General features: G+C 44.5%; 99 protein-coding genes, 7 tRNA genes and 1 riboswitch (2 of these 107 running past the window's edge). Of the genes, 47 read left to right on the top strand and 59 right to left on the bottom strand.

The annotated features are described in order from the left end of the window. The 6 genes from PYW33_RS01725 to ispH form a co-directional block, all read right to left on the bottom strand. On the bottom strand, window positions 1-3,457 hold the 5' portion of the coding sequence (locus tag PYW33_RS01725) for a pilus assembly protein (protein ID WP_004644982.1). 131 nt of this gene lie to the left of the window's left edge; 3,457 of the gene's 3,588 nt are visible here — the first part of the coding sequence; it begins with the start codon at window positions 3,455-3,457; its stop codon lies beyond the left edge, outside the window. A gap of 17 nt (window positions 3,458-3,474) precedes the next feature. After that, window positions 3,475-4,161, bottom strand: a complete 687-nt coding sequence (locus tag PYW33_RS01720) for a pilus assembly PilX family protein (protein WP_004644981.1) — start codon at window positions 4,159-4,161, stop codon at window positions 3,475-3,477. Continuing rightward, complete coding sequence (locus PYW33_RS01715) at window positions 4,158-5,108, bottom strand: PilW family protein (protein WP_004644980.1); 951 nt, start codon at window positions 5,106-5,108, stop codon at window positions 4,158-4,160. Before PYW33_RS01715 ends, PYW33_RS01720 begins: the two co-directional genes overlap by 4 nt. Next, the gene (pilV, locus tag PYW33_RS01710; protein WP_004644979.1) at window positions 5,098-5,583 is read right to left on the bottom strand and encodes a type IV pilus modification protein PilV; all 486 of its coding nucleotides are present in this window, start codon (window positions 5,581-5,583) and stop codon (window positions 5,098-5,100) included. Before pilV ends, PYW33_RS01715 begins: the two co-directional genes overlap by 11 nt. Window positions 5,584-5,601: 18 nt before the next feature. Then, on the bottom strand, window positions 5,602-6,033 hold the full coding sequence (locus PYW33_RS01705; protein WP_004644978.1) for a pilus assembly FimT family protein: 432 nt from the start codon (window positions 6,031-6,033) through the stop codon (window positions 5,602-5,604). 158 nt (window positions 6,034-6,191) lie between these two features. Then, window positions 6,192-7,142 carry a 4-hydroxy-3-methylbut-2-enyl diphosphate reductase gene (ispH, locus tag PYW33_RS01700; RefSeq protein ID WP_004644976.1) on the bottom strand — a complete coding sequence of 317 codons (951 nt, stop codon included), beginning with the start codon at window positions 7,140-7,142 and terminating at the stop codon, window positions 6,192-6,194. Window positions 7,143-7,275: 133 nt separating this feature from the next. On the opposite strand from ispH, the gene gmk reads away from it, so the two are divergent. From gmk to PYW33_RS01675, 5 genes are all read left to right on the top strand, one after another. Then, window positions 7,276-7,899: a guanylate kinase gene (gene gmk / locus PYW33_RS01695; RefSeq protein ID WP_004644975.1), complete on the top strand. Its 624-nt coding sequence runs from the start codon at window positions 7,276-7,278 to the stop codon at window positions 7,897-7,899. A 76-nt stretch (window positions 7,900-7,975) separates the two neighbouring features. Further along, window positions 7,976-8,257 (top strand): DNA-directed RNA polymerase subunit omega, encoded by a 282-nt coding sequence (gene rpoZ / locus PYW33_RS01690; protein WP_004281186.1) that lies wholly within the window; start codon window positions 7,976-7,978, stop codon window positions 8,255-8,257. 215 nt (window positions 8,258-8,472) lie between these two features. Further along, window positions 8,473-10,578, top strand: coding sequence for a RelA/SpoT family protein (locus PYW33_RS01685; RefSeq protein WP_004644974.1), 2,106 nt, complete (start codon window positions 8,473-8,475; stop codon window positions 10,576-10,578). Between the two features lie 75 nt (window positions 10,579-10,653). Further along, window positions 10,654-11,037, top strand: a complete 384-nt coding sequence (locus tag PYW33_RS01680; protein ID WP_004644973.1) for a RidA family protein — start codon at window positions 10,654-10,656, stop codon at window positions 11,035-11,037. Window positions 11,038-11,257: 220 nt separating this feature from the next. Next, window positions 11,258-11,452, top strand: coding sequence for a bacterioferritin-associated ferredoxin (locus PYW33_RS01675; RefSeq protein ID WP_004644972.1), 195 nt, complete (start codon window positions 11,258-11,260; stop codon window positions 11,450-11,452). Between the two features lie 162 nt (window positions 11,453-11,614). Here PYW33_RS01675 and PYW33_RS01670 read toward each other — a convergent pair whose 3' ends face one another. After that, window positions 11,615-12,676: an RNA-guided endonuclease InsQ/TnpB family protein gene (locus tag PYW33_RS01670; protein ID WP_004644971.1), complete on the bottom strand. Its 1,062-nt coding sequence runs from the start codon at window positions 12,674-12,676 to the stop codon at window positions 11,615-11,617. Between the two features lie 231 nt (window positions 12,677-12,907). On the opposite strand from PYW33_RS01670, the gene bfr reads away from it, so the two are divergent. Next, window positions 12,908-13,372 carry a heteropolymeric bacterioferritin subunit Bfr gene (gene bfr, locus PYW33_RS01665; protein ID WP_004644969.1) on the top strand — a complete coding sequence of 155 codons (465 nt, stop codon included), beginning with the start codon at window positions 12,908-12,910 and terminating at the stop codon, window positions 13,370-13,372. Between the two features lie 50 nt (window positions 13,373-13,422). Here bfr and PYW33_RS01660 read toward each other — a convergent pair whose 3' ends face one another. From PYW33_RS01660 to PYW33_RS01580, 17 genes are all read right to left on the bottom strand, one after another. Further along, window positions 13,423-15,057 (bottom strand): PglL family O-oligosaccharyltransferase, encoded by a 1,635-nt coding sequence (locus PYW33_RS01660; RefSeq protein WP_004644968.1) that lies wholly within the window; start codon window positions 15,055-15,057, stop codon window positions 13,423-13,425. Between the two features lie 91 nt (window positions 15,058-15,148). Then, complete coding sequence (gene tfpZ, locus PYW33_RS01655; protein WP_004644967.1) at window positions 15,149-15,880, bottom strand: TfpX/TfpZ family type IV pilin accessory protein; 732 nt, start codon at window positions 15,878-15,880, stop codon at window positions 15,149-15,151. Between the two features lie 6 nt (window positions 15,881-15,886). Continuing rightward, complete coding sequence (locus tag PYW33_RS01650) at window positions 15,887-17,545, bottom strand: O-antigen ligase family protein (protein ID WP_004644966.1); 1,659 nt, start codon at window positions 17,543-17,545, stop codon at window positions 15,887-15,889. A 57-nt stretch (window positions 17,546-17,602) separates the two neighbouring features. Continuing rightward, window positions 17,603-18,160 carry a pilin gene (locus PYW33_RS01645; protein ID WP_004644965.1) on the bottom strand — a complete coding sequence of 186 codons (558 nt, stop codon included), beginning with the start codon at window positions 18,158-18,160 and terminating at the stop codon, window positions 17,603-17,605. A gap of 210 nt (window positions 18,161-18,370) precedes the next feature. Continuing rightward, window positions 18,371-18,931 (bottom strand): TPM domain-containing protein, encoded by a 561-nt coding sequence (locus PYW33_RS01640; protein ID WP_004644963.1) that lies wholly within the window; start codon window positions 18,929-18,931, stop codon window positions 18,371-18,373. Then, the gene (locus PYW33_RS01635; RefSeq protein ID WP_004644962.1) at window positions 18,925-19,974 is read right to left on the bottom strand and encodes a TPM domain-containing protein; all 1,050 of its coding nucleotides are present in this window, start codon (window positions 19,972-19,974) and stop codon (window positions 18,925-18,927) included. Before PYW33_RS01635 ends, PYW33_RS01640 begins: the two co-directional genes overlap by 7 nt. Before the next feature lie 29 nt (window positions 19,975-20,003). After that, window positions 20,004-20,594: a LemA family protein gene (locus tag PYW33_RS01630; protein WP_004644961.1), complete on the bottom strand. Its 591-nt coding sequence runs from the start codon at window positions 20,592-20,594 to the stop codon at window positions 20,004-20,006. Between the two features lie 183 nt (window positions 20,595-20,777). Further along, complete coding sequence (locus PYW33_RS01625) at window positions 20,778-22,199, bottom strand: FAD-dependent oxidoreductase (protein WP_004644960.1); 1,422 nt, start codon at window positions 22,197-22,199, stop codon at window positions 20,778-20,780. 72 nt (window positions 22,200-22,271) lie between these two features. After that, the gene (gltB, locus tag PYW33_RS01620) at window positions 22,272-26,747 is read right to left on the bottom strand and encodes a glutamate synthase large subunit (RefSeq protein WP_016806918.1); all 4,476 of its coding nucleotides are present in this window, start codon (window positions 26,745-26,747) and stop codon (window positions 22,272-22,274) included. Between the two features lie 449 nt (window positions 26,748-27,196). Then, window positions 27,197-28,075, bottom strand: coding sequence for a hypothetical protein (locus PYW33_RS01615; RefSeq protein WP_016806916.1), 879 nt, complete (start codon window positions 28,073-28,075; stop codon window positions 27,197-27,199). Window positions 28,076-28,085: 10 nt separating this feature from the next. Beyond that, a complete protein-coding gene (gene aroB, locus PYW33_RS01610; RefSeq protein ID WP_004644956.1) occupies window positions 28,086-29,165 on the bottom strand; it encodes a 3-dehydroquinate synthase in 1,080 nt (359 codons plus the stop codon). A gap of 28 nt (window positions 29,166-29,193) precedes the next feature. Beyond that, complete coding sequence (gene aroK, locus PYW33_RS01605; RefSeq protein ID WP_004644955.1) at window positions 29,194-29,730, bottom strand: shikimate kinase AroK; 537 nt, start codon at window positions 29,728-29,730, stop codon at window positions 29,194-29,196. Window positions 29,731-29,766: 36 nt separating this feature from the next. Further along, entirely contained in the window at window positions 29,767-31,920 is a 2,154-nt protein-coding gene (locus tag PYW33_RS01600) for a type IV pilus secretin PilQ (RefSeq protein WP_004644953.1), read from the bottom strand. An 18-nt stretch (window positions 31,921-31,938) separates the two neighbouring features. Next, on the bottom strand, window positions 31,939-32,466 hold the full coding sequence (locus PYW33_RS01595; protein ID WP_004644951.1) for a pilus assembly protein PilP: 528 nt from the start codon (window positions 32,464-32,466) through the stop codon (window positions 31,939-31,941). Further along, window positions 32,466-33,188: a type IV pilus inner membrane component PilO gene (locus PYW33_RS01590; protein ID WP_004644950.1), complete on the bottom strand. Its 723-nt coding sequence runs from the start codon at window positions 33,186-33,188 to the stop codon at window positions 32,466-32,468. The genes PYW33_RS01595 and PYW33_RS01590 overlap by 1 nt, the downstream gene beginning before the upstream one ends. Then, window positions 33,185-33,823: a PilN domain-containing protein gene (locus tag PYW33_RS01585; RefSeq protein WP_004281141.1), complete on the bottom strand. Its 639-nt coding sequence runs from the start codon at window positions 33,821-33,823 to the stop codon at window positions 33,185-33,187. Before PYW33_RS01585 ends, PYW33_RS01590 begins: the two co-directional genes overlap by 4 nt. Further along, window positions 33,823-34,881: a pilus assembly protein PilM gene (locus tag PYW33_RS01580; RefSeq protein ID WP_004644949.1), complete on the bottom strand. Its 1,059-nt coding sequence runs from the start codon at window positions 34,879-34,881 to the stop codon at window positions 33,823-33,825. The genes PYW33_RS01585 and PYW33_RS01580 overlap by 1 nt, the downstream gene beginning before the upstream one ends. Before the next feature lie 165 nt (window positions 34,882-35,046). Here PYW33_RS01580 and ponA point away from each other — a divergent pair, with 165 nt between their 5' ends. Further along, on the top strand, window positions 35,047-37,572 hold the full coding sequence (gene ponA, locus PYW33_RS01575) for a penicillin-binding protein PBP1a (RefSeq protein WP_016806915.1): 2,526 nt from the start codon (window positions 35,047-35,049) through the stop codon (window positions 37,570-37,572). A 102-nt stretch (window positions 37,573-37,674) separates the two neighbouring features. Continuing rightward, on the top strand, window positions 37,675-38,979 hold the full coding sequence (locus PYW33_RS01570; protein ID WP_004282307.1) for an IS4 family transposase: 1,305 nt from the start codon (window positions 37,675-37,677) through the stop codon (window positions 38,977-38,979). 44 nt (window positions 38,980-39,023) lie between these two features. Here PYW33_RS01570 and PYW33_RS01565 read toward each other — a convergent pair whose 3' ends face one another. The 7 genes from PYW33_RS01565 to rsmH form a co-directional block, all read right to left on the bottom strand. Continuing rightward, the gene (locus PYW33_RS01565; protein ID WP_004644947.1) at window positions 39,024-39,827 is read right to left on the bottom strand and encodes a putative RNA methyltransferase; all 804 of its coding nucleotides are present in this window, start codon (window positions 39,825-39,827) and stop codon (window positions 39,024-39,026) included. Window positions 39,828-39,881: 54 nt separating this feature from the next. After that, window positions 39,882-41,000, bottom strand: coding sequence for a phospho-N-acetylmuramoyl-pentapeptide-transferase (gene mraY / locus PYW33_RS01560; RefSeq protein ID WP_004644946.1), 1,119 nt, complete (start codon window positions 40,998-41,000; stop codon window positions 39,882-39,884). Beyond that, window positions 41,001-42,404 carry a UDP-N-acetylmuramoyl-tripeptide--D-alanyl-D-alanine ligase gene (locus PYW33_RS01555; RefSeq protein ID WP_004644945.1) on the bottom strand — a complete coding sequence of 468 codons (1,404 nt, stop codon included), beginning with the start codon at window positions 42,402-42,404 and terminating at the stop codon, window positions 41,001-41,003. Between the two features lie 9 nt (window positions 42,405-42,413). Continuing rightward, window positions 42,414-43,910 carry a UDP-N-acetylmuramoyl-L-alanyl-D-glutamate--2,6-diaminopimelate ligase gene (locus tag PYW33_RS01550; protein WP_004644944.1) on the bottom strand — a complete coding sequence of 499 codons (1,497 nt, stop codon included), beginning with the start codon at window positions 43,908-43,910 and terminating at the stop codon, window positions 42,414-42,416. Between the two features lie 11 nt (window positions 43,911-43,921). Beyond that, window positions 43,922-45,745, bottom strand: a complete 1,824-nt coding sequence (gene ftsI, locus PYW33_RS01545) for a penicillin-binding protein PBP3 (RefSeq protein ID WP_004644942.1) — start codon at window positions 45,743-45,745, stop codon at window positions 43,922-43,924. A gap of 15 nt (window positions 45,746-45,760) precedes the next feature. Continuing rightward, the gene (gene ftsL, locus PYW33_RS01540; protein WP_370940785.1) at window positions 45,761-46,027 is read right to left on the bottom strand and encodes a cell division protein FtsL; all 267 of its coding nucleotides are present in this window, start codon (window positions 46,025-46,027) and stop codon (window positions 45,761-45,763) included. A 76-nt stretch (window positions 46,028-46,103) separates the two neighbouring features. Beyond that, window positions 46,104-47,015, bottom strand: a complete 912-nt coding sequence (rsmH, locus tag PYW33_RS01535) for a 16S rRNA (cytosine(1402)-N(4))-methyltransferase RsmH (protein WP_004644941.1) — start codon at window positions 47,013-47,015, stop codon at window positions 46,104-46,106. Between the two features lie 222 nt (window positions 47,016-47,237). On the opposite strand from rsmH, the gene PYW33_RS01530 reads away from it, so the two are divergent. Continuing rightward, window positions 47,238-48,542 carry an IS4 family transposase gene (locus PYW33_RS01530; RefSeq protein WP_004282307.1) on the top strand — a complete coding sequence of 435 codons (1,305 nt, stop codon included), beginning with the start codon at window positions 47,238-47,240 and terminating at the stop codon, window positions 48,540-48,542. Window positions 48,543-48,600: 58 nt separating this feature from the next. Here PYW33_RS01530 and PYW33_RS01525 read toward each other — a convergent pair whose 3' ends face one another. Together PYW33_RS01525 and PYW33_RS01520 are read right to left on the bottom strand one after the other, a co-directional pair. Further along, window positions 48,601-49,620: a sulfate ABC transporter substrate-binding protein gene (locus tag PYW33_RS01525; protein ID WP_026055777.1), complete on the bottom strand. Its 1,020-nt coding sequence runs from the start codon at window positions 49,618-49,620 to the stop codon at window positions 48,601-48,603. Between the two features lie 244 nt (window positions 49,621-49,864). Then, complete coding sequence (locus PYW33_RS01520) at window positions 49,865-50,866, bottom strand: sulfate ABC transporter substrate-binding protein (protein ID WP_026055778.1); 1,002 nt, start codon at window positions 50,864-50,866, stop codon at window positions 49,865-49,867. A 393-nt stretch (window positions 50,867-51,259) separates the two neighbouring features. Here PYW33_RS01520 and PYW33_RS01515 point away from each other — a divergent pair, with 393 nt between their 5' ends. The 5 genes from PYW33_RS01515 to PYW33_RS01495 all read left to right on the top strand — a co-directional run bounded on the left by PYW33_RS01515 (window position 51,260) and on the right by PYW33_RS01495 (window position 53,943). Continuing rightward, a complete protein-coding gene (locus PYW33_RS01515; protein ID WP_004644938.1) occupies window positions 51,260-51,562 on the top strand; it encodes a hypothetical protein in 303 nt (100 codons plus the stop codon). Between the two features lie 127 nt (window positions 51,563-51,689). Beyond that, the gene (gltX, locus tag PYW33_RS01510; protein WP_004644936.1) at window positions 51,690-53,198 is read left to right on the top strand and encodes a glutamate--tRNA ligase; all 1,509 of its coding nucleotides are present in this window, start codon (window positions 51,690-51,692) and stop codon (window positions 53,196-53,198) included. A gap of 57 nt (window positions 53,199-53,255) precedes the next feature. Continuing rightward, window positions 53,256-53,331: transfer RNA gene (locus PYW33_RS01505), tRNA-Ala, on the top strand. Window positions 53,332-53,368: 37 nt separating this feature from the next. Continuing rightward, window positions 53,369-53,444, top strand: a tRNA-Glu gene (locus PYW33_RS01500). Window positions 53,445-53,601: 157 nt separating this feature from the next. Next, window positions 53,602-53,943, top strand: a complete 342-nt coding sequence (locus PYW33_RS01495; protein ID WP_004281123.1) for a membrane protein — start codon at window positions 53,602-53,604, stop codon at window positions 53,941-53,943. Window positions 53,944-54,012: 69 nt separating this feature from the next. Here PYW33_RS01495 and ettA read toward each other — a convergent pair whose 3' ends face one another. Next, entirely contained in the window at window positions 54,013-55,674 is a 1,662-nt protein-coding gene (gene ettA / locus PYW33_RS01490; protein ID WP_005168915.1) for an energy-dependent translational throttle protein EttA, read from the bottom strand. Between the two features lie 308 nt (window positions 55,675-55,982). On the opposite strand from ettA, the gene PYW33_RS01485 reads away from it, so the two are divergent. From PYW33_RS01485 to PYW33_RS01435, 11 genes are all read left to right on the top strand, one after another. Next, on the top strand, window positions 55,983-57,260 hold the full coding sequence (locus PYW33_RS01485) for an O-acetylhomoserine aminocarboxypropyltransferase/cysteine synthase family protein (protein ID WP_004644934.1): 1,278 nt from the start codon (window positions 55,983-55,985) through the stop codon (window positions 57,258-57,260). Window positions 57,261-57,555: 295 nt separating this feature from the next. After that, a complete protein-coding gene (locus tag PYW33_RS01480; protein ID WP_004644933.1) occupies window positions 57,556-58,443 on the top strand; it encodes an SDR family NAD(P)-dependent oxidoreductase in 888 nt (295 codons plus the stop codon). 237 nt (window positions 58,444-58,680) lie between these two features. Next, on the top strand, window positions 58,681-59,463 hold the full coding sequence (gene hisIE, locus PYW33_RS01475) for a bifunctional phosphoribosyl-AMP cyclohydrolase/phosphoribosyl-ATP diphosphatase HisIE (protein ID WP_004644932.1): 783 nt from the start codon (window positions 58,681-58,683) through the stop codon (window positions 59,461-59,463). Window positions 59,464-59,478: 15 nt separating this feature from the next. After that, a complete protein-coding gene (locus PYW33_RS01470; protein ID WP_004281118.1) occupies window positions 59,479-60,981 on the top strand; it encodes a UvrD-helicase domain-containing protein in 1,503 nt (500 codons plus the stop codon). Between the two features lie 41 nt (window positions 60,982-61,022). Continuing rightward, complete coding sequence (locus tag PYW33_RS01465) at window positions 61,023-62,405, top strand: ATP-binding protein (protein WP_004644930.1); 1,383 nt, start codon at window positions 61,023-61,025, stop codon at window positions 62,403-62,405. 435 nt (window positions 62,406-62,840) lie between these two features. Then, window positions 62,841-65,678, top strand: a complete 2,838-nt coding sequence (locus PYW33_RS01460; protein WP_004281115.1) for a monovalent cation/H+ antiporter subunit A — start codon at window positions 62,841-62,843, stop codon at window positions 65,676-65,678. A gap of 4 nt (window positions 65,679-65,682) precedes the next feature. Next, the gene (locus tag PYW33_RS01455) at window positions 65,683-66,048 is read left to right on the top strand and encodes a Na+/H+ antiporter subunit C (protein ID WP_004281114.1); all 366 of its coding nucleotides are present in this window, start codon (window positions 65,683-65,685) and stop codon (window positions 66,046-66,048) included. Continuing rightward, window positions 66,048-67,856, top strand: a complete 1,809-nt coding sequence (locus PYW33_RS01450; protein ID WP_004281113.1) for a monovalent cation/H+ antiporter subunit D — start codon at window positions 66,048-66,050, stop codon at window positions 67,854-67,856. Before PYW33_RS01455 ends, PYW33_RS01450 begins: the two co-directional genes overlap by 1 nt. Further along, window positions 67,856-68,374 (top strand): Na+/H+ antiporter subunit E, encoded by a 519-nt coding sequence (locus PYW33_RS01445; protein ID WP_004281112.1) that lies wholly within the window; start codon window positions 67,856-67,858, stop codon window positions 68,372-68,374. Before PYW33_RS01450 ends, PYW33_RS01445 begins: the two co-directional genes overlap by 1 nt. Beyond that, the gene (locus PYW33_RS01440) at window positions 68,371-68,646 is read left to right on the top strand and encodes a monovalent cation/H+ antiporter subunit F (RefSeq protein WP_004281111.1); all 276 of its coding nucleotides are present in this window, start codon (window positions 68,371-68,373) and stop codon (window positions 68,644-68,646) included. Before PYW33_RS01445 ends, PYW33_RS01440 begins: the two co-directional genes overlap by 4 nt. Window positions 68,647-68,656: 10 nt before the next feature. Next, window positions 68,657-69,058, top strand: coding sequence for a Na+/H+ antiporter subunit G (locus PYW33_RS01435; protein WP_004281110.1), 402 nt, complete (start codon window positions 68,657-68,659; stop codon window positions 69,056-69,058). Window positions 69,059-69,145: 87 nt separating this feature from the next. Here the strand turns inward: PYW33_RS01435 and PYW33_RS01430 are convergent, their stop codons facing one another. The 11 genes from PYW33_RS01430 to tpiA all read right to left on the bottom strand — a co-directional run bounded on the left by PYW33_RS01430 (window position 69,146) and on the right by tpiA (window position 76,405). Next, on the bottom strand, window positions 69,146-69,550 hold the full coding sequence (locus tag PYW33_RS01430; protein ID WP_004281108.1) for a ribosome-binding factor A: 405 nt from the start codon (window positions 69,548-69,550) through the stop codon (window positions 69,146-69,148). Further along, window positions 69,550-72,258 (bottom strand): translation initiation factor IF-2, encoded by a 2,709-nt coding sequence (gene infB / locus PYW33_RS01425; protein WP_004281106.1) that lies wholly within the window; start codon window positions 72,256-72,258, stop codon window positions 69,550-69,552. The genes PYW33_RS01430 and infB overlap by 1 nt, the downstream gene beginning before the upstream one ends. Before the next feature lie 10 nt (window positions 72,259-72,268). Continuing rightward, complete coding sequence (gene nusA, locus PYW33_RS01420; protein WP_004281105.1) at window positions 72,269-73,753, bottom strand: transcription termination factor NusA; 1,485 nt, start codon at window positions 73,751-73,753, stop codon at window positions 72,269-72,271. A 34-nt stretch (window positions 73,754-73,787) separates the two neighbouring features. After that, window positions 73,788-74,312 (bottom strand): ribosome maturation factor RimP, encoded by a 525-nt coding sequence (rimP, locus tag PYW33_RS01415; RefSeq protein WP_004281103.1) that lies wholly within the window; start codon window positions 74,310-74,312, stop codon window positions 73,788-73,790. Between the two features lie 223 nt (window positions 74,313-74,535). Beyond that, window positions 74,536-74,612 (bottom strand) — tRNA-Met (locus PYW33_RS01410). Window positions 74,613-74,700: 88 nt separating this feature from the next. Then, a tRNA-Met gene (locus PYW33_RS01405) sits at window positions 74,701-74,777 on the bottom strand. Between the two features lie 67 nt (window positions 74,778-74,844). Further along, window positions 74,845-74,921: transfer RNA gene (locus tag PYW33_RS01400), tRNA-Met, on the bottom strand. Window positions 74,922-75,001: 80 nt separating this feature from the next. Beyond that, window positions 75,002-75,078, bottom strand: a tRNA-Met gene (locus PYW33_RS01395). Between the two features lie 54 nt (window positions 75,079-75,132). Next, window positions 75,133-75,217, bottom strand: a tRNA-Leu gene (locus PYW33_RS01390). Window positions 75,218-75,270: 53 nt separating this feature from the next. Continuing rightward, window positions 75,271-75,600 (bottom strand): preprotein translocase subunit SecG, encoded by a 330-nt coding sequence (gene secG / locus PYW33_RS01385; protein WP_004281101.1) that lies wholly within the window; start codon window positions 75,598-75,600, stop codon window positions 75,271-75,273. Window positions 75,601-75,613: 13 nt separating this feature from the next. After that, entirely contained in the window at window positions 75,614-76,405 is a 792-nt protein-coding gene (tpiA, locus tag PYW33_RS01380) for a triose-phosphate isomerase (protein ID WP_004281100.1), read from the bottom strand. Between the two features lie 277 nt (window positions 76,406-76,682). Here tpiA and pilB point away from each other — a divergent pair, with 277 nt between their 5' ends. Genes pilB through coaE form a run of 4 tightly spaced genes read left to right on the top strand, consistent with a single transcriptional unit; the run spans window position 76,683 to window position 81,114 of the window. Continuing rightward, window positions 76,683-78,392: a type IV-A pilus assembly ATPase PilB gene (gene pilB, locus PYW33_RS01375; RefSeq protein ID WP_004644929.1), complete on the top strand. Its 1,710-nt coding sequence runs from the start codon at window positions 76,683-76,685 to the stop codon at window positions 78,390-78,392. 31 nt (window positions 78,393-78,423) lie between these two features. Beyond that, a complete protein-coding gene (locus PYW33_RS01370) occupies window positions 78,424-79,653 on the top strand; it encodes a type II secretion system F family protein (RefSeq protein ID WP_004281096.1) in 1,230 nt (409 codons plus the stop codon). After that, window positions 79,653-80,513 carry a prepilin peptidase gene (locus tag PYW33_RS01365; protein WP_004281094.1) on the top strand — a complete coding sequence of 287 codons (861 nt, stop codon included), beginning with the start codon at window positions 79,653-79,655 and terminating at the stop codon, window positions 80,511-80,513. Before PYW33_RS01370 ends, PYW33_RS01365 begins: the two co-directional genes overlap by 1 nt. A gap of 1 nt (window position 80,514) precedes the next feature. Then, complete coding sequence (gene coaE / locus PYW33_RS01360; protein ID WP_004281093.1) at window positions 80,515-81,114, top strand: dephospho-CoA kinase; 600 nt, start codon at window positions 80,515-80,517, stop codon at window positions 81,112-81,114. A 21-nt stretch (window positions 81,115-81,135) separates the two neighbouring features. Here the strand turns inward: coaE and PYW33_RS01355 are convergent, their stop codons facing one another. The 3 genes from PYW33_RS01355 to ppnP all read right to left on the bottom strand — a co-directional run bounded on the left by PYW33_RS01355 (window position 81,136) and on the right by ppnP (window position 83,273). Beyond that, the gene (locus PYW33_RS01355) at window positions 81,136-82,059 is read right to left on the bottom strand and encodes a DMT family transporter (protein WP_004644926.1); all 924 of its coding nucleotides are present in this window, start codon (window positions 82,057-82,059) and stop codon (window positions 81,136-81,138) included. A 6-nt stretch (window positions 82,060-82,065) separates the two neighbouring features. Next, a complete protein-coding gene (rlmB, locus tag PYW33_RS01350) occupies window positions 82,066-82,815 on the bottom strand; it encodes a 23S rRNA (guanosine(2251)-2'-O)-methyltransferase RlmB (protein ID WP_004281091.1) in 750 nt (249 codons plus the stop codon). Window positions 82,816-82,949: 134 nt separating this feature from the next. Then, window positions 82,950-83,273: a pyrimidine/purine nucleoside phosphorylase gene (ppnP, locus tag PYW33_RS01345; protein ID WP_004281089.1), complete on the bottom strand. Its 324-nt coding sequence runs from the start codon at window positions 83,271-83,273 to the stop codon at window positions 82,950-82,952. Between the two features lie 442 nt (window positions 83,274-83,715). Between ppnP and recN the strand changes: the two genes are divergently transcribed. From recN to ruvX, 3 genes are all read left to right on the top strand, one after another. Beyond that, window positions 83,716-85,377, top strand: coding sequence for a DNA repair protein RecN (recN, locus tag PYW33_RS01340; RefSeq protein ID WP_004644925.1), 1,662 nt, complete (start codon window positions 83,716-83,718; stop codon window positions 85,375-85,377). A 114-nt stretch (window positions 85,378-85,491) separates the two neighbouring features. Continuing rightward, window positions 85,492-86,046 carry a YqgE/AlgH family protein gene (locus tag PYW33_RS01335; RefSeq protein ID WP_004281085.1) on the top strand — a complete coding sequence of 185 codons (555 nt, stop codon included), beginning with the start codon at window positions 85,492-85,494 and terminating at the stop codon, window positions 86,044-86,046. Then, entirely contained in the window at window positions 86,039-86,482 is a 444-nt protein-coding gene (gene ruvX, locus PYW33_RS01330) for a Holliday junction resolvase RuvX (RefSeq protein WP_004281083.1), read from the top strand. The genes PYW33_RS01335 and ruvX overlap by 8 nt, the downstream gene beginning before the upstream one ends. A 64-nt stretch (window positions 86,483-86,546) precedes the next feature. Here ruvX and PYW33_RS01325 read toward each other — a convergent pair whose 3' ends face one another. Beyond that, window positions 86,547-87,167, bottom strand: a complete 621-nt coding sequence (locus PYW33_RS01325; RefSeq protein WP_004281082.1) for an alpha-ketoglutarate-dependent dioxygenase AlkB family protein — start codon at window positions 87,165-87,167, stop codon at window positions 86,547-86,549. 151 nt (window positions 87,168-87,318) lie between these two features. Between PYW33_RS01325 and PYW33_RS01320 the strand changes: the two genes are divergently transcribed. Beyond that, window positions 87,319-89,121 carry an ABC transporter ATP-binding protein gene (locus PYW33_RS01320; protein WP_004281080.1) on the top strand — a complete coding sequence of 601 codons (1,803 nt, stop codon included), beginning with the start codon at window positions 87,319-87,321 and terminating at the stop codon, window positions 89,119-89,121. Between the two features lie 62 nt (window positions 89,122-89,183). Here PYW33_RS01320 and phoU read toward each other — a convergent pair whose 3' ends face one another. Together phoU and abuO are read right to left on the bottom strand one after the other, a co-directional pair. Continuing rightward, a complete protein-coding gene (phoU, locus tag PYW33_RS01315; protein ID WP_004281079.1) occupies window positions 89,184-89,903 on the bottom strand; it encodes a phosphate signaling complex protein PhoU in 720 nt (239 codons plus the stop codon). A gap of 91 nt (window positions 89,904-89,994) precedes the next feature. Beyond that, complete coding sequence (gene abuO, locus PYW33_RS01310) at window positions 89,995-91,356, bottom strand: multidrug efflux outer membrane protein AbuO (protein ID WP_004281078.1); 1,362 nt, start codon at window positions 91,354-91,356, stop codon at window positions 89,995-89,997. Between the two features lie 292 nt (window positions 91,357-91,648). On the opposite strand from abuO, the gene PYW33_RS01305 reads away from it, so the two are divergent. The 7 genes from PYW33_RS01305 to PYW33_RS01275 all read left to right on the top strand — a co-directional run bounded on the left by PYW33_RS01305 (window position 91,649) and on the right by PYW33_RS01275 (window position 98,404). Then, the gene (locus PYW33_RS01305) at window positions 91,649-92,680 is read left to right on the top strand and encodes a hypothetical protein (RefSeq protein ID WP_004644924.1); all 1,032 of its coding nucleotides are present in this window, start codon (window positions 91,649-91,651) and stop codon (window positions 92,678-92,680) included. Between the two features lie 108 nt (window positions 92,681-92,788). Next, window positions 92,789-92,921, top strand: a riboswitch (TPP riboswitch). Between the two features lie 87 nt (window positions 92,922-93,008). After that, window positions 93,009-94,904 carry a phosphomethylpyrimidine synthase ThiC gene (thiC, locus tag PYW33_RS01300; protein WP_004281076.1) on the top strand — a complete coding sequence of 632 codons (1,896 nt, stop codon included), beginning with the start codon at window positions 93,009-93,011 and terminating at the stop codon, window positions 94,902-94,904. Between the two features lie 76 nt (window positions 94,905-94,980). Next, entirely contained in the window at window positions 94,981-95,616 is a 636-nt protein-coding gene (locus PYW33_RS01295; RefSeq protein ID WP_004281075.1) for an NUDIX domain-containing protein, read from the top strand. Next, on the top strand, window positions 95,613-96,425 hold the full coding sequence (locus PYW33_RS01290; RefSeq protein WP_004281073.1) for a metallophosphoesterase: 813 nt from the start codon (window positions 95,613-95,615) through the stop codon (window positions 96,423-96,425). Before PYW33_RS01295 ends, PYW33_RS01290 begins: the two co-directional genes overlap by 4 nt. 210 nt (window positions 96,426-96,635) lie before the next feature. Further along, a complete protein-coding gene (dksA, locus tag PYW33_RS01285) occupies window positions 96,636-97,163 on the top strand; it encodes an RNA polymerase-binding protein DksA (protein ID WP_004281072.1) in 528 nt (175 codons plus the stop codon). Between the two features lie 2 nt (window positions 97,164-97,165). Beyond that, window positions 97,166-98,086: a tRNA glutamyl-Q(34) synthetase GluQRS gene (gluQRS, locus tag PYW33_RS01280; protein WP_004281071.1), complete on the top strand. Its 921-nt coding sequence runs from the start codon at window positions 97,166-97,168 to the stop codon at window positions 98,084-98,086. A 57-nt stretch (window positions 98,087-98,143) separates the two neighbouring features. Further along, window positions 98,144-98,404 carry a zinc ribbon domain-containing protein gene (locus PYW33_RS01275; RefSeq protein WP_004281070.1) on the top strand — a complete coding sequence of 87 codons (261 nt, stop codon included), beginning with the start codon at window positions 98,144-98,146 and terminating at the stop codon, window positions 98,402-98,404. Here the strand turns inward: PYW33_RS01275 and ftsW are convergent. From ftsW to PYW33_RS01250, 5 genes are all read right to left on the bottom strand, one after another. Beyond that, on the bottom strand, window positions 98,393-99,589 hold the full coding sequence (gene ftsW, locus PYW33_RS01270) for a putative lipid II flippase FtsW (RefSeq protein ID WP_004281069.1): 1,197 nt from the start codon (window positions 99,587-99,589) through the stop codon (window positions 98,393-98,395). The two genes, PYW33_RS01275 and ftsW, sit on opposite strands and share 12 nt — an antisense overlap. Before the next feature lie 20 nt (window positions 99,590-99,609). Beyond that, window positions 99,610-100,956 carry a UDP-N-acetylmuramoyl-L-alanine--D-glutamate ligase gene (murD, locus tag PYW33_RS01265; RefSeq protein ID WP_004281068.1) on the bottom strand — a complete coding sequence of 449 codons (1,347 nt, stop codon included), beginning with the start codon at window positions 100,954-100,956 and terminating at the stop codon, window positions 99,610-99,612. 162 nt (window positions 100,957-101,118) lie between these two features. After that, window positions 101,119-101,370, bottom strand: a complete 252-nt coding sequence (locus PYW33_RS01260) for a DUF6587 family protein (RefSeq protein WP_004281067.1) — start codon at window positions 101,368-101,370, stop codon at window positions 101,119-101,121. A gap of 59 nt (window positions 101,371-101,429) precedes the next feature. Beyond that, window positions 101,430-103,286 (bottom strand): ferrous iron transporter B, encoded by a 1,857-nt coding sequence (gene feoB, locus PYW33_RS01255; RefSeq protein WP_004281066.1) that lies wholly within the window; start codon window positions 103,284-103,286, stop codon window positions 101,430-101,432. Next, complete coding sequence (locus tag PYW33_RS01250) at window positions 103,283-103,543, bottom strand: FeoA family protein (RefSeq protein WP_004281065.1); 261 nt, start codon at window positions 103,541-103,543, stop codon at window positions 103,283-103,285. The genes feoB and PYW33_RS01250 overlap by 4 nt, the downstream gene beginning before the upstream one ends. 174 nt (window positions 103,544-103,717) lie before the next feature. Between PYW33_RS01250 and xerD the strand changes: the two genes are divergently transcribed. From xerD to thrC, 4 genes are all read left to right on the top strand, one after another. Then, window positions 103,718-104,635 carry a site-specific tyrosine recombinase XerD gene (xerD, locus tag PYW33_RS01245; protein WP_004281064.1) on the top strand — a complete coding sequence of 306 codons (918 nt, stop codon included), beginning with the start codon at window positions 103,718-103,720 and terminating at the stop codon, window positions 104,633-104,635. Between the two features lie 99 nt (window positions 104,636-104,734). Continuing rightward, complete coding sequence (locus PYW33_RS01240; RefSeq protein WP_004281063.1) at window positions 104,735-105,547, top strand: DsbC family protein; 813 nt, start codon at window positions 104,735-104,737, stop codon at window positions 105,545-105,547. A gap of 127 nt (window positions 105,548-105,674) precedes the next feature. After that, on the top strand, window positions 105,675-106,982 hold the full coding sequence (locus PYW33_RS01235) for a homoserine dehydrogenase (RefSeq protein ID WP_034605826.1): 1,308 nt from the start codon (window positions 105,675-105,677) through the stop codon (window positions 106,980-106,982). Window positions 106,983-107,038: 56 nt separating this feature from the next. Further along, a complete protein-coding gene (thrC, locus tag PYW33_RS01230) occupies window positions 107,039-108,178 on the top strand; it encodes a threonine synthase (RefSeq protein WP_004281061.1) in 1,140 nt (379 codons plus the stop codon). Between the two features lie 57 nt (window positions 108,179-108,235). Here the strand turns inward: thrC and PYW33_RS01225 are convergent, their stop codons facing one another. Next, window positions 108,236-109,297 (bottom strand): serine hydrolase, encoded by a 1,062-nt coding sequence (locus PYW33_RS01225; protein WP_004281060.1) that lies wholly within the window; start codon window positions 109,295-109,297, stop codon window positions 108,236-108,238. Window positions 109,298-109,516: 219 nt separating this feature from the next. Between PYW33_RS01225 and gacA the strand changes: the two genes are divergently transcribed. Genes gacA through PYW33_RS01210 form a run of 3 tightly spaced genes read left to right on the top strand, consistent with a single transcriptional unit; the run spans window position 109,517 to window position 113,179 of the window. Then, window positions 109,517-110,152, top strand: a complete 636-nt coding sequence (gene gacA, locus PYW33_RS01220) for a response regulator transcription factor GacA (protein ID WP_004281059.1) — start codon at window positions 109,517-109,519, stop codon at window positions 110,150-110,152. Between the two features lie 22 nt (window positions 110,153-110,174). Next, window positions 110,175-111,740 carry a sensor histidine kinase gene (locus tag PYW33_RS01215; RefSeq protein WP_004644918.1) on the top strand — a complete coding sequence of 522 codons (1,566 nt, stop codon included), beginning with the start codon at window positions 110,175-110,177 and terminating at the stop codon, window positions 111,738-111,740. 14 nt (window positions 111,741-111,754) lie between these two features. Continuing rightward, window positions 111,755-113,179 carry a sigma-54-dependent transcriptional regulator gene (locus PYW33_RS01210; protein WP_004644917.1) on the top strand — a complete coding sequence of 475 codons (1,425 nt, stop codon included), beginning with the start codon at window positions 111,755-111,757 and terminating at the stop codon, window positions 113,177-113,179. On the opposite strand, the gene PYW33_RS01205 is transcribed toward PYW33_RS01210, so the two are convergent. Together PYW33_RS01205 and gpmI are read right to left on the bottom strand one after the other, a co-directional pair. After that, window positions 113,180-114,352 carry a S41 family peptidase gene (locus tag PYW33_RS01205; RefSeq protein ID WP_004644916.1) on the bottom strand — a complete coding sequence of 391 codons (1,173 nt, stop codon included), beginning with the start codon at window positions 114,350-114,352 and terminating at the stop codon, window positions 113,180-113,182. A gap of 31 nt (window positions 114,353-114,383) precedes the next feature. After that, a protein-coding gene (gene gpmI, locus PYW33_RS01200; protein ID WP_004644915.1) for a 2,3-bisphosphoglycerate-independent phosphoglycerate mutase crosses the window boundary here: on the bottom strand, window positions 114,384-115,343 show its 3' portion. It continues 588 nt past the right edge of the window; 960 of the gene's 1,548 nt are visible here — the last part of the coding sequence; the start codon falls outside the window, past its right edge — the gene reads right to left on this strand; the stop codon is at window positions 114,384-114,386.

The following is a 115,343-nucleotide window of genomic DNA, read 5'->3' as shown; positions in this document are numbered from 1 at the left end:
CACTACTACGTCCTTGACCTAAACCAGCACCCAAAATACCCGCACCAAGTTTTACGCTATTCGGCACCCCAGATGTGGTTGTATTAAATGGACATTTTCCTGTAGGCAAACAGAACTGATAGACATAGCTGTCACCTTTGACACCTGCACCACACGAACCACCAATACCTGTACCATCACGATGAAACACATTGACATACAACATACCATCTAAGGCATATAGCTCATTCATTCCTTTATAAGCACCTGCAGTACTTGAATAGGTATATTTCCAACCGCTATTTCCATTAATTGCAACACCTGTACTCATGTTACTGTTTAAGGAAGACAGCGCAGTCCGGGTGGTTAATGTTGGCGTACCATAAAGATCCATTTTTGCAACGTCTTTATCATAAGCCACAAATACGCCATCTACTGCACTGGTTGCTGAACCCGCCTGATTCGTGCCAGCCGCCCCAACCAATGGTGAACTGCGATTACCTGAGCTAAACGCAACGGCAGCAACATAGCCATCATCGCTGTCATGTATAGACACACTTGGCATTTCATAGAAGCGAGGGCTTGCCCCACCTGTTGCATGTTCATCAAATAAGCGTACAACACGTTTAGCAAAATTCGCTTTTTTAGCACTTGCGGTCGTACCTGTTGCTGCATTATTTAAGTCGACACGGAAACCTTGTCCACCTAAGTCACCAAAGTATAAGTTGTCGACCAAACCGTCGCTATCACGGTCAATGGCATTGATCTGACTGACTACACTATATTTCATGTTAATGCTCGTTGCACTGACATTGGTATAGGCTTCTGCACCACCTGCTGCTGTTGCATTGGCACTGGTCCACCAAAGCAAGTCGCCATTATTGGCATCAAACATATATACGCCCGCACCGCCGCCTGTTGTAGTATTTTGGTCATAAGCCGCATCTTCATAACCAGGGTCATAACCCCCACCCACAAACATGACCAGTTTCTTGACCCCACCAAAATTCACATAAGCAATGGTCGGTTTAGACCAGCTTTGTCCCATATAGCTTAGAGCGGTTACACCTGTAGTTGTGGAACTTGATTTATAAATTTTTGAGTTGGCTGGGTCGATGTGAAATTTGAGCTCTGGATTATCTAAGTCAGATAAATTCAAAGCGTAATAACTTTTGCCTCCCATACGCAAACCACCATAGACCCACTGCAAACCTTTAATGGCAATATCATCACCACTGGCATTTTGTGCAACACGACCTGAGTCGTTAACGGTCAATGTTCCATCTGCTTTTGCAACATACTGGGTATAAGCCGTCCACGGTGCATCTATACCGTAGAACAGGTTATTTTTGCCCAAGGTAGTACTGGTTTCAGATAGAAAAGCATTCTTTTGATTTTGCATCATTTCGTTTGGCGCAAAGGCAAAAACCTCTTTACCACGATTTGCATCAGTTGCATTTTTGCCTGCCCGTACGACATGCAATAATCCTTGTGTACTACCGAATAATAAGTAATCGTCACGATCAGTGGTGTCAATAGTGCCAGAAGTGTATGAAATTTTACCTGACTGGGTGAGCAAAATAGGAGTGGAGTGCATAACCGAACCGACCTGACGCAGTTCAGGTTTGGTCGCAAGATCTGCTAAAGTGACTATACCTGTGGTGGCAACATTATAGCCGAGCAGGTTCAACCAATAGTTTTTATCTGGGTCATTGGCAAATAACGCTGTAGTGCCCGTACCAAATAAAGTCGTCACATTGACTTTTTTCAGTGAACCGATTTCACTTGCTGCATACGGAGCCGCAGTACCTGTAATTTCCCGATTGGTATAAAGAGTACGGTTGGCAATTTTTTCATTTGCGCCATTGGTGCTTAAACCCAAAGGCAATTGTCCTTTCATGCCCTCGTCGGTCCAAAGCCCTTTGGCGGCTGCGTCAAGCGAACCATCTGACTTAATTAAGCGAATAGTTTTGCTTGCATTATATAGTTCGCCGTTAAAAATATGATATTTATTCATATTCCCAACCCAAAGCTGGGTCGATTCCTGCGGTTTCGGCAAAAATGAAGCGTAATAACCATAAGGCTGAATGCGTAATGGATTTAAAGCATCTTGCGGTAAAGTCGGTGAACCTGTTGCAACAGGGTCAAAGGGAGGTTTAGTATCATCCACGAAATATTTAATACTATCTATAATATCTTGGGTAGATTGAGCAGAATAAAAACCACCGTTACCAAAACCACCTACGTTACTAGGTAATTGAGCATGTTGTTTAGCTCCCCAGTTACAAGCATTTTTAGCATCTCCAGATAACTGAGAACAGTCATAATAAGGCTTAATTTTCTTTGTTAGTGGATCTTCTAATAGTTTAAGAGTATTTTCATTAACAATAAAATCTTTACCAAAACCTACTACTGCAGTTTTTATATTGTAATCAGACCGTATTTTTTTAGCGAACGCTCCCACATAACTCATTTGATTATTATCTTCACTTCCATTAGGCAACCCACCTGAATCAGAAAAATCACTACTAAGACCTAATGCTCGTCTCATTAATTTAGATGAATTATTCGAACTGTTGGGTGCACCATCAGTCAAGAAATAAATACCTTGACCATTACATGTGTCTGTTGGGGAAGGTAGAGTTGTGCCAAACGGTGATTTATATTTATTGTCTTGCTTTATATCTGTAGTATTAGATTTATCAAAACCACTACCAGCATTCTCACTACTGCCTTTAGTTGTCCTACCTAACATATATGCACCAATCTCAGCATAAGCATGGGCTGTAGGTGTACCACCATATGGGGATAAATTGACAATAGCCTTAATTAAATTATCACTATGCGTATTATCCATCGGCTTTGCTGCAACTAGAATTCGTCCAGTACTTCCATCAGCATTACTTGAGGTTTCAATACTTGAAGTTGAACTAGAATACTGCCCCAATCCAATAAGAATATTATTATCTTTAATTTCAGCATCTTGAAATACTTCAATCAAAGCATCTTTTAATCGAGTTAACCGGTCGAAACATCGCAGTTCAGTGCCTGACTCGGTACAAACACCCTTATCTTTTAGTCTTGTATATTCCGATGATGAATTTCTTACCCTACAATAATATCTTGTGTAATTAACAGTCGTGTTATCCGATAATGTAACAGTTTTCACCTCTGTACGGATATTCGAATTACTTTCATATCTAGTGGAATTTGCATTCACACAAACTCCATAATCTTCCTGTAAACTATTTGTGGAATGAGATCCAGTAAAAATTCCGAAAAATGTACTATAATAAAAAAGACCATTACCCATACTACCTGATGTATCGAGCATCATGGTAATCGTGGTTTTGCCACTAGTCGTATTACTATAAATATCAATATCACTAGCTTGTGCAGACACGCTGTAACATACAGCTAGAGTCATGAACATTGACACCGCAGCTGAAAGCGTATTTTTATGATTTATTTTATCCATCTTTAAACCCTTTTTCTTTACGATACCAGCTTCGGCTGACCGCCAACGGTATAGTCCGAATGCTGCATGTTATAGGGAATACCTAACCCATCAAAACATGCCCCCACGGCCGAAGCCCGCTGCTTAAAACAGTTCTCTATTTGCGTAGTAGTCGCACCTGCAAAACCTGGTAAGACTGAAATGACAGTCGCGCCGATATTATGCATGGTTACCGGCACATGACTTTGTCCAAGACTTGTTCCTTTTGGCACACCACCAAATGGTGTAGAGGTTGTTGCATTTTTGGTTAAATACACTTGTGACAACACTGCAGAACGCCCCATTGCAAATTGATTGGCTTTACAAAAGCCATCAACACCAATCTTGGTCGTTGATCCATCCTCTGTAATCGCGCTAGCTTTAGATAATTTAAAGAAAGAATTTTCCGATGCGCGATAGCAAAATACCAATTCGTCATTTGTATTGGCAGACGAGTTAAAATAAGCAAACATACCATCCAGAGCCAATTGTCTTTCAACCTCAGCAGGGTTTTCAATATTAAACAACGCTGAATCGGAGTTTTCTAACAACAACGCATTCACCTGACTATTAGTTGCAATTTTTAAGCCCACAATCCCCATTTTTACCGCTATAGTCCCCAGTAATGTGATAACGATCAAAATGACCAATACCGTAATGAGTGTTGCACCTTTTTGTTGTTTCATGATGATGCTCCCAAGGTATTACGAATGGCGACCACTTGATTTACCGCCTGACGCAAATATCGCTTATTTACTGCTACATCCCCTGAAAGCGTGACTGGAGTTCCAGCAACATTAAAGCTGGTTTGAGTATTTAAATTTGCATCTGCCCCAATTGTTCCTGTAGACCGAGACAGAATACCAATCTCCATAGAAACAACATTCAAATAGGTTTTTGAACAGGTATCTTCAACTATTGGGGTGGCACAAGCTGCACGGATTGTCTCCATCGCAGTAATATATTCATTAATCGTCATATACCGTAACTGACCCGCAGGATTTTTTACCCCTAAGCGTACTTTAAACGCATCGACCCGCTGCATAATTTGTTGTGCATTGGTATTTAAACCGACTAGCCCTGCACCATCATAAGAAGCAGCATCACAATACAGCGAGTACGAGGTCGGCTCACCCGGTACTTGTTGTGGACTTTCTGCCACATAATAACGTTGCACAATGGTTTTCGAGGACGCATTCGTCACCTGTACGCCTTCACAATTAAAAATCTCACTGCTTGCAGGGACATATTGTATAGTTAACCGATCACTTGTCCCAGTAGTGTTGTCAGTATCCTTATTTTGCAAAGTAACAAATTCAGCTTCTAAATTAGGTGTTGCTTGCAATGCAGTTGGTAGATTTTCTTTTTTAAAAATAATCCCCGAACCATTGTTATAATTATTCACCCTATGTGAAGAGGCAGTATTTAAATTGGTATGTCTCAAATCATGTGTAACGAGCGACATTCCAAAGTTAGCATTTTGCTGCAACTCACTCATGCCAGACTGTAAACCCAAAGAACGCTGACTACTCAAAAACACAGCCAAACCTGCGGCAACAATTAACAATCCTAATGCTAAAGCAATCATCAACTCCATGAGGGTGAAACCTGAGGTATATCGCTTATGAGCCATAGTTATATACCTCCATGATGATGCATTTCGCATTTGGCACATAGGCTGCACCATTGGTGCAATCAGAACTACTTGTACCATTGGTCGCAGTTGTTTCTTCCCACGCCACATAAACACATTTACGCACTAAGGTAGATCCTTGACAATTAAGCACATTCATGCTCATACCCAAGCCAGTTGCACGGCTGCTTACTAGTCTAAAATCGTATTTAGCCATATCTTCAGGGGAGCAAAATGCAGTTGCGCAATTCGTGGTATCGGTATTCGCAACATATCCCACCAACCCATCCCGATTCATACGCATCCGCTCCGCCAAATCTCGGGCAATATTGGTCGCCTGAACATTCATCGTCGCTTCGTTGCTAGCCGTGATGGCTCTAATTTGTAATGCCACAAACCCCAATACAGCAATACTTAGAAGTACTAAAGCCACAAGCACCTCCACCAACCCAACTCCCGTTTGACGTTTCATCATTTTTATTATTCCTTCCCCTCAAGTCGGACAACTTGTTGCCGCTTTATTGTAAACAACCGTTCCACCCTTTTGTACATACACATATGCTTTTAACGCAGCATCACTACTGTGTTCAAAAATAAAGCACTGTCCGTTTGTGGAAACACTGGTCTGCCCCAAACGATTAAAAGTCACACTGCTATCCCCACTCGTTTTTGTGACATGCGTTGGCACCCAAGTTTTAAAAGGTGTTGCCACACTACTATCTAACGCTACGACCCGATCACTCTGTTTAAAGATCGCTTCTGATCTCGTTTCGCTCAATAAATCCACAAAATCACGGGTATCGCTTCGCAATTGATTACTCCGAACCATTTGGATAAAAGACGGAGCCGCCATCATCGCGATAATTGCCATCACCGCAATGGTCACCATAAGTTCTATGAGTGTAAAACCTTTATTTTTTTGCATATCATCCCCAAGGCAACCCTTTACCTCATTAAAAATAGTATCCAATTAGATTACAAAACCCACACAAATAGAGATGAATGGCATAAAAAAACAGATAACTGCAAAAAATAGTTATCTATTTTTTAAAATTATAATTCAGGTGATAAGTACGTTACATTTTAAGCTTGAGTGACTGGAATACGTAACTCTTTAGGCAGGCTAAAAGTGATATTTTCTTCACGTCCATTTAGTTCTTGAGGCACGTCTGCACCCCAATCTTGTAAACGCTGAATCACCTGTTTAATTAGAATCTCTGGTGCGGAAGCTCCAGCAGTTACACCAATTTGAGACTTACCTGCAAACCATCCCTGCTTTAGCTCATCGGCATTATCGACTAGATAAGCCGCTTTACCCATACGCTCAGCCAGCTCACGTAGGCGGTTTGAATTTGAAGAGTTTGGAGAACCTACTACTAGAACCACATCACAACGTTCCGCCAGATCGCGCACGGCATCCTGACGGTTTTGCGTAGCGTAGCAAATATCATCTTTACGCGGGCCTTGGATCATTGGGAATTTTTGACGTAAAGCATCAATCACTTTTGCCGTATCATCAATTGATAAAGTCGTTTGCGTGACAAAGGCGACTTTTTCAGGATTTCGCACAGTTAAAGCAGCAACGTCTTCTTCGTCTTCTACTAAATAGATATCACCGCCATTTTTCTTGTCATATTGACCCATGGTACCTTCGACTTCAGGGTGACCCTCATGACCAATCAGGATCGCTTCTACACCTTCACGGGCATATTTGGTCACTTCAATATGTACTTTAGTGACCAACGGGCAAGTCGCGTCAAAAACTTTTAAACCACGGCGTTCAGCCTCAAGCTGGACGGCTTTAGAAACACCATGTGCGCTAAAAATCACGATATTATCGTCAGGAACTTCGTCGAGTTCATCGACAAAAATCGCACCACGCTGACGTAGGTCATCGACGACAAATTTGTTGTGCACCACTTCATGCCGCACATAAATCGGTGGGTTAAAGCATTCCAGGGCACGGTTCACGATCGCAATGGCACGATCTACACCAGCACAAAAACCACGTGGGTTGGCTAAAACAATTTCCATAGAATCCTCAATACTCACACCATTTTTAGCGGTTCAATTGAAATAAATGTAAACAATCGACTGACAACTATTTAGTTTAAAGCCGCTCTACTCTAAAATAGAGAAGATATTTTATCATATCAGGAAAAATATCATGTCGGGTCTCTTGTTTGTCGTTTCTGCAGCGTCTGGAACAGGCAAAACATCCCTTGTTAAAGCCCTACTTGAGCGTGTCAACAATCTTCACGTTTCTGTGTCACACACCACACGCGGTCAACGACCTGGCGAACTCGATGGCGTACACTATCATTTCTCCAATAAAGACGATTTTTTAAATCTGGTCAATGAAGGTGGTTTTATCGAATACGCCGAAGTATTTGGTAATTACTACGGTACCGCGCAGGCCACAGTCAAAGAACAACTAGCCAAAGGCCATGATGTGCTACTGGAAATTGACTGGCAAGGTGCACAACAGGTTCGTCGACTTTTTCCTGAATCTAAACAAATTTTTATCTTGCCACCAAGCCAGTTCGACTTGCGTGAACGCCTATCTAACCGTGGTACTGATGCTGTGGATGTGATTGAACATCGTCTAAGCTGCGCGGTAGAAGATATGCAACAATATAGCAACTTTGACTATATCATCATTAATGATGACTTTAATAAGGCGCTGCATGACCTGGAAGCGGTGATTATCGCCAATCGTCTGGTGCTGAGTCAGCAAGCCAACCGTCATAAAAAACTGATTCAGAAACTGATTACGCCGACTGAGCAGTGATTAAAACTTGAGTCTATAGACAAAGCCTTTTATACTGTGCAGTCTGTTAAAATTTATTATTCAAACGAGAATTCTTATGGCACGCGTCACCGTTGAAGATTGTTTAGACCATGTAGACAACCGCTTTGAGCTTGTACTAGTGGCAAGCAAGCGCGCGCGTCAATTGGCACGTCAAGGTATTGAACCAACTGTAGAATGGGACAATGATAAACCGACTGTTGTTGCTTTACGTGAAATCGCTTCAGGTCATGTATCAAAAGACATTTTGAAACAACGTGATCAAGACTATCAAACATCAAGTCTGGATCTTGCACTTTCTGCAAATAATCTAAACTTAGACGGTTTTTCTTTCCAATAAGAGATCGTCACTCAAAAAGCCTAGTTCTAAACTAGGCTTTTTTTGTTATGTGACTTTTATATTTATGCCAGAACGGTTATAACATAAGGGTTAGCTATCAAGTTTGAATGGGTTTTCTGCTCTGTAGCAGCAAAAAACTATCAAGCCAGGAAATTCACATTTCTAGAATGCTTTCACGTTTTATTTGTAAAAAATTCAGTTGAAAAAGGTGTTTTATGCCAGGCCCACAGGTCAGTCAAGCCAAGCAGCAGTTAGAGATCATTATCGATGCGTATTTAAGTGAAAGCGATGTCGAACGTGTGCTTGCGGCCTGTGATTATGCAGATATGGCACATGACGGGATTGTGCGTAAAAGTGGTGAACCTTATATTTTACATCCGATTGCGGTCAGCTGTATCTTGGCACATATGCGTTTGGACACTGAAACCTTAATGGCCGCCCTGCTGCATGATGTGATTGAAGATACCGAATTTAACAAAGATGATATTAGCAAGATTTTTGGTTTTACCGTCGCTGAACTGGTCGATGGTGTCACCAAACTGAGTCATTCGAGCGATAAAGAATATAATAAAGCGGCTTCTTTCCGGAAAATTCTGCAAGCGACTTTACAAGATCCACGTGTCATTATTGTGAAACTGGCCGACCGTTATCACAACATGACCACTTTGGACGCATTGCGCCCCGACAAACGCGCGCGTATTGCCCGCGAAACCTTTGAAATTTTTGTTCCCATGGCCCGTATTGTCGGCATGAATGAAATGGCCGATAATCTGGAACATCTTTGTTATCAGAATCTAGATCTGGACATGTATAACAATGTGCAGGCCGCCCTGTTGGAAACCAAGCCAAAACGCTGTGAATATCAGGCTAAATGGGAAAAAAACCTGACCGAACTGCTGCAACAGAATGCCATTCAGGGCCGAATTAAGAAGAAAAATAACAATATTGAGCTACTGCGCCACTTCGTTAAAAATGACATCGATCTACAAGAATTAACTCACAGCCATGCTTTTGAAATTATTTTACAGAGCATTGCCGATTGTGACCGACTGGCAGAGATTCTGACCCATAGCTTTAAGATTCAAAGCTATGAAGACCATATCCGTCGTCCATTACCGGGTGGCAACCAGTCCCTGATGATGCGACTGAAAGGCGAAAAGACGACCTTGTCGCTCACCATTCAAACAGAACTCATGCGTAAAGCGGCACGCTTTGGTGTCGTACTCGGTGAAAGTGCCCCGCAGGCCTGCCGCTCTGCGATTCAGGCCTCGATGCAGAATCTGAATGTTCTGGTCGATGGTGAATGCGCCAAAACGACTTTTAGTGAATTACTGGATTATTTACATCAGGAAAAAATCTGGGTCTATACCCCGCACGGCCATTTACATGAATTGCCACAAGGCGCCACGGCGGTTGACTTTGCTTATGCCGCGAGTTTATTCCTAGGCAATCATGCGGTGGGTGCAAAAATTAATAATGAAACCAAGCCCCTTTCAACACCTCTAGTCAGTGGTCAGGTGGTAGAAATCATTACTGATGTCTTGGCCACTCCAAATCCGGATTGGCTCAGTTTTATTAATACCCAGAAAGCTCGTCGTGCTATTCAGAATATTCTGCGCGATCAGGATCCAGATGAGCAACGTTTGGTCGGACAACAGGCTCTCAATCGTGCCTTGAAATTGTTCCATCGTTCTATTCGTGATCTGACGGAAGCAGACTGGAAAAACCTCTTAGAATGGCGCCATGTTTCCAGTAAAGAGCAGCTGTTTGAACAGATTGCAGTCGGTGATTTATTACCGCAACTGGTGGCCAACCATTTATTTGCCCAAGATCAGCATCAGAATATTGCCAGCTCAGACCGTCTGATTCAGGGAACGGAAGGTGTCGATGTCAAATATGCACATTGCTGCAATCCTGTGCTGGGTGATCCAATTCAGGGGCATTTGACCCGTCGCGGTCTGATTGTGCATCGTGCGCGCTGCCATAACCTGCTGCATGAACAGCATCAGCATCCAGAAAATATCATGTTGTTGCAGTGGACCTCTGATGATCTGGAAGATATCAGCTTTACTGCCTATCTCAGCATTGACCTGGACATGAATGACGAGCAGATTTCCGACCTGATTTACCAATGTCGTAAAGCGCATTCCGGGGTGGAAATGGTGCGCACTCAGGATGACAAAACTTACGTCAATATCGTGGTGCATAACCGTAAACAGATTGCACAGATTATCCGGGATTTACGCATGTATTTCGGTTTCCCGCGAATTATCCGTCTGGCACAGCCCGTCGTTTTCAGTGAAGCCTCTAAAGCGAGTTAATCATTTAAAACGATAGTGCTTTGATCGGCCGAATTGATCGAATATGATGTATGTCGATGATAAAAGGAGAAATTAATGTCCCGCCAAGTAATCCATACTGAAAATGCCCCTGCTGCGATTGGCACTTATTCGCAAGCCATTTTAGTGGGTGATACCTTATATCTATCAGGTCAAATTGGCCTGGATCCTTATAGTATGGAACTGGTTGAAGGCATTGAAGCTCAAATTCGCCGGGTGTTTGATAACTTAAAAGCAGTCTGTGAAGCCGCTGGTGGCTCTTTGGCAGATATTGCCAAACTGAATATTTTCCTGACCGACTTATCTCACTTTCAACTGGTCAATCAAATTATGGGTGAGTATTTTGCCCAGCCCTATCCAGCACGTGCCGCTTTAGGTGTGGCCAGCCTGCCTAAAGATGCCTTGGTTGAAATGGATGGCATTGTCATAATTAATCAATAAGTTATAAAAATTACTCAATCCCCACCCTGCAATATCTCATTCTAAATCATGAATCGCTTTTGTGTGGAAATCCGAGCAGTACTTGGATTTCCGCTCAGGTGGTGATTTTTTATCTAAATCATCAATCATGATAAAAGCTATTTCAAATGATTTTTATTGACAAACGATAACAATTATCAATAATATTACTTATCTTATTTAATCACTGTGGTTGTGTCCTATGTACGTTTGTCTATGCCGCGGCATTACAGATCAAGACATTAAAGATGCTATTGCAAATGGCGCTGAAAGTTATCGTGATGTCCGCGATATGTTGGACTTGGGAACTTGCTGTGGTCGCTGTGCACCAGAAGCCCGCATGATCATCAGTGATGAGGTTTCACAAATTGCAGCACGGCTAGCAGTTGCAGCATAAATTTAAAAAGATTTCTCCCTATAAGCATAATGAAAAAACAATGATCTTTGGTCATTACTCCTCCCCCGCCTTTGACTCTGGCGGGTTTTTATTGCCATTCATCTGAGTCTGAATGGATTCGATGTCGATTTTCATTTGCTGTTCCTTGACATCCTCACCTCTTTAAATAGAGCTGATTCCTCCTGCGAGACGCTTATGCCCAAGCGCAAGTATGTTCTTAGCACTATTCAAGTCCCGATCCAGAACACTTGAACAGTTTTCACATTCCCATACTCTTATTCGCAAATCTGTTCTACCTTTCGGACTGCTTGCAGTGACCTCGCCACAGCACGAACACATTTGGGTTGTGAAACTTTCACTAACTTCTTCAAACCATACTCCTGCGTTCTCGCATTTATACTTGAGCATGGTCTTGAATGCTGAAAATCCGGTATCCAGAACAGACTTCGCCATCTTGGTTTTCACCAGTTTTTTCGCACTCAGATCGCCTACAACAATTAGTGCATTTTTCTTTATAAGCATCGTACTTGCTTTGTGCAAATGGTCTTTACGACAGTTTGCAATCTTGGCGTGTAATGCACGGACCCGTTTTCTATTTTTCGCTCGTTGAGCAATCCCTAATTTCTGTTCATATTGACGGTAGAACTTGGGATTTGAAATTATCGTACCATCCGAACAAGTGGCTATATCCTTTAAGCCCAGATCAATCCCAATCAAATTAGTCGCACTCGATTTCTCAATTTTAGAGCTATTCACAACTAAGCAGACATACCAGCGGCCACGCGCATCCTCGACAAACGAACCAGTCTTGATACTGTAATTTGACAGTCCATAGCTATCCCATATTTTAAACTGATGCTTGCCATACTGGATATGGCCATCAGCATACTTGATTGCTACTTTCTTAAAGGGTATCCAACCTAGTGATCTTCTGGCTGATTTCTTATGACTGACCCGCCATTTTAGTTTAGTCTTCTTGAATTGCTTTCTGCGTATGACTAATTCTTCGGTAACAGCCTGAATGGTTTGACTATGTAACCCACAAAGCCTAGATGTACCTTTCGTATATTCAGCAATATCGTAAGCACTGAGAAATTCACCTTTTCTTTTAAGGTGTTTAAAGCTTAAATCATTGACATAATTCCAGACGAAATTCACTTCAGATGCTAATTGCTCTAATATCTTGGAATGTTTATCTTTAATGCGTAATTTAAGTGTTTTCATGCGATTATTTTATCAATGAAAATAACCAATAGAATATCCAAAGTTAAAAATGTTAATTTGAAACGACATTTCATGTCGTATGGCTTAGGTCACTCATTTATATCCCTGCCTTGAAAACGAGGTTTTACGTTTGATTTGATAAATTACTCGCCATTTGCCCCTGACTTGCTTTACTATCAGGATTAGAGCGCTTTCTTAGAAAGATAAAACAGGTCCAAATGGAGTTATGCGATGAAAGGCAATCGTGATGTGATTAATCAGCTCAATCAGGTGTTGTATCACCACTTAACTGCCATTAACCAGTATTTCCTGCATTCGCGCATGTTTAATGACTGGGGCATTGAGAAACTGGGCTCGGCAGAATATAAAGAATCCATTGTTCAGATGAAACATGCCGATAAAATTATTGAACGTATTTTATTTTTGGAAGGTCTGCCGAATTTACAAAATCTGGGCAAACTGTATATTGGTCAGTATACTCAAGAAGTGCTGCATTGTGATGTACGCAAAGTCAAAGAGAATATTGAAGCCATCCAGAAAGCAGTGGCATTGGCTGAAACCCAAATGGATTATGTGACGCGTGATCTGGTTCAGGAAATCCTAGAGAAAGAAGAAAACTATCTGGACTGGACCACAACACAAATTGATTTGATCGAAAGCATTGGCATTGAAAACTATATTCAAAGTCAGCTCTAAACTTAAAATTAAGCCAAGAAAAAGCCAGCATCTGCTGGCTTTTTTTGTATTTAGCGAGACATATCCTGCGTTAATTCCTCATAACTCATTTCAGTTTTCTGAATGGTCTTTAAGCGTTGCAGCTGATGCTTGGCCTCAGCCTCGTAGCCATTAAAAGCTAAGAGTTTGGCATATTTGATCAGGTTATATTTGGTTGGATAGCTCAAGACCATTTGTTCACCTTCCTGAATCTGTTCAACAGACGCTTTGCTATAAGGATTTAAACGAATCCAGCCAATGCGATGATTAAACTCGGTCAGCAGATAGATCGGTTTTTCATTGGTGATTTTTTCCTGCTGCTTTTCATAACGAATACTTTGTCCGAGTTTTGGTACTGCAACGTCATAATCCCGATAAATCACAATCAATAGAAGTAACCCAACAGCAAAAGTGAATTGCATGCCGATTGATGGCATAACCACTGTTTTAATTTTTGGATTTTGTGCCAGAACCGTACCCAGAATAAAACCGACTGGCAGCAGGAAATAGGCATAATGCTGTGGAAACTCAAACATGGCATGTGTGACAAATGCTCCAATCATCAAAATTCCAATGACAGACTCTGGCGTATTGACCCAGCGTTGCAACTGATAGCCCAAATAACCAAAGTAGGCCAAGAAAGGCAGACCGATGATCAGTCCATTCCAGAGCAAAAAGTCCAGAATAAAATTATGCGCACTTCGAATCCAAACTGGGCCTTGTATGGTATCGCTGATCGAGACAAAAGCCACACTGGTCTGATACCAGCCATAGCCAAACCATGGCTGCGCCTGAATTGCGGCCAGCATCTGCTGCCAGATGGCGAGTCGTGACATATCTCCGGTAGCACGAGATACCACATCCCTGCTTTGTACGATGTCCGTATTCATCGCCTGTGCAGCCAACTGACTGAGTAAAGGAAAGGCCACAATACATGCAATAAAGAAAATGAACCAAGCGATGCTGTAATACCATTTCAGGCGAATAATGCCTTTATATTGATAAATGGCAAGATAAATCATGATGGCTATGGCAGCTACCCACGAGGTACGGGATTGGCTAAGCGCGATGCCCATAATGATCGATAATGCGCAAGTCATTAACCACTTTGTTTGAATCTTTTTCTTTTCATAAAGATATAGGCAACTCATCAGCGACATAAGTAAAAACGTCGCCATATTATTTGGCTGGGCAAAATTGGCATAGGGACGTTGAGTACCACTGATATTCACCATGCCTACCAAGACTGAATCCAGATTTATCCACTGACATAGAGCAATTAAGCCTGTAATGGTGCCTGACACCAAGAATACATAGCTTAAATGGGTAAAGGTTTCTTCTCGGCTATTGTTTCCTCTAGAAAAATTATAGCCAAGTACACTTGCCAGCCAAAAGCTAAAAACAAAAATAAAGCCCATCATGGCAGTGCTAAAGAAAAATACCTGTCCTGTCAGAAAATGTATCAGTGGTACACAGGCGAGTAGCAATAATGGCAGACTGAGAGCTGGAATTTTGAGTTTTTCTTTGAGGCAAATTGCAGCTAAAGCAAATAGTGCAAAAAAGGCATATAGCTCACCCGTATATGTCACCCAAGGCCGATAATGAATGGGCATGAGCCATGCAAGGGAAATGAGGATTGCTGCTATTAGAGCGAGCATAAATTTCATGGAAATATCAAGCGGTAGAAGTTTGGCACATGATAAACAAAAAGCAGATTAAAGGGGAATCTGCTTTTTGTTTTGATCTTTCAAATACAAGTTAGTTCCACGGGCGAAGGTCGACGATTGCAAGTGGTTTACCCTGTGCATCAAGCAGTACCGTCATATCTATTTGACTTGCCTTTAGTGGTACAAATCCTACTGCTGTAGGTGAGTCGTCTAAAATTTTACGAACACTTAATGCCTCATTGTACTCATAAAGTTTTCTAATATTCAAAATATTTTTACCTTGCACAAGTGCTTTATTATCAAATTCAATATAACGATCTGGCATTTGTGATAATGACACTCCTCCAAGCACTTCCGTAAATAAATCGGCTTGACGCTTTTGAATATCTGTAGCCACCTCGACCATCACATATTGAGGTTTTAATAATGAGGGCTGTTTGTACTGTGGCTGTGCCTTTTCAATATGTTCATTGATGATTTCATTTTTACGCACAAGCTCAAAACGGTCTACATTATAAACAATCCAAGCTGGTCGCCCCTGCTCCAAACTATAAATACCATACATTAAAGCCGAAATCTGGATCAAAATAATGACAGTCAAATCAAATTTTAAGGTTTTTTTATGTTCTTTATAAACCAATAAACCTAATAAAGGTCCAACAATAATATCAATAGCAAATAACATTAAAATGATATAAGTTACACCAACAGCTTTTGCAAGTGGTGTAGGGTACCAACAGTAAAAAACAACCCCAAGCACCACTAGGGCAATGATAAAGGATAACGTTAGATGCTTGATAAAAAACTGAATACGCTTTGTCATAACCAATTACTTCATGTTTGGGGCTGATAGATCATCATGCTTTTTTAAAAATAGCGATGCAATATTATTACTTTGGTGTGTATCGATTTTTGATAAATCTTTGAATAAAGCCTTTTTATTATATAGTGCATTCGATACTTCAAAATAATAATTTGCTTTCACCCAATCTTGATTAAAGTAAAATATTTGTGCCATTTTAAATAAATTATAGTAGCTTGGTTGACTAACTACATAGTGCTCAAATGAATCTAATTTGTCTTCAGCATACTGTTTATCCACTTTTGCAACAATAAACTCAGCTCGATCTGCAAACTGTGAAAAAATGACTGATTGCTTATTTTGTGATTGACCTGTATTTTCCATACCTGATGCATAGCCCAGATTCGTCAACCATTGATCATATTGTTGAAATATTAAAGCGTAAAATATAATTGAAAATAAAAAAGTTACTTGCTTTAATTTTTCATTGATTGAGATTGTATTGACATTGCAATTTATCAATAATACTCCAACAAAGAACCCCAAAGGGAATAAGAAATAGCTATAATATAGTGGATATTCAAGCTGAGCATGCACCAATATACATAGCATCATTATAAATACATAAAGTTCATCTGTTGTTTTAATATTACAAATAATCACCTTGATTAAGTACAAACTATAAAAAATCAAAAGAATACCAAATGGAATGCCTACCCATAGTATTAAATCAATCATAATATTGTGTGCACTTGAGAGATTGCCTTCATTTTGAAATAAAAGTGCACCCTCGAATTGAGCAATCGAAGTTTGATACCAACCGTAACCCGACCAAGGTTGCTGTTGGATGGCATAGATCATATGCTTCCACATTTCAATACGAGCAAAACCACTATTGATACGATCTTCTAAAGGAATCGGTGCAACTAATTTTAAGTATTCAGCAATTTCAGCATTAAAAATAAAAAGAAACACATACAATGCGAGCGATAAAAATATGATTTTTCCTGTTGATGTTCTTTGAAAATTTATTTTTTTTAACACATATACAACTAGTAAGACAATCATAACAATCCATGTCGTTCTAGACTGCGTCAGGCTAAGAGCATGAATTTCTAAAACAAGTAATAGCACACATAAGAACCATTTATATTCATGCCGCTCATATAAAAACACCACACTGCAAATACTCATCATTAAAAGTGTTGCTAAATGATTGGGTTGCCCTAAGTTTGCATAAGGCCGATTATGACTTAAATTTAAGATATAAGGATGAGAGATTTGAAGCCATTGCGCAATGGCGAATAAACTACTAATCAAACCAATAATCGTAAAAAAATATGCAATATATTGAATAATTTTATTTCGATCTGCTAACTGATGACTGTTATAACCATAAAAAAGAGACGCTAAAAAACCAAAAACAAAACAAAAACTAAAAAAAGCCGTAGAAAAATAATAGACCTGGCCAAATATAAATTGGATAAAAGGAATTAAACAAATATAAAGAAGAGGAATAATAATTTTGGGTAGTTTAACTTCTTTTTTATAAAACAAAAAAAAACATAAAATTAAACCCAAAAACCATAAAAAATCTTGCGAGGATGATGTCCATGGGAGTGCTGATAAGCCTATGAAATAAGATAAGGCAAAACAAAGAAAAATCGTAAAAATTATAATTTTCATATTAATTTCATTTGTAAAAAAAGCTGACCGAAGTCAGCTTTTACTACTTTCAAACTCTTAGAAAGTACCTGCAGTTTGTACTTTACGGCAAGTAGCTGGCAAATATTTCTGTTTATCAGCATCGCCACTCACTAAACCACAAGACCAAGACTTAATTAAAGCTGTTGTAGCTGTATCAGTAGTTACACCTGAAACAGTAGTTAAATTTAATGCAACGTTACCATCAACATCAGTTGTAGGTGTCATATAGATATTTAAACCTGCTGCACTTTTCAATGAAGTATCATTTGTTAATGTTACGCGGATTTGTCCTACAGAGGTACCAGAATTTGAAACTGCTACTTGTTGAACATATTTAGTTGCTGCTTTTGTCTTATCTGTACCAGCTTCACCTTGTTCACAGCCCCATTTTTGACCTGTAGCTGGAATAGTACCTGAATCAACTGCTTCAGTTACTGCTGAACGACAAGAAGAGGCAGCTAAAATACCTTCAGATACTTTGGCGCGAACTGTATAGTCTTGATAAGCAGGAAGAGCAACCGCAGCAAGAATACCAATAATCGCAACAACGATCATTAATTCGATCAGGGTGAAACCCTTTTGAACTGATTTCATAACATTCTCCACAAATGTTTATTGTTTATTTATAAGCCTAAGGAAAAAGCTCATTTAGCTTAATTTTATATTTAGCACTAAGTATGCCAAGTTTTATTATAATAATTTTAGAATAAAAAACAGTACTTTAAAAAAATATTTTTATTTTTGTAATTATTATGTTTTCTTTTGTGTAACTAACTGACAAAAATTGTCAGTTAGTTACACAGTTCACCCTAATACAATGGGTTTATTCCCTAATTCATTTTCTAAATCATCTATTTTACGATCATAGTACTGATCTAAGACCTGTCCAATCTGCTTAATCCCTTCAATTACACCTTCTTTAAACTTCTGCTGAGCGAGATGTTGAATAATATTTTGGCAGATTTCATCCCAAACTTGCTGGGTCGTTGCATCTTTAATTCCTCGATCAATCACAATCTCAACCTTATGCTCGCAGAGGTTCAAATAGAGCAGTACCCCGCTGTTATATTCAGTATCCCAGACACCGAGCTCGGCAAAGAGTTGTCGAGCTCTACACAAAGTATCCTGATAATAGGCTGATCGTGCAGATAAGCATCCCTCGATTACGACCTGAATTTCTCCGACATGACCATGCTCTGCTTCTTCAACAGCTAGTGCAATTGCATGTTGATCCTGCTTGGAGAAAAAACGCTTGGTCGCCGGCATATAAAAGAAATGCTTGAGCCAGCGCTTAAAACTCGGCTGTGCATGCTCTTCTAACTTCGGCTGTGTGACAATCTCTGTTGTATCTGTTGTTGTTACCATGAGCCTGATGCTCCTCCCCCACCAAAACCGCCACCGCCACCACCGAAGCCGCCACCAAAACCACCACGACCATTACCGCCGCGGCCACCACCGGCCATAAACGCATGTAAAATCAGCTGAGCCAGTGAAGTGACCAATAAAAAGAATACTCCGGCACCAATCATTAAACTCGCAATTAAGCCCATGCCATTGACCAGTCCAGCAGCAGTTCCAGCCACTGCAGCCGTTGCAGCACTGAGCTTTTTACCAAAAATCATCGAAGCAACCACACCAGCAATAATAATAAAGATCACAGCACCAAAAGTTGCTTGAGAAGCTTGTTGCGCTTTATAGGCCTGTTCGTGTAGTTCTTTCAGTTCATCTGCAGCTTGAGCTGCAATTTCAGGATCTAGATTTAAAATCCGTTCAATTTCTGCCAGTCCAGAATCAATCCCCTGAGCATACTGTCCTTGCTTAAAATACGGCGTGATGTTGTCATTAATAATCCGGCCAGCCACGATGTCAGGCAACACACCTTCCAGACCATAACCGGTCAAAATCTGAATGCGGCGATCATTAATGGCAATGGTCATCAATAAACCATTGTCGCGTTTGGCTGAACCCAGCTGCCAGGCTTCAGCAACGCGCATGGAATAATCAAAAATATCTTCTTGCCCCGTGGTCGGAACAATGACTACACCTATTTGCCCTTTGCCTTCATTATAAAGTTTCAGAATACGCTGACTGAGTTGCTGTTTTTCAGCGGGACTAAGTAAATTTGCCTGATCAATGACCGGCTCATTCATACTCGGTAAATCTCGCTGTAGCTGCCCTTCTGCCATATCGTTGGTAATCTGTGGCTGTGATGCTGCTTCAATTTCTGTTTCAGCTTCACTTTTTTGAGCTGAAGTATTTTGACCAATTTTTGGCTGCAAAATTTCACGAGCTACGATGACTTCTTCAGTATCTGTAGCTGTGGCCGTTTCTGCTGAAACAAGTGTCGTCATCCCCATGCCCAGCATGAGAATCAAACCAGCACAGTATTTCAGCAGCATCTCGGACATCTGATCTCTCGCTTATTTACAGATCTTACTTATTCAAAGGAAACTGTTGGAGCTTTCTGTGCACTTTGCTCGGCGCTAAAGTTCGCTTTGGTGTCCATACCAATCACTTTAGCGGTCATGACTTGCGGGAACTGACGAGCATAAGAGTTAAAGTCCTGAACCGTTGTGATATAACGGTTACGTGCCACAGCAATCCGGTTTTCAGTCCCTTCTAACTGTACTTGTAAATCACGGAACTGTTGATTTGCTTTCAAATCTGGATAATTCTCAGTGACGGCTAAGAGACGAGACAAGGCGCTGGTCATCTGCGCCTGTGCTTCCTGATAACGCTGGAATAATTCAGGATCTTCCAGCACTTCACGATCTACTTTTAAACCGGCAACATTGGCACGTGCTTGTGTCACTTCAGTTAAAACCTGCTCTTCATGCGAGGCATAGCCTTTGACCACATTTACCAGATTAGGTACTAAATCGGCACGGCGCTGATACTGGTTTTGTACTTCGGACCAAGCGGCCGTTACGGCTTCATCTTTGACTTGCAAGGTATTATAGCCGCAACCACTTAAGGTCAAGGTACTGGCCAGCATCAAGGCGATAAGAGATTGTTTAAATACACGCATGATATCTTGTCCTCAATTCTTTATTAATATTTATATAATTAATTTGATTTTAAACAGTATTTTCTAAAGTTTTGTTACTTTTTATAATCTTTTTTAATGGCCTCTCTTTAAGTTAGACAATATCCAAAAATAAAAAACCCGCCGTGGCGGGTTTTTTGAATGATGACTATTGATCTTTAACGGTTAGACATCAAGGTAATCCAGGATACCTTCAGCTGCCTGACGGCCTTCCCAGATTGCGGTTACCACAAGATCAGAACCACGAACCATATCACCACCAGCGAAGATTTTTGGATTTGAGGTCTGGAATTTGTATTGTTGCTGCTCAGCGGCAACGACACGACCTGAACCATCCAGATTAATTTCCACATCGGTGAACCAGTCTGCTGGACTGGTACGGAAACCAAAAGCCAGCAGAACTGCATCTGCCGTCAAAATTTCTTCTGAACCTGGAATCGGCTCTGGACTACGGCGACCACGACTGTCTGGCTCACCTAGCTGAGTAGTAATAAATTTCACGCCAGTTACTTTGCCATTTTCACCGACGATTGCGATCGGCTGACGGTTAAACTGGAAATTCACCCCTTCTTCACGTGCATTTTGTACTTCACGACGTGAACCTGGCATATTTTCTTCATCACGACGGTAAGCACAAACGACCGATTCAGCACCTTGACGAATTGAGGTACGGTTACAGTCCATAGCTGTATCACCACCGCCTAAAACGATGACTTTCTTGCCTTCCACGCTGATGTATTCAGCTGGGTCTTTTTCCCAGCCCTGACAACGATTGACATTCGCAATCAGGAAATCTAGTGCATCATACACACCATCCAGATCTTCACCGGCAAAACCACCTTTCATATAGGTATAGGTTCCCATACCCATAAATACCGCATCATAATCGGCAAGTAACTGGTCGATGGTCACATCTGTACCAATCTCAGTGTTCAGACGGAATTCAACACCCATACCGGTGAAAATTTCACGGCGGCGCTTCATTACGTCTTTTTCCATCTTGAACTCTGGAATACCGAAAGTCAGCAAACCACCAATTTCCGGACGTTTATCAAAGACCACAGGTTTTACCCCGTTACGCACCAGAATATCTGCACAGCCAAGTCCTGCCGGACCTGCCCCGATAATCGCGACTTTTTTATTGGTCCATTGCACATTGGACATATCTGGACGCCAGCCCAAAGCAAAGGCGGTATCATTGATATATTTTTCTGCATTCCCGATCGTCACTGCACCGAAACCGTCGTTCAGGGTACATGCCCCTTCACACAGACGGTCTTGCGGACAAACACGGCCACAGACCTCCGGCAAGGTATTGGTCTGGTGACACAGTTCAGCCGCCTGGAACAACCGGCCTTCAGACACCAGTTTCAACCAGTTGGGAATGTAGTTATGTACCGGACATTTCCATTCACAATAAGGGTTACCACAGCCTAGGCAGCGATGCGTCTGATTGGCTGCAATTTCCGCTGTGTAAGGCTTATAAATTTCCACAAATTCTGCTTTGCGGACATCAATCTCTTTTTTCTCTGGATCTTGGCGTGCGACATCCAGGAATTGAAAGTCATTATTCAGGCGTTCTGCCATGTCTCTCTCCGTGGGTAGATGTAAGGGGTTCACAGTTGCCTTACATCTGCCTATGTTTCTGCAGTAGTGGAATTATTGTGGATCAGCTTGAGTTGTTTTCAACAGCGTTTGCAAGTTGGCTGCTTTTGGTTTTACCAACCAGAACTTACGGCTGTAGAAGTCAAACTCATGGCGGATCTTGTACGCCCAAGCACTACCCGTTTCTTTAATATGTTCATCCAGGATACGACCCAGGAAGGCTTTGTGCTCTTCCATCGCTTCGGTTGAAATACGATTCAGCTCAATCAGCTCATGGTTATAATGATCAACGAAGTCATTATCCAGATCAAGTACATAAGCAAAACCACCCGTCATACCTGCACCGAAGTTATGCCCAACTTTACCCAGTACCGTCACGATACCACCTGTCATATATTCACAGCAGTGATCACCTGCACCTTCAATCACGGCAAATGCACCCGAGTTACGTACTGCAAAACGCTCGCCTGCTGTACCCGCTGCATATAGCTTACCGCCAGTCGCACCGTACAAACAGGTATTACCAATAATCGCGGTATTTTGCGTCTGGAATGGTGAACCTTTTGGCGGAAAGATCGAGATACGACCACCAGCCATGCCTTTACCGACATAGTCATTGGCATCGCCTTCCAGGCTGATATGCAGACCACCGGCATTCCAGACACCCAGCGACTGACCCGCAGTACCATTCAGGTGAACTTTCACCGGATGGGCCTCCATGCTCAGGTTGCCATAGCGTTTCGCAATTTCACCAGACAGACGGGCACCAATCGAACGGTCACAGTTACCGATCGTGAAGCTATATTCGCCGCCAGTTCCTGCTTCAATCGCAGGCAGAATCTCATCCACCATTTTCTCTGCCAGAATCCCTTTATCGAATGGTGCATTGCCTTGAACCTGACAATACTGTGCTTTACCTTCTGCAGCAGGATGTGACTCAAGCAATTTGCTTAAATCAAGATGTGCATGCTTTGCAGTTTCACCCGGCAAGACTTCCAGCAGATCCGTACGGCCAATCAGGTCTTTCAGACTTGATACACCGAGTGCTGCCAGCCATTCACGGGTTTCTTCAGCAATAAAGGTGAAGAAGTTGATCAGCATTTGTGGCTCGCCAATATAATGCTCTTGACGTAAATGATCTTGCTGGGTTGCTACACCGGTTGCACAGTTATTCAAGTGGCAGATACGCAGGTATTTACAACCCAAGGCAATCATTGGAGTCGAACCAAAGCCGAAGCTTTCTGCACCCAGAATTGCTGCTTTGACAACATCCAGACCGGTTTTTAAACCGCCATCTGTTTGTACGCGAACTTTACCACGCAGGTCATTGACACGAAGGGCCTGATGCGCTTCAGAAAGACCCAGTTCCCACGGTGAACCTGCATGATGAATTGAAGAAAGTGGAGAAGCCGCTGTCCCGCCATCATAACCAGAAATGGTAATGAAATCGGCATACGCTTTCGCTACACCTGCCGCAATCGTACCGACACCCGGTTCAGAAACCAGCTTAACTGACACCATCGCCTGTGGGTTAACCTGTTTTAAATCAAAGATCAACTGTGATAAATCTTCAATTGAATAGATGTCATGATGCGGAGGTGGCGAAATCAGGGTAACGCCCGGCACAGAGTAACGTAAACGGGCAATCAGACCATTCACTTTACCACCCGGCAACTGACCACCTTCACCTGGTTTTGCACCTTGCGCGACTTTAATCTGGAGAACTTCTGCTGATGTTAAATAAGCAGGCGTTACACCAAAACGGCCCGATGCAATTTGTTTGATTTTCGAGTTACGGATGGTGCCGTAACGCGCTGGATCTTCACCGCCCTCACCCGAGTTTGAACGACCGCCAATCGTATTCATGGCAATCGCAATCGCTTCATGTGCTTCAGGTGACAGTGCACCCAAAGACATACCCGCAGAGTCAAAGCGAGGCAGGATCTCTTCCACAGATTCCACTTGTTCGACTGGAATCGAGTTGTCTGTTTTCAGTTTGAACAGGTCACGAATCGTCGCAATTGGACGGTTATTCACCAGTTCCGCATATTCTTTAAAATCTGCGTAGTTCCCAGAACGTACTGCTTTATGTAGCGAGTTGATCACGTCCGGGTTAAAGGCATGGTATTCCTTGCCGAATACAAATTTCAGCAAGCCGCCCTGATCGATTGGTTTACGGTTTTTCCAGGCAATATCCGCCAACTGTTTCTGATCATTTTCAAGGTCGACAAAAGTGGCACCCTGAATACGGCTTGGCACACCGATGAAGCATTTACCCACCACTTCATCCGATAGACCGACTGCTTCAAACAGCTGACCACCACGGTAAGAGGCAACCGTAGAAATACCCATTTTCGAAAGAACTTTCAATAAGCCTTTTTCAATCCCTTTACGGAAATTGTTTTGTGCATAAATCGGATCACCCAATAATTCGCCTTTCGCGACCAGATCATTGATCACGTCATAAGCTAGGTATGGATAGATCGCAGTTGCACCAAAACCAAGTAGCACTGCAAACTGATGTGGATCACGGGCAAATCCGGTTTCAATAATCAGGTTAGCGTCAGTACGCAAACCGGTATTGATCAGGTGATGATGCACCGCGCCGGTGATCATGAAAGCATTGGCTGGCAAGTAACCTTCACGGATTTTTTTGTCTGAAAGCACCAGTAAGGTTTTACCATCACGAATGGCTTGCGCAGACTCTTCACAAATACGCGCAATCGCAGCTTCCAGACCTTCGGTTTCAGCATAGTTCAGGTCGATATCTGCAATTTCATAGCCGGCACGACCCAGCGTACGGATCTGATGCATTTTCGAATTAGACAGCACAGGGCTAGAAATGATCAGACGATCAGCATGCTCAGGTCCTTGTTCAAATACATTTTGTTCACGACCTAAACAGGTTTCCAGTGACATCACAATCGATTCACGTAGTGGATCGATCGGCGGGTTGGTCACCTGTGCAAACTGCTGGCGGAAATAATCCGACACATGGCGCACCTGACGAGACAATACCGCCATTGGGGTATCATCACCCATAGAGCCAACAGCTTCCTGACCGCTTTCAGCAATCGGACGTAACAACTGGTCACGCTCTTCAAAGGTCACCATGAACATTTTTTGTGCCGCTTTCAGACCATCGCCTTTTAAGCCTTGATCACATAAATATTCTTCCAGCTCTGGACTACCTTGCAGACGCACAGAATTTTCACGTAACCATTCGCGGTATGGACGCATGCGTTTCAGATGATTATTGACATCTTGCGTATCCAGCACCTTGCCGGTTTGTGTGTCGATCACCAGCATCTGACCTGGACCCACACGTCCTTTAGAAATCACATCTTCAGGCTGATAACCCCAGACACCAATTTCAGAAGCCAATGTGATATAACCATTTTTGGTAATGACCCAACGCGCAGGACGCAGACCATTACGATCCAGCATACAGATCGCATGACGCCCATCCTGAATCACCAGACCTGCCGGGCCATCCCAAGCTTCCATATGTTTTGAGTTGAATTCATAGAATGCACGCAAGTCTGCATCTAAGGTTTCCACATTCTGCCAGGCAGGCGGAACCAGCATACGGAGTGCACGGAACAGATCCATGCCACCACCGACCAGAATCTCCAGCATGTTATCCAGGCTTGAAGAATCTGAACCGGTACGGTTCACAATTGGATTCAGTTCAGTTAAACCAGGCAATAACGGATTTTCAAATTTTGGCACACGCGCCATGGCCCAGTTACGGTTCGCAGTAATGGTATTAATTTCACCATTGTGCGCCAAGTAACGGAACGGTTGTGCCAAAGGCCAGCGTGGCAGAGTATTGGTCGAGAAGCGCTGATGGAACACCACAATATGCGATTCCAAACGTGGATCAGCCAGATCTGTATAAAAATCTGCAATCGCTTCCGGCATCATCAAGCCTTTATAGCTGATCACCGTTGAACATAAAGTCGTGACATAGAAAGACGTATCATTGCTTAACAGCTGCTCTGCACGACGGCGTGCCAGGAATAACTTACGGTTAAATTCAACCTCAGTCACACCCATTGGACAGTTAACAATAATCTGTTCAAATGCTGGCATCGATTGCAAAGCAATTTCACCAAGGGCATCGACATTGGTCGGAATCACACGCCAAGCCAAAACGATTAAACCTTCAGCTTCAATCTCTTTGTTTAAAACCTGTTTGGCATGAGCAGCAAGCGCAGGATCAAGATTTAGGAATACTGAACCTACAGCAAAGACTTCACTTAAGGTGGTATCACTTAAGCGTTTTGCTTCTTCACGGAAGAATTTTTTTGGCATTGCCAAGAGCAAACCACAACCATCTCCAGTCTTGCCATCTGCGGCAATACCACCACGGTGGGTCATACAACTCAAACTATGAATCGCGGTCTTGACGAGATCATGGCTAGCATCACCCTGCATATGGGCGATCAAACCGAAACCACAGTTATCTTTAAACTCATCCGGTTGGTATAAACCTTGAGCGGGAGCTACATTGTTAGGCGATGGCATGTGCATAGCGTACCCTTCTTTCACGAAGCCTCAACAGGCTGTTAAACAATCTAAATTTTTCTCTGCGCTGGCGTCTAATGGACTTGAGAAGACCGTCTTGGTAGAGCAAAAGTATTTTTCTTTATTTCTTCAGACTAGTCCTTTTTTAGACTAAATGCATAACAAATAAAGTTTATTCTGCTCATGAATAACATAAAAATCTGGAATAAATATGACATTCATACGGTGTCATCGAATCATTTTTCGCGCTAAAACAGGGAGATTAATTCAATTCATGCACCAATAAAGCAAATTCCATGCCAACAAACAGCGCATAAATTAAAACAATACAGATGACAAAGATTTAGCGCAGAACAGCACTCTAAGGGTTAATTTTAATGTGCATTTTTTGCACCAAAAGCGCTCATTTTTAATTCTGTAATTTTTTGGATGCGCTATTTTAGACCGAACTAATTAAATGGATCACTAATCTCGTTATTTTGAGGACGCGGATTACTGCCCTGAGCAGGTCGATTATTGTTATTTTGCGGTTGAGGCGTGCCTTCTACAGCACTTTCAGATTTCTGTACATCGACCACATTTCCCGATGAATCACGGCGCACAATGGTGGTACTGGTAGTCGCAGCATCAGAACTACGCGGCTTGACCTCAGTCTGGGTTTGCTGCTGTCTAAGTCGCACCGATTCATCTACTTTCGGCAAAGGCACATTTTTCAAACGAATTTCGTAAAGCTTTTGATTACTGGCCAATTCATCTGAACCCAGATTATTGACCAGACTGACATATTGCTGCATTTGCACGACTTCGGGTTTAACTGAAGCCGGTAAATTTAACTTCAATGTAGAGAGTGCCTGATTGGCTTGTGACGCAGTATTATATTGACCATACAACAATACATATTGTTCTGGCTGATTTTCACCTGAGACTCTTAAATAAATAAAAGGTTTACGATCGGACTGTTTTTTAAGAAAACTTTTTAAAATTGCTTCATTGGTCACACGAAATAATTCAATTGAGTGCTGTTTTTTGGCTTCATTGACAAATTTAGTACCGCGAAATTCTGGCTCATGACTGGCATTCACGACGGTACGTGTATTTAGGTCCAGTGGTTTCACTTCCTGAAAAAGTGCACCAAGATGGGTCATTGTGGCTACTTTTTCTGGTTGAATCTGCAACTGAACTTCAGTTTCAGGCTTTTTTTCAATTTCGATGACATCATCTGAATCAGTCACCGCCCAAAAGACTAAGGCAGCAAATAGGCAGCATACACCACAGACCAGCCAGAAATAATGCTGAATCTTTTGCCAAGGAGTATGTAATGCTGCCATAAAACTAAACCTATGCCTGATTGGCTAAAATTGCCTGTTTCATTAACTCGAGATCAAAGTCCCGGGTAATCACTGCTTCGCCTAATTGCTTTAATAACACCAAACGCAATTGTCCATTTAAGACTTTTTTGTCATGGGCCATATAGGCCAGAAAATCATCCAGAGGGATTTTAGGACAAACCACAGGAAGTTTGGCACGAGAAATGATTTTTTTTGTACGTTCTAAATCTTCTTGAAAAATCCAGCCCATACGCTGTGACAGATCCGCAGCCATCACCATACCGGTGGCAACAGCCTCGCCATGTAGCCAGACACCATACCCCATGTAGGATTCAATCGCATGACCAAAGGTATGGCCTAAATTGAGTAAAGCACGTTCCCCTTGCTCCTTCTCATCATTGGCTACGATCCGTGCCTTATGCGCACAGGAACGATAAACGGCCTCAGCCAATAATTTCTCATCACGAGCGACCAGAGCATCCATGTTTTCTTCAAGCCAGACCAGAAATGACTCATCGCCTAGTAGCGCATATTTAATCACTTCAGCCAAACCTGCTGAAAGTTCGCGGTCCGGCAAAGTAACAAGCTGCGACATATCCGCCAGTACCACTTGAGGTTGCTGGAAAGCACCAATCATGTTTTTACCCAGTGGGTGATTAATCCCGGTTTTTCCACCCACACTAGAATCGACCTGCGACAGCAAGGTTGTCGGCACTTGGATAAAGTACACACCGCGCTGGAAACAGGCTGAGGCAAAGCCAGCCATATCTCCAATTACACCCCCACCCAACGCAAGCACGGTGCAATCCCGGTTAAAACCGGCTTCAAGCAATGCATCAAAAATCAGGTTCAGATGCTGGCTATCCTTATATTTTTCACCATCAGGCAAAATACAGGTCGCAACACGTTTGTCTAGAGCTTCAATCGCAGTTTGATAACGCTGCAAATAAAGTGGAGCAACTGTGGTATTGCTTACAATCATCATTTGCTTACCCTGAATATAGGGAGCCAATAAGGCCTGTGGATCCAGATCGCTCCCGATAAAAATAGGGTAACGACGTTCTCCGAGTTCTACATATAAGGTTTGCATGCTTGATTAACCACTTTATTCAATGAACTTAGTTTTTAGAAGTAATAAGATTGAGAATCCGTTGCGCCAGATCACGCGCAGCACCCTGATTGGTCTCAATAATATGATGTGCCACTTCTCGATACAAGGGATCACGGACTGCCAATAAATCACGTAACTTTTGTTCCGGATTTTCGACTTGAAGGAGTGGACGGTTTTTATCGCGATAGGTACGTTGCAGTTGAATTTCAACCGGCGTATAGAGATAAACAACGATTCCGCGCTGTTTCAGATAGTCCCGGTTTAAAACCTGAGTAATTGCACCACCACCGGTGGCTAAAACCAGATGGGGACGTGAGGTAAGGTCATTAATCACAGCAGTTTCACGGTCACGGAAACCCTGCTCCCCTTCTTTTTCGAAAATCCAGGGAATAGTCGCACCTGTTTTACGTTCAATTTCATGATCACTGTCTAGAAATTCGCGTCCTAACAATTCTGCGAGATGTCGTCCTACTGTTGTTTTACCGGCCCCCATCGGCCCTACCAAATAAATATTTGGTAGGGTTTCAAACTCTTTGCTTGGCAAGGAGTCACCTATTCGTTTTGTTAAATTCAAAATATATTAATGATTTCTTGAAACACTGTCATTAACAATTCGAGGTGTAACGAAAATCAGCAACTCACGTTTGTTATCCGCCTTTAAATCTTTACGGAATAAACGACCTACGTAAGGAATATCACCCAGAAATGGCACCTTGGTTTGCGCATTACGGGTTTCTTGCTCAAAAATACCACCTAGAACCACTGTTTCACCATTATCAACCAGGACATTGGTATTGATCTGGTTTTTGTTAATAGTGAGCTGTCCGGTCGGTGTCGGGTTCCCTGGTGAGTCACTGGTAATATTGAGTTCCATCTGTACTTTACCATCTGGGGTAATGCTTGGCGTGACATCCAGACTTAAAGTCGCATCAATAAATGCTGTAGTCGACACGGCATTAGTACCCCCGCCTTCAGCAGATTGATACGGAATTTGTGAGCCCGAAGCCACAGTCGCTTTTTGCTTATCCGCAGTCAGTACTTTAGGGGTAGAAATCACTTCACCATAACCGTCTGCCTGAAGTGCAGAAAGCTCCAGATCCAGCATAAAATCAGAGAGGCTGATCAAACCAAAGGCAATACGGCTTGCTCCTTGGCTGGTAACACCCAAGTCCACATTAAGATTATCCGGCCGTTGAATCGTATACTTACCATCATCATCAGGTGTTTTTAAATCCCATAATGTAGTATCACTACCACCGACCAATAGATGATTATTATCAGTTACACCTTGAGACAGAAGCCCCCATTTTACCCCCATCTCTTTGGTGAAGTCAGTGGTAGCTCGCACAATACGTGCTTCGACCATCACCTGCTTGACCTGCACATCGAGCAGATCCACCATATTACGGATTTTATCGATAAAGAGCTGAGTATCATTCACAATAACGGTATTGGTTCGTGCATCAATAGACACAGAGCCACGTGAACTCAATAAGCTTTCTCTCTCATCATTATTTGTAGTGTTACTCGAACTACCTGAACTAGATGCGCCTTTATTCTGCGTAATCAGTTTCTCAATATCAGCGGCTTTGGCATAACTGAGCTGCATATATTCCGTTTGGATAGGCGCAAGTGCAACACTCTGCTTAATCGCCTTAGCTTCTTCCTCTTCAGCCTTTATCAGCTCTGCAACTGGTGCGATCCAGATCACATTGCCATTACGGCGTTTATCCAGGTTTTTGGTTTTCAGCACAATATCCAGCGCCTGATCCCAAGGTACCTCTTTCAAGCGCAAGGTAATATTACCTTGCACACTATCTGCAGCCACCATATTGATATCGGTAAAATCTGCCAATAACTGCAACACGCGGCGCACTTCAATATCTTGGAAATCTAGCGAAATTTTCTTACCGCTATAAGCGACAGTTTTAGGACGCAATGGACTCTTGGCTTCCGGACGTTTCAAGCTGATGGTCAGCTTATTATCTGTTTGGTAAGCCATATATTCATAACTTTCCGCAGACTGAATCGTAATGACTCCTGAACCATTTTGATTCACAGCATCTACACTTGATACCGGAGTCGCGAAATCTGTCACATTAAGACGGCGGGTCAAATGAGCCGGAATCTTGGAACCTAAAGTGCGCACAATAACCTTGGTACCCTGCTGCTGTACATCAACAGGAGTATTATTTCCTAATAGATCAATAACGACCTGGCCTTCACCTTGCGTACCGCGCTGGAAACCAATATTGCTAATACCCTGAGCTGACTGTTGCTGCACAGGTTGAGCTATGGCTACAGGAGTTGCAGAGTTAATTTTAAGAATAAAAGTATTGCCTTCTACTCGAGTGGTAAAGGCACCTGCATCTGTCAGATTAACCGTCAAACGGGCACGCTGTGCATCCGAAGTGACCTCCACTGAACTGGCTTCACGCGTTGCGACCGGAATGTTGCTTTGTTTTAAATTCTGTTGGGCCTTGTCAAAGTCCAGAATCAAACGTGACGGTGATTCTAATTGATAGGCTTGTGGTTGAGGTGGTAAACCATTAAACATCACCCGAATTTCAGTTCCTTGACCAGGAAGCTGCATAGGTACCACATTCGTTACGGCCACTTGTGCGCTGGCTGCTTGCATCACCGCAATTGCAACAGCACCCATTGAAAACTGACGAAACACACGATTCATTGTATTAGCATCCCCAAAAATAAATTCTTTAATACTCTTATTCATTGTTATTCCTTTAAAACCTTATGGCGCCGGCCCAATGAGAACCAGACTTCGCGGACGTTCCACATATCCCTCACGGCCATCTGGAATAATCTCAATCAGATTGATCTGTGTCGGTGTAATTCCAATTACACGACCATGATTAAGTCCCATATAGCTGCCACGCTGAATCCGCTCAACCTCACCATCAGGCGTCTGGATTAAAGCCAGAATTTGTCCTGCCTGATTGCGCATACTGCCTTTCATGGTCAATGTTTCGAGCGGATAACTTTCTAGCGGTTGCAGTTGACGTGATAGGTTTGGATAAACCCGTTTCCCCGCCATAATTTTCAGTTCAGCAGCCAGAGAGCTTGGTAAAAAAGGGCTTTTGATCTGATGTGCTGCATAGTTGAAGGTTTCAACTGGCATAAAATCAGGAGCCGGTTCAATTGGCAAAGGTGGCTGATTACGAATATTAGCCATTTCCTGATTGACTGCATCAATGCGTGAATCGCATCCCAACAATAAAAACCCAAGTGTTAAAGCTGAAGTAATTTTAATGTTCTTCATTACTGCGCCCCCTGAGTAGTGCTATTAGCTTCAGGCTGTGCTGCAGCACCTTCAGCATTACCGACATAACGGTAAGTTTTGGCTTTTACCACATAATCAATGACTGGAATTTCAGATTTTTTCTCTTTATTTTCAGTACCGGTAATGGTGAAATCATGCAGCGTTACAATACGCGACAAGCCGGCAATACTGCTGACAAAAGAGCCAAAAGCGTGATAATCCCCAGTCGCTTCAATTGCAATCGGCTGTTCAATAAAGAACTCTTGTTTAATTTCAGGCTCTAGACGAATATTTTTAAACTTCAGGCCTGAATTCACACCGCTCAGGTTAATATCTTCAACCAGACCCGGAATCTCAGTTTCTTTCGGTAACTGTTCTAACTGCTGGTTAAAACGGGCTTCCATTTCCTGAAGCTGGATTTGATATTGTTGTAAGTTGCGTAATTTGGATTCTTTTTCACGGAATTCATTCAGCAGGTTTTGTTCCTGGGTACTGGCTTGTGAAATTGACTCAATCGTGCTTCTGATCATAACGAAGTAAATCACCGCAAATGCCAGCGCGGCAATAAAAATCCAGCAGGTAATTTTGACCGATAAAGGCCAACTACCATAATTGTTTGGATCCAATGTATTGAATTGCTGAAAAAACTTTTCAACAGTCATTTTATTTTTGGGTACAGCGACGACATCCTGGCTGAACTCATCGAATTCTTCATTACTCATGATGATGCCCCCGTAGTTGTAGCGACTGCTTGTTGTTCTTCGTTAAGTACTGGCTGAGCGATCTGATCCAGATCTACCGTCACGGTAAAACTGCCATAGGACTCTTCCACACGTGGAATAATCGAGCTCGGTGCCTTTTCTTTTGCTTCTTCAGCCACCAGGAAAGCGTTCATAAAGGCATTCCGATACCAAGATGATGCCTCCAGATTACGGAGCAATTCTGCTACCGTATTTGGACTTTCAGCCCGACCTTCAATGGTAAACTTATCGCCGATACGCTGGAATTTGGTGATATACATATTGCTTGGGGTCACCCGTACAATTTCATCAATCAAATGCACCGCAATCGGACGCTGGGTTTGTAGGCCCTGAATCAGCTTCATCCGTTCAACAATCGCATTACGCTGTTCTTGCAAACCTTCAAGCGCCTTTAACTGCACATCCAGATTCTGGTTAGTACTTTGAATCAGCTGATTGGCCTGCTCCTGATCCTGAAGTTTGTGATCATAATAAAACCAGGTTGAACCCGCTGCTGCTAATCCCAAGAAAAGCGCCCCCACGCAGATTGCCACGAATTCATTATTTCTTTTAATTCTTAGCTCATCACGCCAAGGAAGTAAGTTAATTCTTGCCATTAATCAAAACTCCTTAATGCCAAACCGCATGCAACCATGAGTGATGACGCGTCATTTTCAATTTTTTTAATATCAATTTGAGGAGAAAAGCCCATTTGCAAAAATGGATTCGCGATCGTGACACGGTAACCGAGTTTTTGTTGTAATAATTTTGCCAGACCTGGAATATTGGCATTCCCGCCGGCCAGTAAAATATGGTCAATCTCATTAAACTGAGAAGATGAAAAGAAGAACTGCAATGAACGGGCTGCCTGTTGTACGACGGCATCCAGAAATGGTTCTAGCACTTCAATATCATAATCATCCGGCAAGGCACGGGTTTTTTTAGCACGTCCAGCTTCTTCAAAAGACAATCCATAACGATTCTGAATTTCCTGAGTCAATTGCTTGCCACCAAACACCTGCTCACGGGTATAAATAATCTTGTTGTTCTGCATCACCGACAAGGTCGTCATACTATGACCAATGTCTAAAATACCAACCGTATTGACCCCCATCGGCAAAGTGTCCGAAAATACCTTAAAGGCATTTTCCAGCGCAAAACTTTCTACATCTGCAATCTTAGGCGTTAGACTGCTAATCTCTAAAACTTCAGAACGTGCTTCGACATTTTCGATCCGTGTCGCGACCAGCAGCACATTGACCCGGTTCGGATTGGAAAGGCGGTCTGGCAGAACTTCAAAGTCCAGACTCGCTTCATCGAGTGGAAAAGGAATGTATTGTTCCGCATCTTCACGAATCTGAACTTCACGTTCATCATCTGACATGTCTGCATCCATCTCAATGATTTTGGTGATGACCATTGAAGTAGGAATCGCAAAAGCGGCCTGATTCGACTGGGTATTGCCCAAATTAATTGCACGCCCAAGGGCATCAGCGACTGCTTCTGGGTTTAAGATGTTTTTTTCAACAACACTGTTTTCCGATAATGGGATCAAAGCATAGCTTTCTACCCAGTAACGGCCACTTTTTACAGAAAGCTCTAAAACCTTAACAGAAGTCGAACTAATATCGACTCCTATTAACCCCTTATTTGGTTTACGATATAACCTGCGCACAATACACTTCCTATTATTTTTTTGTCCCCAATTCAATCTAACTTACCAATTGGTCCAGTCTATAATTTTATATAGATACAATAACTCATCTAACAATATGGATATCGACAGGATATACTGACCGGTAATTAGTTCGCCATTAGCTCTTATTAAAACTTACTTGTTATGAAAAAGCTATCTTGTTCAGGCCTTGTTCATCCATTTTTTTTGATCATTATCATTATACTGATCTCAATTCCGATGGGTTTCTATGGCATGTATCTCTATATTGCCCCATCTTTGCCTGAAATGTCTACGCTTAAAAAGGCCCCTTTATTAAAGCCTTTACAAGTTTTTAGTTCAGATAATGAATTAATTGCCGAATATGGAGGCAAGCTTTCTGTTCCCGTGAAATATGAACAAATTCCGCCCGAGTTTATTCATGCTTTCCTCGCCGCTGAAGATTCCAGCTTTTTTGAGCATAGCGGGATCAGCTTTAAAAGCTTGGGACGCGCACTCAGTGAGACGGTGACCGGCTCGGCTGTACAGACCGGTGGTTCGACCATTACCATGCAAGTGGCAAAAAACTATTACCTTAGCCCTGAACGGACGCTGAAGCGTAAACTGACAGAAATTTTTCTGGCCCGTAAAATTGAGCAAAACTTAAGTAAAGAAGAAATTCTGACCCTGTATGTCAATAAAATTTTCCTGGGGAAAAATGCTTACGGTATCGCAGCAGCAGCTAAAATTTACTACAACAAGAGTCTAGAAGAGCTTTCAATTGCACAAATGGCCATGATCTCTGGTCTGCCTAAAGCCCCCTCTCGATACAATCCGGTCGCCAATCCCAAGCGCGCCTTGGAACGTCGTAACTGGATTTTGGGGCGTATGCTGCAATTGGGCTATTTAAATCAAAGCCAGTATCAGCAAGCCATTGCTGAACCGGTAAATTTAGATATGCCTGATCGGAGTACCCGTAATAAATTCCCGTATGTCGGCGAAATGGTACGTTCTGAACTGGTACAAAACTTTGGTGAACAGGCGGTAGATTCTGGTTATAAAGTCTATACTACCATTCATAGTGTACGTCAGGCCTATGCGGAGCAAGCGGTACAGGAAGGCCTAGAGGCTTATGACCGTCGACATGGCTGGCGTGGTGCTGAAGCACATGATCAACCTCTCGACAAGTTCCGTGCCTATGCCAATACCTATCCTGCGCAAGTAACTCAGGTAGGTAATTCCAGTTTTGAAGCACTCATGCAGGACGGAAGCAGCGTGACTGTTCCCTGGTCAGGTATGTCTTGGGCACGTCGCTTTCGTAACGTCAACAGTGTAGGTGGTGCACCGAGCAAAGCGTCCGAGATTGTCAAAGTCAAAGATATTGTTCGTTTAAGACCCAATGAAAATAAAACCTCTTGGTCATTGGTGCAGATCCCCAATGTGCAAGGACAATTGATTGCCATCAACCCAAATAATGGTGCGATTGAAGCCATTGTCGGGGGATATAACTTTTATCAGTCGAAATTTAACCGTGCAACCCAAGGTTGGCGTCAACCCGGTTCTACAATTAAGCCTTTTGTTTATGCACTGGCTTTGGAACGTGGCATGACGCCGCATACCATGGTCAATGATGCACCGATTACCATTGGCAAATGGACGCCACGTAACTCGGATGGCCGTTATCTGGGTATGATCCCGCTACGTCGTGCACTTTATCTGTCACGTAATACAGTCTCAGTGCGCTTATTACAGGCCGTTGGGATTGAACGTACACGCCAGTTATTTATGGATTTTGGTTTACAAGACAGTCAGATTCCACGTAACTATACCATTGCCTTAGGCACCCCGCAGGTCCTACCGATTCAGATGGCGACTGGTTATGCCACCTTTGCCAATGGCGGTTACCGAATCCAACCGCACTTTATTACCCGCATTGAAGATGCCTACGGCAATACCATCTTTGAAGCCAAGCCTGAATATGCCTGCATTTCATGTATTAATGAAAAAGAAGAAACAGTTCAAGCCACTGACCCTATTACCGCAGATGACGAAGCAATTGCAATCAACAATACAACTTTAGAGCAAAAACAGGCTGCACCTAAAGTCTCTGCCGAAGACAGTAATTATCGTCAGGCACAGCGTATTTTAAAATCCAGCTCTGCCTATGACATGGCCAACATTTTGCGTGATGTGATTCAGCATGGTACTGGCCGTGCTGCATTAAGAATTGGTCGTGGTGATATCGGCGGGAAGACCGGTACCACTAATGATGCCAAAGACGCCTGGTTTGCAGGTTTCAATGGTAAGTTAGTCACCGTGACCTGGGTAGGCTTTGATCAGCCAACCACTTTAGGTCGCCGTGAATATGGTGGTGTGGCAGCTCTACCGATCTGGACCGATTTTATGGGCAAGGCATTAAAAGGCCAGCCAGAAGCCTGGGTACGTTTAGACCGCAATGCTAAGGCACCGGTAAATCGCAACAAGGTGGTTCAGGCTGATGAAGCACAGAATGATCCGTCTTCTCCGCCTCTGGCGACAGCGCTTTACCGTCCTGCACCTGTGGTCGTCCCGAAACGCACAGAAACTGACTTTGAAGATTTGCCAGATCAACCGATTCGTTTACCAGATGATGAAAGTTCTGCACCACAAGAACAGCCTCTTCAGCCGAACCGGGTAGATTCTCTGGAAAATCTGATTGAAGAAGTCCAGTAATCTGACTGATATAAAAAAGCCCTCAGTTGAGTAATGCCAGTCAGTTAAGCAAAAAAAGTTAAAATGCTGTAAAAAGAGCGTATGTAAATACGCTCTTTTTTTATGAATTTATCTCAGAATCTAGATTTAACATTAAAACAAACCCTACCTTCACTTTCACAATTCAGTGAATTGATTGATTTAAACTGGATTGAAGATTGCTTAGACCAAACAGGTAAAGCATCAATTCGAAAAAGAAAACTGCCTGCTGAACATGTTGTTTGGCTGGTAATCGGACTTGCTCTATTTCGAAATCAACCGATTTGGTATGTGGTTCAACAATTGCAACTTGTTTTCGGTACGGCAGAATACTGTGTACCGAGTGCATCCGTACAAGCAAGACAACGCTTAGGCTTAGAACCCATGAGTGCTTTATTTTCGACATTAAGTCAGGCATGGTTTAAAGACTCACAACAACAATATAGCAACTTTCACGGTCTATGCGTTTGTGCTGTAGATGGTGTGGTTTGGTCTATGCCTCATACAGAAGAAAACTTTAAGCACTTTGGTTCATCCAAAGGCAAAACAGCAGCTGCACCTTACCCACAAGTTAGAGCGACTTGCCTGGTGAATACCAATACCCATGAAATGATTGATGCCCAAATGGGTAGTATGGATCAAGGTGAATTAACCTTAGCCAGTCAATTAAAAGCACCAGTTCGCAGTATTACCCTATTTGATCGTGCTTACTTCTCTGCTGATTTTTTAGTGAGCTGGCAATCTCAGGCAGAAGAGAGTCATTGGTTGATGCGAGCAAAGGACAACCTGCGTTATGAAGTGATTCATCATAATGCGGCCCATGACTTTCAGATCAAAATGCCTGTTTCAGCAAGAGCAAAAAAGATAAATCCGTCATTGGGTGACTATTGGGAAGCACGTTTAATTGAAGTTGAATATGCAGGAAAAATAAGACGTTACATTACATCATTAACAGATTCTAAAGTTTATCCATTCAAAGACCTTGCAATGCTTTATATCCAGCGTTGGGAAATAGAAATGTGTTATCGGGAAATTAAAAGTGATTTACAGGATGCAAGGATTTTAAGAAGCAAACAACCTGATTTGGTCTATCAAGAATTGTGGGGGGTATTTATTGCATATAATATCTTAAGAAGACAGATGAGGTTTATCGCTGAACATGCAAAGGTGAGTCCTTTAAGGATCAGTTTCCATATTGCATCTATGAGTATTATCAATATCTTAAGGCACACACCTTTAGAATCAGCAGGAAACCTACCCAAACATTTAGCGCAATTATTTGAACAATCTAAAATATTTGTATTACCTGAAAAAAGGCAAAGGCAATGTCCGCGAGTAGTGAAAATTAAAGCACAAAAATATCCAAGAAAATGCCAGTCAATTTCTTAACTGACTGGCATTACCTCAGTTGAGGGTTTTTTTATATGCATTTTTTATTTTTTCTGAAACAGGTAAATCTGATATTGCGCCAGTAATTCAAACTGATCCTGCTGTTCAAGTGCTAAACGACGTTCAGGTTTGGCCTTATAAGCATATGGCGTCATCGCAATCAGGTTTTTTAAATCAGCCTGTGGCAAAACCATTGGCGCATCAATCACCTGCTCACTAACCAGATTAAATTCATCTTGCAACTGCTCAACAAACTTCTGCGGCTCGTGTGGTTTGACTTCTTCAAATAGAGCTTCACGCATCGAGTATAAATGTTGCGGTGCCGGTGTCACCACCATCAAATAAGATTTTGGTTTTAGAACTCGCAGGATTTCCTGTTTAGGAATTGGACTAAACAAGCTGGTACACAGATCAATCAACTCATCTAATACTGGTAAAGTCGCTCCAGTTCCTACGACCCAAGTCACCTCTTTATTCAGTTTGGCTGCGACCTGAACCGCATTCTTGGCAATATCGACCCCGACGCATTGCAGCACTTCGGCCCGCATGGCATTCGTATAATAGCCTTCTCCACAACCAATATCTAAAAGGTTTTCAATCCGCAACTCGCGAATCTTTTCCACGACAGCCTGTTGCAAAGGCGCATAATAACCTGCACTGAGAAATGCGCGACGTGCCTGCACAGACTCAGGCGTATCTCCCGGGTTTTTACTGTGCTTATGCTGAACCACATGCAGGTTCACATAGCCTTGTTTGGCGACATCGTAACTATGATGATTCTCACAGCGCCATGTTCTTTCATTTAAGCTCAACTGCTGGCGACAGACTGGGCACATGAGTAAATTCATCATTTTCTCCAAAACAAAAAAGCCGGCATGCGCCGACTTTTTCTCATGCATTTCTTAGCGCAATTTTAAGGTCATTAGACCCAAAACTACCAGCATAATTGTAATAATCCAGAAACGGATCACCACCTGGGTTTCACGCCAGCCTTTCTTTTCATAATGATGATGTAGCGGTGCCATCAGGAATACACGTTTATTGCGCATTCTCAATGAACCAATTTGCAAGAACACTGAAACCGCTTCCACGACAAAGACACCGGCCATAATCGCAAATACGATTTCCTGACGAACCATGACGGCAATCGTACCGAGCATTGCACCGAGAGATAAAGCACCAACATCACCCATAAATACTTGGGCCGGATGGGCATTGTACCAAAGGAAAGCCAGACCCGCTCCGATCATGGCAGCACAGACCACCACCAGTTCAGACGAATATTTCACATAAGGAATATGCAGATAATTGGCAAAGCGCACGTCACCGGCCAAATAGGCAAATACGCCCAAACCTGTAGCAACCAGCACGATTGGCATGATCGCCAGACCATCCAGACCGTCAGTCAAGTTCACGGCATTGGATGCGCCATTAATCACGAAATAGGTAAAAATAATAAAACCAATGCCCAACGGAATCATCGACAATGGAATGCTTAGGTCTTTAAAGAATGGAATCAGCAGATCCAGCATATTCGCGGTATGCACCGGATTGGTCTGTTGCTGTGCAATGACATACAAGGCAATACCGGCACCCAATGAACCCACTGAAGTCCAGAAGAATTTTTTCTTCGCAGGCAAACCCGCATTGTCTTTATAACGGATTTTAATCCAGTCATCAGCCCAGCCTACTGCACCGAAAATCACCATCACACCCAGCACGATCCAGACATAAGGATTGGAAAGATCCGCCCAGAGTAAAGTTGAGATACCGATCGAAAGCAGGATCAGCACACCGCCCATCGTCGGTGTACCCATTTTCTTGGCATGGTTTTCAGGAGCATACGAGCTGACGGCCTGGCCGTATTTCAGCGCCTGAAGCTTGCGAATCATCACAGGACCCAGCACCAGACCGATGGTCAGTGCCGTCAAGACACTGAGCAAAGCACGTAAAGTTAAATAACGAACCACCTGAAACGTGCTGTCAAAGCCCGCCAAGTGTTCAAAGAGCCATAACAGCATTTAGAGTTTCTCCATCAATGCAGCCATCAATGTTTCCATATGGGTAAAACGCGACCCTTTAAATAGAAATGACATCGGCTGAGGTTGATGTGTTTCAATCAAATCAATTAAAAATGGCAAGGCCTGCTCCTGATTCAGGAAAGCCTGCATTTTTTTACCATATTGCGTACTACGGGCACCTTCTTGTGCGGCAGGCGCAAATTCACCCACAGCCACCACAAAGTTAATACCTTTAATAGAGACCAGATCCCGTCCAAGCTTGTAATGCTCGATTGCGGCAGATGAACCGAGTTCACCAATATCGCCGGTGACCATGACCCGGATGCCCTGCTGCTGCGCCAGAACTTCAGCTGCTGCACGCATCGAACCCGGATTGGCATTATAAGTGTCATCAATAAATAAATAGTCTTTGTGCGGAATAAAGTTCAGACGACCTTTCGCACCGACTGCCTGTTCCAGGCCAGCCACGATATCATCCAGACCAATACCGATCGCCAGGGCAAATGCAGCGGCAGCTGTGGCATTTTCGACATTATGCTCGCCGGCAAACGGCAACTGAACCGTTTTCGAGCCTTGTGGCGTATTCAGGGTAAAGCTTGATGATTGAGCATCAAGGACTACATCGCTGGCATAAACTTCACCGCCAGCACCAAAACTCAAGCTTTTTTCAGTTTTTACTGCGGCACGAATGGTTTCAGCAAAATCATCTGCAGCAGGAATAATTGAGATTTCAGAGATATGCGAATAAATCTCGGATTTCGCGCGGCAAATTCCGTCACGGCCGCCAAACTCACCTAAATGTGCCGTCCCAATGTTAATGATCCCCGCCACATGCGGCTGCACCATTTTCGAGGTGTAATCAATTTCACCCTGATGACTTGCACCGAGTTCCATCACCGCATATTGATGTTCAGGACGCAGCTCCAGCAACATTACCGGCACGCCAAGGTCATTATTCAAATTACCACGTGTCACCAAGGTCGGTGCCAGACGAGACAGAATGCTTCCCAGCATTTCTTTAGTCGTGGTCTTGCCACTACTGCCGGTCAAGGCAATGACTTTGAGTTGAGGATTCTGCTGACGGCGATAAGCGCCCAACAATCCCAATGCCAGACGGGTATCTTCTACCACCAATTGGCAAATATCGGCATCCACCGGACGGCTGACAATGGCAATTTCACAACCTTGTGCCGCGACTTGCGCAATAAAGTCGTGCGCGTCAAAACGCTCGCCTTTCAGCGCAAGAAAAGCATCACCCGCTTCTGCATCACGTGAATCAGTCAAAATCCGTTTGACCTGGCCTACAGGCTTTTTATCATTCAACCAGTAGCCTTGAGTAGCCTGCTGTAATTGTTCTATGCTCCACGGCTCCAGCGCCGCAGTACTTGTTGTTGAGGTATGCATATCTGAATCCTAATGCGCTGAATAGGCTGAATCTGTGTTGCAATGCTGGGCATCAATCGCAGCTTGCACTTCGACCACGTCATCAAACCAGTGACGTACGCCATCAATTTCCTGATAATTTTCGTGACCTTTCCCTGCGATCACGACAATATCACCCGCCTGTGCATGTTTAACCGCAAACTTGATCGCTTCACGACGGTCATGAATTTCATGATAGGTTTTGCCCGAAAAATCAATGCCATTTTTCATATCAGCAAAAATTTGTACCGGATCTTCCGTCCGCGGGTTATCAGAAGTGAGTACTGCGATATCTGAACCCTCTAAAGCAGCCTGAGTCATCAGTGGACGTTTACCGCGATCACGATCACCGCCACAGCCGAAAACAGCCCAGAGATTTTGTGAAACATGACGTTTCAAGGTCACCAGAACCTGGATCAAAGCATCTGGGGTATGCGCATAATCCACTACAAACAGACGTTCGCCATCACGCAGCACCTGCATCCGACCGGGCGCACCTTTGAGCTGTGGCACAGTTGCAATCAAACTTTCCAAGTCAAATCCGGCCTGTTCCGCCATGATCAGACTGGCCACCAGATTTTCAATATTGAAATGTCCCAGCAATGGACTGTTAACCACATATTCAGCAGAGGCAGTTTTCAGCTTAAAGGTCGCACCTGAAATGCTGTACTGAATATCCTGAACCTGATAATCCGCTTTTTGTGTGGTGGAATAAGTCAAAATTTTAGGCTGTGCCGGATTATTTTTCGCAGCATCCAGCATGATCTGTGCATGTTCGTCATCAATATTGATGACAGCCACTTTTAAAGATTCAAACCGGAATAAACGTGATTTTGCTTCTGCATAAGCTTGCAACGTACCGTGATAATCCAGATGGTCACGGCTCAAATTGCTGTAACCCGCAATCTCGATATCACAGCCATTCAAGCGACCTTGTTCCAGACCATGTGAGCTGGCTTCAATCGAGGCAAATTCCGCACCGGCCTGCGCATAGCCATGCAAGGCATTTTGCAATTGCAAGGCATCCAGGGTGGTATGCGAAGATGCTTCCAGATTTGGCAGAATGCCGTTACCTGTTGTGCCCATCACTGCACAAGCTTTGCCTTGCAGCATGATGAATTCAGCCACCAAGCGAGAAATCGTGGTTTTACCGTTGGTGCCGGTGACTGCCAAAATTCGAGCAGCTTGAACAGGTTGAGTAGCTTGCAAATACTGCTTTTGCCATTGCCCCATTAGATGACGTACATCTGCCACCACCAAATTTGGAGATACATCCAGCTCAGTTTCTGAAATCACAGCCAATGCACCATGATCCAAAGCTTTCTGGGCAAATTGAGCAGTTTTTTCCGGTTGTGACAGACTGGTCAAGGCAATAAAAATCTGTCCCGGTTTAACTTTACGACTATCCAGCTCGAAGCCCTGAAAGGATTGCTTCATCCAGTCAGCGGCCTCATGAGAGGTGTAGATATCTTGAAATGTAATAGACATTGATCACCTATTTACTGGACTTTGGGAGGTTCTAAAGGTTTGTCCAAAGGGACATTCAGGAGACGCAGAGATTCCTGCATCACGCGGGCAAAGACCGGTGCAGATACGGTACCCCCATAGTAGGTGCCCTGTGGGTTTTCTACCACCACCACCATGGCGATCCGTGGATCACTGACGGGTGCTACACCGGCAAATAAAGCCCGGTATTCATTGGTCGAATAACCTTTACGGTCAGCACGCAGCTTATGTGCAGTACCGGTTTTACCTGCCACACGATAGCCTGGAATGGTTGCGCGAGTCGCCGTACCACCTGGCAAGGTTGCGGTTTCCATCATCATCAGCACCTGATCGGCAATATTGGCATCGATCATCTGTTCACCCTGCGGCTGTTCTTCCAGCTTATACAGACTTAGCGGCATTTTTACGCCTTTATTGGCCAGCATGGCATAGGCGTCAGCCAGCTGAAGGACGGTCGCATTCAGGCCATAACCATAGGACATGGTCGCCACTTCTGATACATTCCATTTGCTTGGCGGCAGAATCAGACCAGCACTTTCCCCCGGGAATTTCACCGCTGAACGCTGACCAAAACCGAGGCGTTTATAGAAGGTTGGTAAGGTTTCATACGGCAACGATAAGGCCAGTTTCGCCACACCAACGTTAGAGGATTTCTGGATAATGCCACCCAAAGTCAACTGACCATAGTTATGCGTATCACGAATGGTATGATTACCAACCCGCATACTGCCCGGTGTGGTATTCACGACTGAATTCGCCGTATATTTGCCACTTTCCAAGGCCATCGCTACAGTGAGCGGCTTCATGGTCGAGCCCGGCTCGAAAGAATCGACTGCACCGCGGTTACGCATGGCATCCTTATTGAGCAGGCTGTTTTTATCATTCGGGTTATAGGATGGCCATGAGGACAGCGCCAGAATTTCACCGGTTTTGACATCTACCGCAATCGCAGTCGCTGAACGGGCATTATTGGCAACACCGGCCGCCGTCAGCTCACGGTACATAATATATTGGAGACGCGAGTCGATACTCAGGGTAATATTTTCGCCCGGCTCAACTTCTTTAATCACTTCAGGTTCTTTGACCCGGTTGCCTTTTTTATCGCGAATGATCTGCTGCTCGCCATCCTTTCCGGAAAGACGGCTATTCAGCTGCATTTCCAGACCTTCAATGCCGCTGCCTTCGCTATTGGTCAAGCCAATAATCTGAGAGTTTGGCTGCGGCTGCGGATAATAACGTTTATAGTTTTTCTCGGTATATACGCCCTGAAACTTACGTTTCATGATCAGTTCGGCCTGTTGTGGCGGAACTTCTTTTTTCAGGATCAGATAACGTGAACGCGGACGTTCTTCCATTTTTTTGCGCAGTTCTGCCCGATCCATACCGACTGCATCAGCCAGCTCATCCAGATTCAGGTTTTTATCGGGTAACTGACGTTTGAGCTTGCGGCTATTCGGTTCTTTTTCCAGCGCCAGCATGGTCTCGTCATAGAGTTTTTTATTGTCAAAATAATCACGTGGATCAATCACAATTTTCATGATCGGAGTACTGATCGCCAATGGAATGCCATTACGATCATAAATCACGCCACGCATCGCCTTGATGGTATTGGTTCTTAAAATATTGGCATTGGCTTTATTTTGCAAAAAATCTTTATTAATAATCTGTACATAGAAAGCACGGCAAATCAGTGTCACAAAACACAGCAGCACCACCGCCCACATGATGTAAAAACGATTGATATAAACATTTGAGGCATTTTTGTCGGTGACCGATTGTTTTTTACGTACCGGTTGCTTCTTTCTCTTGTCTACCATGTCGGAACGCTAGCCTTATTTTTTCTCATCTGAAGTTTGTGGTAAGGAAATCACGACACTTTGTGAAACCGGAGGTGAATACATACGCAGCTGTGTCACTGCACGCGTACCGATCTGTGCCGTCGCGCCAAAAGTTTGCTGTTCAATTAGCAAACGCCCCCACTCTGCATTCAGGTCATCCCTTTCACGCAGATAGGTACTCAGCTTTCTGTTGTCCTGACGGTATTCAAATACCTGAAATACCACAAATACTGCACTGATGAAGACCATCAATATCAGCATGAGATAGATTGTAACTTTTTTCAGCCACAATTTTTCTGTTTTTTTATCAACCACTTCCGTTTTCATGATCTGCCTATTAAGCTAAACGTTCTGCTACCCGGAGCCATGCGCTACGTGAACGAGGATTGGCTTTGACCTCCTCCTCACTGGCTTTAACACGAGAAACTTTCTTTAAACGTCGCGTATCTTTCTGTTGTTGTGGCATTCCCCAGCCTGAATCCTCTTCAAGCGTTGACTCTTTTTGAATAAATTGTTTAATCAAACGGTCTTCCAGTGAATGGAAGCTAATCACCGCCAAACGTGCTTCAGGTTTCAAGATTTCAACGGCCTGAGGCAAGAAGATTTCAATATCTTCTAATTCCTTATTAATAGCAATACGAATCGCCTGGAAAGTACGGGTCGCAGCATGCTTATTTTTTTCCCATTTCGGATGCGCTACTTTTACGATCTCAGCCAGCTTTGCCGTGGTATCAATATATCCAGCAGCTTTAATTGCTTTGGCAATACGGCGACTATAACGCTCTTCACCATATTTAAAAATGATATTCGCCAGCGCTTCTTCTTCAATCTGGGTCAGCCATTCTGCTGCGGTCGGACCTTGCGAGTTATCCATGCGCATATCCAGCGGGCCATCTTTCATAAAACTGAAACCACGTTCAGCCTGATCCAGCTGCGGTGAAGAAACACCGAGATCCGCCATTACCCCATCGACGTGTTCAATGCCCAGTTCAGCCAATGCATCTTTCAGATCAGCAAAGCTGGCATGAATAATTTTAAAACGTGAATCTTCTTGTTCGAGTTCAGCCGCTACAGCCAGTGCTTGTGGATCTTTATCAAAGGCATAGACGCGTGCATTTTCATCTAATTTGGACAGTAATAAACGCGTATGCCCACCACGGCCAAAGGTACCATCCACATAAGTTCCCGTATTGCGACCCGCCAACAAGGCATCAATCGTTTCGTGAAGTAATACAGAAATATGTGACATAAAAACTCAATCAATAGGGGGAAAAATTTAACTGCACATTATCACCCTGTTTAGGCAAAGCTCCAAACGACTTTTTGTAGATAAATATTACTTTCCATAGAGAAAACCGTTTTAGCATTTTTCTAATACAAGAAAGCCTCCGGTTTTGGAGTAATGCCAGTCAGTTAAGCAAAAAAAGTTAAAATGCTGTAAAAAGAGCGTATGTAAATACGCTCTTTTTTTATGAATTTATCTCAGAATCTAGATTTAACATTAAAACAAACCCTACCTTCACTTTCACAATTCAGTGAATTGATTGATTTAAACTGGATTGAAGATTGCTTAGACCAAACAGGTAAAGCATCAATTCGAAAAAGAAAACTGCCTGCTGAACATGTTGTTTGGCTGGTAATCGGACTTGCTCTATTTCGAAATCAACCGATTTGGTATGTGGTTCAACAATTGCAACTTGTTTTCGGTACGGCAGAATACTGTGTACCGAGTGCATCCGTACAAGCAAGACAACGCTTAGGCTTAGAACCCATGAGTGCTTTATTTTCGACATTAAGTCAGGCATGGTTTAAAGACTCACAACAACAATATAGCAACTTTCACGGTCTATGCGTTTGTGCTGTAGATGGTGTGGTTTGGTCTATGCCTCATACAGAAGAAAACTTTAAGCACTTTGGTTCATCCAAAGGCAAAACAGCAGCTGCACCTTACCCACAAGTTAGAGCGACTTGCCTGGTGAATACCAATACCCATGAAATGATTGATGCCCAAATGGGTAGTATGGATCAAGGTGAATTAACCTTAGCCAGTCAATTAAAAGCACCAGTTCGCAGTATTACCCTATTTGATCGTGCTTACTTCTCTGCTGATTTTTTAGTGAGCTGGCAATCTCAGGCAGAAGAGAGTCATTGGTTGATGCGAGCAAAGGACAACCTGCGTTATGAAGTGATTCATCATAATGCGGCCCATGACTTTCAGATCAAAATGCCTGTTTCAGCAAGAGCAAAAAAGATAAATCCGTCATTGGGTGACTATTGGGAAGCACGTTTAATTGAAGTTGAATATGCAGGAAAAATAAGACGTTACATTACATCATTAACAGATTCTAAAGTTTATCCATTCAAAGACCTTGCAATGCTTTATATCCAGCGTTGGGAAATAGAAATGTGTTATCGGGAAATTAAAAGTGATTTACAGGATGCAAGGATTTTAAGAAGCAAACAACCTGATTTGGTCTATCAAGAATTGTGGGGGGTATTTATTGCATATAATATCTTAAGAAGACAGATGAGGTTTATCGCTGAACATGCAAAGGTGAGTCCTTTAAGGATCAGTTTCCATATTGCATCTATGAGTATTATCAATATCTTAAGGCACACACCTTTAGAATCAGCAGGAAACCTACCCAAACATTTAGCGCAATTATTTGAACAATCTAAAATATTTGTATTACCTGAAAAAAGGCAAAGGCAATGTCCGCGAGTAGTGAAAATTAAAGCACAAAAATATCCAAGAAAATGCCAGTCAATTTCTTAACTGACTGGCATTACCGGTTTTGGAGGCTTTTTTCAATCCAGATGACTTGGCAGATCAATTAACGTTTGCTGTTATAAATCTGGTCGAAAATTGCACCATTCACAAAATGGGTTTTCTGTGCATTGGCCCAACCACCAAAGACTTCATCAATGGTAAAGGTTTTGATTTTCGGGAACTGTGCTGAATATTTGGCTAATACTTTTTCATTACGTGGACGATAGAAATGTTTAGCTGCCATTTCCTGACCCAACGGTGAATACAGGTAATTGATATAACCTGTTGCTAACCATTTATTGCCATTTTTCTCTACCGTACGATCCACAATCGCCACTGACGGTTCAGTCAAAATCGTAATCGATGGATAAACGATATCAAACTTGTTTTTACCCAAGGTTTTTTGCGTGACCAAGGCTTCATTTTCCCAAGTCAGCAATACATCGCCAATTCCACGCTCGGCAAAGGTGGTCATTGAAGCACGTGCAGCAGAATCCATCACTTTCACGTTCTTATAAAGTTTGCCAACAAAATCCTGTGCTTTAGCTTTATTGCCGCCTGGCTGTTTCTCGGCATAACCCCATGCAGACAGATACACCCAACGCGGCAAACCACCCGTTTTCGGGTTTGGCGTAATAATTTGCACGCCTGGTTTGGTTAAGTCATTCCAGTCCTTGATACCTTTTGGGTTACCCTTGCGTACCATGAATACGATCGTCGAGGTATAAGGTGCCGAGTTGTGTGGGAATTCCTTTTGCCAGCCTGGTTGAATCTGGCCAGATTTCACAATTTCTTCAATGTCATTGGCGAGTGCCAAGGTCACCACATCACCTTTCAGGCCATCGACCACAGAACGTGCCTGTTTGCCCGAACCGCCATGTGACTGCTTAAAATTCACATCCAGACCGGTGCGGTTTTTCCAGTAAGCCCCAAATGATTTGTTAAATTCATCATAGAACTCACGCGTGGCATCATAGGATACATTCAGAAACTGACGGTCTGCTGCTTGTGAAGCAGTCGCGGTCATGCCTAAACCAGTCGCCAATAAGGCAGCACTAAATAACGATTTTAATTGAGTTTTCATGGCAGCACGGAGTTTATCTTCATTAGATATAACTATATGAAATAAAATCATTTATCGCAATTCACCCTACAACATCACAACACGATAAAATGAAAGGTTTTTCTGACTTAATATTTTGTTTTTAAAAGGAAAATACAATTTATTATTCTACTTATATCTAATATATAGAATTTTATGCATTAGATATAAAGAAAATGGATAACACTTTAGCCATTTTCTTTATTGTATTTAGACTACAGCTTACTTATCTTTTTTCATTGTAAATCTGGTCATAAATCGCCCCATTGATAAAATGCGTTTTTTGCGCTTTGGCCCAACCACCAAAAACTTTATCAATGGTAAAGGTCTGTATTTTCGGGAACTGGGCTGAATATTTAGCAGCGACTTTGGCATCCCGCGGGCGGAAGAAATATTTCGCAGCAAGCTCCTGCCCTTTTGGTGAATATAAATAGTTCAAATAGCCTTTTGCCAGATGGGTAGTCCCATTTTTATTCACGTTCTTATCGACAATCGCTACCGATGGCTCGGCCAGAATTGAAATCGATGGATAGACGATATCGTATTTGTCTTTACCCAGACCTTGGGTCGCCAGCAAAGCTTCATTTTCCCAGGATAAAAGCACATCACCAATGCCGCGCTCGGCAAACGTGGTCAGTGAACCACGGGCACCGGAATCTAACACTTTGACATTTTGATAAAGTTTTTTCACCAGCTCTTTGGCTTTCGCATCATTACCGCCGGGCTGTTTCAGTGCATAACCCCAAGCAGACAGGTAGATCCAACGCGGCGCACCACCGGTTTTCGGGTTTGGGGTAATAATGTCCACACCCGCTTTGGTCAGATCATTCCAGTCTTTGATTTGCTTCGGATTCCCTTTACGCACCAAGAATACAATCGTAGAGGTATAAGGTGCCGAATTACTCGAAAACTCTTTTTGCCAACCTTTCTCTATTAAACCTGCATTGACGATTTCTTCGATATCATTGGCTAAGGCCAGGGTCACGATATCAGCCTGCAAACCATCGACCACTGAACGCGCCTGCTTGCCTGAACCACCATGCGACTGTTTAAAATTAACCGTTTGTCCGGTTTTCTGCTTCCAGAACTTGTCAAATTCTTCATTATATTCCTGATAAAATTCACGGGTTGGGTCATAAGAGACATTCAGGAAATCTTTAGCGACGGAATTCTGTACTGCTGTTCCCACTATAATTGTCAAGATTGCGGATGCTATTATTTTTTTCATCTGATGTAACTCAGTGTTTATATGACCTGCACTATACAAATCAAAAATAAACATGACAATCATATATTTATAACAATATCTATAATCTATTTCTGATTTTGAGATATCTACTAACAATTAAATTCGGATACATATTCTGCTAGAAAAGTAATCTTCTGCTACAATATAAGACAGTTCTTCACGTTCTCTTCACAGTTGTCTGTTAAAAATAGGCCACCAAAACAGGAAATTACGATTTTTGGTAATTTTCCACAGAGTTATATTATTTCTTTTGTAAAAAATGTGACTTGGTTCTACTTCTTTATGATCAACTGTGATTAAATTGTAGACAGAGTATTAAAAAAACATTTTTAACAAAATAAAACCAACCAGAAGTAAGGAGGAAGTTTGGATATGAAATTTACATTATTCACAGCCAGCATCCTAAGCCTGATTATGTTGTTCTCGATTCAACTCGGTCATGCCGTCGTTGTGAAGACAGATTTGCCGAAGCCTACAGTAAGCACTGTTGAAAGCAAGACTTCGCCGATTGAAAAAGCGATTCAGCAACAAAAAACTGAAAAAACACTTCAAACAGAAGATAATCTAAAAGTCTTAACTGCATTTAAAGTCGCACCTTCGCAAAGTTTCTTTGCAGAACAGAATTACCGCTTCACCCGCTTTGTCCAAAGTATTTTTTCGAACGCTCATTCTTAATCAGCCTCAACAGCGCTGAATATTCCCAGATTTAAAAGCCACATCACTCAATGTTGAATAAAGCATTAAGTGATGTGGCTTTTTCGCTATAATAGCTGCAATTTTATATCTAAGATTAGATCCGGTTATGACTGTTCGTACTCGTATTGCACCTTCTCCTACTGGTTTTCCGCATGTAGGTACTGCCTATATCGCCTTGTTTAACTTATGTTTTGCTAAACAGCATGGCGGTGAATTCATTCTTCGTATTGAAGATACTGACCAACTGCGTTCAACGCCTGAATCTGAAAAAATGATCCTGGATTCATTGCGCTGGCTGGGTCTGAACTGGTCTGAAGGTCCTGATGTCGGTGGCCCGCATGCGCCATACCGTCAGTCAGAACGTATGGATATCTATAAAAATTATGCCTTGGAACTGGTAGAGAAAGGTCATGCTTTCTACTGTTTCGCAACTGCTGAAGAACTGGATCAAATGCGTGCAGAACAGCAGGCACGTGGTGAGTCGCCACGTTATGACGGTCGCGGTCTGAATCTCACTCAAGAAGAAGTTGAGCGCCGTTTGGCTGCTGGTGAAGCACACGTCATCCGTATGAAAGTACCAACTGAAGGCGTATGTAAATTCAATGACATGCTACGTGGTGAAGTCGAGATTCCATGGGCACAAGTAGACATGCAGATTCTGCTAAAAACCGATGGCCTCCCAACCTACCACTTGGCTAACGTGGTGGATGACCATTTGATGCAAATCACCCACGTAATTCGTGGTGAAGAATGGATTCCATCTGCACCAAAACATCAGTTGCTATATCAATATTTTGGTTGGGAAATGCCGATACTATGCCACATGCCACTGCTGCGTAACCCGGATAAATCTAAGCTGTCTAAACGTAAAAACCCGACCTCAATTAACTACTATAGAGACATCGGTGTATTGCCTGAAGCCTTGTTGAACTACTTGGGTCGTATGGGCTGGTCAATGCCAGATGAAAGTGAAAAATTCACTTTGGCTGAAATGATTGAACATTTTGATATCAAACGTGTATCACTCGGTGGTCCGATCTTTGATGTCGAGAAACTAAACTGGCTGAATGGTCAATGGATCAAGGCACTCAGCCCGGCTGAACTTCTAGACACTTTATTGGCCTGGAAAGCAGATCGTGTCAAATTAGAAGAAATTGCCGCTGCGATTCAGCCACGTATTAACCTGCTGTCTGAAGCAGTGAACTGGTCGGCACATTATTTCAACCACTTCCCGACTCTGTCTAAAGAACAGTTTGAAAGCAAGAAACTGTCGGATGAACAGGTACGTCAAAGTCTTCAATTCGCAATTTGGCGTCTGGAAAGTCTGTTCACCTGGAATAACGACACGGTGAGCCAGACCTTGATGGACCTGGCGACACAGATGGAAATCAAGCTACGTGATTTCATGCCTGCCTTCTTTATTGCGATTGCCGGTTCGACTGCGTCTACACCAGTGATGCAAACGATGGTGACCATTGGTCCTGATTTAACCTTTGCACGTTTACGTCGTGCGCTGGAAATTGTCGGTGGTCCAAGTAAAAAAGAGCTGAAAGTCTGGGAAAAACTTAATGAAAGCTTAAAGTTGCCGAAAAATGAAGCAGTTGATCAAGCTTAATTAATTTTTGTGTTGACGTGTGAGCGCGATATCCCTAATATAGCGCTCACACAGACTGGGGTCATAGCTCAGTTGGTAGAGCGCTACAATGGCATTGTAGAGGTCAGGAGTTCGATCCTCCTTGACTCCACCAAATCAAGTCTTGCTTTAGCTGTGTTATTGCCTCAATTGTCCCTATCGTCTAGAGGCCTAGGACATCGCCCTTTCACGGCGGTAACCGGGGTTCGAATCCCCGTAGGGACGCCATATTCAAGATGACCATAATATATTATGGTGATCTTATAAAAAACCCAAGCATTGCGACTTGGGTTTTTTATTGCCTGTATATTTTATGTTGGGCAATATTTCGGTTTCTTCGCATCTTCCGATAAAATAATCAGTAATTTAGAATTTTGGAGTTGTAATGCAATATCGTTGCCCTAAGTGTCAAAGCCCGAAAATCATGCCGGTGGCCCAGCCAGGTCAAGCAGCTCCACGTCCGGTGGTTCCTAAAAGCCTGATGTTTCTGGTGCCCGCCCTATTCCTATTATTATTGCTAGTGATCATCAGTATCGCGATGTGGATCTTTGGTGATGGTGCAGGTACAACTTTACAGACTGCAACCGTCATCGTCTTTATTCTTTCTTTGATTGCAGGCTTTATGTTCTATAAAGATTTGCCTGATTTTAAAATTTCCATGCAGGCCTTCATGCAGACCCAAAAGAAATGGAAATGTCGTGAATGTAATCATGAGTGGGAAATCTAAGTCATTACCCACCACCCTATAAGCACAAAAACCAGCCCGAAGGCTGGTTTTTTATTTTAAAATCAGGGATTAAACACCAATTTTACGGTATTTTTGACGCTTCGCAACCAGATCATCACCATCGCGCTTACGGCGATATTCTTCAAACTCAGCATAGTTACCGGTGAAGAATTCAGGGGTTTCGCCTTCAAATGACAAAATGTGCGTTGCAATACGGTCCAGGAACCAACGGTCATGCGAGATCACCATCACAGTACCCGGGAACACCAGAATGGCATCCTCAAGCGCACGTAAGGTTTCGATGTCCAAGTCGTTTGACGGTTCATCGAGCAAGATTACGTTAGCACCCATTTGCAGGATTTTCGCAAGTTGTAAACGGTTACGCTCACCACCTGACAATTGACCGACACGTTTTTGCTGATCCTGGCCTTTAAAGTTAAAACGACCGATATATGCACGAGATGCAATTTCGTATTCGCCAATCTTCAAGATGTCTAAACCGCCAGAAACTTCTTCCCAAACCGTTTTGTTGTCATCAAGCGTGTCACGAATCTGACCCACATAAGCCACTTTCACCGACTCACCCAGTACCACAGAACCGGTATCCGGTTGTTGTTCACCGGTCATCATGCGGAACAGTGTGGTTTTACCTGCACCGTTCTCACCGACGATACCCACGATCGCAGCAGGCGGTACAACGAATGATAAATCTTTATACAGGGTACGATCACCAAACGATTTGCTGATGCCTTCAACTTCTACAACCTTGTTGCCTAGACGTGGGCCAGGTGGAATGTAGATTTCAGAGGTTTCGTTACGCTGTTGGAATTCACGCGAGTTAAGCTCTTCAAAACGCTCCATACGCGCTTTGTTTTTCTTTTGCTGGCCTTTGGCATTTGAGCGAACCCATTCAAGTTCTTTTTTCAATGCTTTAGCAAAAGATTCTTCTTGCTTGTTCTCTTGCTCTAGACGCGCATTTTTCTGCTCTAACCAAGAAGAGTAGTTACCTTGGTATGGAATGCCCATGCCACGGTCAAGCTCAAGAATCCACTCAGCCACGTTATCCAAGAAATAACGGTCATGCGTAATCGCAACGATGGTACCCGGGAAGTCTTTCAAGAAACGTTCTAACCAGGCAACAGATGATGCATCTAAATGGTTCGTCGGTTCGTCAAGAAGCAACATGTCTGGCTTAGACAAGAGCAAACGGCACAGTGCCACACGGCGGCGTTCACCACCTGAAAGCAGTTTAACATCGGCATCCCAAGCTGGAAGGTTCAGTGCAGCAGCTGCCTGATCCATCTGATTGGCAAGGTTATGTGCATCCCATGCATGGATAATGGCTTCGAGCTTTTCTTGCTCTTTTGCAAGTGCATCAAAGTCAGCATCTTCTGCTGCATATTCTGCAAATACTTCGTCAAGACGTGCCAAAGCATCCAGCGGCTCACGCAGACCATCTTCAACGTTGCCACGCACGTCTTTAGTTTCATCTAAAGGCGGCTCTTGCTCGAGATAACCGATTTTAGTACCTGGTTGTGCACGTGCTTCACCAGAGAAATCTTTATCTACGCCCGCCATAATACGAAGCAAGGTCGATTTACCTGCACCGTTTAGACCAAGCACACCAATTTTTGCGCCCGGGAAAAATGATAAGGAGATATCTTTCAGGATTTCGCGTTTCGGCGGCACCATCTTAGACACTCGGTTCATCGTATAAATATATTGGGCCACGTAGGACTCCTCAACTGAAAAACCAAATGGGGTTAAAACAACCACCCCAGCTCAAAAAAGAGCGAAAAAATAATCGGCTATTATACGCAGAAAGCTGCGAAAACATAAGCCATTGCCATGAACTTCAATGCATTGTTACAAGTTTATTGATGATGTTTTTTTAAACAGTTGTTTTCAGTAAAATAAACGACTCAAATCCAGGTCGATATATGAATATTTCATATATTTATTTCAATAAAATTGCACTTTTACTCATATGTGAAAATGCTACACTCAAGCCATAAACTTAAACAAGAAGATCAAACAGAATGAGTTATAAAGCAGAAACCCTTGCGATTCATGCAGGTTATAGCCCTGAAGCCACCACCAAAGCAGTTGCAGTGCCAATTTACCAAACTACGTCTTATGCCTTTGACAATACTCAACATGGGGCCGATTTGTTCGATTTAAAGGTACAGGGCAATATCTATACCCGAATTATGAACCCGACCACTGCGGTTCTGGAACAACGTGTCGCAGCACTGGAAGGTGGAATTGGCGCGCTGGCTTTGGCCTCTGGCATGGCTGCGATTACTTATGCGATTCAGACCATTGCGGAAGCGGGTGACAACATTGCTTCTGTGTCAACGCTATATGGCGGTACCTATAACCTCTTTGCCCATACCCTACCAAAACAGGGCATTGAAGTCCGTTTCTTTGATTATGAAAAGCCGGAAAGTCTGCGTGACTTGATTGATGAAAAAACCAAACTGGTCTTTGTCGAATCGATTGGTAATCCACTGGGTAATATTATTGATCTGGAAGCCATTGCTAAAATTGCACATGAATATGGCGTACCGGTGATTGTCGACAATACCGTTGCCACCCCAGTACTACAAAAATCTTTCGACTTTGGTGCGGATATTGTGGTGCATTCCCTGACCAAATATATCGGTGGTCATGGTAATTCAATTGGCGGCATTATTGTGGATAGCGGCAAATTCCCGTGGGGTAAATACCCTGAACGTTTCCCTGCCCTGAATACGCCTGATCCAAGCTACCATGGCGTGAACTATGTCGAAGTTTTGGGGGAAGCAGCATATATCGCACGTGCGCGTGTAGTGCCACTGCGTAATACCGGCGCTGCGATCAGTCCGCAGAATGTGTTTTTGATTCTGCAAGGTCTGGAAACTTTAAGCTTGCGTATGGAACGTCATACCGAAAATGCACTGAAAGTCGCTGAATATCTGCAAAAACATCCTAAAGTGAAATGGGTCAATTACGCCGGCCTGAAAGATCACCCACAGCATGCCTTGGCACAGAAATATGTGAAAGGTAAACCTTCTGCCATTCTGACCTTTGGGGTAGAACATGGTCTCGAAGGCGGCACACGTTTTATTGATGCCCTGCAATTGTTCACCCGTCTGGTCAATATCGGCGACGCTAAAAGTCTGGCCTGCCATCCGGCGACTACTACGCATCGTCAGCTCAATGCCGAAGAGTTAAAATCGGCAGGCGTCAGTGAGGATATGGTGCGTTTATCCATTGGGATTGAACATAGTGATGACCTGATTGCCGATCTGGAACAGGCGCTGGCGGCCGTTTAAAAAGGTGTCCGAGCCGCTTCGAAACCTCATCATTTTGGTGAGGTTTTTTTATTTATTTTCTAAAACAGCCACTTGCTTTACTTTTTATTTTCATGTTAAAAGTTAAATGAAAGAGTGAACACAAATAGAGCAATTACTCTAATTTTTATTTTAATTTCAATACTTTAATTTATAGATTTTCCTGAAGAATTGGTTATCATATCTGGACTCACCTTCGCTCTCATCTTCTATTAGAGCGCCATAGACCTTTAATAAAAATAATTTGAACGCTGACTTCAAATTAGGGATAACAAACGTGAAAACTAGACTACACAAACAACTGGAAAAACGTGTTGCAGGTAAAACCGTCCTGATTACCGGTGCATCCAGCGGTATTGGTTTAACGACAGCACATCAACTGGCTGATGCAGGTGCCCATGTTTTACTGGTGGCCCGTACTCAGGAAACCCTAGAACAAGTAAAATCAGAAATTGAAGCCAAAGGCGGCAAAGCCTCAATCTTTCCATGTGATTTAAACAATATGGAAGCGATTGATGAAGTTTCCAAACAGATTATTGCCTCAGTCGATCATATTGATATTCTGATCAATAATGCAGGACGTTCGATTCGCCGTGCCGTACATGAGTCGGTAGATCGTTTTCATGATTTTGAACGTACCATGCAGCTGAACTATTTCGGCGCGGTGCGTCTGGTGATGAATATCCTGCCGCAAATGATGATTCGTCGCGCGGGTCATATTATTAACATCAGTTCGATTGGCGTACTGGCCAATGCCACCCGTTTTTCAGCCTATGTCGCTTCAAAAGCTGCACTGGATGCCTTTAGCCGCTGCCTGTCTGCAGAAGTACATTCACATAAAATCGCAATCACATCGATCTATATGCCTTTGGTGCGTACCCCGATGATTGCGCCGACCAAAATCTATAAATATGTACCGACGCTTTCCCCAGAACAGGCGGCTGACCTGATTGCCTATGCGATTGTGAAACGTCCGAAAAAAGTGGCGACCGGTTTGGGCCGCCTGGCTTCCATTACCTATTCAATTGCACCGGATATCAACAATGTCTTGATGTCGATTGGCTATAACCTGTTCCCAAGTTCAACTGCATCTGTGGGCCAACCACAAAAATTAAACTTGGTGCAAAAAGCATATGCACGTCTGTTCCCGGGCGAACACTGGTAATTTTTTATACGGTTTTCATACGAATAATTTAATGGAAATGCGAGCCGCCGACCGGGCGGCTTTTCTCTGTCTCAGTTTTGCAAGATATGGAATAAAGTGAACTGATTTAAAAAACCACGACACAGCCTGTCCTGATCGATACAGATTTTTGCCGCAAATGCTGCGAGATCACGTACACTATCAGCGGATATTTCCTATCCGTATTTTTATATTTTGATTGAAATGATGGAAACCCTTATGAACAACGCGCAATGGCTCGATGAAGTAAAATTTAACGAACAAGGATTAGTCCCTGCCATTGCCCAGCATCATCAAACTGGACGTGTATTGATGGTGGCCTGGATGAACCGTGAAGCCTTGGCTTTAACTGCCGAAAAAAATCAGGCGGTGTATTTCTCCCGTTCACGCAGCAAGTTATGGCATAAGGGCGAAGAATCAGGACATTTTCAAACCGTACATGAAATCCGTCTGGACTGTGATGCCGACGTGATTGTGCTGCAAATTGAACAGCATGGTGGCATTGCCTGCCATACTGGCCGTGAATCATGCTTCTATCGCAAGCTCACGCCAAATGGCTGGGAAATTGTCGATGCACAGTTGAAAGATCCCTCTGCGATTTATGGCGAAAAATCCACGAATCCGCATACGCTGGCGATGGAAGCGTCAACCGCCCAATCTGAACAGGTCGAAGTCCTGTCTTATCTGGGTCAGATGATGGCAGAACGCAAACAGGCCGATCCAGATTCATCTTATGTGGCCAAGTTGTACCATAAAGGCCTGAACAAGATTCTGGAAAAAGTCGGTGAAGAAAGCTTTGAGACCGTGCTGGCAGCCAAAGATTTTGATCAGAATGCTTCCGCAGACCATAAAAATGATCTGATCTATGAAGTGGCAGATCTGTGGTTCCATACTATCGTCATGCTCGGCTATTTCGACCTGGATGTGCAATTGGTATTAAATGAACTGGCACGTCGCCAAGGCTTATCCGGCCTGGTTGAAAAAGCCAACCGTCAGCATTAAGCCTTGAATTCATCTGTGTCTGATTTAAAAAAACCGACCGCGACCTATGAGCAGGCGACTGCCATTGATAACGCACGTCTGGGTAAATCCTTTAAGGTGATTGCCTATGCGGGCACAGGTAAAACCACTACCCTGCAAATGATCAGTGATGCCATGCCACAAAGACGTGGCATGTATCTGGCTTTTAACAAGGCCATTGCCAGTGAAGCACAGGCCAAGTTTCACCGGGGTGTCGATTGCCGTACTTTTCACTCGCTGGCGTTTCGCAGTGTTCCACGTGGAGTCACCGACAAACTGCGCTTGCCACGCTTGAGTCCAAGTTTTATTGCCAAAGAATACCGGCTTGAACCGATGACCATGCGCCGTATGATGGGTGGGCGTTATGAAAAATATGTCTTGATGCCTTCGCGTCTGGCAAGTTTGGTTGCCAATGCGGTCGGCTATTTCTGCTCGACCAGTTCGCAATACCCTGCCCCACGGCATATTCAGGCGCCGAGCTGGTTGCATCCGGATGATATCGAGACTTTACAGAAGAAACTTTATCCGGCAGTCGAACGACGCTGGCTAGAGTCGATTGATCCAAATCATCAGGCCGGCATCGGTCATGACATTTATCTGAAGCTCTGGGCGCTGTCCGAGCCAAATATCCCGGCCGATTATGTACTATTCGATGAAGCTCAGGATGCCGATCCCTTAATGCTGGGAATTCTACTGAAACAGCGCAGCACCCAGGTGATTTATGTCGGAGACGCGCATCAGCAGATTTATGCCTGGCGTGGCGCAGTCAATGCCATGCAGCAACTGCCCTTACCTGAATCGCGCCTGACCACCTCATTTCGTTTTGGTCCTGAAATTGCCCTGAATGCCAATGCCATTTTAGGTGCCTTAAATGAAACTGTGCCTTTACTCGGCAATCCGCTATTAGATTCTAAAGTCGTGAATAAACCGCATACCAAAATGCGGGATGCAATTTTATGCCGGACCAATGCCCGCGCCATGGAACTGTTATTAGCAGGTTTAGTTCGTGGCGATAAAGTCAGCCTGCAAGCCGATCACGTCAAACTGAATCGTTTTGTCGATGCGGCTGCCATGCTGAAACAGGGCAAACGTGTGGTTGATGTGCCGGAACTGGCCTGGTTTAACTCCTGGCATGATGTCCATGAATACTGTGAAACTAATGAAGGCAGTGACATCAAGCCACTGGTCAAACTGGTGGACGAACATGGCACCGATCCGCTGAAAAAAGCTCTGGCTAAAATCACACCAATTGCCCAGGCCGACTATATTATTTCCACGGCACACAAGGCCAAAGGTCTGGAATGGGATCGGGTTCATATTGAAGATGACTATCAGTTTAAGCTGAATGAAAAAGACCATAAAATTAGTGATGAAGAATTAAGATTACTTTACGTGGCCTGTACACGTGCTAAAGTGAGTTTAAATATTCATCACATTTATGACCTGATTCAGCAACTGAAGATCAAAATGCCGCAGTCGCTTCGGCAGGCAGTCGGTTAAGGTGCATGGCATGGATGTAAACATCATAGGACAGGTGATCTATGCACATCCAAGCGCTTCAACTGAAACATACCCTGCATTTTTTCGACATTCAGCTTCAGTTTAATTATCCGCAATGCCCGGTTACCTTGATTCTGGGCAATCAGGGAACTGGCAAAACTACGCTTTTACGTTTTAGCTATCAGGCATTGACCTGGTTTGCAGCCCGTTATCGTGATAGCCGTGCTGCGGGTCTGGTGATGCAAGATCAGGACATCATGCAAAACCGGCTGCAATCCAAAATCGATATCCAGATTGGTTTTCCTGAAGAGATGGGCAGCTTGCCAGAATCCAGTCAGTCTGAGCCTGCGAACCTACAAAGCTGTTCATGGCAAATCTACAAGACTTTAAACAGTCAGGGGCTGGGTTTTAGCAAAGCAGAAACCTCACAGCTTGAAAGTGTGCTCAGCTTGTATCAGAAAGCCCGCTTGCACGATCCCCTGCTCGGCTTGCCCCTGATTGCCTATTATCCTGCTGAACGTTTTACCAATGAAGTCAATCTGCTCAACAAAAATAACCCGGCCATTCTCCAGTCCGCACATGCTTATGAAATCACTGCGATTCCTTTCACCACCTTTGCCCGTTTTTTTGAATGGTTTCGTGAAATCAGTGATATTGAAAATGCGCAAAGTGCTAAGCTTATGGATCAGATTTTGGCGCGTGCCTTACAGCAGCCAGAGGATATTCGCGGAGATGAACTGGCCCGGCAGATCGAGAAAGCCCAGGCACATCTGCATGCACCAAATCTCGCCGCTTTAAAACAGGCGTTGTCACTGATCCTGCCAGAAGTCAGCCAGATTTATTTAAAATACCAGCCCAAGCTGCAACTGATGGTAACCTATCAGCAACAGACCTTTAGCTTCCAGCAACTGCCCAACAGTATCCGCAACTGGATTGCGCTGGTGGGTGATATTGTGCGGCGTCTTTGTCTATTGAATCCCAATAGTTTATTTCCATGTCAGGAAGGTACAGGTGTTTTACTGATTGATGCGATTGATCATCAACTGGATCAGGAGATGGCAGCAGTAATCCTGTCACGCCTGCATCAGGCTTTTCCTAACTTGCAGATTATTGCAACCGGCAACCGGCCTGAATTACTAGAACAGGCGCAAGGCTTTCAATGTCTGAAACTGGAAAATAAACAGCTGCACCCCATTCATCTTGAAAGTATGAAAACCCAGTTTGATCAGATCTACGCAGAGCTGGAATTGCAGCGAAATAAAGACCTATCTTCCGAAGATACTTTATTGGAAACGGTCACCGAACCCGTCACACTGCTTGCAGTATTGCAAATGATCCGGGAACAGCTCAATCCGGAACAGCAACAAGAATTGCTCGCTTTACTTGCTCAGGAGCATCATCCGACGCTACCTCAGTCGCTCTAAACAGATTCAAAAAAATAAGAGCGACTGTTTGAGTAAACAAGGAAGCCTTTCCAGCATTCTGTTTTGCTAGGATTGAACTGTTTTGAGTCAAATTTACAATCAATGCCTGCAATTTAATCTTAATTTTCGGTCACTTCTAGATGATCTGTTTAAGCATGCAGCGCCTGTTAAAACCGAGCCGGCGTATAATTTATAAGTTCTATATAAAAACGTTGATGTTGTTGTTATCCTGTAATATGATCGGTTTTATTTGCGAATTTCATTGTAAAATCGGAATTTGCTATCGTTTATAAGTTGCGCAATACAACTGTTTTATATTCTTTTTGAATATTCTTTTGGCTTTCAAGGTTGAGAAGTTTGGGTCGCTCCTTGTGGTCCTGTAGTCCTTGAAAGATAAAGATTCACCTTAGGTTGGTCAAAACCTAAATCATGACAATGGATACGAGTGTGCTGCCGATTATTATATTGTTACCGTTAGTATTAGGCACAACCCTTGTCTCGTGGCTGAAGCAATTTTCGCGCGGGGTAACGGCTTTAGGGGCAATTGGTGTCAGCCTCAGCAGTTTCTTATTATTATTGAGTCAGGCGCCTGCCATCTTTGATGGTGCAGTGATGACCCAGACCTGGTCCTGGCTGCCCCAGCTCGGCATTGATTTCAGTTTTCGCCTGGATTCTCTGGGATTGCTGTTTGCCTTGCTGATCAGCGGAATTGGCACCCTGATTTATATTTATGCCTATTATTATCTCAATCCAAAAAATTCACTGAGCAAACTGTATCTCCTGCTGATGCTGTTTATGGCGGCGATGCTCGGAATTTCATTGTCGAATAACCTGATTATCTTATTGGTTTTCTGGGAACTGACCAGTATTTCATCCTTCTTGCTGGTAGGTTACTGGAGCAATTACGAAGCGGCGCAACGTGGTTCGCGTATGGCTCTGACCATTACCGGAATGGGTGGTCTGGCGATGCTGGGCGGTTTTGTCCTGCTCGGTCAAATCACCGGCACTTATCAGCTTGACCAAATCCTGATGATGACTGAACAGATTCAGTCGCATCATTTATTTGTTCCAACCTTGTTGCTGATTTTACTCGGCGCCTTTACCAAAAGTGCGCAGTTCCCGTTTCACTTCTGGTTGCCCAATGCCATGGCTGCACCGACACCGGTCTCTGCCTATTTGCACTCGGCCACCATGGTCAAAGCCGGTTTATTCCTGGTCGCACGTTTGCTCCCGATCTTTGCCGGTGCTGCACTGTTTCATAATATTGTGACCTTTGTTGGTCTGTTTACCCTGTGCATGGCCGCCTTCTTTGCCATTTTTAAGGAAGACCTGAAAGGCTTGCTCGCCTATTCCACCATCAGCCATTTAGGTCTGATCATGTGTCTGCTCGGGATTGGTTCACCATTGGCTGTTGCAGCAGCGATTTTCCATATTATTAACCATGCCACCTTTAAAGCGGCACTGTTTATGATTGCCGGCATCATCGATCATGAATCCGGGACTCGTGACTTACGTAAACTGTCTGGCCTATGGCAATTACTGCCATTTACCGCCACGCTGACCATGATCACGGCAGCATCCATGGCGGGTGTACCGTTGACCAATGGTTTCCTGTCTAAGGAAATGTTCTTTACCGAACTGGTCGCCAGTTTAAGTGGTCCACTTATGGTCGGCTCTGCTATTGTCGCGACACTGGCCGGGATTTTTGCGGTGGCTTATTCCATTCGACTGGTGCATGGAGTCTTTTTCGATGGTCCGCTAGGCAAGCAGGTCCCGAATAAAGATGCACATGAACCTGCCTTTGGTATGCGCGCACCGGCCACTTTGTTAGCAATTTTATGTATTTTAGTCGGTCTATTACCGGCTCTTCTGGTGGAAAAAATTGTCAACAGCACTACTCAAGCCACCACCCAGAATTTTGCCTTTGAAGGCACTCATCTGGCGCTTTGGCATGGTTTCAACCTGCCCCTTCTGATGAGTGTGATTTCTCTGCTCGGCGGAACAATCTTTTACTTTTCTCTCGCCAAAGGTGGCGTCTTACGTGAAATCGACTTGGATCCAAAACTGGGTCGCTTACAGGGCCGGGTGCTGTTCGATCTATTTTTGAAAAATTTGCTGCTGAATTCACGTCGTTTCCGCCGTTCCACTGAAAATGGCAAATTACAAAGCTATTTATTGTGGATTGTAATTTTTACCGTCGGGCTGGTGGGGCTCCCATTACTCAGCAATGCGGTGGGTACAGGTACGCGCGAGCTGACCCATGCTCCTGCCCTGGCGATTATCCTGTGGTTACTGCTGTTCTCTTCCTGCTGGATGCTGTTGTGGTTCCATCATGAGCGGATTAAAGCGGTACTCATTAGCGGTGCAGTCGGCCTGGTCGTCACCATGGTCTTTATCGGCTTCTCAGCGCCCGATCTGGCATTGACCCAGATTACGGTCGATGTGGTCACCACGGTTCTGCTCCTGATGAGTTTATCTTTACTGCCTCAGTTAACACCGTATGAATCGAGTCCGACCCGTCGCTGGCGTGATGCCATTATTGCCTTGGGCGGCGGTCTCGGGATTGCGGCAATTGCCTGGCTGATCATGACCCGTGATCACAATTCCATTTCATGGTTCTTCCTGCAACAGTCCATTCCTCTGGGCGGCGGCACCAATGTGGTGAATGTGATTCTGGTCGATTTCCGTGGTTTCGATACCTTCGGCGAAATTACTGTACTCGGCATTGCGGCGATTGGTGTTCTGAGCCTGATGGATGGCATGCGTGCGCATGGTACCACCATGACTCAGGGCCTGACCTATCGTTTTAACCCATCCCCGCTGATGTTGCGTATTACCGCATCCTGGATTTTGCCGGTCGCGCTGGTGGTCAGCCTGTATATCTTTTTGCGTGGCCATAACCTGCCGGGCGGTGGTTTTATTGCCGGACTAGTGACTTCACTGGCACTTATTATTCAATATATTGCAGTGGGACAGGACAAAACCGAACAGTTGCTTGGCGCCAAATCCGGTCGCCTGTATGAAATCTGGATCGGGATCGGCTTAACGATTGCAGGGTTGACCGGAATCGCGGCCTGGTTCTGGTCACGTCCATTCCTGACCAGTGCACATATTTATGTCTCTCCGCCCATCATTGGAGAAATGCATCTGGCTTCGGCTGCACTGTTTGATGTCGGCGTCTATGTCACTGTTGTCGGTGCGACCATGCTGATGATTTCGGTCTTGGGCGATTCACGTCACTCAAGCATGACTGGCCCCGTACCAAGAGGATAATAGAATGATCAGTTTAGAATTTTTATTAGCCTCTGCGATTGGCCTGCTGACAGCCACAGGCATTTATCTGATCCTGCGTGCCCGTACCTTCCCGGTGGTGTTGGGTCTCGCCATGATTGGTTATGCAGTCAACCTGTTTTTATTTGCCATGGGCCGAATTCAGATGAATTCGCCTGCAGTATTGACTGAAGCCTCGAAAGTGACCGATCCCCTTCCTCAGGCACTGGTGCTGACAGCCATCGTGATTGGCTTTGCCACCACTGCCTTTATTGTCCAACTGGCATTGCGTAGCCGCTACGAATCAGGAACAGACCACGTTGACTCCAAAGAAGAAATACCAAATCTTGACCCGCGCGAGGATGAGCCTTAATGACTGATCTTCTCAATTTCTGGAATCAACATACCCCTATTTTCAGTATTCTTTTACCGGCCTTTACCGCTTTTGTCCTGGTTCTTTTAGGCAACCCGGGTTCAGGCTCTCTGGCGACGGACTGGCGTCAGCCCTGGCGTCGGGGTATCAGCTATGTCTCGAGTATCTTGGGCCTGATCATTGCTGTCAGCTATTTAGTAGACAGTAGTCAGGGTCAGATCAATGTTTATACGCTGGGCGAATGGGTCGCACCTTTTGGTATTGTACTGGTTCTCGATCAGCTCTCTGCGATGATGCTGGTTTTGACCTATGCCCTTGCAGTGCCGGTGCTCTGGTATGCCAGTAAAGAATGGGATATGCGTGGGCGTTATTTCCATGCCATGGTGCATTTCCTGCTCATGGGTTTGACCGGTGCCTTCCTGACCGGTGACCTGTTTAACCTGTTCGTGTTTTTTGAAATATTGTTGATGGCATCCTATGTACTACTGCTACATGGACAAGGCAAGGCCCGTTTCCAGCTGGGAATCCATTACGTCACCATCAACCTGTTTGCTTCTGCCCTGTTCCTGATTGGACTCGGGATGATTTATGGCAGTGTCGGCAGTCTGAATATGGCAGATGTGGCCCGCTTGATGCCTACCCTCGCTGAAGATCAGCACAAGCTGGCGGTTGCTGGTGGATTAATGCTGTTTGTCGTGTTTGGAATTAAAGCAGCGATGTTACCGCTCGGCTTCTGGTTACCCAAAACCTATGCCGTAGCCACCACACCTGTGGCAGCACTCTTTACCATTATGACCAAAGTCGGGGTGTATGCAATTTTACGGATTAATGGAACTGTTTTTGATGATGAATACAGCCACCAGATTCTGATGAATTGCCTGCTGGTGATTGGTCTGATTACGTCGGTTTATGGCGTGATTTGTGCAATCGGCACAGAACGTCTGCGCCGTTTTATCGGCTTTATGGTGCTGTCTTCAGTCGGAACAATTCTGGTAGCAATCGGTATGAATACGACTGCAGCCTGGGCCGGTGCATTGTATTATATGGTGCACAGTACCCTGATTGGCGCAGCCTTTTATATCCTGTCAGGCTGGATTACCTCACAGCGCGGCGAATTTAAGGATCATTTTAAAATCGCGCCACTGATGAAACAGAACAAGCTGGTTTCGATTGTCTATTTCATCATTGCCTTGATGATGGCAGGCCTGCCACCGTTTAGTGGTTTCTTCGGTAAAGTCTTTATTTTGCAGGCTTCTGCCAATTCAGACTATCAGATGATTATTATCCTGACCATTTTATTGGTAAGCTTCCTCAGTATTCTGGCCTTTACCAGGGTTGGTTTCGTGCTGTTCTGGCGTTCGACCAGACCTGAGGATGACCTTAATTCTGAAGATTTTCACAAATATGAAGCTTTACCAAGTAAGGCACCGGCACGTAATGATCGTGTAATCTATCTATTGCTTGCTGGCCTGACTGCCTATGTGGTGTTTGCCGGACCGATCTATCAATATAATTATCAGACTGCGGAACAGATTAAAAATAATCCGGTTTATGAAGCTGCCTTGTTAAAACGCGATGCAGAAGGCCAGTTTATTAGTGTGCAACCTTTTGATCCAAGCTATTTACCTGAAACCAAGTACGGTGGTGAGACAGTCGATCCGAATGCACATCTGGTTCCTTATACGATTTCGGAAGCCACTCTGGAAGGTGAAAATATTTCTGAATTCAAGCAACGCCAGATTGATCAGCAGTATGTTGAACAAAACAGATATGATGATAATCAACTTAAACCGGTGGAGGGACCTTAATGGCTGTATCATTCCTGCAACGTTGGTTCCCGCATCCGCTAGTTTCTGTGATCGTTGGGCTAAGCTGGATTCTACTGGCACATAATCTGGAAGCTGGAACATTGCTTTTCGCGCTGGTTCTGGCGATTGTCATTCCGAAAATGGTTGCACCTTTTATTGACTATACCCCGAATATCCAGTGGGCTCCTGCCGTGCGCCTTTTCTTTGTCGTGGTTTGGGATATTGTAGTAGCCAATATTAAAGTCGCAAAACTGGTACTTGGTCCAACCAAGAACCTGCATCCAAAATGGTTTCGCGTGCCTTTGGAAACCGAGCATGAGGAAGTCAATGCCTTGCTGGCAATGATCATTACCACAACGCCCGGTACAGTATCTGCAGGCATTGATCAGGATCGTGGTGATATTCTGGTTCATGCCTTAAGCACAGAGGATGAAGCAGCAGAAATCGAAACAATCAAACAGCGCTACGAACAGCCTCTGATTGAAATTTTCAGCGCACAGACAGGAGAAAAAGCATGACTATTCTGCCTTATGCATTAATGATTTGCCTAGGTGCTATCACTGTCTCGATGTTACTCTGCCTGATCCGACTCATCACTGGCCCTTCTATCGTGGATCGTCTGTTGGCACTCGACACCCTGTTCCTGAATGCCACCTGTCTGATTGTCATTTTAGGGATTTACTGGAGTAGCAGCTTCCTGTTTGAAGGGGCCTTACTGGTTGCGATGCTTGGCTTTGTTTCGACTACAGCCTTGGCACGTTATTTCACCACTGGCCATGTGATCGACTAGGAGTTTTTAAATGTCCTTAATTTTAGAAATACTGGTGTCGATTTTTTTATTGATTGGTGCTTTCTTTATGTTGGTCGGCGGGATCGGTATGGTCCGTCTGCCCGATCTGTTTATGCGTCTGCACGCCCCGACCAAATCCAGTACTTTGGGCCTGGGCAGCTTTTTGATGGCCTCAATTCTGTTCTCGGCCATATATGGCCGTTTCGGTTTTGCTGAAGTGCTCATCACCCTGTTCGCCTTCATTACCGCACCGGTATCTGCCAATCTGATGGCACAGGCTGCATTACATTTGCGTTTACGCTCTTTGAGTGGCGAGGTTCCGGAAACGCTGGAACGCCCTCTGCCTTGGCAGCGCTCACGCCGTCGTACCTTTTATGAAAAGAAAATCAATCGTAATGATGATTTCGATTAATTGAGCAAGCAATTCAAGTTCTTTTAAATCTAAAAAAATCTAGAGATAAAAAAAGCCACCCGAAGGTAGCTTTTTTAGTCCTAAGACTTATTCATCATCTTTTTTTGCTTCAGCTTCAGGTAAGTCCTTCACTGCTTCAGCGATCAGACCAAACATATAGTTACCATATGCATTGGTCTTATCATAATGGAAACGTAGACGAGGCGTAATACGGGTTTTGATACGACGACTCAGCTCATGGCGCAAGAAACCAGATGCTTTGTTCAACACATCCAAAGTTTCTTTATTGGCTTCTTGGCTTTGCTCATCGCCAAGTTCACGTCCCATCACAGTGACATAAACTTCCGCATATCCCAGGTCTGGGCTCACCTTCACCGCAGAGATGGTCACGAGACCACCTAAGCGTGGATCTTTCAGCTCCTGACGGATCAGTTCTGACAACTCGCGTTGTACTGTATCCGCCATACGCTTCAGACGTTGACTACCCGCCATTAAAGACTCCGTTTAATCAGTTGAACATCGTACACTTCGATCTTATCAAGTGCTTTGATGTCTTTATAGCCTTTCACCGCAAGACCACATTCCATACCGGCACGAACTTCTTCAACCACTTCTTTGTAGCGACGAAGAGATTCAAGCTCGCCCTGGAACACAACCACATCATCACGTAATACGCGAATCGGTTTGTTACGATGCAATACGCCTTCAAGTACCATACAGCCCGCAGCCGCACCAAACTTACTTGAGTGGAATACTTCACGTACTTGTGCAACACCCAGAATCGTTTCACGATGTTCTGGTGCAAGCTTACCGCTCATTGCTGCTTTCACATCATCAATCAATTGATAGATGATTGAGTAGTAACGAATGTCGATACTGTCTGCATCTGCTTTTTGACGCGCAGCGTTGTCCGCACGTACGTTAAAGCCGAGTAGAACTGCTTCTGAAGATTCAGCCAGTGTCACGTCAGACTCAGTGATCGCACCTACACCAGAACCGATGATACGTACTTTAACTTCATCAGTCGCAAGCTCAGCAAGTGCTACATGCAAGGCTTCCAAGGTACCGCGTACGTCAGTTTTCAACACAACATTTACGATAGGCACATCTTTCTTGCCCATAGACGCCATGATGTTTTCAAGACGCATTGCAGATTGACGCTCAAGACGTTTTTGACGTTCACGATCCATACGCGCATCGGCAACTTCACGTGCTTTCTTCTCATCGCTGACCACAAGAACTTCGTCACCTGCCATTGGCGCTTCTGGAAGACCCAGAATTTCCACTGGAATCGAAGGACCTGCAGATTTGATACGCTGACCATTTTCATCCGTCATCGCACGAACGCGACCATAAGATGAACCGGCAAGAACAAGATCACCTACTTTCAATGTACCGTTTTGAACCAGAATAGATGTTACTGCACCACGGCTGTTATCTACGCGTGCTTCAATTACGACACCTTGTGCAGCACCTTCTTCAGATGCCTTAAGCTCTAGAAGTTCAGCTTGAATCGAAATAATATCAAGAAGTTCATCAATGCCTTGACCAGTATGTGCAGAAACCATTGCCACTGGAACGTCACCACCCCATTGTTCTGGCACGATTTCTTTCACAGTCAATTCATTCAATACGCGATCTGGATCAGCAGATTCTTTATCCATCTTGTTGATTGCAACAATGATTGGTGTACCTGCAGCACGTGCATGGTCAATTGCTTCTGCAGTTTGTGGCATTACACCATCATCTGCTGCAACAACCAGAACCACGATATCTGTTGCTTTCGCACCACGTGAACGCATTGCAGTAAATGCTGCGTGTCCCGGAGTATCAAGGAATGTAATCATACCTTTATCAGTAGTTACATGGTAAGCACCGATATGCTGTGTGATACCGCCCGCTTCGCCAGCAGCCACTTTTGCACGACGAATACGGTCAAGCAGCGATGTTTTACCATGGTCAACGTGACCCATAATGGTAACAACAGGCGCACGCGTAGATTGCGCACCACGTGCTTCTTCAGCTGCTTCAAGCAAGTTATCTTCAGCTTGTGTATCAGAAACCAGTACCGGATTATGGCCCATTTCTTCCACAACAAGTGCAGCAATTTCTTGATCAATCGCCTGGTTCTGAGTAACCAATTCACCCATTTTCATGAGTGATTTAATCACTTCACGAACCTTAACTGCCATTTTCGCAGCTAAGTCAGCAACGACAATCGTTTCACCGATTTCAACATCGTAAACCTGTTTTTTCACAGGTTTTTCGAAGCCGTGCTTGTTGCCTTGACTGGTTTTTAAACCGCGCTTAGGCTGTTTGCTGAAGCTTTGCTCTTCCTGACCACGACGACCACCTTTTTTCGGTGCACGCGCGCTCGGCGTATTCGTACCACGTTTGATTTCGCGGTCTTCTTTCGCAAATGAGTCTTCATATGCCTGACCAACAAGACCGGCAGCCAGAGGAGAATCATCAACAACACGAATCGTTGCAGCAGTATCTTCCGCGGTGTACTTAGACGCCATTTGACGCATTTGTTCAAGCGTACGTTGCTGCGCTTCTTCAGCCGCTTTACGACGTGCTGCTTCTTCAACAGCTTTTAATTTTGCTGCTTCTGCTTCACGTGCCTTTTTCTGTTCAGCGGTTTCAGTTGGTTTAACAACTTGCTTCACAATCGGCTTGTTGGTTGATTTGCGTTTTACCACAACTGCAGCTTTAGAAACTTCTTGCTTGTCGCTGGTTTGCTTTGCAGCAGCACGCATCGCTTCTAGAGCTTTATTCGCGTTATTTACGCCAGTTTTTGGAGCTTCAGCAGAAGCAGCTTGTGCTGTATTCTGCTCAGGCGCAGCTTTGGCCTGTTGCTCAGCCTTGGCTTTCGCCAATGCTTCTGCTTTGATCTGCTCTGGATCCGGCTTAACAAATGTATGCTTCTTGCGAACTTCTACATTAATCGTTTTCGCCTTACCTGAAGTACTGGCTACTTTAGCCGTACTAGTCGTTTTACGTTTCAACGTGATTTGCCCTGCTTGGCTTTCTGAACCCTGTGACTTTTTCACATGGCTCATCAAGCTATCTTGTTGTTCGGTGGTAATAATATCGTCAGCTTTACGCTGTGGTAAACCTGCCTCACGAACCTGCTCTAGGAGCTTCTCAACTGGACTACCCACATTGAGGGCTAACTCTTTAATCGACTTGTCCGTCATATACTACCTCCTAGTTAAACCATGATTCGCGCGCTTTCATAATGAGTTGACCTGCTTTCTCAGCACCCAAACCTTCAATATCTTCGATATCGTCAGTCGCCTGATCTGCTAAATCATCCACTGTTACCACACCACGAGCTGCTAGCGCTTGCGCGATCTCTACTGTCATGCCTTCCATTGCAACAAGTTCTTCACTTGGCGCTTGTATGTTCTCTTGCTGTTGTAATGCATCAGCAAGTGCAATTTCTTTCGCACGGCTTTGCAGTAGTTCAACCAGTTCCGCATCCAGTTCGATTTCATCAAACGTTTCTGCAGGAACATAAGCAATTTCTTCAAGCGAGGTGAAGCCCATTTCTACCAATGCCATCGCCAAATCTTCCGCGATATCCAGACGGGTAACAAACATGTCTAAATATTGTTGCGCTTCGTTTTGTTGACGGGCGTAGTATTCCTCTTCCAGCATCATGTCCAGCTTGTAGCCAGTCAATTCAGATGCCAGACGAACGTTCTGACCTTGTGAACCAATCGCACGTGCCAACTGATCGCTGGTTGCGAAAATGATATCTGCAGTACGTGCATCTTCATCGATGACAATACTCGATACATCTGCTGGTTCCAATGCACTTGCGATATATTGCGCAGGATCATCCGACCAAACTACCACATCAATACGCTCGCCATTGAGCTCTTGCTGTACAGCTTGAATACGGGTACCACGCATACCAATACAAGCACCCACCGGGTCAATACGGTGGTCATTGGTTTTCACTGCAATTTTAGCACGAACGCCTGGTTGGCGAGCCGCCGCTTTAATTTCAATAATTTCTTCAGAAATCTCAGGGATTTCTTTCTTCATCAATGCAATCAGCATATCCGGTTTAGCACGTGACAGTTGTAACTGCGCACCACGACCTTCACGGTTGACATTGAATAGAATCGCATTCACGCGTTGCTTCGGACGAAGGATTTCTTTCGGAATCATTTCTTCGCGAGCAAGATACGCTTCAGCATTGTCACCTAGGTCAATGATAAAGCCGTCTTTGGTTTGTTTTTTCACTTCACCGTAGATCAGCTCGCCGACTTTAGATTCGTAAGCATCGGCTACGAGTGCACGTTCTGCTTCACGGATCTTCTGTACGATCACTTGCTTGGCAATTTGCGCTGCAATACGACCGAAGTCAATCGATTCAACTTCAAGCTCACGAATGTCGCCAATCGACCATTTTGCCGGATCAACATCAGAGATGGCATCCTGACAAGCTGGCATTTCATGGTCTTCGTCTGCAACCACTTCCCACTGACGGAAAGTACGATAGTCACCTGTTTTACGATCGATTTCCACACGTAAACGTGCTTCTTCCGAATGTGTTCCTTCGTAGAATTTTTTCTTTGTCGCAGCAACTAAAGCTTGCTCAAGCGCTTCAAAGATCGCTTCACGAGGTACACCTTTTTCGTTACTAACCGTTTCAACGACGGTCAGAATTTCACGTGCCATACGTCACCTATTCGTTAAATTTTTATTTATTAAATTAATCTTGGAAGACCAAATTTGCTTTATCGATATTGTGACTGTCGATCTCCAATACCTGTTGCTTTTCTACTTCAACCTGAATCATTTCATTTTCAAGATCGACAGCAACCAGTTTGGCCTGGAATTTACGACGGTTATCTACCGCACTGATCAAACGTAGTGCTACGGTATGACCGATATAGCCTGACATCTGCTCGAGCTGGAAGAATGGACGGTCCCAGCCTGGCGAAGATACTTCAAGTGAATATTCACCCGAGATCGGATCATGAACATCCAGCATTGCACCCACTTGCTGCGTGACACGCACACAATCCTGAACGCCAATACCACGCCCCTGCTCTTCTTCACCATCTTCATTGATTGCTGGTGCAACGCTCTCATCGACTGGCTTGTCGATGTAGATACGTAATAACGAACATTTACCCTGTGGCAGGAATTCAATCCCCCAAAGGTTTACATTACAGGCTTCAACTGCTGGTGCAATCAAGTCCTGAAGTGCTTGAGTTTTATTTGATAGCTTCATTTACTCTCGTCATCTGGTGCGATTTTATGATCTATTTGACCACTACAAACCAATACAAACTATAGTAGTAGTGAAACATGGAGATTTGACCAAATAATGTCGACACTACACGATAGCCAATAAAAAAGGGCGTAAATCGCCCCAATTAATGCACAATTTAAGATTTTTTCAAATCCCACTGTGCAAAAAGGCCCACCTTGTTGTGAGCCTCTTTTTAGAAACTTGGTAGCGGGAGCTGGATTTGAACCAACGACCTTCGGGTTATGAGCCCGACGAGCTACCAGACTGCTCCATCCCGCATCAACGTGCAAAAATTATATACAAAAGATGAGAACTTTTCAATCAAAACCACATCATTCTGCATATTTGTCATCTGTCGCTGAAAAAGTGGTAGCGGGAGCTGGATTTGAACCAACGACCTTCGGGTTATGAGCCCGACGAGCTACCAGACTGCTCCATCCCGCATCAGCGTACAAATAACATTCAGTTTAAAAAACTTAAACTGCTTTTAAAGTTTGCATCTTTAAAAGATTGGTAGCGGGAGCTGGATTTGAACCAACGACCTTCGGGTTATGAGCCCGACGAGCTACCAGACTGCTCCATCCCGCAACAACATGCAAATTAATTTTCTCAACTTAAAACCTGTTTAAGCTGCCTCTTGAAAGTTTGCGCCTTTAAAAAGGATTGATTGGTAGCGGGAGCTGGATTTGAACCAACGACCTTCGGGTTATGAGCCCGACGAGCTACCAGACTGCTCCATCCCGCATCAACAGAAGTTTTTTCAGCTGCATACACCAACTTAAATTTCTGGATTATAAGTTGGTGCGGAAGGGGGGACTTGAACCCCCACGCCCGAAAGCACTACCACCTCAAGGTAGCGTGTCTACCAATTCCACCACCACCGCAGCTGTGACGCATTCTAGTCGTATCACTGAAAAAAAGAAAGGATTAATTAAAACTATTCGGTCGTTTCTGGTGCAGTTGGTGAAGTTTCATTCGATTGTACAGGTGTGGTCGGCGCAGACTGAACCGATCCCAAACTATAGGCATTCGAGGTTTGTTGCTTGGCTAAAATCGCCAAAGTCAGACTGGTTACGAAAAACAGTGCAGTAAAAATTGCAGTCAAACGGGTCATGAAATTACCCGAACCCGATGCTCCGAATACTGTCGCTGCACCACCGCCACCGAAAGAGGCACCAGCATCTGCACCTTTACCATGCTGAACCAAAATCAAGACAATCATCAAAACAGCTAAGATAATATGTACTACCAGCACAAAAGTTTGCATGCTGAACTCCTAATTATTGTGTATTTGCAAATGCATGAGCAATTTTATGGAACGACTCAGCATTGAGTGATGCACCACCGACCAATGCCCCGTTGATATCTGGGCAGGCTGCTAACTCTACTGCATTTTCCGGCTTGACACTACCACCATATAAAATCGCCATCGTCGCGCCATAACCAGTGATCTGGCTTAAACCTTGACGGATTTGTGCATGCATGGCCTGTGCATCTTCAGGAGAAGCAGTTTTACCAGTTCCAATTGCCCAGATCGGTTCATAGGCAATCACGATATTTTTCCATTGCTCAGCTTCAACCACAGCAGCAATATCACAAATCTGTTGTAGCACTACAGCTTCTGCCTGCCCTGCTTCACGTTGTTCCAGGCTTTCACCAACGCAATAAATCACGGTCAAACCGGCACTTAAGGCATTCTTGATTTTCGCATTTAAAATATCAGCATTTTCCGCAAATATTTCACGGCGTTCAGAATGACCCACTAGTACATAGTGAATTTGACTATCGGCCAACAATTCAGCACTGACTTCACCAGTGTAGGGACCTGTTCCAGAAATACGTGAAACATCTTGTGCTACGGTATAAATCGGACGAACCGCAGATGACAGCTCTGCCTGAATCTGGCTTAAGGCAATGGCAATCGGTGCCACACCTAAATGACATTGATCTTCGGCAATTGGCGCAGTTTCCAGCAAATTCTTAATACCACGCACCAAGCTCAATGCATCTGCCTGCACCGGATTCATTTTCCAGTTACCTATCACCCAAGGGGTAATCGTCGAAACCGACATAATTAACCTATTTCATTTACATATTTTGAATTGGGCACATTCTACACGGAATTGGAAAATTAAAAGAATAGTTTTCTTATCACTCCTTCTCAGTTTAGACTATCCAAAATGGTTATTTTTTGTTATCACTTAAAAAAATGGGGACTTCTTCCAACCAGTTCATGCTTTTACTGGAGATGAGGAAGCTAGCAGCACTCTTGGCTATGGTATTTTTACGTAACAAACGTATAATTTTAGTATAGCAATTAAAAGAATTTGATGAGTAGGCATTTATAGCATGACAGCATTACAGGGGTCGCCAAGATTTACCGGATTTATTCGTCGTTTGGTCGAGGAAGGCGTCATCTCGGCTGAAGATATGCGCAGTGCATTAGCGCATGCCAAACAAGAAAAAATCGATATTGTGGCTGAGTTAATTAACCAGCAGCAACTTTTTCCAACCGTCATTGCTGAAACGATTTCAGTCGAATTTGGCGAACCGCTGTTTGATATCAGTGCCTATGATCCTGCTCAAATTCTTCGGGATGCGATTGATGAAAAGCTGATTACCAAGCATCGCATTCTGCCGATTTTTAGAAATTCCAGTATTTTATATGTTGCGACCAGTAACCCGACCAATATCGAAGCGATTGATGCAGTCCGCTTTTCCACCAAACTCAATATTGAAACCATTATTGTTGAACACAATAAACTTGAAAAACTGATCGAGCAGAATTTTACCGAAGAAAGTACCTTTGAATTCGATGAAGACTTTGATCTGGATGTTGATGTCGAATCTGCTGATCCGAATAAAGAAGAGGATGACAGTAACAAGGGTGAAGAAGCACCGATTGTCAAATATATTAATAAATTACTAATTGATGCGATCCGTATGGGGGCTTCAGACTTACATTTTGAACCTTATGAAAAAATCTATCGGGTACGTTACCGGGTAGATGGGGTATTACGCCAGATTGCAACACCACCACTACAGCTGGCAAATCGCTTGTCTTCGCGTCTTAAAGTCATGTCGCAAATGGACATTTCTGAAAAACGGGTACCGCAAGATGGTCGTATTAAATTAAAACTTTCTAAAAATAAAGCCATTGATTTCCGTGTCAACTCTCTCCCTACCCTGTTTGGTGAGAAGCTGGTACTGCGAATTCTGGATCCCTCCAGCGCGATGTTGGGAATTGATGCACTAGGTTATGAACCGGAACAAAAAGACCTTTTTATGCAAGCGCTGGACAAACCGCAAGGCATGCTCCTGATCACTGGTCCAACAGGTTCCGGTAAAACCGTTTCACTGTATACCGGTCTGAATATCCTCAATCGTGAAGATACCAATATTTCGACAGCGGAAGATCCGGTCGAGATTAACTTACAAGGCATTAATCAAGTCAACGTCAACAATAAAGTTGGTCTTACCTTCTCTGCCGCACTGAAGTCCTTCTTACGTCAAGACCCGGACATCGTAATGGTCGGTGAGATCCGGGATCTGGAAACTGCCGAGATTGCGATTAAAGCGGCGCAGACCGGTCATATGGTGATGTCGACCTTGCATACCAATAGTGCGCCTGAGACCTTGACCCGTTTACGAAACATGGGGGTGCCCTCTTTCAATATTGCCACTTCAGTAAACCTGGTCATTGCACAACGGTTGGCGCGTCGTTTGTGTTCACAATGCAAGAAACCTGCAGATATTCCGCAACAAAGCTTACTGGAGATGGGCTTTACCGAAACCGACTTGCAGCAACCTGAGTTCCAAATTTATGAACCGGTGGGCTGCAATGAATGTCGTGAAGGCTATAAGGGTCGTGTAGGTATTTATGAAGTTATGAAAGTAACACCCGAAATTTCCAGAATTATTATGGAGGACGGCAATGCACTTGAAATTGCAGATGCTTCCGCACGTGCAGGTTTTAACAATTTACGCCGGTCAGGTTTAATCAAGGTGATGCAGGGGGTGACTTCTTTACAGGAAGTCAATCGTGTCACCAGCGAATGATCGGGCGCTGATCTAAAATAAGGATAAAGGTATGGCAGCAGTAAAGAAAGGCCAGATGATGCCGATCTTCAGCTATGAAGGAATTGATCGTAAAGGGGCAAAGATCAAGGGGGAATTGCCAGCAAAAAATATGGCTCTGGCCAAGGTCACCCTTCGGAAACAAGGCATCAGCATCAAGACCATTCGGGAAAAGAAAAAAAATATCCTTGAAGGCTTGATGAAGAAAAAAGTCTCAACACTGGATATTACAATTTTTACCCGACAGTTGGCGACCATGATGAAAGCCGGGGTACCACTGGTACAAGGCTTTGAAATTGTCGCAGAAGGTCTGGAAAATCCGGCGATGCGTGAAGTTGTACTAGGAATTAAAGGTGAGGTTGAAGGCGGTAATACTTTTGCCGGAGCACTGCGCAAATATCCACAATATTTCGACAACCTATTCTGTTCACTGGTCGAATCTGGTGAACAATCTGGTGCTTTAGAAACCATGCTAGATCGCGTTGCGATTTACAAAGAAAAAAGCGAACTACTCAAGCAAAAAATCAAAAAAGCCATGAAATATCCTGCTGCGGTGGTTGTAGTCGCCCTAATTGTTACCATCATTCTGATGGTCAAAGTGGTCCCGGTTTTCCAGGATTTATTCTCTTCATTTGGTGCGGACTTACCGGCTTTTACCAAAATGGTGGTCAATATGTCGGAATGGATGCAAAAGTATTGGTTCCTGCTGATTATCGCCATTGGGGCCGTGATTACCGCTTTTCTTGAAGCGAAAAAACGCAGCAAGAAATTCCGCGATTTTCTGGATAAGGCCGCACTCAAAGCCCCGATTTTTGGTGACCTGGTGTATAAAGCGATTATTGCACGTTATAGCCGCACTTTGGCCACGACTTTCGCAGCTGGTGTTCCCTTGATTGATGCACTGGAATCCACTGCCGGCGCTACCAATAACGTCGTGTATGAAGATGCCGTGATGAAAATCCGTGAAGATGTCGCCACAGGTCAACAACTACAGTTTGCCATGCGCGTGACCAACAAATTCCCATCCATGGCAGTACAAATGGTCGCGATTGGTGAAGAATCTGGTGCACTAGATGCCATGCTAGACAAAGTAGCCACACATTATGAAAATGAAGTCGACAATGCAGTTGACGGCTTAACCTCGATGATGGAACCGCTCATTATGGCTGTTCTCGGTGTGCTTGTCGGTGGTCTGGTGATTGCCATGTACCTTCCAATTTTCCAAATGGGTTCTGTGGTTTAATGCACGATTTTCTTCAATATTTTATTCAAAACCCAACGGCGTTGTATATCGCAGTTGGGCTTTTTAGTTTATGTATCGGCAGCTTTCTGAATGTCGTGATTTACCGCACTCCCAAGATGATGGAACAGGAATGGCGTACTGATTGCCAGATGTTCCTGCATCCGGAACAGCCGGTGATTGATGAAACTAAGTTAAGTTTAAGCAAACCCGCTTCAGCTTGCCCCAAGTGTCATCAGCCAATCCGCTGGTACCAGAATATTCCCGTCATTAGCTGGCTGGTCCTGCGCGGAAAATGTAGCAACTGCCAGAATCCGATCAGCATCCGTTATCCTTTGGTTGAAATTCTGACGGCAGTTTGTGCACTCCTTGTCGTAGCAGTATTTGGCCCTACCCTACAAATGCTGTTTGGCCTGATCCTGACTTATGTGCTGATCGCACTCACTTTTATTGATTTTGACACCCAGTTATTGCCTGACCGTTATACTTTACCCTTGGCCGCGCTAGGTTTGGGGGTAAATAGTTATGCACTTTATACCTTACCCGGTGCTGCCATCTGGGGCTATATTATTGGTTTCCTGTGTCTGTGGGTGGTGTATTATGCATTTAAAATCGTTACCGGCAAGGAAGGTATGGGCTATGGCGATTTTAAATTGCTTGCCGCCCTGGGTGCCTGGATGGGGCCTTTATTACTGCCTTTAATTGTGCTGCTGTCTTCTCTGGTTGGTGCGATTATCGGGATTATCCTACTGAAAGTCCGCAAGGAAAATCAGCCTTTTGCCTTTGGTCCCTATATCGCGATTGCCGGCTGGATTGCTTTTTTGTGGGGCGAGCAGATTATGAAAGTGTATTTAGGTCAATAAAGTGAAATTTATACTCGGATTAACCGGCGGGATTGGCAGTGGCAAGTCTGCTGCCAGTCAGTGGTTTGAAGCACAAGGGATCACGGTAGTCGATGCCGATGTGGTAGCGCGTGAAGTGGTCGAAATTGGGCAGCCTGCACTTACCCAGATCCAGCAGGCTTTTGGCGATTGGGTACTGCTTGCCGATGGCTCACTGAATCGTCGTGCCTTGCGTGAATATATCTTCCAGTCTCCTGAAGCACGCAAGACCCTGGAAAGTATTACCCATCCGGCAATTCGCACTTCCATTATCCAGCAACTACATGCTGCGCAAAGTCCCTATGCCATTCTGGTTTCACCACTTTTATTTGAAACCAATCAGCACGAACTCACTCAGCATACCTTACTGATTGATGCCACCATCGAACTGCAAATTGAGCGGGCCTCACAACGTGATGGCCAGAATATCGAACAAATTCGCAATATCATTGCCGCCCAAATGTCCCGCGAACAAAAGCAGACCATGGCCGATGATATTGTCCTAAATGATGGTCATCTGGATCATCTCTATGCTCATCTCAGACCATTACATCAAAAATATTTAAACATGGCAGCCAGCTGAAGCATAAAAAAAGCAGTCTGATTAAGACTGCTTTTTTTGTTCTGCTAATTTTCGGCTCAGACTGTCCTGATGCTGTAACCAGCGCCACGGCTGTAAGGCCCCGACGGCCATACCCATCAGGCCACACACCATGGCCAGACTTAAAGTTTCATTTAATAAAGGTACAGCCAGAATTGCCGCAATAAAAGGTGCAAGATTGGTAATACTGCCTGCCTTAAATGCACCAAGACGCTTGATGGCTTCTACATAGCTTAAAGTAGCAATAATCACCACAAATATGCCGTGAAAAATGGTCTGAAACAGTAAATGCTTGGGTTCAGGCACACTCAAATTTTTCGGTAAAAATAGCAGATAAATCGGCACATATATCACTGCCGACCAGATCGCGACACCACACATTGCCTGCCATGCAGTTAGCTGATATTTACGCAATAAAACAGTAAAAATCGCCCAAAGTATGGCACTGATAAAAAACAGCCCGTCCCCTGCCCCAAAGGCTACACCAGTTTCCCGATACATCAGCATACTCATGAGACATAGTACGACGATCATAATGATCAGGCTGGCCCAGGTATGTTTATCAAAAGCCTGCCCCATCAGAAAAAAAGCCATGATCGCGGTACAGATCGGAATACAGCCATTCAAGAAAATTGCAGCATGGGCGGTAGGTGCGTAGTGAAAAGCACTATAGGCAAACAGGCAATAAATCACCCCGCCAATCATAGCTAAAATAAAAGGCTCTTTTTTCAGTAAAAAAGCGGCCTCTTTACGATAAAGCAAGATCGGCATCAGAATCAGGAAGGCCAAAGAAAAACGCAAGGCCACAATATCCCAAGCACTGATCTGCCACAGCGCATTCAGGCGGGCTGTTAAAGTAAAACCGCCCCAGATGCACATGGTAACAACTAAAAAAACATAGCCTTGGGTACGGTCTGACAATGCCATCATCAATTAAAGGTTACGTTGACGGCAGGCTTCATACAGCGCCATGCCTGTAGCCACACTGACATTCAGACTTTGCAGATTACCTGCCATCGGAATATACACGGTCTGATCACATTGGCTTTGCGTAATTGGACGTAGGCCAGTATCTTCCGCACCCATCACGATACAGACGCCAGTACCGGTAAAATCAAAATTTTGAATCGGCAGCGCTTTTTCATCCAGCATAGTTCCGACAACACGAACATTAAAATCTTCTTTGATTTGACCCAAAGTACGCGCCAGATTGGTGACCTGAATGAATTTGACTTTGTCCGCACCACCTGCAGCCACTTTACGTGCAGTCGGGGTTAACGTTGCAGAACGATCACGTGGCGCAATCACTGCCTCAACGCCCATTGCAGCGGCTGTACGGATACAGGCACCGAGATTATGCGGATCGGTAATATGATCGAGGGCCAATAACAACGCTTGAGGATTCGCACTCAACAAGGATTCAAGATCTTTTTCATTCAGGGTTGGATGAGCACGAACTGCGGCTACGACCCCCTGATGAAACGGTTGCCCGGCCAGTTTCTCCAGTTTGTCACGGCTGGCTTGCTGCACACTGATCCCAAACGGTTCAGCCAGTTCCAGTACACGCTTTAAACGCTGATCATCGCGTCCTTTGAGAGTGAATAATGTCAAGACACGTTCAGGCTCAAGCTCTAACAATGACTCCACTGAATGTACGCCATAAAAATATTCAGGTTTTGCCATGAACGACCTCTAGATTAGTTATATACAAAAGAAAAATCCCGTAAAGCTGACTTCACAGGATTTCTATAGCTGATTAGTTTAACCGATTCGCACTGAAATTTCTTGCCCGGTTTACACTGATCTTGAATCTGGACTTAACCTTCAAAATGGCAGACATAGTCCAGCACATCATCGGTTTCGATTTTAAAACGGCTATTGCCCGGCACATAGAAAGACTGCCCCGCACGGAACAGCTCACTTTCTTCGCTATCGCCAATCTGAACACGGCATTCACCTGAAACAATTTCCATACGCTCAGGAACATGTGTTTCAAAGGTCAAGGCATTTTCTGATGGCAGAATGACACCCAAAGTTTTTTTGGTCCCGTCTTCAAATTGTACAATGTGGCTAATACACAACCCGCCGAAATATACATTAGATTTTTTAAGTACAGATACATGATCAAACTGAGCTGACATGCGATTTCTCCAGATAAAGCATTTTGTAATATTTTGATTGCTGTAGTTTAAATGTGCACCCTCAACTAATCAATCGAAGTTTGTCGGCGTCGATCAAATATTCTGTATCACCTGAACCCCTTCTATTTACAGCATGTTTTGGCCTGTATTTTGCTGATAGATAAACTTAAGTTTCGATCTGCACGCGCTCTTTTAAAAACAGGCTCAATTGAGTCTTTAATTTAAAGATTGGGGATGTCAAAAATATGAAAATCAGCAGTGCATTAACGGACTTCTGAGTCAGCTTCTTGCGAAAATACAGTGAAATAAGCATATATAAATCGCTAAAATTTAAGATAGAATGAAATTGATTCGTCCTGATTTATAATAATCACAGCCATGTTGCGACCCCAATCCGACATCAGGCTATTTCAATCAAACTTTTCGCAGCCCGGATGCGTTTATGCTGACACATTTAACTCTGATCAATTTTGCTTTAGCTGAACATCTTGCTATTGATATTGATAAAGGTTTTAACGTTTTAACCGGTGAAACCGGTGCAGGTAAATCCCTCTTACTGGATGCATTGTCTGCCTGTTTGGGTGAGCGAACCGATACCAATTATGTACGTTATGGCTCAGAAAAAGCCGATGTCACTGCCAGTTTCAGCTATCAGGAACACAGTCCTGAAGCCGCATGGTTAAAAGAACATGAGCTGGATGACGAATCAGGTGAAATTCATTTACGCCGGGTGATTTTTGCTACCGGCCGCAGCAAGGCCTGGATCAATGGACGTCCGAGCAGCCTGTCTGAACTGAAAGAAATTGGGCGTTTACTGGTACAACTCTATAGCCAGCATAGTCAGCAGCAACTTCTGGAACCGCCTTATCCGAAGCACTGGCTGGATCGTTATTATCATTTTTATGCGCCGGCTCAAGCAGTACGTGATGCGTATAGCACTTGGCAAAAAAATATTCGCCAGCATCAGGCAGCTTTGGATGCACAAGCGACACGCAAGCAGCGTCTGGAAACCCTTGAGCTGCAACTCGAAGAACTGGAAGAAATTGTTCAGACGGATTATCCTGAAATTGAACAGGAATTTGATCGGCTCTCGCATCATGAAGCCATTATGCAGGACTGTGTCTATAGCCTGAATGTGCTGGATGAAGCTGAACAGAATATCACTCAGGAACTGGCATCAATTATGCGTCGGGTTGAGTCGCATGCCGGACGCAGTGAACAGCTTTCCGGGATTTATACTTCCCTACTGAATGCTCAAAGCGAACTTGAAGATGCAGCAGCGAATTTACGCCAGTTTATGGATCGGCAGAGTTTTGATCCTGAACGCATGGAAGTACTGAATTCAACTTTAGAAATCTTCCATCGTCTGGCACGTAAATATCGTACCCAGCCAGAATTACTGAAAGAAGAATATGAAGCCTGGCAAAGTGAACTGGAACAGTTACATCAACTGGAAGATCCGGAAACACTGGCTGAACAGGTAGCAGTGTCTTATCAGGAATTTCTGGATAAAGCCCAACATCTGGATCAGATTCGCCGTGAAGCCGCAGCACCTTTGGCCAAGCAGCTCACTGAGCAGGTCAAACAGCTGGCACTGCCTGAAGCACGTTTTGAGTTTAAGTTTGAGCCTCTGGAACATCCATCTAGCGAAGGCCTGAGCTTTATCCAGCTACTTTTTACTGCCAATAAAGGCATTCCGGCACAGCCTTTGGCCCGGGTTGCATCAGGTGGTGAGCTTTCGCGTATTGCGTTGGTGATGCAAGTCATGAATGCGGAAAAAACCGAAGCGGAAGTGCTGGTCTTTGATGAAATTGATGTCGGGATCAGTGGTGGTACCGCAGAGATTGTCGGGCGTTTACTGGCCGATCTGGCCCAACATGTACAGATTCTGTGTATTACCCATCAGGCGCAGGTTGCAGCACAATCTGATCAGCACCTACTGGTGAAAAAACAGCAGACTGATCCTGCCAGCAGCACGATTATCAATCTTGAAGAAAATGAAATAATTCAGGAGCTTGCAAGAATGACAGGTGGTGTAGAGATTAGTGAAACCACCTTGCAACATGCCCGTCAGTTACGTCAGCTGAAATTTCAGCAGGCTTAAATATTTACAATCTGGACAAATAAAATTTGGTGAATCCAAGAAGCTCTAGTAACGTAGCTATTAGGATCATAGGATTTCTCTGCGAAGAAATTAATTTTAAGGAGAACTGCTCAGGTGACCAAACAGTTTCTGACACATCGTTGTCTGATTGCACCGCCGCATGCGAATGATGATTTTTTTGCCCAGACGGTCATTTATCTCGCACGGCATGATGAAGATGGTGCGCAAGGCATCATTATCAATCGACCTGCCGGCATTCAAATTAAAGAATTGCTGAATGATCTTGATATTGAAGCAGACAATGTCAATCCGCATGAAGTATTGCAAGGTGGTCCATTACGCCCTGAGGCCGGCTTTGTCCTGCATACCGGTCAGCCGACCTGGCATTCGTCTATTGCCGTAGGCGAGAATGTCTGTATTACCACATCGAAAGATATTCTGGATGCCATTGCGCATAATGAAGGCGTTGGTCGCTATCAGATTGCACTTGGCTATGCCAGCTGGGGCAAACACCAGCTGGAACAGGAAATTGCTCGTGGTGACTGGCTGATTTGTGATTCCGATATGGATCTGATTTTTAATTTACCTTATAACGACCGTTGGGACGCTGCCTATAAAAAAATGGGGGTAGACCGCAACTGGTTATCTTCCGAGATTGGACATGCCTGATGTAAACGCGCCACAAACCATTATGGCGTTTGATTTTGGTACACAAAAAATGGGAATGTCGGTCGGACAATCCCTGATTGCTAGTGCCAATCCCCTACCCTTATTTCCCATGAAAGATGGTATTCCCAACTGGGATGAACTACTCAAAATCGTGAAAAGCCATCAACCCAATTTATTTCTGGTCGGCTTACCATTGAATATGGATGATAGTGAATCGGAGCTGTCGACACGGGCGCGAAAATTTGCCCGCCGTTTACGTCATCAGACCAATATTGAAACCTGGATGGTGGATGAACGTTTGACCACCCGTGAAGCACGCGATGAACTGGATCATTACCAAGCTCAAGGTCGAGGCAAGAAACTCTCTGCGGACAGTATTGCGGCTGCCTTGTTGATTGAAAGCTGGTATCGCCATCCTGCCGGAATCACGCCTTAATCTGTTTTTAAATTTTTTTAAATCAGCATCCTTTAGGGTGCTTTTTTACACTCCAAAATGCTTCTTAAGGATAAAAATAACGAAAAGTCAGATTAATTCTCGGTGTTAAAACTTTGCTGGTTTTGCTGATACTGTGCTTCCAGTGCTGCTGCGTCGCGCCACGCATCACAATCAGTTGTCCACTGTGTAACAGCACATCGACTTTATCGCTGTGAATTTTATGCTTAAAGCTCATTTTACGGGTAGCTCCCAGACTTAGAGAAGCGATGACATTTTCCCGAGAGGTACCTGTATATAACGCCGGCTCATCATCACTATGCCAGCCCAAGCCTTGGGAACCATCTTCATACAAATTGGCCAGACAGGAATTAAAGGGATGACCGACCAGAATTTCAATATGCTGCTTTAAACGGAATAATCCGGGTGTCCATACCTGAGCTTGTTTGAGCGTACCAGAATAACGATACTGATAATGTTCATCGCCATACCAGACCACCTGGCGACCTGTGACATGGTGCTTGCCAAATAAATGCACTTCATCATGTTGCCAGGCCAGCTGACTGAGAAAATGCTGTAGATACTGCTGGCTTTGTTCCTGATCCAAAATCAGGCCATAATCCTCCACTACCCCATCAAAAGGTAATACATTGGCTTGCGGCTGGGGTGCAAATAAATCGAGAGTCATATCAATTCAATCCAGTATCCACATGAAAATACTGACATTCGACCTAAAGGATTACAACTGCTCTTCACAAATGACTACAACATTTATGCTTGTGGCTAGCCTAATTCCTGCCTAGACTGAATTCAACTTTCACAATAAAAATAATCCTTTTATGAACTTATGGCAGCTGTTTCAGAAACTTCGTCCCTTTGTTCAGCCTTACCGGTTGCTGGTGATTGCCACGCTGATTCTGACCCTGATTGGCTCATTCACCGCACAGGTCAATGCCATTACCTTGCAATATGCGGTCGACAGCATCAATTCGCTACTCGAAACCGGTCAAGGACTGGAACAAGGCTGGCATATTCTGATCACGATTTCGGCGATTTTGCTCGGCAAAGAAATTATCAATGCCTTTGTCCAGTTCGGGCAGAAGTTCTATGGAGAGAAACTGCGGATTTTTGTCTCTCAGGATCTGGCCCAAGGGATTATTGAAAAATTTTTAAAATATCGGCTGGAATTTTTTAATCAGGAAAATAACCAGGCCGGTAAATTACAGACCCGGATTGACCGTGGCATTGGCTCACTGACCCGTCTGGTGCAAATTTTCTTTATTGATATTTTACCGTTATTTACCAGTGCCATTGTGGCTTTGGGGCTAATGTACTATGCCAATGTGTATGTCGGTCTGGTCGCGACTGCTATTGTTCCTATCTATTTCTGGCTGACCTATAAGCAGGCACAAAAACTCGGGGGCTGGCGCCGCAGTCTTCGCGATGGTCGGGAGAGAAAAAGTCAGGGCATTCTCAGTATCATCAACTCGATTACCGTGATTAAGTCTTTTAACCGCGAATCGATTGAATCGGAAAAGCAGCTCGGTTTACAGCGTGAACTGACCGACAATCAGATGAAAACCCGCCAGACCAGTTTCCTGTTTGATGGCCTGAAAACTTTTCTGGAACAGATCGGGATTGTACTGATCATTATTTTAACCTCCTACTTTGTGCTGGATGGCCAGATGAGTATCGGTATGATCATGTTTCATGTGCTGCTATTTAATAATGTCTCTGCCCCAATTCGATCCCTGCACCGGATTTATGATGAAGTGAATGATGCCATGATCTATTCAGAAAGCTTTTTCAAAATTCTGGAGGCCGATGATGAAATTGAACAAAGCGGTCAGCAGAAACCGATTGTCCAAGGCAAATTTGAACTGAGTGGCGTGAATTTTTATTATCCAAACGGCCACCATGCCCTGAAAGATATTGATATGGAAATTCGCCCCAATAAAATTACCGCCTTGGTGGGCTTATCGGGTGCCGGAAAATCTACCCTCATCAGTTTGCTGGATAAATTTTATGAACCACAGCAAGGTCAGATCAAACTGGATGGCATTGACCTGAAAGATTATGACACCCAATATCTACGCGATCATATTGGTCTGGTCTTACAAAAAAATCATATTTTTCAGGGCACCATCTTTGACAATATCCGTTATGGTAAAACTACTGCCTCAATGGAGGATGTAATTGAGGCAGCAGAAAAAGCCTCGATTCATGAGCAGATTTTACAGTTACCGGATGGTTATGATAACGATGCCTTGATGCTGTCTGGCGGCCAGCAGCAACGGATTGCCTTGGCACGGATGTTCCTGAAAAATCCACCGATTATTTTTCTAGATGAACCGACGGCGAGTCTAGATGCAATTGCCACGGAACAGATTAAACACAGTCTGGACCAGATCAAGCAAGGCCGTACCGTGATCATCATTTCGCATAGCCTTTCGCAGATTATTGATGCGGATTATACTTACGTGATGAAAGAAGGAACGATTGCTGAGCATGGCGAGCACGACCAGCTTTATCATCAGCAAGGCGTGTATAAGGAAATCTTTGATGCGATGGCCAAAAGCCTGAATATTGAAAAAATTGCCAAAACTTTTGAAGATGATGCCGAGGAAGAAACTCATAGTTAGCTTCTCTATCTCAATAAAGAAACCTCCGGTACGGAGGTTTTTTTATTTTAATTTTTTAAGATTTAACGCTGAACTTTCTGTTCAATTTCTTCAACACTGGTATGACGCACATCAAAACCTTTGACCATATAGATCACCTGTTCCGAAATATTCCGGGCATGATCGCCAATTCTTTCGAGTGAACGCAGCACCCACAATACATTGATGACACGACTGATATGCCGTGGGTCTTCAATCATATAAGTCATAAGCGTACGTGTGGCTGACTGATATTCACGGTCAATATCCGCATCCGCCAACATGACCTTCAAAGCTTGATCTACATCCAGACGCGCAAAAGCATCCAGTGCATCATGAATCATCACCCGCACCTGGTTGCCAATATGCCGGGTTTCCATATAACCGCGTGGTGAGCTACCCTCTTCACACAAGCTTTGTGCAATTCGGCCTATTTTCGAGGCTTCATCGCCAATCCGTTCCAGATCGGTATTGGCCTTGGACATGGCAAGCACCATACGTAAATCAATCGCGGCAGGATGACGGCGCGCCAGAATCAGGGTCAGCGCTTCATCAATATCTCGTTCCATCTGATTGACGACATTATCTTGAAACTGCACATCTACTGCCATTGAGACATCTGTGTCCAATAGGGCATGAATGGCATTAGCTACCTGCTGTTCTACCAGTCCGCCCATCGTCATGAATTTGGTATTTACGTCCTGCAGTTCTTCATTAAATTGCGAAGAAATGTGATGACTTAATACAGGATTATTTGGACACAAGGAAAGCTACTCCTGAACGATAGAGGACAATGATCAATAATAAATCATATTAAAGCATATCCATGATGAAAGTTTGATGACAATAGTAGCCTCATAGAGGCTGAGGCGAATCATATTCAATCAGCCAGGCATTCAGCTCTGCCAGTTCCTTTTCGGTTAACTGCCCGACCGAGGCCTGCAATTGCAGCACATGCAACAGATAATCATATTTGGCATTCAAATAATCGGTCTTGGCAGAAAAGGCATTACGCTGTGCCAGCAACACATCGACCATGGTTTTTAAGCCTTCCTGATATTGGGCTCTGGACGCTTGTGAGACAATTTCCGAAGAGTCCATCGCGGCTTTACGTGCATTCAGTTTGGCCTGATCGGTTTCTACCTGCATAAAGGACTGTTTCACATCGGTATTGGCTTTACGGATAGCCGCATCCAGTTGCGCTTCACTTTTTTGCACATTAACGCCGGCCTGACGGATACTTTTTTGCGTGCGTCCACCGCTAAATACATTCCAGTTCACCTCCACCCCAATCTGGTCGAAATCTCCATTGCTGGACATGATCGTAGCCGGACTTTGCTTTAAATAGCCATAGGTTCCGACCACTTCGACCTGCGGATAGAGCGCAGCCTGTTCGACCCGTTTGGCATCTTCAGAATAGCGCTTTTGCAGACGCGCTTGCAGAATATTCAGATTTTGGCTTTGTGCTAATTCGGTCCAGGACTGCATATCACTTGGAACCGGTTTCTGGAACTGGAAATCGTTGCGTAATACCGCCAGATTTTCCTGATAAGGGCCGATTAACTGTGCCAGCTGTTCTTGGGCCAGTACCAGCTGAACTTGAGTCGAAATCCGGTTGGCTTGGGCACTTTGATACTGGGCATTGGCTTCACTGACCTCACTACGCGCCACCAAACCTTCTTTCAGCTTAGCATTCATCATGCGTAACTGTTCAGACAGCGCCTGCTCTTCCTGTAAATAAGCCGTAGTCAAAGACTGCTGCCGCAAGACATTAAAATAGGCTTCGGCCACCTGTAAAATATGCTGCTGTTTTTGCAGACGCAGATTGACTTCACTGAGTTCGACCGAGGTCTTGACCTGCTTATAACCTTGCCAGGCATCCCAGCGAAATAAAGGTTGGCGTGCGGTTAAGGCCACCTGACGGCTGGTTGTACTGGAACTTTGCAACTCACCAAATTCAGCAGGCAAACCTTCAGACTCTGAGTTGTTGACGGACTGGTTTTTACGGGTCACATTTCCAGATAAAGTCACGGTCGGCAGCAAATTTCCGCTGGCAATCCCCAGATTGAGCTGATCAGATTGGTACTGCAACACATTCGCCTGCCAATTTGGATCATTTTGCTGGGCGCGTGCATACGCTTCTTGTAAATCCAGGGCAAAAATCGCCGGACTAATTAATAGCAATAAACAGGCCATGACACTGCGTTTTAATTTCATTTTATAGTGTTAACCCCTAACAGCCATTCAGATCAAAAAATTCTGGCGCTTTAAGCTAAGCCATACTAAAGAGATCTCTTGAATTTTTACGTATGATTTTTATTAATTTTTTAATATAAAGATCAATTTTTATCCATCATTAATTCAATTTTCTGGCTCCCATACCGGCAATGTAACAAAGCAATTCACAATACTAAACATAGTATTTTAGTTTGATCTATACAATATCTCCCAGTAAGGCCGTTATTTTCTGAATTCACCTATATATACAGAGTCCTGAAGCATAGTGTTAATGCCATTCCCGTCGATATTCAAAGCCTGTGTGCTTGCTGGTAGCGTGCTGCTTCTTGGGGGCTGCCAACAGCCCTCAGATCCACAGATCCAGGTCGAACAGACTGAGGCGAAGCAAACGCAAAGTCCAGTCAGTGACTTTAGCCTCATGTGCCAGAATATTGAAAAAAATATGTCCCAGATTAATGACCAGCGCACGACGTTTGCGCTGGAGCAGATTAATCAGGATCTTAAAGTGTGCCTGCCGTTGATGGACTTGGCGGAGCAGAAGCAACTGATGCAGCGCTCTACCGAAATGTATCAGCGCTTTTTAAAGGTGGATCGCACCGAATTTCAGCAACGCGCCTTTGAGCAGTATGCACTGGAAATGGCGCAGCATCCCACCATTCAGCATGCGCATTTTCAACAGCTCACCTCACGTGACCAGTATCTGTTAAAACACAAGGGGCAGGCTTATGTAGAACTGCTGGATCTGGGGGATGGCACTTTACATTATCGCCGCAGTCCGGAATATCTGGCGCGTATTTTTGCCCCTTATTTACCGGCCGCTGAAAAAGCCTTTATTGAAAATCTGGCGGAACAGAATATGGAACCGGTGCTGGTGGAAAAACGCCTGCAGATTGAAGCCACTGATATTGCAGCCCGCAGTCTGCTTTGGGAAGACTATCTCAAGACTTATCCGAATAGCAGTTATAAACGCGATGCTGAATATCTGCTGAAGCAATATACCTATTTCCTGTTTAGAGGTACCGAGCAATCCCCGGTGTCGGAAGATTATCGCGATCGTTATGCTGTGGATACCAGTCATCTGGAAACTATTATTGGACTATCAAACGGCCAGAAATCAACGCTGTCCACACAGGCACGCCTGTTTCTGGAATTTCTGGACATGACTCCGGAACAGCGCCAACAAGTCTTGCCTGCCGATTATAGAAACCGCTCGGAAGCAGAACAGATTCTGTACTATGCCCAGATCAGCCCGCCCTCACAAAAATATGATAAAGACTGCTTTACCGATGCCATCTGTATCTAGTTGGGATCAGTTTCACCTTCAATCAATATCGCCATGTCTAAATCAATCCTCGTTTAAAGTTGAGCGATTTAGACCTGTTTATTCTGCCTAAACTGAGCTAAGCTTTAGCCTCGCTTGACGGAGCGCGAGTAATGCCTCGCTGAGATCATGTGATTCCTTTTATCGTTATCAGGAATTGAGCATGAGTACCGTTGAACCTGATCAGGTTAATACCTGCGTAGGAATCAAGCCAGCTAAAAACCCAGCCCTTGCTTTATCTGTTCAGGATAAATCTGCCTACGTTTTTGGTCGTGCTTGATTCGTTGATGTCATCATAAGGATCATAGCCATGAACCAGTTAACGAATCTTTCTTCTGAAACCACTCTCTCCGCTCATGAACAGGAAGCACGCGATTTAACGCGAATTCTGCCTGCCTCACGTAAAGTCTATCTGCAAGGCTCCCGTCCTGATATTCAGGTACCGATGCGGGAGATTTCCTTAAGTGAAACCCCGACCAGTCTGGGCGGTGAACATAATCCGCCATTAATGGTCTATGACACGTCTGGTGTTTATACTGACCCCGATGTGACGATTGACCTGAACAAAGGTCTGCCGAATATTCGTGAAAGCTGGATTGAGCAGCGCAACGATAGTGAAATTCTGGATCAGCTCAGTTCTGAATTTGGCCGCCAGCGTTTACGCGATATCCGTACCGCTGCGATCCGTTTCGCGCATATTCAAAAACCACGCAAAGCCAAATGCGGCCGCAACATCACCCAGATGCATTATGCCAAGCAAGGCATTATCACACCGGAAATGGAATACATTGCCATTCGTGAAAACCTACGTCAACTCGATGGTGTCGATATGCGCCAGCATCCGGGCCAGAATTTTGGTGCAAAAAACCTGACTGAAATTACGCCAGAATTTGTGCGTCAGGAAGTCGCCGCCGGCCGCGCGATTATTCCGGCCAATATCAATCATCCGGAACTGGAACCGATGATCATCGGGCGTAATTTTTTGGTCAAAATCAATGCCAATATTGGTAATTCTGCACTCGGTTCAAGTATCGAAGAAGAAGTCTCGAAAATGACCTGGGCGACGCGCTGGGGTGCAGACACAATCATGGACCTCTCGACCGGCCAGAATATTCATGAAACCCGTGAATGGATTATCCGCAACTCTCCTGTACCAATTGGAACCGTACCGATCTATCAGGCACTGGAAAAAGTCAATGGTGTGGCCGAAGACCTGACCTGGGAGATCTTTAAAGACACCCTGATTGAACAGGCTGAACAAGGTGTGGACTATTTCACCATTCATGCCGGCGTGCTTTTAAGATATGTACCGCTGACTGCCAACCGTTTGACCGGTATCGTATCGCGTGGCGGTTCGATCATGGCGCAGTGGTGTCTGGCACATCATCAGGAAAACTTCTTGTATACCCATTTCGATGAAATCTGCGAGATCATGAAAGCTTATGACGTATCGTTTAGTCTCGGCGATGGCCTACGTCCGGGCTGTGTGCAGGATGCCAATGACGAAGCGCAATTTGCCGAACTTCGAACTTTGGGCGAACTGACCCACCGTGCCTGGGAGCATGATGTTCAGGTGATGATTGAAGGCCCGGGCCATGTCCCGATGCATATGATCAAGGAAAATATGGATCTGCAACTGGAAGTCTGTAAAGAAGCACCCTTTTATACCTTGGGGCCACTCACCACCGATATCGCACCGGGTTATGACCATATTACTTCGGCAATAGGAGCCGCGATGATTGGCTGGTACGGCACCGCAATGCTGTGTTATGTGACGCCTAAAGAGCATCTCGGTTTACCCAATAAAAAGGATGTCAAAGACGGCATTATTACCTACAAGATTGCCGCACATGCAGCCGATCTGGCCAAAGGTCATCCGGGTGCGCAAGCCCGGGATAATGCCCTGTCCAAGGCGCGTTTTGAGTTCCGCTGGGAAGACCAGTTTAACTTGAGTCTGGATCCGGACACGGCGCGCAGCATGCATGATGAAACCATGCCGAAAGCCGCGCATAAATCCGCGCACTTTTGTTCCATGTGCGGACCAAAGTTCTGTTCAATGAAGATTAGCCAGAATGTTCGTGATTATGCCAGTCAACAGGCCAATCCTGATCAGCCGGCAAGCTCTCAGGCCGAAATTGAAGCCGGCATGAATCAGATGAAAGCCAGCTTCCACAACTCTGGTCAAAATTTATACCACAAACTATAAAACTGTAAAAAAAACAGTTGTCTTCAAAAAAAACTCAGATAGGATGAAAATAAATCAATTCATTCTATCTGAGCATATGAATATTATTAAACAGGCCTCTTATAATAAAAAAGACTTTAGCGTAGAGGCACGTGAGTTCTTGTACCAGGGATTTATTCAGGTAGAAAAAGTCAGCCTGAAACACCGTTTATTTAATCAGGAAAGCTCAACCCCTATTTTGCAACGTGAGCTGATTCATCGGCCAGAAGCAGCGGGTGTGCTGATGTACAATCATCAACAGCAGAAATTCGGCCTGATCGAACAGTTCCGGATTGGCGGACTGGATGATATCGACTCTCCTTGGCAACTCGAAGTAATTGCTGGCGTTCTGGATGGCGATGAAGCGCCTGAAACATGCATCCGTCGCGAAGCACTCGAAGAATCAGGCTGTACCCTGGATGAGCTGCAGCACATTTTCAGCTTCTATCCGTCCGCCGGGGCATGTTCCGAATTATTTCATTTATATGTGGCGCAGACCGAATTGCCTGAACAGGGCGGTATTTTTGGCATGCCGGATGAAGGTGAAAATATCCAGCTGCATATTCTGGATTATGCTGATATTCCGTCCTTGCTCACGAATGGTCGCTTAAGAAATGCACCTGTCATTATGGCCTTGCAATGGTTGCAACAACATATTCATACTGCAGGAATATGTCTAAGGGGAAAGACATGAGTTTTCAGCAGTCAAGCATAAACACACAGCCAGATTGGACCATTATCCAGATTTCTGATACCCATTTGATGGATCGGGAAGAGCTGGAATTTGCCCGGATGAATCCCGAGCAGAGTTTTCACGAGGTGATGCAGCAGATCCAACAGCGCTTTCCCCAAATGGATGCACTGATTCATACCGGTGATCTGGCACAGGTGCCGGTCGAGCAGACTTATCAACGCTATTTAGCATTTGTCCAGTCTTTAAACGTGCCGTATTATCAGATTCCAGGTAACCATGACGATTCTCGGGTGTTCCCTTTTCACCAGCATGCGAATCAGGTACATGCCATTCATTTTGGCACCTGGACCATGATCCTGTTAAATAGTGCCGTTCAAGGCAAGATCGATGGCTGGGTGGAACAAGCTCAACTCGATCAATTGGACCAATTATTGCTTGAATTTAAGCATCAGCATGTCATTGTCGCTTGCCATCATCATCCTTTTGCGATGAAATCGTACTGGATTGATCAGCACCGGCTGAAAAATGCTGAAGATTTAAAAGATGTACTGGCTCGGCATCATAATATCAAGCTGGTTCTGTTTGGTCATGTGCATCAGGATTCCTGCAACGAATGGCATGGCATCTACTTTTTATCCACGCCATCGACCAGTGTGCAGTTTAAACCTAAAAGTGAAGATTTCGCGCTAGATCAGGCGGCACCAGGTTATCGTGTATTACATTTGCAACAAAATGGTGAGTTTGATACCTATATTGAACGGGTGGCATTGAGCCAGCAAAATATTAATACCGAAATTTCAGGTTATTAACTTTTCAATTTGTTTTTTTTGCATTACTTTATTGCAACCAAAGGAAATGTGATATGCATAGTCCAGACATCAAAGACTATCAATAAGCATAAAAAGTCTATATGATGACGGCCCCCATAGGAGGATAATCTTTCTACAGGGTGGATAAAAAACTGCATATCACCATATTTTTTGCGTAGCAATCATACGCATAGATGAGGAATGCCCTAAATGGCGAATGACAACCAAAATCAAGTCTTAGACAATCAAACTGATGTTGTAGAAGAGAAAGCTGCAAAGCGCGTACGCAAATCTAAGCCTAAAACGACTGACGGTGGTTCTACTGCTAGCTTATTTGGTATTGAACCTTATCAACCTAAAAAAAATGAAGAATACATGTCTGAAGGTCAGCTTCAGCATTTCCGCCAAATCTTGCTGGCTTGGAAAGCTGAGTTGATGTCAGAAGTGGATCGTACCCTCAATACGATGCAAGACGAAAATACTGCTCTTCCAGATGTGAATGACCGTGCGACTCAGGAAGAAGAGTTTGCGATTGAGTTACGTACCCGTGACCGTGAACGTAAACTGATTCGTAAAATCGAACAGTCGATCGAAGCAATCCAGAATGATGACTATGGTTTCTGTGAAACTTGTGGTATCGAGATTGGCTTGCGTCGTTTAGAAGCACGTCCAACGGCTACTTTATGTATTGACTGCAAAACCCTTGCAGAGATCAAAGAGAAGCAAAATAACGGTTAAGTATGTCTGTAAATAATCCTCCCCTAACCCCTCCTTTAAAAAAGGAGGGGGACAACAGGATGGCTTATGTGGGCCGGTTCGCGCCATCGCCAACCGGCCCTTTGCATTTTGGCTCCCTCATTACCGCAGTTGCCAGTTACTGCGATGCCAAAGCCAATCAAGGCACATGGCTGGTCCGGATTGAAGACACCGATATTCCCCGCATTTATCCCGGCAGCGAAGAGCATATCCTGCGTGCCATGGATGCCTTTCAGCTTGAACCTGATGCCGAAATCATTTTCCAGAAAGACCGTTTAGATATTTACGAAGACGTCATCCAGCAATTACGTCAGCAAGACCTAGTCTATGCCTGTCAATGTACCCGTAAAATGCTCGGTTCCAACCATATCTATCAGGATACCTGCCGCAACTTGGGTCTGGCTTTTGAGCATCAGGCCATCCGTTTAAAAGTTGAAGATGTTGAAATCTGTTTTGAAGACCGGCTGCAAGGTCAGCACTGTTCAGAACTGAAAAAAGATCTGGGCGATTTTGTCTTAAAACGTCGTGACGGCATTATGAATTACCAGCTGGCTGTAGTAGTCGATGACTATCTGCAAGGTATGACTCATGCGGTACGTGGAGCTGATCTTTTAGATAATACCGAACGGCAAATCTATCTGGGACAGTTACTCGGTTATCCGCGTCTGAGCTATATGCATCTACCGCTGGCAATGAATGATCAGGGGCAAAAACTGTCAAAACAGAATCTGGCCCAAGCACTGGATTTAACTCAGGCACCGCAATTATTAAAACAGGCACTTCAGGCTTTGCATCAGGCTGAAGTTGATTTGGACACTCCCGATCGGATGCTGCAACAGGCGGTAGTACAATGGGACATTGAGCGGATTCCACATACAACTGAGCTACAAGGTCACTATTTATAAAAACAGCTTTTCACTTAAGCTAGACTTCTAGAATGAAAAATTGATAGGAAGAAGAGTATGTTTTTTATTTTTGGCGTCGGCCCTAAAACCAAAACCATTGAGAAAAGCCAGTTTCTGTGTCCGGTCTGCCGTACTCGTTCGGGCTATGAGCTAAAACAGCAGCGTAATTATTTTTCTTTATTTTTTATACCCTTGATTCCACTTTCCAAGCCTAAATCTGCTTTTGTGACCTGTTCCAATTGTGGAACCGCAATGCCGAGCACGGTACTGGACCATGCTCAGCCAGAGCCAGGACGAAACTCCAATCTAGAAGCTTGATTCTTCGCGGCTTGGATTGACCTGACGCGTGGTCGAATCAATTTTCAGAATCAGACTGATCATGACCGCACAGATAATCAGGGATGAACCGCCATAACTAATAAATGGCAAGGTCAAACCCTTGGTCGGCAACATGCCCATATTCATACCGGCATTCACCAGAATCTGTAACAGGAAAATGATACTGATGCCATAAGCCAGATAGCCGGCACGCAAATATTGATGCTGCAAGGCGCGGTGTCCAATGCGGATACAGCAAACCAGCATGGTGAAGGACAAGATCAGGATGGTTGAAATGCCTAAAAAGCCAAATTCTTCACCCAAAATTGCCAGCATGAAATCGGTATGCGCCTCAGGCAAATAAGACATTTTCTGGATACTATGCCCCAAGCCTACCCCTGCCCACTCCCCACGGCCAAAGGCCATAAGGGCATTAGAGAGCTGATAACCGGTGCCTAAGGGATCTTCCCAAGGATTCGAAAAAGACAGCAGACGTTGCAGACGATACGGTTCCAACAGAATCGCGGCAGCAAATGCGCCGACCAAGGTCATAAAAGCCACACCGAACTGAATCCACGGCGCACCCGCCAGAAAGAACACGCCAAGCATGGTTAAGGTAATTACCACGGTTGCACCCAAGTCAGGCTCGAGAATAATCAAACCGACGGTAGCACCCATGATGGCACTTAAACGGACCAGACCCTTGATATTATTCCGTACTTCTTCCGCACGGCGCACCACGTAGTCTGCAGTAAAAATTGCCATCATCACTTTGGCGACTTCCGAAGCCTGTAAGGTAAAGCCTGCGATCCGAATCCAGCGTTTGGAACCATTGACTTCCGTCCCGACAAATAGCACGGCCACCAAAAGTACGATGGTAATAATCCACAAAAAGAAAGTGTTATTAAACCAGACTTTTAAGGGGATTTTATAAGCCAGAAAAGCTGCTACGGCAGCGACAAAAATCGAAATCCCATGTCGGCTAATATAGTGAAACGGATTTTCATGCATACGTTCTGCATAGGGCATCGAGGCCGATGCCACCATGATCGAACCAATGCAGAGCAAAGCCAACACACAGAAAATCAATACATTCCGTGGATTCACTTCAGCAGGTATTCTAGGTATCCACTGCGTATAAAATTGATTTAATTTATTGATCGTAGTCTGAGCAAACCCAGCCATATCACGAATCCTTGTTATTCTTAATTGAGTTCATTCACATACGCAACAAACTTGCGACCACGCTCAGGATAACCCGAGAACATATCAAAACTTGCGCATGCAGGAGACAATAGCACGACATCATGTGCCTGAGTGTGCTTTTGGCAGATTTCTACTGCCTGCTGCAAGCTGTCCGCATGAATCAGTTCAATCGTACCCGCAATCGCTGCTTCAATGACGGGACGATCTTCACCGATTAATACCGCTACTTTGGCATATTTGCTTAATGATTCACGCAAGGCTTTAAAGTCCTGCCCTTTGCCCTGACCACCGAGAATAATCGCGACTTTACCGCCTTGGGCTTCAATGGCCATGCCGAGACCGTCCAGTGCTGCCAAGGTTGCGCCGATATTGGTACCTTTGGAGTCATTATAATAACGTACGCCTTGCACTTCTTTAACGAATTCACAGCGATGTTCCAGACCTTTAAAGGTCTTTAAGGTATTCAACATGCTTTCCAGTGGCAGGCCAATCGCTTCACCCAGCGCCAGACAGGCCAAGGCATTGGCAACATTATGCGTGCCCTGCATATACATCTCGGTACTTTTCAGCAGACGCTCACGACCACGCGCCAGCCAGATGCTGCCATCCGTATCCTTGAGAATACCGTACTGGTTCATATCCGGTGCATTTAGACCAAAGCTTTGTATCGGTGTTACGTCTGGCACCAGAGGACGGGTCAAAGAGTCATCACGGTTATAGACGACTTTTTTTACACCCTGGAAAATCCGGTGTTTCGCCGTGTGATAACCCATCATATCGCCATGACGATCCAGATGATCTTCACTCATGTTCAACACCACCGCGACTTCAGCCGCCAGATTTGAGGTGGTTTCCAGCTGAAAACTGGACAGCTCGAGTATATACAGCTCAGGATCGTCTTTAGTCAGGTCTAGCGCAGGACGACCTAAGTTACCACCGATAGCGACTTTTTTACCAGCATCCGCTGCCATCAAGCCAATCAAGGTCGTCACGGTACTTTTGGCATTAGAACCGGTAATTGCTACGATTGGCTTGTCTGTAGCACGGCGTAAAATCTGGATTTCACTGACTACTGGAATGCCCTTGTTGATGGCTGCCTGAATTTCAGGAAGTTTAGGATCAAGTCCTGGGCTGATCACGATTTCTTCCGCAGACAACAACAGCTCGGCATCAAACTGACCGAAACTGGTCTGAACTTCAGCGGGTATCTGCTCATGCCCTGGCGGGTTAGCTCTAGAATCTGTTACTGCAACGCGGTAGCCCTGACTATGCAAGAAATTGACTGCTGCAACACCTGATATTCCGAGTCCTGCAACGACTTTTAACCCACCACGTTGTATTAACATTTTCGCCCCATATTTTGGTCTATTTTGAAACTGACGAAATGGTAGCACTTTGCTGTTTTGAATGCCTTTTCTGATTGGCTTTTCTGCACATTTTTTTTGTGTCCATGCGTAAAAAAACCGTCATGATCATGACGGTTTTTAAAATTCAGCCAGAAAAGGAAATTATTTCCATTTCACCGCTTGTTGGGCTGGCTTTTCTTCTGAACTTTTTTCTGAAACCGGACAGGCACAGTTGCCACCACAGCCTGCAGCCATACCCGGTTGCAGCCATTTGGCCAGACGCTGCCAACCCTTGGCCGCACAGGCATCAGACAGCTTCTGAAAGACTGAATTAGAGGTGTTGGGAAACACCTTTTTGAATACGACCAGCATGCTCCAAAGCACCAGCGCTGTCACAATTAGAATTTCAATCATCTCAATCTCCCATACCTATACAATGCAGCAAATTCAATTGGCCAAGGCCAAGCTGAGATTTAGCCCAAATAATATGAAGCAATTTGATAAGTCAGGAATGACATGAAATATGCCAGACCAAACAGGTAAACAGTCATGATACTGACAGTTTTCCAGGAACCGGTTTCACGTTTAACTGTTGCCAGAGTCGCCAGACAATGTGGTGCATAAATAAACCACACCAGCAAAGACAAACCTGTCGCAACTGACCAGCCCAGATCCCCTCCACCGCTGATTAGTGCAGCCAGACCTTCAGACATCGCATCTTCATCAACTGCCGACATCGCATAAACTGTGCCCAGTGCTGCAACGACCACTTCACGCGCTGCCATCGCCGGAATCAGGGCAATACAGATCTGCCAGTTAAAACCGAGCGGTGCAAAGATTGGCTGCATCAGATGACCGAGCATCCCTGCCAATGAATAATCAATGGCCGGCAGGGTTGCCCCTTCTGGGGGCTGCGGGAAAGTACATAGAAACCACAGCACAATCGATAAGGCGAAGATAATACCACCGACACGTTTCAAGAAGATTTTGCCGCGATCCAGCAAGCCGATCCAAACGTTCTTCAAATCCGGAAAACGGTAGCTTGGCAGCTCCATCAATAACATGTGCTGTGATTTATCTTTGTGGAAGAATTTCAACACAAAAGACACCAGCAAAGCACTTACGATACCCGCCATATACAGACCGAAGAGCACCAGACCTTGCAGATTCAGGAAGCCCCAGACAGTTTGTGCCGGTATAAATGCCGCAATCAGCAAGGCATAAACCGGCAAACGCGCCGAACAGGTCATTAAAGGTGCAACAAAAATCGTGGTTAAACGATCTCGTGGATCACTGATGGTCCGCGATGCCATAATCCCCGGAATGGCACAGGCAAAGCTGGACAATAACGGAATAAAGGCACGTCCTGACAAACCGGCTTTAAACATCAGTTTATCGAGCAAGAATGCTGCACGCGGTAAATAACCCGATTCTTCTAGTACTAAAATAAAGAAGAACAGAATCAGAATCTGTGGCAGGAACACCACCACGCCACCGGCACCGGCAATAATCCCGTCCACCACCAGGCTATTCAGTAATGGGTGCGAAATATATTCGCCGAGGAACTCACCCAGCCAGCCAAAGAAGGATTCAATCCCATCCATAAACGGCGCAGCCCAGGCAAATACCGCCTGGAAAATCACGAACATCATTACAGCTAGGCTGAGTAAGCCCAATACCGGATGCAGAAAAATCTTGTCAAGAAAATCGGTACGCTTATCTTCCTGATCGACGAAATTGACCACGTCATTCAGAATGTTTTCTACGCGCTGGTGACTATCACCTTTCAAGCCACTGAGCTCAGTCTGTGGTACAGAATACTTGCCTTGATCTAGCGCATTTTTCAGGTTTTCAATGCCTGAACTGCGCACAGCCACCGTTTCTACCACAGGCACGCCCAGTCGCTCAGACAGCTTCTGGGTATTGATCTGCATGCCACGACGGCGTGCTTCATCCATCATGTTCAGCACGACCAGCACCGGACGATCCAGCGCAATCATTTCCAGCACCAGACCCAGATGTAATTTCAGATTGGTGGCATCTACCACACACAAAAATGCATCCTGCTCCTGCTCTTCCGCAATTTTACCTTGCACCACATTACGGGTGATTTCTTCATCCGGACTGGTCGCATCCAGACTATAAGTTCCCGGCAAATCCAGTACCCGTACCGCTTTGCCTGAAGCAAGCTGAAAAGTACCGACTTTACGTTCAACCGTCACACCCGCATAGTTACCGACTTTTTGGCGTGTTCCAGTTAAGTGGTTGAATAATGAAGTTTTACCGCAGTTAGGGTTACCGACAAGGGCAATACGTAATGTATCACTCATGCCGACACCGCCTGTTCGATTTCAATTTTGGCTGCTTCTGATTTACGCAAAGCAAAACGTGTGAATCCAACTTGAATCAAAATGGGATCTCCACCAAAAATACCTTTAGTAATGACCTGTACCTTTGTACCTGGTACAAAGCCTAAAGTTTCCAAACGACTCGCGACGACATCGTGTAGAGCACTTTCACCATCAGTTGTTCGACTCACTTTTCGAATGATGGCAATTTGTTTTGCTTTTAAATCAGACAAACGCACCGTGAAATTCCTAAACTATTTTGTACAGTATACAAACAAATGAGAATAATTAACAAATAAGATTAATTACATTTCGATTTAGCCTTATACCACATCGACACTGTCATAAAATTAAACTACAGTGGAGAATACCAATCCCGATTATCGCTTTTTTAGATCAGATCCTTTCACCCTATGCTGAATAAAAAACCCCGTATTCCTGCCCCTGTCCAGATTCCTGATGCGTTCAGTTATTTGCAAGGTTTTCGTGATTATCTGATTGCACAAACGGTCAGCCCGCATACCCGCAATGCCTATTTGTCCGATCTGGTGCAATGTGCAGAATGCTTGAGCAAGCCTCTGCCCGAATGGAATCATGATGATATTTCCGATGTACTGATTGCGCTGACCAAACAGCAAAAAAGCCCACGTTCGATTGCCCGCTGCCTGTCTGCCTTGCGTTCATTTTATAAATTTTTACGCGAGCAAAAACTGCGTAGTGACAATCCGGTGGCCGCACATAAAACCCCGAAACTGGGCCGGGCCTTACCTAAAGATTTGTCCGAAGCTGATGTTGAAGCCTTGATTCATGCCCCGGATATCAACACGGCATTAGGGCTGCGCGATCGCGCCATGTTTGAAGTGCTGTATGCCTGCGGACTTCGGGTGACCGAACTGATTAACCTGCGTCTGGAACTGATCAACTTAAAACAGGGTTATTTACGTATCGTCGGTAAGGGGAATAAAGAACGTCTGATTCCAATGGGACAAATGGCCTGTGAATGGGTGGAAAAATATCTGAATGAAGCCCGTCCGCAACTGTACAAGACTTCGACCGATTATCTGTTTCTGACCCAGCATGGCGGCATCATGAGCCGGCAGAATTTCTGGTATGCCATTAAGCGTTATGCGCTGCAGGCCGGAATTCAATCCGAACTGTCACCGCATACCTTGCGCCATGCCTTTGCCACCCATTTACTCAATCATGGCGCAGACTTACGTGTGGTACAGATGTTACTCGGACATAGTGATCTGTCTACCACCCAGATTTATACTCATGTGGCGCAGGTACGGATGCAACAGCTACACGCGACCCATCATCCACGGGCTTAAAACGTTTACAGGTCGAATAAACTGAGAAGTTTGACGTGATTGTATTTTTTTTTGTTATGCTAATGCTCTGTTTTTAGTCCAAGAAGAAAAGGGTTATTTATGACATTTGCCCGCTCAAAAGTTTTTATGGCTTGCACACTTGCTGCTGGTTTGGGGCTTAGCGCATGTTCCAATTCCACGAACAACGATAAAAAGCAAGATACGCTCACTGCAAGTGCACCAGCAACGGGCGAAGCCTCTACCCTGACCGAACGTAATGCCCAACAGCGCCTGGTTTCGACCTTGGAAAAGCATTTCAAGACTGCCGGCATCAGTGCCAAAATCACCGACATTAAAGCCACCGAAGTCCCGAACCTGTTCTGGGTCAGCCTGGAAGGCATGTCTGCGGTCTATGTCACCAGTGACGGTAAGTATCTGATTCAGGGCGATGTGATCCGTCTCGGCGATAAACAGCTGCACAATGTCAGCGAAAATCTGCAAGCAGGCATCAACAATAAACTCTTTGCCGAACTCAAGCCAGCAGACTTGCTGGTCTATCCAGCCAAAGGCAAAACCAAGCATGTGGTCTATGTGTTTACCGATGTCAGTTGTCCGTATTGCCATAAATTCCATGAACAAATGGATGAGATGAATGCCAAAGGCATTGAAGTGCGTTATATCGCCTGGCCGCGTGGTGAACAGCATATGCCAGCCATGGAAGCGATCTGGTGCAGTGCCGACCGCCGTAGTGCGTTTGACCAGGCGATTGCCGGTGCACAGATTAGCGCAGAAAAATGTGAAAATCCTGTTCAAGATCAATATCAAATGGGTCTGAATATGGGCGTGAATGGCACCCCTGCCATTTATAATTCAGCAGGGGCTTATCTGGGCGGTTACCTGTCTACCTCGGAATTATTGAACCGGCTTAAATAACTCATTTTAATACGTTATTTAACTTTAATTTATAGATAAAGATATTCTGAAAATGACCCTAGAGTCAGGCGGTTTTTTTAGCTATGATCTAGGTTCTTGTAAAAAACTGTTTAATTTGGAGTGTGACGTGAAACCAGTTCGTCTGGCAATCCTCGGTCTTGGTACTGTAGGTGGTGGTGCCTTGAAACTATTAAAAGAAAATGCTGCTGAGATCAAACGTCGCACCGGTCGTGAAATTGAAATTACCCATGTAGGCACCCGTCGTCCACGTCCTGATCTGGATCTGCCAGAATCGGTCAAACAAAGTGCTGATTTGATGGACATCGTGCGTCAACCTGATGTAGACGTGGTGGTTGAAGTCATGGGCGGAATTCATCCTGCCTATGAAGTCATCATGGAAGCCATGAAACATGGCAAACATATTGTAACCGCCAACAAAGCACTCTTGGCTGAACACGGTAATGAACTGTTTAAAGCGGCTGAAGACAATGCCGTGCAAATTGCCTATGAAGCCGCAGTGGCTGGTGGCATTCCAATTATTAAAGTGATCCGTGAAGGTTTGGCAGCCAACAAGATTGAATGGCTGGCCGGTATTATTAACGGCACAGGTAACTTCATTCTTAGTGAAATGCGTGAAAAAGGCCGCGCTTTTGAAGATGTGCTGAAAGAAGCGCAAGAACTGGGTTATGCCGAAGCCGATCCGACCTTTGACGTGGAAGGCATTGACGCAGCACACAAGCTGACGATTCTGGCCTCATGTGCCTTTGGTATTCCACTTCAGTTTGACAAAGTCTTTACTGAAGGCATTGGCAAAGTCACGGCACAAGATGTGAAATATGCCGAAGACCTCGGTTTCCGGATTAAACATCTGGGCATTGCACGCCGTACTGATGCCGGGATTGAACTCCGTGTACACCCGACCCTAATTCCAGATGACCAGCTGATTGCCAATGTTAACGGCGTGAAAAATGCGGTTCTGGTACAAGCGAATGCGGTCGGCCCAACACTGTACTATGGTGCTGGCGCAGGTGCGGGACCAACGGCTTCTGCGGTTGTTGCTGATGTCGTCGATATTGTCCGTGACATCATTTACACAGAAGACGGCGCAGGTACTATTCCGCAACTGGCTTTTGAAGCGCTCAGTGATTTACCGATCTTGAGTCGTGAACAAATGACCACCGGCTATTACATCCGTATTAATGCCGAAGATCAGATGGGCGTGCTTGCCGATGTCACCACAATTCTCAGTCGTGCCGGCATCAGTATTGATGCGATCATGCAGCAACCGCGTTTATCCAAAGACCTTATTCCTATCGTGATTCTGACCGATCCTATCGTCGAATCAAAAATGGATGCAGCGCTTTCACAAATTCAAGCATTACCCGTCATTCATGGCGAAATTGTACGAATTCGTTTAGAATCGCTTGATAATTAATCGGGTTGAGGGGAGGATTCCCCTTGCCAAGCTCTACACACAATTGGAACATCATCATGTCGAATGCCAATCGTTATACTGGTTTAGTTGACCGCTATCGCGACCGTTTACCAGTGTCTGCAACTACTCGTGCGATCTCTTTGGGTGAAGGTAATACTCCACTGATCAAGCTTGAGAATATTCCACGCATTATTGGTAAAGATGTTGAAATTTATGTGAAGTACGAGGGCTTAAACCCGACTGGTTCATTTAAAGACCGCGGTATGACTATGGCGGTGACCAAAGCCGTTGAAGAAGGCTCTAAAGCCATCATCTGCGCATCTACTGGTAACACCTCTGCAGCAGCGGCTGCATACGCTGCGCGTGCCGGCATTAAAGCATTCGTGCTCATCCCTGAAGGCAAAATTGCCATGGGTAAAATGGCACAAGCGATGATGTATGGTGCGATCACCATGCAAATTCGCGGTAACTTTGATGACGGTATGCGTCTGGTCAAAGAAGTTGCCGATCAGGCACCGGTAACGATTGTAAACTCAATCAACCCATACCGTCTGCAAGGTCAAAAAACCATTGCTTACGAGATCGTTGAAGCTTTAGGTCGTGCACCGGATTATCACTGCCTGCCAGTCGGTAATGCGGGTAACATCACTGCGCACTGGATGGGTTATACTGAAGCGGTTGCCAACCAGTCGAAAGAAGAATTTGAGCAAGTCGTTTACGATGCTGAAACTGATGCCTTTACTGGTCCTAAACCGGCTGGCTTGCCAATCATGGCAGGTTACCAAGCCTCTGGTGCTGCACCGTTCCTTCGTGGCGGTCCAGTAGAAAACCCGGAAACTGTTGCAACTGCGATTCGTATCGGCAATCCGCAAAGCTTCAATCATGCTAAAGCGGTTGTTCGTGATTCAAACGGCTGGTTCGATGAACTGACTGATGCGGAGATTCTCGAAGCTCAACGTCTGCTTTCTATGTATGAAGGTGTGTTCGTAGAGCCGGCATCTGCTGCGTCTGTCGGCGGTGCCATCCGTGATATTAAAGCGGGTAAAATTGCTGAAGGTTCAGTAATCGTATGTACCGTAACGGGTAACGGTCTGAAAGATCCAGACACTGCTATCAAGCAATGTGCTGATGCCGTGATGTTGTCGATTGATGCAACTATGAGTCAAGTTAAAGACTCTATTCTGTCGAATATGTAATTCCGGCCAGAATTAAAAAAACCCTGCACTTGCAGGGTTTTTTTATGAACCAATCAATTAGATTCGTTTAGGTTGCTGGCTGACCCAACTCATTAAACGGGTCGCATCATTGGTACGCGCCTGTGAGCTGTTTGCACCTAAAAGTACCACCGCCACCGGACGGTTATTCAGAGTCGTGTGCATCACCACACAGCGCCCTGCTTCATTAATAAAACCGGTTTTAGAAATATTAATATTCCAGCCGCCATTACGTACCAAGGCATTGGTATTATTCGATTTCAACACACGATAACCCAAGTTAAAGTCATAGCTTGGCGTGGTCGAGAACTGGCGAATCAGGCCATATTGAGAGGCAGTATTTACCAAGATTCCCAAGTCACGAGCTGAAGCCATGTTACCCGGATGCAAACCGGTTGACTCCATGAAGCGGGTAGAATTCATGCCGAGCTCTTTGGCTTTTGCATTCATTTTGGCAATAAACGCTGATCGGCCACCTGGATAAGTGCGTGCCAAAGCGGCAGCAGCCGGATTCTCGGACTTCATCAGAGCAAACAGTAAAGCTTCAGCACGGTTCATGCTGTCCCCTGCTCTTAAAGTCGAGCTTGAGCTTTTACAACCTGAACAGGAAAAATCAGCCTGTTGTAGTGTGATTTTTTCCGACATGTTCAGACGTGCATCAGAAATGACCACCGCTGTCATCAGCTTGGTAATCGATGCAATCGGATAGGCAGTATTGGTATTTTTGCTAAACAGCACCTCACCGGTTTGTGCATCCATGACCAGTGCAGCCCGTGCATTGACAGAAGGTTGATTACTAAAATGATTCGTATCAATAATCTGCGGCGCAGTATAAGCAGGTTTGGCTGCTGCTGGCGCTGCTGTGCCGACCTGACGCAAAGTAGTGGTCACTGTTGCAGACCCGGGTGGCGAAGGCTCATTGGCTGACGCATTAAAATCATCGCTCATTAACTGGTTAACTTCTTCAGAAGACCAACTAATGCTGGAACCGTCCTCTGCCGTGCCAGAATTCATAATGATTTCAGCAAAACTTGTCGTGCTCATGCTGATTAACACGGACAGGCCGAGTAGATGCCTTAAAGACTTGTTTATTTTCTTCACTATTCCTTCACTCAACTAACAGAGGTAAGATTGATTTGCGTATTACCTCTAATATGCCTTACATTTAAACACAATGCCGAACATTTTTTGTTCTTGACACTGTGTGATAAGTTTCAGATTTAATCTTGCGAATAGGATTGCTAATTTTGTACTTTCATTGCAAGCTTATTTTGCTTTATGTAACAAAAAAATGATTTTTTTAACAGAGGGAGAGCGTAGGTGATCACAGTTTTAGTTGTGGACGACCATGAATTAGTTCGTACTGGAATTTGCAGAATGCTAGAAGACCATGCGGAGGTTCAGGTAATTGGACAAGCTGAATCTGGTGAAGAAGCGATCTCTCTAGTTCGTCAACATCATCCTGATGTAGTTTTGTTAGATGTGAATATGCCGGGCATTGGTGGCGTAGAAACCACGCGCCGTCTACTTCAGAGTGCGCCGGAAACCAAAGTTTTGGCGGTTAGCGGTTTAGCAGAAGAGCCTTATCCGTCCCTGTTATTGAAAGCCGGTGCCAAAGGTTATATCACCAAAGGGGCCCCGATTTCGGAAATGGTCCGTGCGATTAACAAAGTCATGCAAGGCGGCAAATATTTCAGTGCAGACATTGCGGAACAGTTAGCAAGCTCTTACCTTTCTGATACACAACAATCGCCTTTTGATGCATTGTCAGAGCGTGAAATGCAAGTCGCGATGATGGTCGTGAATTGTATCAGCGCCCAGGAAATTGCCGACAAGCTCTTTGTGAGTGTTAAAACCGTGAATACTTATCGTTACCGTATTTTTGAAAAACTGAATATCGATAGCGATGTTAAACTGACTCATCTGGCCATGCGCTATGGACTCATTAAACCTTAGCTTTTAACGATTTCCGGTGCATATGGCACAACAAAAAAACTATGCTGAACTGAATCAATACCATCTCGGTATCTGGTACAGCGCTTATCGTCTGCTGATCAGCACCGGTTTGTTGCTGATTTTTATGCTGACCTACCCCGAACTCACCACCGATTATCAATACCCGCAGCTGTATTATTATGCACTGGGAATCGGGGTTGCGATCAATACCGTACAGCTGTTTGTGCTGAAATGGATCAGACGCCTGATCCAGCCGCAGCTGATTATGATTTTCTTTAGCGATGTCTGCGTTTTAAGTTTGCTGACTTTGGCGAGCGACGGTCCTAATCTGCAAATCGGGCTGCTGTTTGTGATTACTATCTTTTCTGCATCTTTATTATTAGATGCAAAAAAGGCCTTGGTCGTCACGCTGGTTGCTGTTATCAGCGTAATTTATCAGCATTTTATCGGCAGTATTTTTGCATTTTCATCACTCAGCAATATCAGTAATAGCGCCTTGCTGGCCTTTTTATTTTTTGTGGTCTATGGCACTGGACAAATTGCCATACGCCGCTTTCAGATTCTGGAAAATCTAAATTTTTCTCAATCGCTGGAACTGCATCGCTTACAGAATATTAACCGCTATATTCTGGAGCAGATTGAAACCGGCTATCTGGTTCTGGATGAAAACTACCATGTGGTACTCAGTAATCCTGCCGCCTGTAATCTTCTTGGAATTGAGTCCAAATACGGCCATGAGAAATTCACCTTATCTCAGTCACAGCCAGATTTATTTGAACTGATCCATTTTGAGACACTGGAAAATGGTGAGCGCTTTCAGTTTGAATCTCAGCAAAGTCGCTATAATATTCATGTGCAGGTGCAAAAACTGATTGTGCCACATCAGACTCTAATGCTACTGGTGTTACAGGATGCCAAAAAACTGAATCAGCAGGTGCAGCAACTTAAACTTGCTGCACTGGGTCAACTCTCGGCCAGTATTGCCCATGAAATTCGCAACCCCCTAGCTGCCATTGTGCAAGCCAATGATTTATATCTGGACTCGGAAACTGAACAGCAACAGCTACTCCAGCAGATGATTGGCCGACAGGCGACCCGGATTGACCGGATTATTCAGGACACGCTGAATATGGTCAAAAATAAAGAAACCCATCCTATACCGATTCATCTCAATGATTTTATCCCGTTATTTATCCAAGAAGATCTGGCCGATATTCATGATCAGATTCAATTTAATATTGATATCCCTTTGGTAATTCAGTTTGATGAAGCACAATTCCGGCAAATCCTCATTAATCTGATTCGTAATGCCATTCGTCACAATTCAGCAGATGCAGCCTATATTCAGCTGAATGTGCATCCCTATGAACATCGGGTCTGGATTGATGTACGGGATTTTGGCTCTGGCGTAGCCGTACATGATCAGGCCTTATTGTTTAAACCCTTTTTTAGTACATCGATTAGTGGTACCGGATTAGGATTGTATTTATCACATAGTTTTTGCGAAGCAAATCAGGCACAATTAAACTATATACAACAAGAACAGGGCGCATGCTTTCGCATCAGCTGTCAACGTATTACGCTTTAAAGGGGTCAAGGAAGATGAATGGGGAACAACAACCACTGGTGCTCTTGGTGGATGATGAGGAGGATTTATGTACCCTCATGCAAATGTCATTGCTGCGCATGGGAATTCGCACGCACATTGCCCATCGTTTGGAAGACGCTAAAAAATGCCTTGCCAATCATCAATATGATGCCTGTCTGACCGACCTGAATCTGCCCGATGGCAATGGTTTGGAGCTTCTGGACTGGATTAGCAACCTCTATCCGGCACTTCCGGTCGCGGTTCTGACCGCCTATGGCAACATGGAAATCGCCATTGCCGCGCTCAAAGCCGGGGCCTTTGACTTTGTCAGTAAACCGATTAATCAGAAACATCTGGAACAGCTCTTACAAAAAGCCCTGAATAAACCGGTGGATTATTCGCATAATAATCCGAATGATGCACTCGAACATAAAATGCTGATTGGACAATCCATGCCAATTCAGCAATTACGCATTACCTTACAAAAAATTGCCCGCTCACAAGCACCGGTTTTTATCACAGGTGAATCAGGTACAGGTAAAGAAGTCGTGGCCAATCTGGTCCATCGCTTGAGTAACCGCAATGAAGGTCCTTTTATTGCGATTAATTGTGGTGCCATTCCGACTGAATTGATGGAAAGCGAACTGTTTGGACATAAAAAAGGCAGCTTTACCGGCGCTGCTCAGGACAAACAGGGCCTGATTCAATCTGCACATGGTGGCAGTCTGTTTCTGGATGAAATTGCAGAATTACCGCTTTCCATGCAGGTCAAACTGTTACGTGCCGTTCAGGAAAAACGTATTCGTCCACTCGGTTCAGATACCGAAATTGATGTGGATTTCCGCGTGATCAGTGCTACCCATCAGGATCTGGAAGCCTTGGTGCAACAAGGCAAATTCCGCCAGGATCTATATTTCCGTATTCATGTAATGGATCTGACTTTACCGCCGCTGCGTGAACGCGGTCAGGATATTCTGTTATTGGCTGAACACTTTATTCAGAAAATTTGCCAGGAATGGGGCATTCCCAATAAAAAACCGACCGAACGCAGCAAAGAGTTTTTATTGGGACAATATTATCCAGGTAATGTGCGTGAATTACGCAATATTATGGAACGTGCGATTACTTTAAGTGATGAAGAGCGGATTGATCTTCAGCATTTGCAGAGCGCACCGCTGCGTCAGGCGCTAAACAGCCCTCAGGAGATGAATACGCTCACGAGCGAGATCATTGCCACCGAGACCCTGATTGCACCTAAAAAGCTGCCTGAAGAGGGTCTAGAGCTGTATTTGGAAAAGGTCGAGAAAGAAATTTTACTCAATGCGCTGAATCTGACCCATTGGAACCGGACACTGGCCGCCAAAAAACTCGGCATGTCGTTCCGTTCCCTGCGCTATCGCTTGAAAAAGTTCGGACTGGATACCGAAGAAGACGAATAATTATTTTTGCAGGAGCAGCAAGTCTGTGACATGTTCCAGATAGCTCTCCTCACGCATTTCCTGCTTAAACGGATAGTTGAAATGCGGCTGTACGCCCCGCCCTTCAATCATCTGGCCACTCGGGCTAAAGTATTGCGATACTGTCATCTGTAGAGCCGAACCGTTGCTTAAAGGAAAGAGTTTCTGTACTACGCCTTTGCCATAGCTCTTTTCTCCGACTACCCAGGCACGATTATGTTCTTTCAGGGCTGCAGTAAACACTTCTGCTGCAGAAGCCGAGCGGTTGTTAATCAGCACCCCAACTTTCAGATTGTGGAACTCAAAACTCGGCAAGGCCTGAAATTGCTGGTTGCCTTCAGCACGGCTTTTGGTCGATACAATCACGCCCTGATTCAAAAATAAATCGGCAGATTCAACTGCGGCCGAGAGTAAGCCACCGGGATTATTGCGTAAATCAAATAGCACGGCTTTTAGGCGCTTGTCGGCATAACTTTCAATCAGGCGCTTGATTTCATTGGCAGTATCTTGCTGAAAAACCTTGACCTGCAATACCAGTACCTGATTATTGTGCAAGCTCGATTTAATTTCAGTATCTAGTTTGGTATTGCGGACCAGACGAACGGCCGGACTTTGCGGGGAAAGCTGGATCGTGAGCGTAGAGCCAACTGCTCCGCTCAATAACTGCCGGACTTGTTCCTGATTCAGGCTACTTAATACCTGATCGTCAATTTTATAAACAGTGACGCCATTACGCAGTCCCTGCTTGGCTGAATCTGCATCGGCATTCAAGCCCTGAACCACCCATTGCTTCATCCGCGGGTCAAATTGCAGATCAAAATCAATGCTGGCCAGATCACCTTCGGTATATTCACGCAGCTGCTTATAATCTTCAGGCGACAAATAGCGGGAATAGCGGTCTAAGCCACTGACCAGACCCTGAATGGCCTGTTGGAATAAGGCATCGTCATTTTTATCTTGAATATAATTGTCTTTTACAATGCCATAAATTTGCACAAATTCCTGAATGGATGCTACGGGAATTTCAGAATAGACCTGCCCATCCATTTCCATATCATCGAATGCCGGCTCATTTGAACCCGCCCCCCAGGCTGAATGACTCAAACACATCAGTAAGCATGGTATTACAACAGACTTCCAGCGTGTTCTTGCCATTCTTTGACCTTTTTTAGAATTTTATCGAAAATTATGCATCAAGCTGAATCAGGTTACGACCTTGCATTTCAGCAGGTACCGGAACTTGCATCAGGCTTAATAAAGTCGGTGCGACATCTGCCAGTACACCGCCTTCTGCGATCGTGGCCTGAGTTGGACCCACATAAATAAATGGAACTAGTTCAGTGGTATGCTGAGTATGTACCTGACCACTGTGATAGTCCTGCATCTGCTCTACGTTACCATGATCGGCAGTCACAATCATATGACCTTTTTGCGCCATCACGGCTTCGTAAACCCGGCCCAAACAGGTATCAACCGCTTCTACTGCTTTCACCGCAGCATCGAATACGCCAGTATGACCAACCATATCCCCATTGGCAAAGTTCACGACCAGCAGGTCAAATTCACCTGAATTGATCGCAGCCACCAGCTCATCAGTCACTTCATAAGCACTCATTTCCGGTTTGAGGTCATAAGTGGCTACGTTTGGCGATGGAATCAGGATACGTTTTTCACCCGGATATTCATCTTCACGGCCGCCGCTGAAGAAGAAAGTCACATGCGCATACTTTTCTGTTTCCGCAATGCGCAGCTGTGTTTTACCCAAATCAGATAAGTATTCACCAATCGAGTTTTTCAACGCTTCAGGCATATACGCTACAGGTGCATCAATCGTGGCTTGATAACGCGTCAGCATGACAAACTTCGCCAAATTCGGCACGACTTTACGTTCAAAACCTGCAAAGTCTTTTTCTACAAATGCGCGAGTCAATTCACGGGCACGATCGGCACGGAAGTTCATGAATACGACGCTGTCGCCATCCTGAATTTTCGCCAGATCGCCAATACGGGTCGCTTTAACAAACTCATCCGACTCATCGGCTGCGTAAGCCTGTTCCAAACCTTCAACTGCGCTGGCAGCTGTACGAACCGCTTCACCTTCAGTCAACAACCGATAGGCCTGTTCAACACGATCCCAACGGTTGTC

Source organism: Acinetobacter lwoffii (assembly GCF_029024105.1).
GTDB lineage: Bacteria > Pseudomonadota > Gammaproteobacteria > Pseudomonadales > Moraxellaceae > Acinetobacter > Acinetobacter lwoffii.
Note: the sequence above shows the minus strand (reverse complement) of the source record. Positions and strands in the feature narration are given on the sequence as shown.

Bases quoted from the DNA above. Each gene is read 5' to 3' on its own strand.
- secG (WP_004281101.1), bottom strand. From the start codon at position 75,600: ATGCAAACTTTTGTGCTGGTAGTACATATTATCTTAGCTGTTTTGATG.
- PYW33_RS01550 (WP_004644944.1), bottom strand. From the start codon at position 43,910: ATGTCTATTACATTTCAAGATATCTACACCTCTCATGAGGCCGCTGAC.
- gltX (WP_004644936.1), top strand. From the start codon at position 51,690: ATGACTGTTCGTACTCGTATTGCACCTTCTCCTACTGGTTTTCCGCAT.
- PYW33_RS01450 (WP_004281113.1), top strand. From the start codon at position 66,048: ATGACTGATCTTCTCAATTTCTGGAATCAACATACCCCTATTTTCAGT.
- PYW33_RS01325 (WP_004281082.1), bottom strand. From the start codon at position 87,167: ATGACTCTCGATTTATTTGCACCCCAGCCGCAAGCCAATGTATTACCT.
- abuO (WP_004281078.1), bottom strand. From the start codon at position 91,356: ATGAAATTAAAACGCAGTGTCATGGCCTGTTTATTGCTATTAATTAGT.
- PYW33_RS01635 (WP_004644962.1), bottom strand. From the start codon at position 19,974: ATGTCCGAGATGCTGCTGAAATACTGTGCTGGTTTGATTCTCATGCTG.
- PYW33_RS01705 (WP_004644978.1), bottom strand. From the start codon at position 6,033: ATGCAAAAAAATAAAGGTTTTACACTCATAGAACTTATGGTGACCATT.
- rpoZ (WP_004281186.1), top strand. From the start codon at position 7,976: ATGGCACGCGTCACCGTTGAAGATTGTTTAGACCATGTAGACAACCGC.
- tfpZ (WP_004644967.1), bottom strand. From the start codon at position 15,880: ATGACAAAGCGTATTCAGTTTTTTATCAAGCATCTAACGTTATCCTTT.
- PYW33_RS01615 (WP_016806916.1), bottom strand. From the start codon at position 28,075: ATGGCAGCATTACATACTCCTTGGCAAAAGATTCAGCATTATTTCTGG.
- PYW33_RS01365 (WP_004281094.1), top strand. From the start codon at position 79,653: ATGCACGATTTTCTTCAATATTTTATTCAAAACCCAACGGCGTTGTAT.
- recN (WP_004644925.1), top strand. From the start codon at position 83,716: ATGCTGACACATTTAACTCTGATCAATTTTGCTTTAGCTGAACATCTT.
- PYW33_RS01680 (WP_004644973.1), top strand. From the start codon at position 10,654: ATGTCCCGCCAAGTAATCCATACTGAAAATGCCCCTGCTGCGATTGGC.
- PYW33_RS01205 (WP_004644916.1), bottom strand. From the start codon at position 114,352: ATGGCAAGAACACGCTGGAAGTCTGTTGTAATACCATGCTTACTGATG.
- pilB (WP_004644929.1), top strand. From the start codon at position 76,683: ATGACAGCATTACAGGGGTCGCCAAGATTTACCGGATTTATTCGTCGT.
- PYW33_RS01650 (WP_004644966.1), bottom strand. From the start codon at position 17,545: ATGAAAATTATAATTTTTACGATTTTTCTTTGTTTTGCCTTATCTTAT.
- ftsL (WP_370940785.1), bottom strand. From the start codon at position 46,027: ATGCTGATATTGATGGTCTTCATCAGTGCAGTATTTGTGGTATTTCAG.
- PYW33_RS01465 (WP_004644930.1), top strand. From the start codon at position 61,023: ATGCACATCCAAGCGCTTCAACTGAAACATACCCTGCATTTTTTCGAC.
- PYW33_RS01625 (WP_004644960.1), bottom strand. From the start codon at position 22,199: ATGGCAGAACGCCTGAATAATGACTTTCAATTCCTGGATGTCGCACGC.
- PYW33_RS01445 (WP_004281112.1), top strand. From the start codon at position 67,856: ATGGCTGTATCATTCCTGCAACGTTGGTTCCCGCATCCGCTAGTTTCT.
- PYW33_RS01460 (WP_004281115.1), top strand. From the start codon at position 62,841: ATGGATACGAGTGTGCTGCCGATTATTATATTGTTACCGTTAGTATTA.
- murD (WP_004281068.1), bottom strand. From the start codon at position 100,956: ATGTTAATACAACGTGGTGGGTTAAAAGTCGTTGCAGGACTCGGAATA.
- gluQRS (WP_004281071.1), top strand. From the start codon at position 97,166: ATGTCTGTAAATAATCCTCCCCTAACCCCTCCTTTAAAAAAGGAGGGG.
- PYW33_RS01435 (WP_004281110.1), top strand. From the start codon at position 68,657: ATGTCCTTAATTTTAGAAATACTGGTGTCGATTTTTTTATTGATTGGT.
- PYW33_RS01570 (WP_004282307.1), top strand. From the start codon at position 37,675: ATGAATTTATCTCAGAATCTAGATTTAACATTAAAACAAACCCTACCT.
- PYW33_RS01660 (WP_004644968.1), bottom strand. From the start codon at position 15,057: ATGAAATTTATGCTCGCTCTAATAGCAGCAATCCTCATTTCCCTTGCA.
- PYW33_RS01275 (WP_004281070.1), top strand. From the start codon at position 98,144: ATGTTTTTTATTTTTGGCGTCGGCCCTAAAACCAAAACCATTGAGAAA.
- PYW33_RS01515 (WP_004644938.1), top strand. From the start codon at position 51,260: ATGAAATTTACATTATTCACAGCCAGCATCCTAAGCCTGATTATGTTG.
- nusA (WP_004281105.1), bottom strand. From the start codon at position 73,753: ATGGCACGTGAAATTCTGACCGTCGTTGAAACGGTTAGTAACGAAAAA.
- PYW33_RS01520 (WP_026055778.1), bottom strand. From the start codon at position 50,866: ATGAAAAAAATAATAGCATCCGCAATCTTGACAATTATAGTGGGAACA.
- bfr (WP_004644969.1), top strand. From the start codon at position 12,908: ATGAAAGGCAATCGTGATGTGATTAATCAGCTCAATCAGGTGTTGTAT.
- aroB (WP_004644956.1), bottom strand. From the start codon at position 29,165: ATGCAAACCTTATATGTAGAACTCGGAGAACGTCGTTACCCTATTTTT.
- xerD (WP_004281064.1), top strand. From the start codon at position 103,718: ATGCTGAATAAAAAACCCCGTATTCCTGCCCCTGTCCAGATTCCTGAT.
- PYW33_RS01370 (WP_004281096.1), top strand. From the start codon at position 78,424: ATGGCAGCAGTAAAGAAAGGCCAGATGATGCCGATCTTCAGCTATGAA.
- ppnP (WP_004281089.1), bottom strand. From the start codon at position 83,273: ATGTCAGCTCAGTTTGATCATGTATCTGTACTTAAAAAATCTAATGTA.
- gmk (WP_004644975.1), top strand. From the start codon at position 7,276: ATGTCGGGTCTCTTGTTTGTCGTTTCTGCAGCGTCTGGAACAGGCAAA.
- PYW33_RS01530 (WP_004282307.1), top strand. From the start codon at position 47,238: ATGAATTTATCTCAGAATCTAGATTTAACATTAAAACAAACCCTACCT.
- PYW33_RS01495 (WP_004281123.1), top strand. From the start codon at position 53,602: ATGCAATATCGTTGCCCTAAGTGTCAAAGCCCGAAAATCATGCCGGTG.
- PYW33_RS01565 (WP_004644947.1), bottom strand. From the start codon at position 39,827: ATGAATTTACTCATGTGCCCAGTCTGTCGCCAGCAGTTGAGCTTAAAT.
- infB (WP_004281106.1), bottom strand. From the start codon at position 72,258: ATGACGGACAAGTCGATTAAAGAGTTAGCCCTCAATGTGGGTAGTCCA.
- PYW33_RS01600 (WP_004644953.1), bottom strand. From the start codon at position 31,920: ATGAATAAGAGTATTAAAGAATTTATTTTTGGGGATGCTAATACAATG.
- PYW33_RS01455 (WP_004281114.1), top strand. From the start codon at position 65,683: ATGATCAGTTTAGAATTTTTATTAGCCTCTGCGATTGGCCTGCTGACA.
- PYW33_RS01355 (WP_004644926.1), bottom strand. From the start codon at position 82,059: ATGGCATTGTCAGACCGTACCCAAGGCTATGTTTTTTTAGTTGTTACC.
- PYW33_RS01210 (WP_004644917.1), top strand. From the start codon at position 111,755: ATGAATGGGGAACAACAACCACTGGTGCTCTTGGTGGATGATGAGGAG.
- PYW33_RS01720 (WP_004644981.1), bottom strand. From the start codon at position 4,161: ATGAAACAACAAAAAGGTGCAACACTCATTACGGTATTGGTCATTTTG.
- rsmH (WP_004644941.1), bottom strand. From the start codon at position 47,015: ATGTCACATATTTCTGTATTACTTCACGAAACGATTGATGCCTTGTTG.
- mraY (WP_004644946.1), bottom strand. From the start codon at position 41,000: ATGCTGTTATGGCTCTTTGAACACTTGGCGGGCTTTGACAGCACGTTT.
- PYW33_RS01525 (WP_026055777.1), bottom strand. From the start codon at position 49,620: ATGAAAACTCAATTAAAATCGTTATTTAGTGCTGCCTTATTGGCGACT.
- PYW33_RS01260 (WP_004281067.1), bottom strand. From the start codon at position 101,370: ATGATTGAAATTCTAATTGTGACAGCGCTGGTGCTTTGGAGCATGCTG.
- PYW33_RS01670 (WP_004644971.1), bottom strand. From the start codon at position 12,676: ATGAAAACACTTAAATTACGCATTAAAGATAAACATTCCAAGATATTA.
- thiC (WP_004281076.1), top strand. From the start codon at position 93,009: ATGAACCAGTTAACGAATCTTTCTTCTGAAACCACTCTCTCCGCTCAT.
- gltB (WP_016806918.1), bottom strand. From the start codon at position 26,747: ATGCCATCGCCTAACAATGTAGCTCCCGCTCAAGGTTTATACCAACCG.
- PYW33_RS01295 (WP_004281075.1), top strand. From the start codon at position 94,981: ATGAATATTATTAAACAGGCCTCTTATAATAAAAAAGACTTTAGCGTA.
- ftsW (WP_004281069.1), bottom strand. From the start codon at position 99,589: ATGGCTGGGTTTGCTCAGACTACGATCAATAAATTAAATCAATTTTAT.
- PYW33_RS01595 (WP_004644951.1), bottom strand. From the start codon at position 32,466: ATGAAGAACATTAAAATTACTTCAGCTTTAACACTTGGGTTTTTATTG.
- PYW33_RS01585 (WP_004281141.1), bottom strand. From the start codon at position 33,823: ATGGCAAGAATTAACTTACTTCCTTGGCGTGATGAGCTAAGAATTAAA.
- rlmB (WP_004281091.1), bottom strand. From the start codon at position 82,815: ATGGCAAAACCTGAATATTTTTATGGCGTACATTCAGTGGAGTCATTG.
- PYW33_RS01290 (WP_004281073.1), top strand. From the start codon at position 95,613: ATGAGTTTTCAGCAGTCAAGCATAAACACACAGCCAGATTGGACCATT.
- thrC (WP_004281061.1), top strand. From the start codon at position 107,039: ATGTCGAATGCCAATCGTTATACTGGTTTAGTTGACCGCTATCGCGAC.
- PYW33_RS01675 (WP_004644972.1), top strand. From the start codon at position 11,258: ATGTACGTTTGTCTATGCCGCGGCATTACAGATCAAGACATTAAAGAT.
- hisIE (WP_004644932.1), top strand. From the start codon at position 58,681: ATGAACAACGCGCAATGGCTCGATGAAGTAAAATTTAACGAACAAGGA.
- PYW33_RS01640 (WP_004644963.1), bottom strand. From the start codon at position 18,931: ATGGTAACAACAACAGATACAACAGAGATTGTCACACAGCCGAAGTTA.
- PYW33_RS01590 (WP_004644950.1), bottom strand. From the start codon at position 33,188: ATGAGTAATGAAGAATTCGATGAGTTCAGCCAGGATGTCGTCGCTGTA.
- rimP (WP_004281103.1), bottom strand. From the start codon at position 74,312: ATGAAGCTATCAAATAAAACTCAAGCACTTCAGGACTTGATTGCACCA.
- dksA (WP_004281072.1), top strand. From the start codon at position 96,636: ATGGCGAATGACAACCAAAATCAAGTCTTAGACAATCAAACTGATGTT.
- PYW33_RS01430 (WP_004281108.1), bottom strand. From the start codon at position 69,550: ATGGCGGGTAGTCAACGTCTGAAGCGTATGGCGGATACAGTACAACGC.
- PYW33_RS01630 (WP_004644961.1), bottom strand. From the start codon at position 20,594: ATGCGTGTATTTAAACAATCTCTTATCGCCTTGATGCTGGCCAGTACC.
- ftsI (WP_004644942.1), bottom strand. From the start codon at position 45,745: ATGGTAGACAAGAGAAAGAAGCAACCGGTACGTAAAAAACAATCGGTC.
- PYW33_RS01555 (WP_004644945.1), bottom strand. From the start codon at position 42,404: ATGCATACCTCAACAACAAGTACTGCGGCGCTGGAGCCGTGGAGCATA.
- ruvX (WP_004281083.1), top strand. From the start codon at position 86,039: ATGCCTGATGTAAACGCGCCACAAACCATTATGGCGTTTGATTTTGGT.
- PYW33_RS01215 (WP_004644918.1), top strand. From the start codon at position 110,175: ATGGCACAACAAAAAAACTATGCTGAACTGAATCAATACCATCTCGGT.
- PYW33_RS01485 (WP_004644934.1), top strand. From the start codon at position 55,983: ATGAGTTATAAAGCAGAAACCCTTGCGATTCATGCAGGTTATAGCCCT.
- PYW33_RS01645 (WP_004644965.1), bottom strand. From the start codon at position 18,160: ATGAAATCAGTTCAAAAGGGTTTCACCCTGATCGAATTAATGATCGTT.
- PYW33_RS01305 (WP_004644924.1), top strand. From the start codon at position 91,649: ATGCCATTCCCGTCGATATTCAAAGCCTGTGTGCTTGCTGGTAGCGTG.
- PYW33_RS01240 (WP_004281063.1), top strand. From the start codon at position 104,735: ATGACATTTGCCCGCTCAAAAGTTTTTATGGCTTGCACACTTGCTGCT.
- PYW33_RS01685 (WP_004644974.1), top strand. From the start codon at position 8,473: ATGCCAGGCCCACAGGTCAGTCAAGCCAAGCAGCAGTTAGAGATCATT.
- PYW33_RS01440 (WP_004281111.1), top strand. From the start codon at position 68,371: ATGACTATTCTGCCTTATGCATTAATGATTTGCCTAGGTGCTATCACT.
- PYW33_RS01320 (WP_004281080.1), top strand. From the start codon at position 87,319: ATGAACTTATGGCAGCTGTTTCAGAAACTTCGTCCCTTTGTTCAGCCT.
- tpiA (WP_004281100.1), bottom strand. From the start codon at position 76,405: ATGTCGGTTTCGACGATTACCCCTTGGGTGATAGGTAACTGGAAAATG.
- pilV (WP_004644979.1), bottom strand. From the start codon at position 5,583: ATGATGAAACGTCAAACGGGAGTTGGGTTGGTGGAGGTGCTTGTGGCT.
- ispH (WP_004644976.1), bottom strand. From the start codon at position 7,142: ATGGAAATTGTTTTAGCCAACCCACGTGGTTTTTGTGCTGGTGTAGAT.
- ponA (WP_016806915.1), top strand. From the start codon at position 35,047: ATGAAAAAGCTATCTTGTTCAGGCCTTGTTCATCCATTTTTTTTGATC.
- PYW33_RS01715 (WP_004644980.1), bottom strand. From the start codon at position 5,108: ATGGCTCATAAGCGATATACCTCAGGTTTCACCCTCATGGAGTTGATG.
- feoB (WP_004281066.1), bottom strand. From the start codon at position 103,286: ATGAGTGATACATTACGTATTGCCCTTGTCGGTAACCCTAACTGCGGT.